Here is a 115,343-nt window from a genome sequence, read left to right as displayed (position 1 = left end):
CCAGGCGCGGGCGGCGGCGAGCGCGGGCCCGGCGTCGTAGGCGACGACGGGGCGGTCCGCGCTGACGCCGGCCCGGCGCAGCGCGGTGGCGAGGCGGTCGGGGTCGGGCAGCGGGTGGCGGCCGGCCGGGCCCGCCGGGTCGGCGAGTTCGAGGTCGAGGTCGAGGAAGTGCGCGCCGGGCAGGTGGCCCTTGGCGTACTCCTCGGCGCCGGGCGGGCCGCCGAGCGCCCAGCGGATGTCGAGCAGGACGGGCGGGCGGGCGGTGCCGAGCGCGTCGGCGAGTTCGGCGACGCCGATCAGGGGCGAGGTCATGCCGTCATTGTGGCGTGCGGGCGCGGCCGTCGGGGCCCGGGGCGGGATCGCGTCACCCGGTGAAACGATCCGGGGCGGACCCGCCGGGGCCGTCAGCCCTCGAAGGGGAGGACGTCCGGGGAGAGGACGGCGGCGCGGGCGGTGGCGGCGGTGAGGCGGCGGCGGTGGTGGCGGCGGCAGAGCACCTCGTAGCCGATCTCGTCCTCGTTGACGGCGACGTCCCCGACCACGACCTGGGCTCCCTCGACGACCATGACGCCGCCGACGGTGCGGGCGTTGTGGGTGGCGCGGGCGCCGCACCAGCACAGTGCCTCGACCTGGAGGACCTCGACCCGGTCGGCGAGCTCGATCAGCCGCTGGGAGCCGGGGAAGAGCCTGGTGCGGAAGTCGGTGGTGATCCCGAAGGTGAACACGTCGATGCCCAATTCGTCGACGATTCGGGCGAGTTGGTCGATCTGCGCGGCGGAGAAGAACTGTGCCTCGTCGCAGATCAGGTAGTCGACCTTGCCGCCGGCCGAGAGCAGTTGGACGACGTACGCCTGGAACTCGAAGGCGTCGCCGACCTCGACGGCGTCGGCGCGCAGGCCGAGCCGGCTGGAGATGGTGGCGGCGCCGGCCCGGTCGTGGCGGGTGAAGATGATGCCCCGGCGGCCGCGGGCGGAGTGGTTGTGGTCCATCTGGAGGGCGAGCGTCGACTTGCCGCAGTCCATCGTGCCCGAGAAGAACACCAGTTCAGCCATGGCGGGGCAGCAGCCTTTCGGACGAGGTGGGGTGAACGGGCGGGCTCAGCCGCGGACTTCGAGCAGCGGGACGAGCTGTTCGACGGGCGTCATCGAACCGTGCAGGCCGACCATCTGGGACTCGCCGGGCTCGCTGCGGGTGGCGACGATCGCGATGTCGTCGCGGGCGGCGGCGACCACGTCGCCGATCCGGGGCAGCACGCGCTCGTCCACCGAGGGACCGAACCAGCCCGCGGCGACGGCCTGTTCGCGGGTGGCGACCCACATCTGCTCGCCGAGCACCTCGCTCCACACCGCGTGCACGTCGCCGGCCGCGCCGGGGTGGGCGTAGACGTGGCGGGCCCGGCCCTCGCCGCCGAGCAGGGCGACGCCGGCCGAGAGCTCCCAGTCCTCGTCGAAGTCGATCCGGTTCTCGGGGGCGATGTCGATCATCCCGTGGTCGGCGGTGACGTACAGCGCGGAGCGCGGCGGGAGCTGCTCGGCGAAGCGGCGGGCGAGGCGGTCGACCGTGAAGAGGGTCAATCGCCACTCGTCGGAGTCGACGCCGAACCGGTGCCCGGCCGCGTCGAGTTCGCTGAGGTACGTGTAGACCAGGGCGCGGTCGTGCTCGGCCAGCCAGGCGGCGGCCCGGTCGATGCGCTCCTCGCCGGTGGTGCGGCCGAGGAAGGTGCCGCCGGAGAGGGCGACCCGGGTCAGCGGGGTGGAGGCGAACAGCGGGGAGGAGACCTGGGCGGTGGCCACGCCGGCCTGGTGCGCCAGCTCGAAGACGGTGGGGTAGGGCTGCCAGGCGTGCGGGTCGACCGGCGGGTTCCAGCGCAGCTGGTTCATCAGCCGCCCGCTGTCGGGGATCATCACCGTGTACCCGGCCAGGCCGTGCTGCCCGGGCGGCAGGCCGGTGCCGACCGAGGCCAGTGAGGTGGCGGTGGTGGACGGGAAGCCGGCGGTGATCGGGGTGTGCCCGGCCGCCAGCGAGTTGAGGAAGGGCGCCCAGTCGGGGTTGGCCCGGATCAGCTCCCAGCCGAGGCCGTCTACCAGGAAGACGCAGACCCGGTCGGCGGGCTCCAGCGGCAGCACGGGGCGGTAGCCGGGCACGCCGAGGCCGGCCGCGAGCGTGGGCAGCAGGTCGGAGAGCGCGGCGCAGCCGTAGCGCGGGGCGGGGGCGTCGGCCGGGTCGAGCAGGTCGTAGTGGTCCTCGTGGTGCATGCCAGGTCAGCCGTTGGCCACGGTCGCTTCGGACAGCGCCCGGGCGAACACCAGCGCCTGGGCGACCGTCTCCGGACCGTCCCCGGCCTCGCTGACCCGCAGCGACAGGTCGTCGGCGGTGGCGGAGCCGGTGTAGCCGTGGTCCGCGTCGCAGTTGGGGTCGGAGCAGCCGGCCGGCTCCAGGTCGAGGCGCTGCACGGCACCCCAGCCGATGGTGAGGACGACCTCGCGGGGCGGGGTGCCGGGGGTGTACGTCTCGGGATTGGCGACCATCCGGCTGACCACGACGGAGGTGATCCGGTCGAGGCGGACGGTCTCGGTGGAGGTGGTGGCGTACGGGACGGGGGTGGCCGCGTCGCCGTTCTGCTCGTCGGTGTGGCTGACCACGAAGCGGGACGGGGTGAGCACCAGCACGGTGACGTGCCGGCGGACCTCGTTGGCGTCGAAGGTGGTCTCCTGGTGCACCAGGTACGAGGTGATCGGCTCGGGGCCCACCGCGGACTCCACCGCCTCGGAGACCAGCGCCGGGTAGTAGCCGCTGCGCTCGATCGCGGACCGCAGGTCCTGCGTGGTGGTACCGGTCTTCGCCATATCTCCATCCTGGCATGTCCCGCCACTGCGGCGGGTGGCACTGTGCCGGGTCGCCCGGCCCTCGCGGGGCCGGGGGCCGCCCGGTCCTGCCGAGCGGGCAACCACGCAAGGTTACAGCGTGCTCATGGCGCGCGGCCCCAGATCGGTGCGGACCGGCAGCGGGGCGATCCGGACCCGGGCGCCGAGCACGGCCAGGCCGTGCGGGGCGACCACGACGGGCTCCAGGTCGACCGAGGCGACCTCGGGCAGGTCGTCGACGAGGCGGGAGACCCGCAGCAGCAGTTCCTCCAGCGCGCCGGTGTCGACGGCCTCGGCGCCGCGCCAGCCGAACAGCAGCGGGGCGGCCCGCACTTCGCGGATCAGCTCGGCCACGTCCCGGTCGGTGGCGGGGACCAGGCGGTGGGCGACGTCGCCGAGCAGTTCGGCGGGGGCGCCGGAGAGGCCGAAGGACAGGATGGTGCCGACGGCCGGGTCGACGGCCGCGCCGATCACGGTGTCCACGCCGCGCGGGGCGAGCCGCTGCACCACCAGTTCGGCCTGCGCGGCGCCGCCCAGCAGGGCGTCCAGTTCGCGGTGGGCCCGGCGCAGTTCGGCCTCGCCGGTCAGGTCGAGCCGGACGCTGCCCAGGTCGGGGCGGTGGCGCAGGTGCTCGGCGGTGGCCTTCAGGGCGACGGGGTAGCCGAGGGTGGCGGCGGCCTTGACGGCGCTCGCCTCGTCGGGGGCGGGCAGCGTCGGGCTGACCGGGATGCCGTAGTGGCCGAGCAGTTCGGCGGCCTCGGCGTCGGGCAGGGTGACCCGGGCGCCGCCGGCCTGCAGCCGGGCGGCGACCGCCTCCCGGCTGGTCAGGGCGCGCTCGACCAGGGCGCGGGCGGCGTGCTCGTCGACGCCGTCCAGTTCGGGGACGCGGGCGGTCTCCTCGGCCTCGGCGCTGCGGCGGCGCCACTTCGCGTAGCGGACGGCGTCGGCCAGCGCGTGCACGGCGCGCTCGGGGGCCGGGTAGGCGGGCACTCCCCCGGTCCGCAGCCGGGCGACCAGCGCGGGCAGCGCGAGGTGGGCGAGCAGCAGCGGTTTGCCGAGTTCCCGGCCGCGCTCGGCCGCGTCCAGCAGGGCCCGGGCGATCTCGGGGGCGTCCTCGACGAGTTCGGGGGCGGCCTCGGGGCCGTGCACGCCGATCGGCGGGATGGCGACGGCGATCACCGCGTCGGTGCCCGGGTCGGTGAGCGCGGTGTCCAGGGCGATCCGGAAGTTCTCGCCGCCGGCGCCGGTGGTCAGGTCGACGGGGGTGCGGGGGCGCAGGCCGGCGCTCAGGCAGGTGTCGTAGGTGAGCAGGCCGAGCGAGTCGGAGTTGCCGACGACGGCGACCCGGTTGCCCTGCGGCAGCGGCTGGCGGGCGAGCAGTTCGCCGGTGTCGAGGAGTTCGGTGATGGTGTCCACCCGGATCACGCCCGCCTGCTGGAACAGGGCGTCCACGGTGGCGTCGCGCAGCCGGGTGGCGGCGGGCTGGACGGCGTGGCCGGGCGGCAGGCTGCCGGTGTGCCGGGCGCCCTTGAGCACCACGACCGGCTTGGCGGCGGCCAGTCGGCGGGCGATCCGGGTGAACTTGCGCGGGTTGCCGAAGGACTCCAGGTAGAGCAGCACCACCTCGGTGGCGGCGTCCTCCTCCCAGTACTGCAGCAGGTCGTTGCCGGAGACGTCGGCCCGGTTGCCGACCGAGGCGAACGTGGAGATGCCCGTGCCGCGCCGGTGCGCGGCCTCCAGCAGGGCCACCCCGATCGCCCCGGACTGGCAGAACACGCCGAACGGCCCGCGCTCGGGCAGCACGGGGGCGAGCGAGGCGTTCAGCCGGCGCTCGGGGTCGGTGTTGAGCAGCCCGAACGCGTTCGGGCCGATCACCCGCATGCCGGCCGCCCGGGCCTGCCGCACCAGGGCGCGCTGCCGGTCCCGCCCGTCCGGCCCGGTCTCGGCGTACCCGGCGCTCACCACCACCAGGCCCCGCACGCCGTGCGCGCCGCACTCGGCGACCGCGCCGGGGACGGACGGCTCGGGCACGGCGATCACCGCGAGGTCCACCGGCCCGGGGACGTCCAGCACCGAGCGGTACGTCGGCACGCCCTCCAGTTCGGTGCCCGGCTCGGCGCCCCGGTTCACCGCGTACACCGGGCCGTCGAAGCCGGAGCGGACGTCGCGCAGCAGCGCCCGGCCGACCGACTGCGGGTTGCGCGAGACGCCGACCACGGCGATCGAGCGGGGCGTGAGCAGGCGCTGCACCGAGCGGGCCTCGGCGCGGTGCTCGCGGGCGCGCATCACGGCGAGCGAGGCGGCGGTCGGCTCCAGGTCGAACTCCAGGTGCACCACGCCGTCGGCGAAGCTGCGCCGCTGGGTGTACCCGGCGTCGGTGAAGACCTTCACCATCTTCCGGTTCTCCGGCAGCACCTCGGCGGTGAACCGGCGGATGCCGCGCTCCTGCGCGACCGCGGCGATGTGCTCCAGCAGCGCGGAGGCGATGCCCCGGCCCTGGTGCGCGTCCTGCACCAGGAACGCGACCTCGGCGTCGGTGCCGGTGGTGGACGGCATGCCGTCCTTGTCGGTCCGGTCGTAGCGGACGGTGGCGACGAACCTGTCCCGCACCACCAGCGCCAGGCCGACCCGGTTCACGTAGTCGTGCTGCGTGAAGCGGCGGACGTCCTTGTCGGACAGGCGCGGGTACGGGGCGAAGAAGCGGAAGTACTTCGACTGGTCCGAGACCTGCTCGTAGAACTCCACCAGCCGCTCGGCGTCGTCCGCCGTGATCGGCCGGATCCGGGCCGTCCCGCCGTCCCGCAGCAGGACGTCCGCCTCCCAGTGCTGCGGGTACCCGTTGTCCGCCTGCGCGCGCTCGTGCTCCACGCCCGCCAGAGTAGTCGTCGGCGAGCCTGGTGGCGCCAGGCGTGCCGGGCACGGCACGCTGGCCCTGCCGCTCCGCCACCGAGCCCGCAGTGCGACGGCGTGCGACACTGGTCTAGACAACCCTGCACCACCCTGCACCACCTGAAAGGCACCTCTCATGGCTGAGCGCCGCGTCACCATCGGTTGGGCCGAGGGCCTGCACGCCCGTCCCGCGTCCGTCTTCGTCAAGGCCGTCACCTCCACCGGCGTCCCGATGACCATCGCCAAGGAGGGCGGCGCCCCCGTCAACGCCGGCTCCATGCTCGGCCTCCTCGCCCTCGGCGCGGCCGGCGGCGACACCGTCGTCCTCGCCTCCGACGCGGACGGCGCCGAGAGCGCGCTCGACCGCGTCGCCAAGCTCGTCCAGGAGGGCCTGGACGAGCTGCCCGCGGCGTAGCGCGTCCGGAGGGCCCGCGTCCAGGGGCCCGGCCGTCAGCCCTTCACGCAGATCACCTGCTTGAGGTGCGCGACCACCTCGACCAAGTCCCGCTGCTGGGCGATGACCTTCTCGATCGGCTTGTACGCCCCGGGGATCTCGTCGACCACGCCGGCGTCCTTGCGGCACTCGACGCCCGCCGTCTGCGCCGCCAGGTCCGCCGTGGTGAAGCGCTTCTTGGCGGCGGTGCGGCTCATCTTCCGGCCGGCGCCGTGCGAGGCCGAGTTGAACGAGGCGGCGTTCCCCAGGCCCTTCACGATGTACGAGCCGGTGCCCATCGAGCCCGGGATGATGCCGTACTCGCCGGAGCCGGCCCGGATCGCGCCCTTGCGGGTGACGAGCAGGTCGACGCCGTCGTAGCGCTCCTCGGCCACGTAGTTGTGGTGGCAGGAGATCATCTCGCCGAACGCGGCCCCGGCCCTGGGCAGTTCGCGGCGGACCGCGTCCTGGAACAGGACCATCATCAGCGCCCGGTTGTGCTTGGCGTACTCCTGCGCCCAGAACAGGTCGGAGCGGTAGGCGTCCATCTCCGGGGTGCGGGCGAGGAAGACCGCCAGGTCGCGGTCGATCAGGCCCTGGTTGTGCGGCAGCGCCCGGGCGATCGACATGTGGTGCTCGGCGAGCTCCTTGCCGATGTTGCGCGAACCGGAGTGCAGCATCAGCCAGACCGCGCCGTCGTCGTCCAGGCAGAGCTCGATGAAGTGGTTGCCGCCGCCGAGCGTCGCCATCTGCCGGGCGGCCCGCTCGCGCCGCCAGTGCACCTCGGGGGCGATGCCGTCGAAGCGCTGCCAGAAGTCGTCCCAGCGGGCGGTGGGCAGGCCGTGCAGCTTGCCCGGGTCGACCGGGTCGGCGTGCAGGCCGAGACCGACCGGGATGGCCCGCTCGATCCGGCTGCGCAGGCGCGACAGGTCGTCGGGGAGGTCCTTCGCGGTGAGCGAGGACTTCACGGCCGTCATCCCGCAGCCGATGTCGACGCCGACCGCGGCCGGGCAGACCGCGCCCTTCATCGCGATGACGGAACCGACCGTCGCGCCCTTGCCCAGGTGGACGTCGGGCATCACGGCGAGGCCGTGCAGCCAGGGCAGCGTGCTGATGTTGCGCAGCTGCTGCATGGCCTGGCCCTCGACGGTGGCCGGGTCGGTCCACATCCGGATCGGGACGCGGACGCCGGGTACCTCGGTGTACGACATGGGTGTTCGACCTCCTGGGTCGGATGGGTTCATGGTGCCGCACGAAGGCGCCCGGTGCGGCGGCGGGGATGATCAGGGGGCCGCGGGCCCGACGTGCGGGACGGCGGGCGAGCGCCGCGCGAGGACTGCTCAGGCAGCCGTGGGCGAACAACGGAGGGGCAGCCTCGGGGAGCGTCGTGGCTCGACCCGCATGGTGACCGCCTCCCTCCGCCGTGTCGTGGTCCGCGCGCCTGCCGCCCGGCCGGGAACATCTACCCACGGCGGGCCGACGGCGCGCAAGGCATTAAAGCGGTCCGGGAAACGCCGAGGGTCCGGCGGGGCTGACGCCCCGTCGGACCCTCGGCGGGCGGGATCAGTTGGCGACGACCGTGACGTCCCCGATGCCGAGCGCCTTGACCGGCTCGGCGATCACCGAGGCGTCGCCGACCAGCACGGTGACCAGCCGGTCCGGCGGGAACGCGGCGACCACGGCGCGGGTCGCGGCCTCGGTGTCCAGCTCGGCCAGCCGCCGGTAGAAGTCCGCCTGGTACGTGTCGGGCAGGTACTGCTCGACCTGGTCGGCCAGGGTGGCGGCGACCGAGCCGGCCGTCTCGAACTTCAGCGGGGCGACGCCGACCAGGAACTGCACGGCCTCCTCCCGCTCGGCGTCGGTCAGGCCCTCGGCGGCCAGCTTGCGCAGGATGGCCCAGGTGTCCTGGAGGGCGGGCGCGGTCGACCCGGTGTCCACCGAGCCGCTGATCGCCAGCAGCCCGCGGCCGGAGCCGTCGGCGGCCGAGCGCAGTGCCTGGGCGAACGCCCGCACGCCGTAGGTGTAGCCCTTCTCCTCGCGCAGGACGCGGTCCAGCCGGGAGGTGAGGGTGCCGCCGAGGCAGTAGGTGCCGAGCACCTGCGCGGCCCACGCCGGGTCGTGCCGGTCCGGGCCGATCCGGCCGATCAGCAGCTGGGTCTGGACCGAGCCGGGCCGGTCGACGATGACCACCCGCCCGGTGTCGTCGCCGGCCACCGGGCCGTGCGCGGCCGGCTCCCGGGCCTCGGCGCTCCACCGGCCCAGGGTGGACTCCAGCAGCGCGGGCAGGTCGACGCCGGTGAGGTCGCCGACCACCACCGCGGTGGCGGTGGACGGGCGCAGGTGGGCGTCGTAGAACGCCTCGACCGCGTCCCGGTCGATCCGCTTGACGGTGTCGGTGGAGCCGGCGCGCGGCCGCGACAGCCGGTCGGCGGCCGGGAACAGCTCGGCGTACAGCGCCTTGGCGGCGCGCCGGGCCGGGTTGGCCTGCTCGTGGACGATCTCGTCGAGGCGGTTGGCGACCAGCCGCTCGATCTCGTCGGCGGGCAGTGCGGGGGCGCGCAGCGCGTCGCCGAGCAGGGTCAGGCCGCGCTCCAGGCGGGAGGCCGGGACCTCCAGCGAGACCCGGATCGCCGGGTGGTCGGCGTGGGTGTCCAGGGTGGCGCCGGCCCGCTCCAGCTCGCCGGCGAACTCCTCGGCGCTGAGCGTGTCGGTGCCCTCGGACAGCGCCCGGGCCAGGATCGAGGCGACGCCGTCCAGGCCCTCGGGCTCGGCGGCCAGCGGCGCGTCCAGCACCATGTCGACGGCGACCAGCTGCTGGCCGGGCCGGTGGCAGCGCAGCACCGTCAGGCCGTTGGCCAGGGTGAACCGCTCGGGCGCCGGGAACGCCCATGGGGTGGGGGTGCCGGGCTGCGGCTGCGGGTGGAACTCCATCGCGGGGGTGTGGTCGCTCACGCCGCCGCCTCCTCGTTCTCGTCGTTCGCGGCGCCGTCGGCGCTGTCCTCGGTGGTCGGCTCGTACACCAGCACGGCCCGGTTGTCGGGGCGCAGCCGTGCGGCGGCGACCGCCCGAACCTCCTCCGCGGTGACGTCGAGGACCTTCGGCAGGGCGCTGTTGACCAGCTTCGGGTCGCCGAACAGGACGGCGTAGCGGCAGAGTTCGTCGGCGCGGCCGGCCACCGTGGTGAGCCGGTCCAGCCACTCGCGCTCGATCTGGGCCTGGGCGCGCTCCAGTTCGGCCGCGGTGGGGCCCTCGGCGGCGAAGCGGGCCAGCTCCTCGTCGACGGCGGCCTCGATCTGCTCCAGCGTGGCGTCGCCGCCGGCCTTCACGTCCATCCAGCCGAGCGAGGGCGCGCCGGCCAGCCGCAGCAGGCCGAAGCCGGCCGCGACGGCGGTGCGGTCGCGGCGCACCAGCCGGTTGTACAGCCGGGAGGACTCGCCGCTGCCGAGGACGGTGAGCGCCAGGTCGGCGGCGTCGGCCTCGCGGGTGCCGTCGTGCGGGAGCCGGTAGGCGGCCATCAGCGCGCGGGAGGGGACGTCCTCGCGGACGACTTCGCGCACCTCGCGGCCGATGGTCTCCGGCAGGGCGCCGTCGCGCGGCGGCTGCTTGCCGTCGTGGGCGGGGATCGAGCCGAAGTACTTCTCCACCCAGGCGACGGTCTGTTCCGGGTCGAGGTCGCCGACGATCGACAGCACCGCGTTGTTGGGCGCGTAGTAGGTGCGGAAGAACGTCCGGGCGTCCTCCAGCGTCGCGGCGTCCAGGTCGGCCATCGAGCCGATCGGGGTGTGGTGGTAGGGGTGGCCGTCCGGGAAGGACAGGGCGGTGAGCCTCTCGAACGCGGTGCCGTAGGGCACGTTGTCGTACCGCTGGCGGCGCTCGTTCTTCACCACGTCGCGCTGGTTCTCCATGGACGTCTCGTCCAGCGCGGCGAGCAGCGAGCCCATCCGGTCGGCCTCCAGCCAGAGCGCGAGCTCCAGTTGGTGGGCGGGCATGGTCTCGAAGTAGTTGGTGCGCTCGAAGCTGGTGGTGCCGTTGAGCGAGCCGCCCGCGCCCTGGACCAGTTCGAAGTGCCCGTTGTTGGAGACGTTCGCCGAACCCTGGAACATCAGGTGCTCGAAGAGGTGGGCGAGGCCGGTGCGCCCCTTGACCTCGTGCCGGGAACCCACGTCGTACCAGAGGCAGACGGCGGCGACCGGGGTGAGGTGGTCCTCGGAGAGCACCACCCGCAGGCCGTTGGCCAGGCGGTGTTCGGTGATGGCGAGGCCGCTTGCGGGCGCGGGGTTGGCCATGCGGGGTCCTTCCCGTCGTCGGTCCCGGAGTGTCCGGGCCGGGGGCGTGTGACGTCCCCATTGTGGTGCAACGCCCGGCGGCGCCGTCAGGTGTCCGGCCGCGGGGCGCGTTCGCCAGCGGCGGAAGCGGCCCGGGTGACCGGCGGTGTCCCACCGAGGGTCCACAATGGGGGGCGTTCACGCCCGCGTCCGCCCACCCCCATGTACCGCATGTATCGCAAGGGAGCCCCGCAGCGATGGCCCGCCGCAGTTCGCCCACCCCGCCGCCCGGTGACTTCGAGGAGCGCATCCTCGACGTCGATGTCGTGGACGAGATGCAGGGCTCGTTCCTGGAGTACGCCTACTCGGTGATCTACTCCCGGGCCCTGCCGGACGCCCGGGACGGCCTCAAGCCGGTGCACCGCCGGATCCTCTACCAGGCCAACGAGATGGGTCTGCGCCCGGAGCGCGGCCACGTCAAGTGCGCGCGCCTGGTCGGCGAGGTGATGGGCCGGCTGCACCCGCACGGCGACGCCTCGATCTACGACGCCGTGGTGCGCCTGGCGCAGCCGTTCTCGATGCGGCTGCCGCTGATCGACGGCCACGGCAACTTCGGCTCGCTCGGCAACGACGACCCGCCGGCCGCGATGCGCTACACCGAGTCCCGGCTGACCGCGGCCGCGATGTCGATGGTGGAGTCCATCCACGAGGACACCGTCGACTTCGGGCCGAACTACGACGGCTCCGAGCAGGAGCCCCAGGTGCTCCCCTCGGCGTTCCCGAACCTGCTGGTCAACGGCGCCACCGGGATCGCGGTCGGCATGGCCACCAACATGCCCCCGCACAACCTGGCCGAGGTGGTCGCCGCCGCCCGGCACCTGATCAAGCACCCCGCGGCCGACCTGGACACCCTGATGCGGTTCGTCCCCGGCCCCGACCTGCCCACCGGCGGCCGGATCGTCGGCCTGTCCGGCATCCGGGACGCGTACGAGTCCGGCCGCGGCACCTTCAAGATCCGCGCCACCACCTCGATCGAGAACGTCACCGCCCGCCGCAAGGGCATCGTGGTCACCGAACTGCCGTACACGGTCGGCCCCGAGAAGGTGATCGCGAAGATCAAGGACCTGGTCAACGCGAAGAAGCTGCAGGGCATCGCGGACGTCAAGGACCTCACCGACCGCGAGCACGGCCTGCGCCTGGTCATCGAGGTGAAGAACGGCTTCGTCCCCGAGGCGCTGCTGGAGCAGCTGTACAAGCTGACGCCGATGGAGGAGACCTTCGGCATCAACAACGTCGCGCTGGTCGACGGGCAGCCGCTGACGCTGGGCCTCAAGGAGCTGCTGGAGGTCTACGTCGACCACCGCTTCACGGTGGTCAAGCGGCGCAGCGACTTCCGCCGCCGCAAGCGCCAGGACCGGCTGCACCTGGTCGAGGGCCTGCTGGTCGCGCTCGTCGACATCGACGAGGTGATCGCGATCATCCGCAGCAGCGACGACGCGGGCCAGGCCAAGGACCGGCTGATGGAGCGCTTCGGCCTCTCCGAGATCCAGACCGCGTACATCCTGGACACCCCGCTGCGCCGGCTCACCCGCTTCGACCGGGTCGAGCTGGAGGCCGAGCAGGCCAAGCTGCTCAAGGAGATCGCCGAGCTGACCGAGATCCTGGAGTCGGACAACAAGCTGCGTTCCGTGGTCTCCTCCGAACTCGGCGCCGTCGCCAAGCAGTTCGGCACCGAGCGGCGGACGGTGCTGCTGGAGGCCGGCTCGGTGCCGTCGGCCGCGCTGGCGGTGCCGCTGGAGGTCGCCGACGACCCGTGCCGGGTGCTGCTGTCCTCCACCGGGCTGCTGGCCCGCACCTTCGACCTGGAGCCGGTCACCGAGGAGTCGGCGGCCCGCGCCAAGCACGACGTGCTGGCCTCCGCCGTCCCGGCCACCGCCCGCGGCGACATCGGCGTGGTCACCACGGCCGGCCGGGTGCTGCGGCTGCCGGTGATCGACCTGCCCGCGCTGCCCCCGGGCACCACGGCGCTGTCCGGCGGCGCGGCGGTCTCCGAGTTCCTCCGGCTGGAGGCCGACGAGCGGGCGCTCGCCCTGACCACGCTGGACGAGTCCTCGCCCGGCCTGGCGCTCGGCACCGTGCAGGGCGTGGTCAAGCGGGTGGTGCCCGAATGGCCCGCCAACAAGGACGAGTTCGAGGTGATCGCGCTCAAGGACGGCGACGCCGTGGTCGGCGCGGTCGAGCTGCGCACCGGCGAGGAGGACCTGGTCTTCATCACCTCCGACGCCCAACTGCTGCGCTACCCGGCGGGCCAGGTCCGCCCGCAGGGCCGCCCGGCCGGCGGCATGGCCGGCATCAAGCTGTCCGACGGCGCGCGGGTGCTCTCCTTCACCGCGGTCGACCCGGCGCAGGACGCGGTGGTCCTCTCGGTCGCGACCGCCTCCGGCACGCTGGCCGGCGAGGAGCAGACCAGCTGGAAGCTCACCCCGTTCGACCAGTACCCGCGCAAGGGCCGGGCCACCGGCGGTGTCCGCTGCCAGCGCTTCCTGCGCGGCGAGGACGGCCTGGCCTTCGCCTGGGCCGGCCCGCTGCCCGCCCTCGGCGCGGGCACCAAGGGCCAGCCGGTCGCGCTGCCCGAGCGCGACCCGCGCCGCGACGGCTCCGGCACCCCGGTGCCGTCCCCGATCGGCGCGGTCGGCAGCCGGATGTAGCACCGCGGGCGACCCCGGACGCGGGAGGGGCGGGCACCACTCGGGTGCCCGCCCCTCCCGCGTCGGTGCGGACCCAGCGGCACGCCGTCGGGTACCGGCCGACCGGATACCGACCGATCGGGTACCGGCCGGGGCGCTCCACCGGCGTCGTCGACAGCAGGAGACCGCCGCCGCACTCGTAGGAGCGGACGCGCAGGCCGTCCTGGGCGGCGATCGCGAGGACCGGCTCCGGCCGGACGCCCCGGCCGCGGTGCGGCGGGTGCGGCAGCAGCCCGATCCGCTGGCGCCGTTCCACCTGCCGGGGCACCCCCGGCACACCGTGCGACAGCCACCCCACCAGGCAGGCAGAACTTCAAGGCTCCCCCAAAAGAACGTCAACTACCGGCAATCCGGGCCGGCATGGCCCGGCCGCACCGGCCCTCCGCGGGCGCACCACCGTGCCCGGGAGGGCCGCGCGGACGTAGGGTGGGCCGGGTGAGCACCTGTACGACGCTGTCGCGCGAACTGACCGAACCGCTGAGCGCCACCGCGGCCACCGCCACCACCTGGCTGCTGCTCGAACAGTCCGGCCCCTGGGGCGCGCGGGCGCTCACCGGCAGCCACCTCGACCCCGGGCTCGGCGCCGAACTGGAGCGCGCCACCGAGGGCACCGGCGTCCGGATCGCCCTGGTCCGCCGCCCCGGACGGCACGCCGACACCGACACCACGGCCCGGCACGAGGTGCTGCTCGCCCACACCTCCCCCGCCGACCCGTGGGTGCGCCGCGGGCGGCTCTCCTCCCCCGCCGAACTGCTCGGCCTCGACTTCGCCGCCCTCGGCGCGGGCGACCACGGCTCCTTCGGCGCCCCGCACGTCGGCGGCCCGATCGCCCTGGTGTGCACCAACGGCCGCCGCGACCGCTGCTGCGCCCTGCTCGGCCGCCCGCTGGCCGCCGAGATCGCCGCGGCCGGCCACAGCGAGGTCTGGGAGGTCACCCACCTCGGCGGGCACCGCTTCTCCCCCACCATGCTGGTGCTGCCGCACGGCTACGCGTACGGGCGGCTCACCGCCGAGTCCGCGAAGGAGGTGCTGGCGGCGACCGCCGCCGGCCACACCGTCCCCGCGCACTCCCGCGGCCGCTCCTACTGGCCACGCCCGGCCCAGGCCGCCGAGCAGGCCGTCCGCGAGCTGACCGGCGAGAGCGCCGCCGACGCCCTGACGCTGCACCAGCACCCCGGCGGCTCGCCCTGGACGGTCGACGTCCGGCACGCCGACGGTCGCCGCTGGCGGGTCGTCGTCGCCGAGTCCGCGAGCGAGCCGCCCCGGCCGGAGAGCTGCGGCAAGGCCCCGGGCACCCCGTCCCGGATGGACGTCGTGGAACTCGTCCCGGTGACCGCGTGACCTCGACCGCGTGACCGCGACCGCGTGACGCCGGGGGCGCGGAACCCTCCGCGCCCCCGGTGCCGCCCCCGCGTCCCCCGGCTACGCCGCCCCCGCGCCGGTCAGGGCCCGCACCTCCAGCTCCGCGAAGCCGTCCTCGTCCGCGCGCTCCCGGTCCGTGACGGTGCCCAGCCAGCCGGCCAGGAAGCCGAGCGGGATGGAGACCAGCCCCGGGTTCTCCAGCGGGAACCAGTGGAAGTCGACACCGGTCAGCATCGAGGTCTTCGCTCCGGAGACGACCGGCGAGAACAGCACCAGCACCACCGCCGGGACGAGACCGCCGTACACCGACCAGACCGCACCGCGGGTGGTGAACCGCTTCCAGAACAGCGAGTACAGCAGGGTCGGCAGGTTCGCCGAGGCGGCCACCGCGAAGGCCAGGCCGACCAGGAAGGCGACGTTCAGCTTCTGCGCGAACAGGCTGAGCACGATCGCCAGGCCGCCGATCACCACCGCGGAGATCCGGGCCGCGATCACCTCCTCGCGCTCGGAGACCTGCCGCTTCCCGGGGCGCCGCCAGGCCCGCGCGTACAGGTCGTGGGCGAAGGCCGCGGAGGAGGCCAGGGTGAGGCCGGCGACCACGGCGAGGATGGTGGCGAAGGCGATCGCGGAGATCACCGCGAACAGCAGCAGGCCCCAGGTGGAGTCCGGGCCGCCGCCGAGGTCCAGGGCGAGCAGCGGGACGGCCGTGTTGCCGGCCGGGTTCGCCGCCTTGACCGACTTGGCGCCGACCACCGCGCCGGCCCCGAGGCCGAGCACGATCGCCATCAGGTAGAAGCAGCCGATCAGGCCGATCGCCCACATCGTGGAGCGCCGCGCGGCCCGTGCCGTGGGCACGGTGTAGAAGCGGCTGAGGATGTGCGGCAGGCCCGCGGTGCCGAGCACCAGTGCCAGGCCGAGGCTGACGAAGTCGAGCCGGCTGGTCAGGCTGGAGCCGTACTTCAGGCCGGGCTGCAGGTACTTGTCGCCGACGCCGCTGTGCTGCGCGGCGGAGTGCATCAGCGCGCCGAGGTCGCCGTGGAAGCGGGCCACCACCAGCACCGTGAGCAGCACCGAACCGGCCACCAGCAGGAACGCCTTGACGATCTGGATCCAGGTGGTGGCGCGCATCCCGCCGACCGTCACGTAGACGATCATCAGGCCGCCGACGGCGACGATGGTCCAGGTCTTGGCGGCGCCGCTGTCGGTGCCCAGCAGCAGGGCGACCAGGCTGCCCGCGCCGACCATCTGCGCGATCAGGTACATCAGCGTGACGACCATCGAGGCCAGGCCGGCCGCGGCGCGCACCGGCCGCTGGCGCATCCGCAGCGCCAGCACGTCGGCCAGGGTGTAGCGGCCGGCGTTGCGGACGAGTTCGGAGACCAGCATCAGCACGACCAGCCAGGCGACCAGGAAGCCGATGCTGTAGAGCACGCCGTCGTAGCCGTAGAGCGCGATCAGGCCGGTGACGCCGAGGAAGGAGGCGGCCGACAGGTAGTCGCCGGAGAGGGCGAAGCCGTTCTGCAGCGGCGAGAAGTCGCGGCCGCCGGCGTAGAAGTCCTCCGCGGCGTGGCCGCGGCGGCCGACCCAGACGGTGATGGTCAGGGTGACGGCGACGACGACGGCGAACAGCGCCACCGCGAGGCCGTGGCTGGGGTGTGGGGTCATCGCAGTTGGTCCTGGGTGTCCCAGCGCAGCTCGAGGGCGGCTCGGTCGCGCTTGGTGCGGGCGTTGCGGGCGTAGAGCCAGGTGAGCAGGAAGGTCGAGGCGAACTGGCCGAGGCCGAGCAGCCAGGCCAGGTTGAGCGGCCCGGCGACCTGCTGGCGCATCAGCCCCGGCGCGAACGCCTGGGCCACCACGAACAGCAGGTACCAGGCCAGGAACCCGGCGCTGGCCGGGAAGACGAACGAGCGGTAGCCGCGCCGGATCTCCCGGAAGGCCTCGCTGTCCTGGACGCTGCGGTAGACCTCCCGCCCGGCCCGTTCCTCCGGCGGCGCGCTCTCCGCGGCCCGCCGCTGCGCCACCACCCTGGGCCGGGAGGCGGCCCCGGCCCACCAGTCGACTCTCTCCTGCTGCGCCACAGCCGACACCTCATCATTTCGGTCACTAGGACCGAACCATGATGGAGCGTCACAAACCGTACGGCGCAACCGGCGCAGATACGTTCACCCGAACCAGCTACCGGAACGTAAGCCTACGAACCTTCGGAAATTCCATGCTTGAAGGCGTATGCCACGGCCTGGGCGCGGTCCCGCACCGCCGTCTTGGCGAAAAGGTTGTTGATATGCGTTTTCACCGTTGCGGGGCTGACGAACAACCTTTCCGCGATCTCCGCGTTGGACAGTCCGGCGGCGATCAGCGCCAGCACCTCGGCCTCCCGCTGGGTCAACCCATCGGGCAGCGGAGGGCGTTGGAGCGGCGCCGGCGCGGGGGCCGGTGCGGGCACCGGCGTCGGCACCGGTGCCGGCGCGGCCCGGTCCGGCCCCGACAGCCGTTCCAGCAGCCGGAGTTGCACCTGCGGGGAGAGCCCGGCCGCGCCCGAGCGGACGTCGGCGACGGCACGGGCGATCTCCTCCGCGCCGGCGTCCTTGGTGAGGAAGCCGCGCGCCCCGGCCTGCAGCGCGGAGAACAGCGAGTCGTCGTCGGCGTAGGTGGTGAGCACCACCACCTCGGTGCCGGGGTGCCCGGCGCGGATCCGGCGGGTCGCCTCCACCCCGTCGCAGCGCGGCATCCGCAGGTCCATCAGCACCACGTCGGGGGCGTGTTCGGCGACCAGCCGCAGCGCCTCCTCGCCGTCCGGCGCGGAGCCGACCACGGTGATGCCCGGCAGCAGGCCGAGCAGCATCACGATCCCCTCCCGCACCACGGTCTGGTCGTCGGCGACCACCACCCGGATCGGTCCGTCCGTCACGCCGGCACCCGCAGCAGCACGCGCCACCCTCCGTCCTCGGGGCCCGCCAGCAGTTCGCCGCCGAGCAGTTCCGCGCGTTCGCGCATCCCGAGCAGACCGTACCCGCTCCCGCTGTCGCCCAGCACGGGGTGCGCCCCGCGCGGGGCCGCCGAGTTGTCCACCCGCAGCTCCACCTCGCCCTCCCGGTAGGCGAGTCGGACGTCCACCCGGCCGCCGGACGCGTGCTTGCGGGCGTTGGTCAGCGCCTCCTGGGCGACCCGGCGCACCGCCAGCCCGGCCTCGGCGGGCAGCGGGCGGGGCATCCCGTCGACGGTCAGCCCGGCCCCGGACTCCGCGGCGAGCTGGGCCACGAACTCGGCGACGGGGGCGAACTCGCCGCGCAGCGCGGACAGCGCCTGCCGGGTCTCGGCCAGGCCGTCCTGGGCCATCCGCCGGGCGGCGACCACCCGTTCGCGGATCTCGGCCCGCTCGGCCCCGGCGTCCAGCATCAGCCGGGCCGCCTCCAGGTGCACCAGCTGAGCGGAGAGGCTGTGCGCCAGCACGTCGTGGATCTCCCGGGCGATCCTGGCCCGTTCGGCGAGCGCCGCGCTCTCGGCCCGCGCGACCTGCGCGGCCCGTTCCTGGGCGAGCAGGGCGCGCTGCGCGGAGCGGGCCTGGCTGTCCAGGCGCAGCAGGTAGCCGAGCAGCCCCGTGCCGCCCGCGACGGCCAGCAGCGCCAGCAGCGAGTCGTTCGTGCCGAGGCCGTAACCGGCCAGCGCCGCACCGGCGGTGAGCAGCCCGGCGGCGAGCGGCAGCCGGATCACGGCGAGCACCGCGAGCCCGCACCAGACCACCGAGGCGAGGGTGTCGGCGCCGCCGTCGTGGGCCAGGGCGGCGGTCGCCAGCAGCCCGGCGGCGCAGCCCAGCGCGGGCCACAGCCGTCGGGCCCGGCAGGAGACGTACCAGCCGGTGAACAGGCCCGCCGTGGCGGCGATCCAGCCGATCGGGGGCAGCAACCGCCAGCCGGAGTAGCGGTGTTCGGCGAAGGTGCCGAACACCACGGCGCCCAGCATCGCGGTCCGGCCGAAGAAGGACAGCGTGATCCGGGCCCGCGAACTGCGCTCCCGGATCGGGACGTCACCGGCGGGCCACCGGGTCCAGCGTTCCAGTGTGCTCACCGGACGATCCTCCCTCAACGACGGTGCCGCCGGGCCCGGGTGGGTCCGACGGCGCCCGCACCCCGGTCCGTCAGGCGGCCAGGGCGTGCAGCTCGCCGCCCAGCCGCCGGGCCCGCCACTGGACGGCCGCCGAGCGGACCAGCAGCAGCAGGCCGAGCGAGAGCAGCAGCACGCTGCCGGACTGGTGGACGTGCAGCGCGCCGCCCACCCCGTACCAGGCGGCCCGGAGCAGGAGCGCCCCCACCCAGGCGAACGCGGTGGCGGTGGTCCCCTTGCTCCACACCGAGCCGTCGGTCTCGCGCCAGATCCGCACCGTCCAGCCCCAGACGCAGCCCATCCCGGCGGTGGTGAGCATCGAACCCGCCACCAGCACCGCGGCGGCCGCCCGGTGGTGCGGGTCGAGCAGCACCGGGTCGCGCAGCGCGGCGGCGGCGGCGAGCACCAGCGGGATCAGCCAGAAGCGGCGCTCGGTGTCCAGCCGGCGGGCCCGCAGCTGCCGGCCCAGCACCAGGACGATCACGGCGACGGCGATCAGGACATCGGACAGGGCGGTCATCTCAGTGCCTCCAGGCGGGGTGTTCTCGACACCGTGAACGCTACGGAGCACCGGCCTCCCCGGCCTCGGAGCACGGGTTGATCCCGCACGCGGAAGGGCTCTCCACCCGAGGGTGGAGAGCCCTTCCCGAGCAGGCCGCTCAGGCGTCGATCCGGGACCTGTCCAGGGTCGCCGCCGAGTCGACGATGAACTCGCGCCGCGGCGCGACGTCGTTGCCCATCAGCAGGTCGAAGGTCTTCTCCGCGGACTCCAGGTCGCCCAGGTTGATCCGGCGCAGGATCCGGAACCGCGGGTCCATGGTGGTCTCGGCCAGCTGGTCGGCGTCCATCTCGCCGAGGCCCTTGTAGCGCTGGATCGGGTCCTTCCAGCGCAGCCCCTTGCCCTGGAACTGCAGCAGCGTGCGCCGCAGTTCGGCGTCGGAGTAGGTGTAGTGGTACTTCTCCTGGCCGCGCTTGGGGTTGGTCAGCTCGATCCGGTGCAGCGGCGGCACCGCGGCGAACACCCGGCCCTGCTCGACCATCGGCCGCATGTAGCGGTGGAACAGCGTCAGCAGCAGGGTGCGGATGTGCGAGCCGTCGACGTCGGCGTCGGCCATGAAGATGACCTTGCCGTAGCGGGCCTGGTCGATGTCGAACGTCCGGCCCGAGCCCGCTCCTATCACCTGGATGATCGAGGCGCACTCGGCGTTCTTGAGCATGTCGCTCACGGACGCCTTCTGGACGTTCAGGATCTTGCCGCGGATCGGCAGCAGCGCCTGGAACTCGGAGTTCCGGGCCAGCTTGGCGGTGCCGAGCGCGGAGTCGCCCTCGACGATGAACAGCTCGCTGCGGTCCACGTCGTCGCTGCGGCAGTCGGCCAGCTTGGCGGGCAGCGAAGAGGTCTCCAGCGCGGTCTTGCGGCGCTGCGCCTCCTTGTGCTGCCGGGCCGCGACCCTGGTCCGGGCGGCCGCCACGACCTTCTCCAGCACCGCCCGGGCCTGGAGCTTCTCGTCCTTCTTGGTGGAGGTCAGGAACGCCTTGAGCTCCTTGGCGACCACGGCGGCCACGATCCGGTTGGCCGCCGAGGTGCCCAGCACCTCCTTGGTCTGCCCCTCGAACTGCGGCTCGGCGAGCCGGACGGTGATGACCGCGGTCAGGCCCTCCTGCGCGTCGTCCTTGGTGATGTCGTCCTCGGCGACCCGCAGCAGCTTGGCGGCCCGCAGCGCCTCGTTGACGGTCTTGGCGAGCTGCCGCTCGAAGCCGGTGACGTGGGTGCCGCCCTTGGGGGTGGAGATGATGTTGACGAAGGAGCGCTGGGTGGTGTCGTAGCCGGCGCCCCAGCGCAGCGCGATGTCCACCCCGAGTTCGCGGGTGACCTCGGTGGGGGTCATGTGCCCGAGCTCGTCGAGCACCGGGACGGTCTCCTTGAAGGTGCCCTCGCCGCGCAGCCGCAGCACGTCGGAGATCGGGCGGTCGGGGGCCAGGAACTCGCAGAACTCGCTGATCCCGCCGTCGTAGCGGAAGGTGTCCTCGGCGACCTGCTCGCTCTCGGTGAGCCGCTCGTCGCGCACCACGATGGTCAGCCCGGGCACCAGGAAGGCGGTCTGCCGGGCCCGGCTGTGCAGCGCCTCCAGCGAGAGCCTGGCGTCCTTGAGGAAGATCTGCCGGTCCGCCCAGTAGCGGATCCGGGTGCCGGTGCGGGTCTTGGCGAACTTGCCCTTCTTGGTCATGCCGCTGCCGGGCTCGAACGCCGCGTCCGGCCCCTCCCCCGCGTACCGGCCGGGGGTGCCGCGCCGGAAGCTGATCGCGTGGGTGGTGCCGGAGCGGTCCACCTCCACGTCCAGCCGGGCGGACAGCGCGTTGACCACCGAGGCGCCGACGCCGTGCAGGCCGCCGGAGGCGGCGTACGAGCCGCCGCCGAACTTGCCGCCCGCGTGCAGCTTGGTCATCACCACCTCGACGCCGGACAGCCCGGTCTTCGGCTCGACGTCCACCGGGATGCCGCGGCCGTTGTCGCGCACCTCGACCGAGCCGTCCTGGTGCAGCAGCACCTCGATCCGGTCGCAGAAGCCGCCCAGCGCCTCGTCCACCGAGTTGTCGATGATCTCCCACAGGCAGTGCATCAGGCCGCGGCTGTCGGTCGACCCGATGTACATGCCCGGACGCTTGCGGACCGCCTCGAGCCCCTCCAGGACGAGCAGATGCCGCGCGGTGTAGTCGGACCCGCCCTCACCGGTCACCAGAGAGGACGGGCCGGTCTTTTCTCCACTCACGCTCTGCACTCCTCCATGACGTTGACGGACACCCCCGCATGCTCTCAGCAACTGAGATCCGGGCCGCTGAGGTCCGCGCGCCTTGTACGCGCTGCGCGAACACGGTTCCCGCCCCGGGGGCGGTCCCCAGCCTGCCATCTCCTGCCGACACCACGGGTCCTGGCGGATCCGGCCGACCGGGGAAGGCTGCCGAGCTGCTGCGATGCGGTCCAACGGGTTCCAGGACGGGGCTTATGCTCCAACCCAGCGGAGGATTATGCTACGCGGACCTCGCACCCCGGCCCGATCGGGCGTTCGAGGTGATCCGCCGGCTGCGGGAATCGGTACGCATGAACCATCGTTGCCCGGGGCACGTCCTCATCAAGACGACGGCAGAATCCTCCAAGATCCTCCAAGAGAAAAGCCACGAGCGGGAACGAATTCGACCTGGTTGGATGTTGATCCTGGTACACAGCTCGTCGAGCTAGAGAAGAGGCGACGTGACTACTGTTCTGACCCCTGCGAGCCCGCTCACCGCGGCAGACCGCTGCGACCGTTGCGGCGCTCAGGCTTACCTGCGCGTCGTCCTCTCCAGCGGCGGAGAGCTGCTGTTCTGCGCCCACCACGGGCGTAAGTTCGAGCCTGAGCTCAAGAAGATCGCCGTGGAGATACACGACGAGAGCGACCGCCTCTCCGGCAGCTCCGCGGCTGCCGAGGAGGGGGAGCGCTGACGCTCCCACCGCTCTCCCGAGCTGCTTGATCGGCCGGGCGACCCACCCTTCCCAGGGGCGGGCCGCCCGGCCGACGGCGTTTCCCGGGCCGTCACGCGCTCACAGCGCGTCGTGCACGGCCTCCGCGACGGCCGAGATCCGGGTGTACACCCCGGGGTGGTCCGCCTCCGCGCAGCCCGCGCCCCAGGAGACCAGCCCGGCCAGCCGCCCCGCCACCAGCAGCGGCCCGCCGCTGTCGCCCTGGCAGGCGTCCTTGCCGCCCTGCGCCTCGCCCGCGCACACCATGCTGCGGGCGTCGTAGGCGCTGTCCGAGCCGCCCGGGTAGGCGCGGCCGCACACCTCGTCCGAGATGACCGGCACCGTGACCTGGCGCAGCGTGTTCGAGTAGCTGCCGTTGCCCCGGGTGTCGCCCCAGCCGAACACCGTGGCCGGGGTGCCCGGCGCGTACGGCTCGGTCTCGCCCTGGTTCACCGTCTCCAGCACCGGCCGGTCCCCCTGCGACTCGGCCAGGGTGATCACCGCCACGTCCCGGGTGTTCGCGGTGAAGCTGTAGCCGGGGTCGATCCACACCCCGCGCACCGCCACCTCCCGCCCGGCGGTGCTGCGCAGGTCGTCCCGCCCGACGATCACCCGCAGCCCGGGCCGCTCGGTGGGACGGCCCGTGGTCTCGTCGTAGAAGCAGTGCGCCGCGGTGACCACCTTGGTCGGGCTGATCAGCGCCCCGCCGCAGAACTGCCCGGAGCGGGCCGACCCGAACTGCTGCCGGCTGGCCAGCGCCACCATCCACGGGTGGTCGCCGGTGCTCGCCCCGGTGCCGCCGACGATCCGCCGCTGCGCGACGGCCGGCCCGGCCGTGCCCAGGGCGATCAGCGGGGCGGGCAGCACGGCCAGGGCGACGAGCGCGGCCGCCCGGCGGCGCAGCGGCCGGGTCGCGAACGTGTCCAGGAAGGGCACCGGTTCTCCAGGTGTTCGGCGGGAATGCGCGGGTCCGGCGCACCGAGCGGGCGCGCGGGAAGCGCCGCTCCGTACGCGACAACCGGCCCAGCGTAGTCACCCGCTCACCCCACGTGCCCGTGCTGCGCCCGCCCGCCACCCCAACGGGCGACCCCCGGACACGCGAACGGGCCCCTCCGCGGTGGCGGAGGGGCCCGTCCAGGTGACGTCCGGCCGGATCGGCCCGGGTGCCGGGTCAGTCCAGGTAGTCGCGCAGCACCTGGGAGCGCGACGGGTGGCGCAGCTTCGACATGGTCTTCGACTCGATCTGGCGGATGCGCTCGCGCGTCACGCCGTAGACCTTGCCGATCTCGTCCAGCGTCTTCGGCTGGCCGTCGGTCAGGCCGAAGCGCATCGAGACCACGCCCGCCTCACGCTCGGAGAGGGTGTCCAGCACGGAGTGCAGCTGCTCCTGGAGCAGGGTGAAGGAGACCGCGTCGGCCGGGACGACCGCCTCGGAGTCCTCGATCAGGTCGCCGAACTCGCTGTCGCCGTCCTCGCCGAGCGGGGTGTGCAGCGAGATCGGCTCGCGGCCGTACTTCTGGACCTCGATGACCTTCTCGGGGGTCATGTCGAGTTCCTTGGCCAGCTCCTCCGGGGTGGGCTCGCGGCCCAGGTCCTGGAGCATCTGGCGCTGCACGCGGGCGAGCTTGTTGATGACCTCGACCATGTGCACCGGGATGCGGATGGTGCGGGCCTGGTCGGCCATGGCGCGGGTGATCGCCTGCCGGATCCACCAGGTCGCGTAGGTGGAGAACTTGTAGCCCTTGGTGTAGTCGAACTTCTCGACCGCGCGGATCAGACCGAGGTTGCCCTCCTGGATCAGGTCCAGGAAGAGCATGCCGCGGCCGGTGTAGCGCTTGGCCAGCGAGACCACCAGGCGGAGGTTGGCCTCCAGCAGGTGGTTCTTGGCGCGGCGGCCGTCCTCGGCGATGATCTCCAGCTCGCGCTTGAGCTTCGGGGCGAGCTTGTCGGCCTGGCTCAGCTTGTCCTCGGCGAACAGGCCGGCCTCGATCCGCTTGGCGAGCTCGACCTCCTGCTCGGCGTTGAGCAGCGGGACCTTGCCGATCTGCTTGAGGTAGTCCTTGACCGGGTCGGCGGTGGCGCCGGCCACCGCGACCTGCTGGGCCGGGGCGTCGTCCTCGTCGTCGTCCGAGAGCACGAAGCCCTGGTCGGTCTCCTCCTCGGCCTCGCCCTCCTTGGCGTCGCCGGGCAGGGCCACGTCCTCGAGGAGCTCCTCCTCGCCGATGACGTCCTCGTCGCCGGCCTTGGCACCGGGCTTGGCGGCCCCGGCGGTCTTCTTGGCGGCGGTCTTCTTGGCCGGGGCGGCGGCCTTCTTGGCCACCGCCTTCTTCGCCGGGGCGGCGGCCTTCTTGACGGCGGCCTTCGCCTCGGCGACGTCGATGGTCTCGACGACGGCCTCGCCGGCCGTCACCGAGGCAGCCACGGACACCGACGGTGCGACGGTCGCCGCGGGGGCGATGCGCACCGGGGGCTTGGTCTGGGCGACCGGCGTGCGGGTGGTGACCGCCTTGGTCGCGGTGCGCTTGGTGGTGCTCTTGGCCGCGACGCTCTTGCGCTTGGCGCCGGCCGGTTCGGCCGCGCTGACCATGAGTTCCACCCCCTCCTCAATCAGCACCTGGTTGAGGCTGCGCATGACGTTCTTCCACTTGGTGACCGGGATCTGGTCCGCCTCGAACGCGTGGCGCACGTCGTCACCGGCGATCTGCCCCTGGGCCTTGCCCCGCTCGATGAGCGCCAGCAGTGCCGCGGACTCGGCGATCTCGGGGGGAAGCGAACGGGATGTGCTGGCCGACACGAACAACCTCTCGGACGATGAGTGGACACGAACCCGCACCGACCGGCCCGACTGCTCGGGCGGGTGGACGGTGACCGGGGTCTGCAGGACGGCAGCAGCGCCGCGGACCAACACAGCCGAGTGGCTTGTGGTGATATTCCGGAGCTGCTTCCGCTCCGTACACATCGCTGCCGCCCCTCAAGTGTTACGCATGCCCGTCGTGGCGCCCGTCACACCACCCGACGGCCGGTACGGGCTGCCCCGAGCGGCCTATCCGCGGGCACCCGGCGGGGCCTGGACCCGGCGGGCTCCGGTGCGCCGGAGGGGCGGGGCGCCGGAGGGTCGGGGCGCCGAGGGGGGACGTCGGCCGGGCGGAGCGGCGGCTGGGCGGAGCGGCGGGCTCCGGTGCGCCGATGGCCCCTCGGCTGCGCGGGTGGGGCAGCGGAAGGGCCATCCGGTCCGAGCGGCGGTCGGGGTGGACCGCTCAGTGCTCGCGCGGCGCGGGGACGGAGTGCTCGATGTCCGGGTGGACGGTGAGCAGCGCGCGGACGGCGGCCTCGGCGGCGGTGCCGTCGCCGGTGCCGAGCGCGTCCACCAGCCGGGCGTGCAGGCTGACCGCCGACTCGGACGGGCGCTCGCAGGTGGTGCCGGAGCCGCCGGAGACCTGGAGCGCACCGGCCACGATCCCGGACAGGTGCTCCAGCATCCGGTTCCCGGCCATCTGCAGCAGCAGCCCGTGCAGCTCGGCGTCGGCCCGGGAGTAGCTGACCAGGTCGCCCTGGCCGCCGGCCTGGCCCATGATCTCGGTCAGCTCGACCAGGCGGTGCTGGACGTCCTCCCGGCCGTGCCCGGCGGCCAGCCGCGCGGCCAGCGGCTCGATCGCCCAGCGCAGCTCGAACAGCTCGCGGCGCTGCTCGTCGCGCTGCGGGCCGAAGGCGCGCCACTCGATGATGTCGGGGTCCAGCAGGTTCCAGTCGCTCACCGGGCGGACCCGGGTGCCGACGTTCGGCCGGGCCGAGACCAGGCCCTTGGCCTCCAGCACCCGGAGCGACTCGCGCACCACGGTGCGGGAGACCTCGAAGCGCTGGCCGATCTCCTCCGGCACCAGCGGGCGGTCGGCGCCCAGGTCGCCGGAGACGATCATCTGGCCGAGCTGCTGGACCAGCTGGCCGTGCAGGCCGCGGCCGCGGCTGCTGGTGGTCTTCCGACCGACCCGGGCGAGGTCGTTCTCCGCCCCCTCCCAGCGGGGGGCGGGCGGGGTCGGACGGTCGGCGTACGGGAAGCGGTCCAACTCGGAGGCGGAGATCGACTCGGCCTGGCGAGCGGCGGTCACGGTGGGGTGCGCAAGGGTACTCACGTCATCATTTGTCGGCGATCGGCGGAGCCGCCTTGAGCATTCTCCTGAAAAGCACACGAAAGGGTGATCGACCGTGTCTGGATAATTGACTTCTTATCAGTCGTAAATGCGCATAGCGGTCATCCGATGCCGTTTTCCCCACCCGTTCCACCGCCCCCCGCTGTCACACCGTCAGGGCCCTTACGGGCACCGCCTCCCGGCCTCTCCGCCCGGCTCGGGACCGCCCGGGACCGGCCGGCCAATGCCGGGATCCGCCGGAGTCTGCCAGGGTCTGCCGGGGTCTGCCGGGGTCACAGGCTCCGGCGGCGCACCTGGGCCAGCACCGCGGCCAGCACCAGCAGGGCGGCCGGGGCGAGCAGCGCGGCGGCCACCACGCCGTCCAGCGCGCCCGCGGTCCGGTCGGCGGCGCTCCGAACGAAGTCCAGGCCGTACTGGAAGGGCATCAACTCCCGCATCCAGAGCGGCCAGTTGCGGCCGGTGCGGTGCAGCAGCAGGCCGGCGGTGGGCTCCAGCAGGGCGGGCAGCGCGCAGGTCAGCAGGATGCCGACGACGGCGCTGCGCACCAGCGAGGTGATCAGCAGACCGGCCCAGCCGCCCGCCAGCACCAGGGCCGGGAACGCCGCCAGCGGGCGGCCGATCCCGCCCGCCGCGAACGGGGCGCCGGGCAGACCTGACGGGTCGAACAGCGTCGGGGCGTCCACTGCGGCGGGCAGCGCGAGCCACACCGCGAGGGCGTTCACGCCGAGGGTGACCACGGTCAGCAGGAGCGCTGCCGCGCCCACCACCAGCGACTTCGCCAGCAGCGCGGACAGCCGGCGGCCCAAGGTCACCCGCGAGGCGGGCAGGCCGGGCCAGCGGGCCTCGTTGCCGTAGGCCAGCGCGCCGAGCACCGCCGCCGCGAGCGCGGTCAGCGGCAGCGGCAGGGCCGGCACCACCGCCGCGACCGCGCGCACCGCGTCCGCCGTCGCCAACTCCCCGGTGGGCAGCCGGGACGCGGTGAACGCCGCCACTGCCGCGTTCACCGCCACCGCGCCCGCGACCACCACCCACGTGGAGCGCACCCCGCGCAGCCGACGCACCTCACTCGCCATCAACCGCACGGTCACTCACTCCCGTTCTCGTCGTCGGCGGCGCCGCCGTTGGGCGCCGTCCCTCGCGGGTCCGCCGCGCCCGGTTCCCGCGACCGTCCCGCCGGCTCGGCCGGGCGCAGCCCGGTGGCCCCCGCCGACCAGGGGCGCCCCGGCATCGGGCGTACCGGGGCCGGCGGGCGGCCGACTCCCCTGATCCGGGCGGGAGTCAGCAGTTCCGCATCGGTCGGGTTGGCGGACAGGTGCTCCGCCTCGGCCGCGTCCGCCCGCACCCCCCGGTCGCCGTCCCGCACCTCGGCCACCGCCTCGACGGGCCGCGTCTCCGTCGCCCGCGTCCCGGTTGCCCGCGCCCCTGCTGCCCGCGTCTCCGCAGTGGTCGGCTCTGCGGGAGGCGCTGCCGGTCGGCCGAGCGCGGAGGCTCCACGGGGCGCCCGCCTGGTCAGGTCGACGGTCGGGGGCGGTGCCGGTGCCGGTGCCGGTGCCGTCTGGGCGGGGGACGCGGGTGCGGGCACGGACGCGGCCTGGGCCTTGGCCTTGGTCTGGACGGACAGGTCGGGCGCGAGCGCGGCGGCGGCCCAGCGGCCGGCCTGCGGGCCCCGGTGGTCGAACGGGCGCTCCTGCTCCGGCCCGGCCGGGCGGCCGACGGTCGCGGGCCGCGGCGTTCCGGGGGCGGCGGGCGGCTGCCCGGCGGCGTTCCGGTCGGCCGGCTCCCGCTCCGCACCCTCCCGGCCGGTCTCCCCGCCGGTCTCCTCCTGGCGGGCCGCACCCCGGCGGACCGTCCGGACCGACACCTGGCCGAAACGTCCGGAACCGCCGGGCAGCGCGGACGGGTAGGCGACGGCGCGCCGCACCACCCGGTCGGCCAGCTCGTGCAGCAGGATGCCGTTGCGGTAGGCGAGTTCGCCGATCTCGGTGCGGTCGATACCGCTCACCGCGAGGCCGGCGCCGCCGTCCCGCCGGACCTGGCCGCCCTGGGCGGTCAGCAGGTCGGCGAGCCGAGCCATCTGCGGTCCCCGGACCAGGACTTCGGGGTGCGGCCTGGTGCGGCGGAACTCCGCCACCGGCTGGTCGGCGGCCAGTCGGCCGGCCTCCAGGGTGATCACCCGGTCGGCGAGGGCGGCGGCCTCCTCGGGGGCCCGGGTGGTCGTCAGCACGGTGCCGCCGGAGAGCGCGAAGGAGCGCAGGAAGGCCCCGAACCACTCCTCGTTGCTGGGCGACAGGCCCTCGGTGGGGGCGTCGAGCAGCAGCGTGGAGGGGTTTCCGAGCAGTGCGGCGGCCAGGGCGAGGCGGCGGTGCATGCCGGGCGAGAAGGTGCCGATCCGGTGGTCGGCGACGGCGGCGAGCCGGGTCTGCTCCAGCAGGTCGTCGGCTCGGCGGGCGGGGACGCCGACCACGCCGGCCAGCATCCGCAGGTGGGCCCGGGCCCGCTGGCCCGGATGCCCGGCCTCCGGTCGGCCGGTGGGCAGCAGGACGCCGATCTCCCGTTCCGGACGCCGGATCCGCCGGTACGTCCGGCCGTCGAACAGGGTGAGGCCGTGGCCTCGTTCCAGTTCCACCATCAGCCGGAGCGCGGTCGACTTGCCCGCCCCCTCGTCCCCGAGCAGCACGGTGACCATCCCCGGGCGGGCGTCGAACGTCAGGTCCAGCAGGGCGGGAGGACGCCCCCGCCGGTACGCCTTGGTCAGTCCGGTGATCTGGATCATCGCTGCCCGCTCCCTCGCCCGCCGACAGGCCGGGGGTGTCCGCCCGGCCCGAGCCTGCACAGTAGGACGCGGAAGCGGTGAAACCAGGCATTACGGATGGGTCGTGGACACTGTCGGCACCGACCTCACCCGTACAGGGGACAGCCCCGCCGCCGCACTGACGGCTTCCTCACGAGCCGTCACCACCCTTTGGCCGCAACGGACTCGGTTCAGGGCTCGGTCCAGGGCTCGGTTCAGGCCCGGTTCAGGCCCGGTTCAGGATTCGGTTCAGGATTCGGGGCGCAGCATCGGGGGGTTGAGGACGGTGGCGCCGCCGGCGGTGAACAGCTGGGCGGGGCGGCCGCCCTGACGGGTCGTGGTGCCGCCGGAGGGCAGCAGGAAGCCGGGGGTGCCGGTCACCTTGCGGTGGAAGTTGCGCGGGTCGAGCACCACGCCCCACACCGCCTCGTAGACCCGGCGCAGTTCCCCGACGGTGAACTCGGGAGGGCAGAAGGCCGTCGCCAGCGAGGAGTACTCGATCTTCGACCTGGCGCGCTCCACCCCGTCCGCCAGGATCCGGCCGTGGTCGAAGGCGAGCAGTACCCCGTCGTTGGGCTCCGTGCCGAGCAGTTCACTCACCGGGGCCCACCTGGCACTGCTGGCGTCACCGCCCGCGCGGGGCGACGGCAGGTCCGGGGCGAGGGCCAGGTACGCGACGCTCACCACCCGCATCCGAGGGTCCCGCTGCGGGTGCCCGTAGGTGGCGAGCTGTTCCAGGTGCGCCCCGGCGGGGGTCTGCCCGGCCTGGAGGCTGCCCGGCAGCGACTGGGCCCGCAGCCCGGTCTCCTCCGCCAACTCCCGGGACGCCGCCTCGGCCAGGCCCTCGTCCAGCCGCACGAAGCCGCCCGGCAGCGCCCAGTACCCCTGGAACGGGGCCTCGCCGCGCTTCACCAGCAGGGCGCACAGCTCATGGTCGCGCACCGTCAGCACCACGAGGTCAACCGTGACTGCGAACGGGGGGAAGGCCGACGGGTCATAACGCGACATGCGGCCGATCTTAGTCGTCTCTCTGACGATAATCACAGACCACGGCCTCTTCCACCCTCCGGAGCAGGGACTCCCGGCCGGGTGCTCAGCCGGCGGCGAGTTGCAGGAACGACGGCGCCTCCTCCACGACCGCGACGCCGATCCGGCTGACCCGGACCGAGAACGGCTCGCCGGCCACCCGAAGGCCGGTCAGTTCCAGGGCGCCCAGCGGGGCGGTGCTCGCCGGGCGGGTGGCCACCCGCCCGGACGGGACGTCGGGGCGGACGCCCGCCAGCGAGAGCACCAGGTGGACGGCGGCCGCCGCGGAGACCGCGGCCGGACGGCAGGCCGCCGGGTGCGGGACGGGCGGGCAGTCGGCGACCTTCTGCTCGCCGGCGTACATCTCCGGCAGGCGGCCCTCGAAGTGCACGGAAGCCTCCAGCAGGCCCTCCAGCAGTATTTCGGCCTCCCGCTCGAACCCCGCGTCCACCAGGCCGCTGACCGCGAGCGCGGTCTCCTGGATCCGGACCGCGCCGCTGCGGTGGCCGAGCGGGTTGAAGCGGGGGGACTTCGTGCTCAGGGTGCGCAGGCCCCAGCCGCAGTCGAGTTCCGGGGCCACCAGGCGCTGGGCCAGCAGCCTGGTCTGCTCGCGGTCGAGCAGGCCCTCGTGCAGTTCGCCCTCGGCGGCCAGGCCGGGGTCGAAGAGGTGCACCAGGGTGGACGCGATGGCCGGCACCGGCCGGTCCGGGGCCAGCAGGGCGGCGGCCGGGCGGCCGCCGGACAGGTCGTCGATCCAGAACTGCTCGCGGAACCGTTCTCTCAACTCGGCCGCCCAGGAACGCCACTGGGCCGCGCCGGGGCGGTCGAAGGCGTCGAGCAGGTCGGCGCCCTGGAGGGCGGCCCGGTGGGCCTGGGCCTGGACCTCGCACCTGGCCGGTCCGGGGCGCGCGGCGCGCTCCTCCGCCGGGCGGCCGAAGTCGGCGACGAACCCGACCGGGCCGTCCGGACCGTCCACGACCGCCGCCCGCAGCGCGCCGAGCGCCCGCTCCGCCGCCGGGAGCAGCTCGGCGACCTCGGCCCTGGGCATGCCCCAGCGCCAGGCCTCCGCCAGCACCGTGACGAACAGCAGGGTCGCCTCCGTCGCCGTGCAGCTGGCGGGCAGTTCGGGGCCGCCGTGCCGCAGCGGGCCGGGGATCACCCCGTCCATGGTCTGCGCCACCGCCCCGGGCTCGCCGCCGGGCGGGTTCGCCCCGCCGGTCGCGCCGGAGACCTGCCCGGGCACCGGACCGGTGCCTTCCGGAGCCGGCGCGCCGTCAGCCGGGGCGGCCTCGGCCGACCGGGGTGCGGCGGCGGCCTGCGGGGCGGCGTGGTGCTGGCGACGGGCGACCGCCCGCAGGGTGCCGGCGGCGAGCCGGGTGCCGAGCGGCAGGGTCATCCTGGCGGCCCAGAGCGCGTCGGCGGCGGTGAGGCCGAAGCGCCAGGGCGCGCCCGAGGCGGTGTAGAGGTCGGTCGGCCGGTCCGCGTCGGCGAGCAGCAGGCCGCCCAGCGAGTCCAGGGCGCGGGCGACCAGGCGGGTGGCCCGGCGGTCGTCGGCCCGCACCTCGGGCTCGGACCAGGGCAGCGGCACGCCGGGGCCGCGCCCGGTCGGCGGCCGCCCCGTCGACGGGGTCTCCAGCTCCGCGCGGAGGTCGACCGACCAGCGGGCTCCGGGCTGGATCTCCAAGTCCCAGCGCAGCACGCCCGCCCCGGCCAGCACCGCGTGCGGCGAGGGCCGCGCGCTGACGGTGGCCGCCCGGCCCTGGCCGACCCAGCGCAGGCCGGACGACTGGACCTGGCCCGGCAGGTCGGCCGAGCGGCGGCCCGCGGCGATGTCGGTGAGCAGGCCGAGGTCGGTGCCGAGCGCGATCTCCAGCGGCAGCCGGGCCGGGCGGGCGCCCGTGTTGCGGACCGTCACCGTCTCCGCGCCGTCGGCGTGCCGCAGCCGTTCGACCGTCAGCGCCGGATCCGGGTCGAGGTCTCCGGGCACCCGGACCGAGCCGACGAACCTGGCCGCCGCCGTGGACGTCAGGGTGCCCTGGAGCGGGAGCGGCTCCATGCCGCCCAGCCGCAGCTCCATCCGGGCCAGGGTGCGCACGCCGTGCCGGAAGAAGCCGTGCAGGCCCTGGCCGCGCAGCTGGCCGTCCGGCCCGGAGGCCGCCATGCCGGGGGCGTTGACGCACAGGACGTCGTGCGCGGCGGAGGGCTGCGGCCGCGGCGGTGGCAGGTGGCCGGTGGGCCGGGCCGGGCCGGCCGCGGGCGCACCCGCCACCTGCTCCGACCTGGCCCCGGGCGCTGCGCCCGGGGCCGCCTGGTGGTCGGCCCGCGGGGCCGGGGCGCCGCGCCCGGCCGCCGGGTGGCCCGGGGCGGGCCGGGTCACGGTGCCGTACGGCGGGGTGCCGCCGGGCCCGTGGAGCGCGCTCCCGGCGGGGGTGCCGTACGGGGGCGTGTTCGTCGGGGCGGCGTACGTCGGGGCCGCGTACGGGTGGGCGGCGCCCGGCGGGATGCCGAAGGGCGGGGTGCCCGGTGCCTGGGTGCCGGGCAGGGGCGTGCCGTACGGCGGAGCGCCGGGAACCACCGGGCCGGGCCCGGCCGTTGCGGGGACGGGGCCGGTGGGCGTGGGGCCGGTGGGCGTGCCGTACGGAGGTGTGGTCAGGCGGGGTGGCGGAGGAACGGCCGGGCGGCCGGGCGGCGCGGTGGCGGCGCCGGGGGCCGGCGGGTTGGCGGGCGGCAGCGGTTGGGGCGCTGCGTGGGGTGGCCTTGAGTCGGTCACCGGGCTCTCCTCCCCCGGACCGGCCGAGGGCTGCGGGCTCGGTCGGCCGCGAGCGTGATCGATCGCGGACTGTGCTGCTCTGCCGCCGGAACACGCGGCTCCGACTCGGGTCGGACCTGGCCGCCAGTGCTCCGCCCCCGCCGGGGCGACGCTCCGGCCCGGGCTCCGGGGTCGTCCGGGGATCGGCCGCGCCGGGTCGAACAAGGCGTGGCCGGTGCCCCGCACGGTCGGCCCGGGGGTGCCGGTTCGGGTGGCGGCGTTCCGCAGAATGAACGCACCACACCTGCCCCAGGTCACGCCCGCCCGGCGGACGCCCGGTCGGAGGCGGCCGCGAGCCGATGGTTCCTCGGTGCTCCGCGGCCGGCACCCGGAGCGCCCGCTGTGTCGTGGCGCCGTTCGGGGTGCTCCGCACGCGGCGGACGCCCCCCGGCGGCTCCTGTCCGGGGTCAGGATACGGTGCGAGGACGACGACGGACGCACCGGTGACCCCGGCGATCGGCGTCGCGACCCACCTGTGACCAGCTCGCACCTAGGAGTTGCATGTCCTCCCTCAGCCGCATCCCCGGAATCGTCACCACCGATCACGTCTTCCGGGTGCCGCTGGACCACGGTGCTCCCGGGGGCGAGGAGATCGAGGTCTACGCCCGCGAGGTGGTGGCCGCCGGACGCGAGCACGAGGAACTGCCGTGGCTGGTGTACCTGCAGGGCGGCCCCGGCGGGAAGGCCAACCGGCCGCTGGGCCGGGACGGCTGGCTGGACCGGGCACTGGACGACTACCGGGTGCTGCTGCTGGACCAGCGCGGCACCGGCCGCTCGACCCCCGCCAACCGCCAGACCCTGGCCCGGCGCGGCGACGCCCGGCAGCAGGCCGAGTACCTGGCGCACTTCCGGGCCGACTCGATCGTCCGGGACGCCGAACTGATCCGCCGCCAGCTGCTCGGCGCCGACGGCAGGTGGAGCCTGTTGGGACAGAGCTTCGGCGGCTTCTGCACCCTGACCTACCTCTCGCTGGCCCCGGAGCACCTGCGCGAGGCCTTCGTCACCGGCGGCCTGGCCGGCCTGCGCCGCTCGGCGGACGAGGTCTACCGCGCGGCCTACCCGCGCGTCGCCCGCAAGAACGCCGGGCACTACGCGCGCTTCCCCCAGGACGTGGCGGCGGTACGGCGAATCGCGGCGCACCTGGTCGAGCGGCCCGCGACGCTCCCCGACGGCGGGACGCTGACCGTGCGGGCGTTCCAGGCGCTGGGCATCCTGCTGGGCGGCGGCTCCGGCTCCTCCGTCCTGCACTACCTGCTGGAGGAGGCCTGGGTGGAGGGGCCGGACGGGCCGGAGCTCTCCGACACCTTCCTGGCCGGGGCGCAGTCGCACCTGTCCTTCGCGCAGAACCCCCTGTACGCCGTCCTGCACGAGTCGATCTACGGGCAGCGCTCGGTCGACGCCGGGGCCACCGGCTGGGCGGCGGAGCGGGTGCGCGAGGAGTTCCCCGAGTTCGACGCGGAGGCGGCGCTGGCCGGGGACGGACCAGTGCTGCTCACCGGCGAGATGATCCACCCCTGGATGTTCGAGACCGACCCGGCTCTGCGGCCGCTGCGCGAGACGGCGCAGCTGCTGGCGGAGCGCACCGACTGGCCCGACCTGTACGACCTGCCGCGCCTGGCGGCGAACCAGGTACCGGTGTACGCGGCGGTGTACCACGACGACATGTACGTGGACACGGCGCATTCGCTGGAGACCGCGGACGCGGTGGCCGGTACCGGGGTCTGGGTCACCAACGAGTGGGAGCACGACGGGGTGCGGGTCGGCGGCCGGGCGGTGCTGGACCGGTTGATCCGGATGGCCCGCGGCGAGGTCTAGCCCGGCACCGGCGCCCCGCGGCCGCGGGTCGGGGGTTCGCATGTCAGTCTCCGATCGCGTGTCGGCTTCGGTGCGCCCGGACCTGCCGGACGCGGGCGACCGCCGGAACGGCACGGTGGGGGCGCGGGCGGTGCCCCCGGTCGGACCGGACGGCTGCGGCTGACGGCCCGTCGGCCGGAGCGGCCGGCCGATCGCCGCCCGGCCCCGGTTCGTTCGGGGCCGGCTCGTCCGGCCCCGGCCCGCCCGGCCCGGAACCGGCAGGCTCGGAACCGGCGGGCCCCGGAGCAGCGGGCCCGGAAGCGGCGGGCCCGGAAGCGGGCCCGGAAGCGGCAGGAACCACCGGGGTTGCCCCTGGCGGGAGTTCCGGCGGGGGCGGGAACTCCCCGTCCCGCAGTCTGGCGGCGCGCTCGCGCCGGATCACCCGCAGCAGGGCGTCCGGGGAGATGCCGCAGTTCAGTGATTCGTAGAGGAGTTGGGCCAGGGTGTAGCCCGGCTCCAGTTCGAGCGCCCTGGCCAGCACGACCCGGGCCGTGGCCGAGTCGTCGGCCAGCCAGGACGTCCAGGCCATCAAGGTCATCGGTGGGACGGCGAGGTGCTCGAACGGGTCGACGCAGCGTTGGATCAGGAACCGCCACAGCCGTTGGGCGGCGGCGAGTTCGTCCGGTTCGGCGTACTCGGCGGCGCGGTCGCGGCCGAGTTTGTCCTGCATGCCGATCAGCAGTCTGGCGGTGCGGGCGGTGTCCAACTCGCGGGCGCCGGCGCGGAACTCGGCCATCGCCTCGGCCAGCAGCCCGGCGGTGCGCCGGACGGCGGCGGCCCGGCCGCCGGGGCCGGCCAGTTCGCGGATGAACGGCGGCCCGGCGTCCTCCAGGGCGCGGCGCTGCGCCTCGCAGCCCGGCGGGCCGATCGGGGCCAGCCCGGCCACGATCGCCTTGCGGCTGCCCCGTGGGGCAAGCCCCGCGAAGGTCGCCGCCACGGCGAGCGGGCTCGGCTGGTGGGCCGCCCGGACCGGGGTGCCCTCCGGCGGGCAGCAGTCGGCCCCGGTGCACAGGAAGGACCACCAGCGGCCGGCGGAGACGCACAGCGACTCCTTGACGACCACCTGCTGGGCCTGGAAGGCCCGGGCCAGCGCGGCCGCCAGCGGGCGGAGCCGCGACAGCACGGCGTGCCCGGCCTCCGGCGTGCGGGCGTCCCCGGCGGGATCCCGGCACAGGTACAGCAGGACTTGGACGGGCCGGCGGTCGCGCTGTTCGGACAGCTCGATCAGCAGCCGGGCGGATTCCTCGGCGGTGCGCTCCCAGTCGGCGGGGTCCTCCGGGATGTCGATCCGGATCACCCCGCCCTGGTCGAGCCCGGCGCCCTGCAGGCCCACCGCGACGATGCTGTCGTCGGGGAAGAAGCCCAGCAGGTAGGGGAGCATCTCCGCCATGTCGGCGGGGCCGCGCAGCCGGACCGGGAGGTGGCCGGGGTGCGGGGCGGGGGTGGTGGCGCGGTCGTCTGCGGTCATGGCGGAAGCTTGGACCGGATCGCGCCGGACCGCGGAGAATTCGTCCGACCCTGTGGATAAATCGGGGGGTTCAGCATCTCCTCCCCCGAATGGCCTACATTTCACAGTTTCCACGGCGATTCGTCGGCCTATCAACCGATGAACGCCACTCTGTCCACAGGGCGCCATTCGCGGTCCGTCCGTGCCGCACGGTATCCATGACCCATGCAGACGCGCGAACTCCACCCGACCACTCCCGCCGACCGCGACGCCGTCCGGGCCGCCGCGGAAGCCGTGCTGCGCGACCTGGCCGGCCCGGGCGCCACCCTGCGCGAGGACCAGTGGCGGGCCATCGAGGCACTGGTGGTGGACAGTCGCCGGGCCCTGGTGGTCCAGCGCACCGGCTGGGGCAAGTCCGCCGTCTACTTCATCGCCACGGCCCTGCTGCGCGCCCGCGGCGCCGGGCCGACGGTGATCGTCTCCCCGCTCCTCGCCCTGATGCGCAACCAGGTCGACTCGGCCGCCCGGGCGGGCATCCGCGCCCGGACGATCAACTCGGCCAACCCCGAGGAGTGGTCGGAGATCCAGCAGGAGGTCGCCGACGGCCTGGTCGACGTCCTCCTCGTCAGCCCGGAGCGGCTGAACAACCCCGACTTCCGCGACCACGTGCTGCCCAAGCTCGCCGCCTCCACCGGCCTGCTGGTGGTGGACGAGGCGCACTGCATCTCCGACTGGGGGCACGACTTCCGGCCCGACTACCGGCGGCTGCGCACCATGCTCGCCGAGCTCTCCCCCGGTGTCCCGGTGCTGGCGACCACGGCGACCGCGAACGCCCGGGTCACCGCGGACGTCGCGGAGCAACTCGGCACCGGCGCGGGGGACGCGCAGGCCCTGGTGCTGCGCGGGCCGCTGGACCGGGAGAGCCTCAGCCTGGCGGTGCTGCCGCTGCCCGACCCGGCGCACCGGCTGGCCTGGCTCGCCGACCACCTGCCCGACCTGCCCGGCTCCGGCATCGTGTACACCCTCACGGTGGCCGCCGCCGAGGAGGTCACCGAGTTCCTGCGCGGGCGCGGCTACCAGGTCGCCTCCTACTCCGGGCGGACCGAGGACGCGGAGCGCCGCGAGGCCGAGTCGGCGCTGCTGGAGAACCGGGTCAAGGCGCTGGTCGCCACCTCCGCCCTGGGCATGGGCTTCGACAAGCCCGACCTCGGCTTCGTGGTGCACCTCGGCTCGCCCAGCTCCCCGATCGCCTACTACCAGCAGGTCGGCCGGGCCGGCCGCGGCGTGGACCGGGCCGAGGTCCTGCTGCTGCCGGGCCGGGAGGACGAGGCGATCTGGCGGTACTTCGCCTCGATCGGCTTCCCCGCCGAGGAGCAGGTCCGCCGCACGCTGGACGCGCTGTCCGGGGCGGGCCGCCCGCTCTCCACCGCCGCCCTGGAAACCTCGGTCGACCTCCGCCGCACCCGGCTGGAGACCATGCTCAAGGTGCTCGACGTGGACGGCGCGGTCCGCCGGGTGCGCGGCGGCTGGGAGTCCACCGGCGAGCCGTGGCAGTACGACGCCGCGCGGTACGCCAAGGTCGCCCGGGCCCGCGAGGCCGAGCAGCAGGCGATGCGGGAGTACGTGGCCACCGAGGGCTGCCGGATGGAGTTCCTGCGCCGCCAGCTCGACGACCCCGAGGCGGCCCCGTGCGGCCGCTGCGACCGCTGCTCCCCGCCCCGGCACTCCGCCGAGGTCTCCACCGGGGCGCTGGACGCGGCCCGGGCCGCGCTCGGCCGTCCCGGCGTCTCCTTCGAGACCAGGCGGATGTGGCCCACCGGCATGGAGTCCCTGGGCGTCCCGCTCAAGGGCCGGATCCCCCCGGCCCAGCAGGCCGAGCCGGGGCGCGCCCTGGGCCGGCTGTCCGACATCGGCTGGGGCGGCCGCCTGCGCTCGCTGCTGGACGAACGCTCCCCGGACGGGCCGCTGCCGCGCGAGGTGCTGGACGCGATGGTCGGGGTGGTCGCGGACTGGGCCAAGGGTCCCGGCGGCTGGGCCGGGCCGGCCGGCCCGGAGGGCGACCGGCTCGCCCGCCCGGTCGGGGTGGTCGCGCTCGACTCCTCCACCCGGCCCCAGCTGGTGTCCGACCTGGCCGGCGGCCTGGCCTCGATCGGCCGGATGCCGCTGCTCGGCCGGGTCGAGTACGCCACCGGGGAGCCGCCGCACGGCCCGCGCAGCAACAGCGCCCAGCGGCTGCGCTCGGTCGCCGGGGCCCTCACCCTCTCGCCCGGCCTCGCCGAGACGCTGGCCGCCGAGCCGGGCCCGGTCCTGCTGGTCGACGACCTGGTCGACTCGGGCTGGACGCTGACGGTCGCCGCCCGGCTGCTCCGCCAGGCCGGAGCCACCGCCGTGCTCCCGCTCGTCCTCGCCGTCCGGGGGTGAGGCCGGCCGGGGAACGGGAAACGGAAAACACGGACCGGGAACAGGAGAAGGCGGACAGCGGGCGGCGGACGACGGACAGGGCGTGCGGGCGCCCCCGGGGGCACGGAAGGGGGCGTACACCGGAACGTTTCAGGCCGTACACCCCACGCTCATCGGACGGTCAGCCGAATGGCCCCGTCGAGGGCGTGGCACATATCCGGCAGAAGCAGGGATTTCGGGCTGCGCTCGTCATTTCATCATTGCCGCTCGGACTGCTCTCGCCCGAGAATTGGAAGGTATCCAATACCCGGTCCGTCGGACCCGGTCTTCGGCGTACGCTCGCGCGCCCCAGGGGGCGCGGGCTCGGGAAGGAGGATCGTGATCAACGGCATCGACCGAGGTCCTTCCCGCTGCAACGGCCACCGGAGCATCACCCTGCCGGAGTGGCAGGACCACGGCGTGCCCCTGCTCCGGGCGCCCCGCGAGTTCGTCACCGAACTGCACCAGCGGCACCTCCCGCAGCCGGGCACCACGGTGGTCGCGGTGCTGAACGCCGAGCACCGGGTGGCGGCGTCCGCCTCGTTCGGCGTCCGGCCGCAGTTCAGCGACGGGTGGGACCACCGCAACGCGCTGCTCGGCCACCTGCGGCGGATCACCCCGCACGACCTGAAGCGCCACCGTCCCAGCCGCACCGCCGTCCTGCTGCGCTGCCGCGAGGGCGGTCCGGACTGGACCGAGCAGGACGGCGCCTGGATGTGGGCGCTGCGCGCCGCCGCCGAACTGCACGGGCTGCGCTGCGGCTCGTACCTGACGCTCACCCCGGCCGGCTGGCAGTCCCTCGGCGACGGCCGGCGCGGGCGCAACCCGCACTCCGGCTCGTGGACGCTCGGTCCGGTCCACACCGTCACCGAACTGCCGCCGCGCATCCGGCGCGACACCCCCTCCGCACCGTCCGGAGCGCCGCTGTCCGAGGCACTGCCGGCCCAGCAGCCGCCGGTCGCCCCGGTCACCTCACTGAGCGCGCTGCGCGCGCTGGAGGGCGCCCACGACGACCGGCCCGTCCGCCGCACCGCCGCCCGCTGACCGGACGGGGACGCGGAGACCCGGACTCGGCGGGCAGGCAGACAGCCAGACAGCCAGACAGCAGGTGGTCAGGCAGGCAGGCGACGCACGGACGCAAGCCCGCCGCCCCGCCGCCCGGCGCCAGGCCGGTCCGCGGTGCCGGGCGGCACCACGGACGGCCCGCCGCTCAGGCGAACAGCGGGGCGACGGTCTCCGTCCCGCCGCAGACCACCAGGAGCTCCGCGGCCCGCTCCAGCGCCTTGCGCGCCGCTGCGGCCACCCGCTCCGAGCGGTCCTCGTTGACCACCAGGACGACCACGTCCCGGCGGAGGCTGCGCGTCGTGGCGGCGTCGGCGTAGAACACGTCGCCGCCGTCGGCGAGCTGCGCCCAGTAGCGCTCCTCGCCGAAGCTGAACTCGTGCTGCTGCCAGGGGTGCGCCGCACCGACCGTCAGGACCAGCACGTCGCCGGGGCGGCGGCCGGACTCCAGCAGTGCGTCGACCGCCTCGTCGGCACGGTCGATCGCCTCGGCTGCGGCGGCGGGCAGGAGTTGGACGTCCGGCCGGCCGGGGCTCGGCGCGGGGCCGGGCTTGGGACGGGCCGGGGGCCGCGGGCCGGGGACCGGGCGGTCGGCACGGGGCGGAGCGGGGCGCGGCGGGCCGGGGCGGGGGCCCGGGACCGGAGCGGCGACGGCGGTGGAAGAAGGCATACGGGGGGCAGGTGCGTCCGACTTGTGGGGAAGGGGAACGCCGGGGCCCGGGATCGTCTCGTGAATCTCCGGCTCCTCGGGGAAGACAGGCATACCCGGATTCCTATCAAACGCCGGTCGGATGCGCACGGGCACCCCACCACTTGGGAGGGTGGGGCGCTGTGCGCACGGCGGCGTGGACGCCCCGGCGACGGGTGGACGAATCCTGACGAACCGTCAGGAACCGGTGCCGCCGGACACCGGGAACGGCCCACGGGGGCGCGGTCGGCGAGGTCGGCGAGGTCGAGAAATCCTCAGAAACCGAGGGAGAGTTGCTCGCCGGTGTCGACCGGGATGCGCTGCCGCTTGAGGTGGCTCCAGCGCGGCAGCGCGTCCAGGTAGGACCAGGACAGCCGGTGGTGCTCGGTGGGGCCGAGCTCCTCCAGGGCGGCGCGGTGCGTCGTCGAGGGGTAGCCGGCGTTCTCCCCGAAGGCGAACGCCGGGTGGTCCGCGCCGAGTTCGGCCATCAGCGCGTCCCGGCGGACCTTGGCCAGCACCGAGGCGGCGGACACGCAGACGCAGGACTGGTCGCCCTTGATCACCGTGCGGACCTTCCAGGGGCCGCCCAGGTAGTCGTGCTTGCCGTCCAGGATCACCGCGTCGGGCCGCACCGGCAGTTGCTCCAGCGCGCGCAGGGCGGCCAGCCGGAGGGCGGCGGTCATGCCGAGGTCGTCGCACTCGCGGGCCGAGGCGGACCCGATCGCGTACGCCGTCACCCACCCCTCCAGGACGGGGGCGAGCGCGCCGCGGCGCCGCTCGGTGAGCAGTTTGGAGTCGGTCAGCCCCTCCGGCGGGCGGCGCAGGCCGGTGACGGCGGCGCCGACCATGACCGGCCCGGCCCAGGCGCCCCGGCCGACCTCGTCCAGCCCGGCCACCACCCGGGCGCCGGCCCGGTGCAGGGAGCGCTCCACGCTGTGGGTGGGGGGGTCGTACGGCATCGGGAGGGTTCCGTTCACTGGGGCGGGCGCGCGGGGCTCTTGGCTCCCTCAGCGTACGCCGCCGCGCCGGTGCCCCGGCCGGACGGCCGGGGGCGGCCCGGGCCACGGGTGCGTGGCCCGGGCCGCCCCCGGAGGTGTCACTCGACGGTTCAGTAGGTGCCGTACAGCGAGTACACCAGGTTGTCCTTCACCGCGGTGCCGAAGCTCGCCGGGAAGGTGCCGAACGGGACGGACGCGCTGCTGTAGGCGCCCGAGCCGGCCGGGCCCGAGCTGTAGTGCATGTTGTTGACGGTGGAGCTGGTGCCGTTCGAGTTGTAGATCACCCAGTACGTGGTGTTGGCCGCCAGCGTGTAGGTGATCGGCACGCCGTTCCAGGAGTTGGCGCTCAGCGTGCCGACCGAGCTGGTGGCCAGCAGGGCGTCCGGCGAGCCGGCGTTGTCGCTGTAGACGGCGATCTGGAACTGGTTGTTGGGCGCCGCGCTGGTCTGCCCGGTGTGCACGTTGAGCGAGGTCAGCGCGATGGCGGAGGCTCCGGTGGTGATCTTGGAGCCGTTGAGGTGGTTGGAGTCGGTGTCGTCGAGCTGGTTGCCGACGGCGCTGTTGCCGATGGTCTGCGGCGGCGCGCCGGCGGTGGTGAAGGCCGCGGTGTAGGCCGCGGTCTGGGCGTTGCCCGCCAGGTCCTTCACGTTGGCGACGCTCAGCGTGTAGCCGGTGCTGAGCGAGAGCGCGGCGCTCGGGGTGAAGGTGACGGTGTTGGTCGCCTGGTCCAGGGCGACGGTGCCGGGCACCGCGGTGGAGCCGGCGGTGGTCTTCAGGGTGACGTTGGTGCCGTTGACGGTGCTCGCCTGGACGGGCTCGCCGAAGGAGGCCTTGACCGGGGCGGTGGCCGGGACGCCGGTGGCGCCGTTGGCCGGCACCGAGCCGGTGACGGTCGGCGCGGTGGTGTCGGTGCCGTACGTCGCGGTGTAGGAGCCGACGGTGCCGTCGAAGAAGGCGTACGCGATGCCGTGGATGGTCTCGATGCGGTAGTTGACGGTGGTGGTGCCCCGCTTGACGGCGGTGAGCGTGCCGGCCGCCGAGTTGACCGGGACCATCGCGCGCAGGCCGTTGGCGCCGCCGGTGATGCCGAAGCTCAGCGCGTTGCCGCTCCAGGCCATGCCGGAGAACGCGGAGCCGTTGCGGGCGTCCAGCCAGTTCAGCAGCTGGCGGCCGGAGACGACGGGGGCGCCGTGCGCCTTGGCCGAGGCGATGACCTGGTCGGAGGCGGTGGAGGCGGCGTAGTCGGTGTGGATGTTGGCGGTCAGGACGGTGTAGTAGCCCTTGGAGTTGTAGGCGTTGTCCAGCAGCGTGTTGACGGTGGAGGGCATGGACTGCCCGGACTCGTCGGTGAGCTGGGTGGTGGCCTGGTACTCGTTGATGGTGCTGCCGTCGGCGTCCGCGTACTTCATCGGCAGGCCGGTGCCGTTGAAGTAGCCGGGCCGGTCCTGCACGAAGCCGGCCGGGTAGTAGTAGTAGTCGGTGTCCAGCCGGATGCCGTTGGCGAGCTTGGTCTTGGCCTGGGTCGCCCAGTCGTCCCACTCGACGCAGTGGGTGCGGGTGCTGTCCGGGTTGGGCAGCGAGGCGTACTTGGCCTTCCAGGCGCCGAGCTGGGTGGAGTAGACGTTCTGCAGGTCGGCGGGGGTGCCCCACGGGGTGCAGTTGGTGGTGACGTGCACGCCGATCTCGAAGCCCTGGTCGGAGTAGGCCTTGGCCTGGGCGTCGGTGATCGGGTCGTCGGTGTAGATGTAGGACGAGGCGCGCACGCACTCCCAGTCGGCGACGCTGCAGCCGACCGGGCTCTGCGCGACGTAGCCGTCGAAGCGGCCGCCGGTGCCGCCGATGCCGTGGTCGTCACCGGTCATCACGACGACGGCCTTGACGTCCCGCGGGAAGTACCAGAACTTCGGCAGCGGCTTCTTGCTCGCGTCCATGGTGGTGATCAGGTTGGCGAGCAGGCGCTGCTGCTCGTCGGCGATCGGGATCTGCGCCTTGTCGAGGTTGTTCCAGTTGAGCTGTCCGCCGGTGCCGAAGAACATCTCGCTGGCCTCGATGCCGTCGACGTTGTCGCGCTGCCGGCCGCCCCAGGCGGCGTTGCCCTGGCGGGTCTGCACGACGGACTTGGCGAGGTCGAAGGTGAACGCGGCGGCCTGGCCGGTGCCGGCGGCGCGCAGCGTGACGGCCGGGTTGGCGGTGGCCACCGCGGTGTCGCTGTACAGGGTGGCGACGGCGGTGGCGCCGTTGAGGGCGTACTTGTCGGCGGTGCCGTGGAAGCCCATGGTGTCGGAGGTCAGTCCGGTGCCGGGCGCCGCGGTGGTGTCGATCTTCAGGTAGGCGTCGGCCAGCGTGTCGGTGGTGGCGGTGAGGCCGAGCAGCCCGGCGAGCTGCTTGTCGGGGCGCATCGCGACGAGCCGTCCGCCGCCGTTCACCCAGGTGCTGAACATGGTGGTCTGGGCGGCGGTCAGCTGGTTCTCGGCCAGCAGCACCACGTCGTACGAGTTGAGCGTGGTCGCGGTGACGGTGCTCAGGTCGGCGGTCTTGTAGTAGTTCAGGCCCTCGGACTTGAGGATCTCGCCGTAGTACGAGGTGTACGGGTTGGCCGGGTTGGTGACCAGCAGGATCGGGCCCTCGTTGCCGGGGCCGCCGCCGGGCGTGCCGCCACCGCCGCCGGACGGGGTGTAGGTGGCGTAGATCGAGTAGTTGAGGTTGCCGGTGGAGACGGCGCCGAAGCTGCTGGGCCAGGTGCCGAAGGCGGTGCCGCCGGTGGAGTAGCCGCTCTGGCCGCCGGTGGCGTAGTTCAGGTTGTTGACCGCGGCGGAGACGCCGTTGGAGTTGTACGCCAGCCAGTACGGCGTGTTCGGCGCGAGGGCGGCGGCGACCGGCAGGGTGTTCCAGGCGTGCGCGGTGAGCGTGCCGGAGGCGGAGGAGCCGAGCAGCGGGCCGGGCTTGCCGGCCACGTCGCCGTACACCGCGACCTGGTACTGGTCGTTGGGCGTGGCGCCGACGGCGCCGACGTACACGCTGACGCTGTTGACGGCGCCGCCGCTGGAACCCGTCACGAAGCGGGACGTGTTGATGTAGTTGGAGTCACCGGAGTCGGTGGCGGTGCCGGTGGTGTTGTTGCCGAGGACCGCGGTGGTGTCCGCGTGCGCCGCGGGCGCCACCATCAGTCCGCTCGCCGCGAGCAGGCCCACCAGCAGCCCGACGATTCGTTTTCTGAGCCTCACGCCAACCCCCCAAGGTCGGATGACCGGATTAACGGCAGAAGTGCCGCCCTCCGTCCTACCCGCTCCGACCCCGGCGCGTCCGCAGAACCCTCACATCACGACCACGACTTCCGGCCATCCGGAAGCCGGACGCTCCGCATCCGATCGTTCTGTCCGCGCACGTTCAAGAATCATCGGACCTGGCCCGGATCAGCCCTTCACCGACCCGGCCAGCAGCCCGCGGACGAAGTACCGCTGCAGGGCGAAGAACACCGCCAGCGGGACGATCATCGACAGGAAGGCGCCCGCGCTAAGCAGCTCCCAGCGGCTGCCGTTGGAGCCGGACAGCTGGGCGAGGCGGGAGGTGATCGGCGCGACGGTCGGCTTGCCGCCGGCGAAGGTGAGCGCCACCAGCAGGTCGTTCCACACCCACAGGAACTGGAAGATGGCGAACGAGGCCAGCGCCGGAGCGCTCAGCGGCAGCACGATCGACCGGAAGATCTTGAAGTGCGAGGCCCCGTCCACCACCGCCGCCTCCATCAGGTCGCGCGGCAGCTGGGCGATGAAGTTGTGCAGCAGGAAGATCGCCAGCGGCAGCGCGAACATGGTGTGCGTCAGCCAGACCGGCAGGTAGCTGTCCTGCAGGTTGAGCGCCGGGATCACCGTCACCGACCCGAGGTGCGCGCCGCTGGAGAACAGCCGCAGCAGCGGGATCAGCGACATCTGCAGCGGCACCACCTGCAGCGCGAAGACCACGAAGAAGAGCGTGTCGCTGCCCTTGAACCGCACCCAGGCCAGCACGTACGCCGCCATCGCGGCCAGCACCAGCGGGAAGACCGTGGCCGGGATCGCGATGGCCGCCGAGTTGACCAGGTACGGCATCAGGCCGCCGGAGGTGCCGAAGGTGTTGTCGAACAGCACCGAGCGGTAGTTCTCCAGCTCGAAGTCGGGGTGGACGAACGCCTCCCACCAGCCGGTGGAGGCCACGTCCCCCTTCGGGCGCAGCGAGGTGACCAGCAGGCCGACGGTCGGGATGGTCCACAGCACGGTGACGGCGATCACCAGGGCGCTGGCCAGCGGGGAGCTGAACGCCCGGCGGACGGCCTTGGCCGGGGGCAGGTCGGGGCGGGCCGCCCCGCCCGGCCCGGGCCCGGGGGCGGCGGCCTTGTCGAGGGTGGGCTCGGCGCTCATCGGGTCGCACGCTCCTTGCGCAGCAGGGCGATGTTGTAGACCACCAGGGGGGCCACCGCGAGGAACAGGATCACCGCGAGGGCGCTGCCGCGACCGGTGTTGTACTGCTCGAAGCTCTGCGAGTACATCTCGTTGGCCAGCACCTGGGTGCCGAAGTTGCCGCCCGTCATGGTGCGGACGATGTCGAAGGCCTTCAGCGTGATGATCATGATGGTGGTGAGCACCACCACCAGCGTGGTGCGGATCATCGGAATGGTGATGTGCAGGAACAGCCGCGCCCCCGAGGCGCCGTCGAGCCGGGCGGCCTCGGTGATCTCGTCCGGGATGGCCTTGATCGCGGCGGACAGCACCACCATGGCGAAGCCGGTCTGCACCCAGACCATGGCGGACATCAGCAGGAAGTTGTTCAGCGGCTGGGACAGGATCCAGTTCGGCGGGTCGTCCCAGCCGAGGGTGACCGCGATCTGGCTGAGCAGGCCGACCTGGTTCTGACCGGCGCCGCGCGACTCGTACAGCAACTTGAAGATCAGCGAGGCGGCCACCAGCGAGACCGCCATCGGCATGAAGATCAGCGACTTGTAGATCGCCTGGCCCCGCATCCGGTCGACCAGCAGGGCCAGCAGCAGGCCGAGCCCGGTGGCCGCGACCGGGGCGACCACCAGCCACAGCAGGGTGTTCAGCAGCACGTCGTGGATCTGCGAACTGGTCGCCGCCCAGCCGTAGTTCCTGCCGCCGACGAACTTCGCCGCGTCGGAGTCGTAGAAGCTCAGGTAGACGGTGCGCAGCAGCGGCACCACCAGGCCGACGAGCAGCAGGACGGCCGCGGGGCCGAGCATCAGCGCGACCGCCAGCGGCCGGGAGAAGCGTCCGGTGGCCCGGCCCGCCGCGAAGAACACCGCGAGCAGCAGGCCGAGGAAGCCCAGTACGGCGCCCGCGGTGTTGCCGAACTTGATCGCCGCGTCCTGCCACAGCGAATCGGCGAGGTGGAGCGCCGGCCCGGCGAGCCGGGTGTCGGTGGGCATGCGGAGGGTCCTTCCTCGGGGCACGGGAGGGGCAGCGCGGGTGCACCCGCGCTGCCCGGTGGCGTCCGGTTACTGCGGCCAGGCCGCGTCGATGTCGCCCGCGGTCTTCTGGATGGACTGGCCCTCGGCGAACCAGGCGGTCAGCGCCTTCCACTCGGCGCCGGCGCCGACGGCGGCGGGCATCAGGTCGGAGGCGTCGAACCGGAAGGTGGCCGCGGGGTCGGTCAGCGACTCGGCGGAGAGCTTGTCGATCGGGTCGGTGTACAGGCTCTTGTCCACGCCCTGGTTGGCGGAGACCCAGCCCGGGGAGGTCTTGACCCGGCTGCCGGCCCACTCCGAGGTGGACAGGTAGTTCTGCACGGCCTGCACCTCGGGCCGGTCGGAGAACGCGGTCAGGAACTCGCCGCCGCCCTCGACCGGGCTGTGGACCTGCGGGTTGACCGCGGGCAGCTGGAAGGCGAAGACGTCGCCGTCCGGCCCGATGTTCGTGCCCTTGGGCCACTGCGCGCGGTAGAAGGACGCCTGCTGGAGCATCGCGCACTTGTTGCTGAGGATCGGGGCGCCGGCGTCCTGGAAGGTGGTGGTGGCGATCGTCTTGACGTCGCCGATGCCGCCGTTGACCCAGGCCGGGTTCTGCATCCAGTCGGCGACGGTCTTCATCGCGGTGGTGATCTTCTCGTCGGAGAACTTCACCTTGTGGCTGATCCACTGGTCGTAGACCTCGCCGCCGTAGGAGCCGAGGACGATCTCCTCCAGCCAGTCGGTGGCCGGCCAGCCGGTGGCGGTGCCGGAGCCGATGCCGCCGCACCAGGGCTTCGTCTCGCCGCCGGCGCGGGCGATCTTGTCGCTGAGCGCGACCAGGTCGGCCCAGGTCTTCGGGACCTCGTAGCCGGCGGCCTTGAACGCCTTGGGCGAGTACCAGACCAGCGACTTCATGTTGGCGCTCATCGGCGCCGCGTAGAAGGTGCCGTTGACCGAGCCGTACTCCTTCCAGACCGGCGACCACTTGCTCTCGTTGTCGACGGTCTGCTGCGGCGGCTTGACCACCTTGCCGGACTTCACCATCTGGGCGAGCAGGCCGGGCTGCGGGATGATCGCCAGGTCGGGGGCGTTGCCGCCGGCCACCCGGACCGGGAGCTGCGACTCGAAGTCGTTGGAGCCCTCGTAAACGATCTTGATGCCCGTACAGTTGCTGAACTCGGCCCAGGACTTCTCCAACGAGTCCGACTCCGGGGAGAGGATCGAGGCGTACATCGACACCTTGGTCCCGGAGTGGCCCGAGTACGCCTGGTACTTGGCGCAGTCACCCGTCATGGCGGCGGCCGAACCGCCCCCACCGCCCCCGCCGTCGGAGGAGCTGTTGGAGCAGGCGGCGGTCAACGCCAGTGCCAGGACGGCCGGTACGGCGAGGAGCCGGCGGCGTCCGGTGGTCAGGGGGGTGGTCAATGCGGTCTCCTTGCCAGGGCATGGACATGCCAGCCGTAAGACAGAACAACACTGCGCTGTACCGGAGATGTGGATCTGTACCCAGCGATCGCTGGCTCAAAGACGTTAACTCACCGGTACCCCCAGGCCAAGGAGCGCGTTCGACCTTCATCGGGCAGCGCCCCAGTTGTGACCACTCCGTGTTATGGGGCGCTAGGAAGCCTCCCGCAGGCCGCCCACCAGCGAGGCTTCCGTCGCGCGCTCCAGTTCGGCCAGGTCGGCGCCCTGTTCGCGCAGCACCCGGACGGCCACCCCGCCGCCCTCGCGGAGCAGGCCGAGCAGCAGGTGGCCGGTCTCGATCCGGCGGGCCCGCTGCCCGGTGGCCGCGCGCAGGGTCAGCACCATCACCCGGCGGCCGCGGTCGGTGAACCGGGGGCCGCTCCAGCGGGAGCGGCGGGCGGGCGGCGGGCCGTCCAGCGCGCCCGGCCCGAACCGGGACTCGACGGCCGCCCGGACCGCCGCCAGGTCGATGCCGATCGCGGCCAGCGCGGCGGCGTCGCGCTCCGGGTCGGTGCCGCCCAGGGCGCGGAGCACCGCGCGCCGCCCGCCCTCCAGGTCGAGGCCGGCGCGGCCGAGCAGTTCGGCGGCCGGGTCCTGCGGCTGGGCGAGCAGGCCGAGCAGGAGGTGCTCGGTGCCCAGGTGGTCGTGGTCCATCCGCCGCGCCTCCTCGCCGGCCAGCGTGACCGCGCGGCGGGCCTCCGTGGCGAACCGTTCGAACATGTCAGTCCCCTCCCTGTGCGGTCGCCCGTCGGGCGTGCTTCTTGTGCACGGCCTGCCGGGTGACCCCCAGGCAGACCGCGATCTCGTGCCAGGACCAGCCCCTGCGGCGGGCGTTGCCGACCTGGAGGTCCTCCAGCCGGTCGGCCAGGTCGCGCAGGGCCCGGACGGCGCGCAGGCCGGTGGCCGGGTCGTCGTCGCTCGCGTCGGCCGCGAGCCGTGTCGTCTCGCTCATGGTGTCAACATAGGTTGACGACGCGGGTGGCGTCAACCCCGGTTGACACGCAGGGCGGACGGTCAGGCCGGGTACCGCTCCGCCAGGAACTGCGCGAAGGTGGTCCGGCCCGCCGGGTGCGCCGGCACCAGGTTGCCGCCCGCCCGCAGCGCCCGCCCCGCCCCGCCCGGCAGCGGCGCCCGCAGCACCGGGCGCCGCCGCCCCCGGGCCCGCAGGAAGTCCGCCGCCAGCGCCTCCACCGGACGCACCTGCGGCCCGCCGAAGTCGTCCGTCCGCCCGGCCGGACCCGCCTCGACCAGCTCCACCACCCGCTCCGCGACGTCCCGCACGTCCACCGGCTGGAACGACACCCCGCGCGGCACCAGCAGCACCGGCGCCTTCGACAGGCCCTCCAGCACCCGCGCCACCAGGTCGTGGAACTGGGTGGCCCGCAGCACCGTCCACCCCAGGCCGGACTCCGCCACCAGCAGCTCGCACTCCGCCTTCGCCCGGTAGTAGCCGAACGGCACCCGGTCCACCCCGACGATCGACACGTACAGCAGGTGCGGGGCCCCGGCGGTCCGGGCCGCCTCCACCAGGCGGCGGGTGGCCGCGACGTCCCGCCCGCCCTTGGTGGTCGCGCAGTGCACCACCGTCCCGGCGCCGGACAGCGCCGCCTCCACCCCGCGGCCGGTCACCAGGTCGCCCACCGCCCAGCCGTGCTCCCCCGGCGTGTGCGCCTGCCGGCTCAGCACCCGCACCGGGCAGCCGCGCGACAGCAGCCGGCGCACCACCACGCGTCCCAGGGTCCCCGTACCGCCCGTCACCAGTATCGGCCGCATCGCGCTCACCCCTCAGCTCCGCCAGTGCCCCCAGCCTGCCCGCCGCCACCGGCTCCGGCAGCCCGGCCCACGCACCCGGGGGAACGGCGGCTCGGTCCTCGCGGTCCGCGGCCGGCTCCCCCCGGGGCGGCCCGGCCGGCCCCGCCACCGCCGCGGGCCCCCGCCCGGGTGCGCGGGTCTGGGTCGGCGCGCGCCGGGGAGGGCGGTGGCCGGCAGGTCGCGTCCGTCCGGGCACGGTGCCGCGCACGGCGCGGGGCGCCCACCGCAGTGCGGTGGGCGCCCCGGGCGTCGGCGTGCGGCGGCGGTGCGTCAGCTGCAGCCGCTGGTGGAGCCGCAGCCCTCGCAGAGGTAGCAGCTGCCCGCGCGGCGCATCTTGGTGCCGCAGGAGAAGCAGAGCGGGGCGTCTGCGTTCAGGCCGAGCCGGATCTCGGCGAGTTCGGTCGAGTTGTGGGCGGCCGGGGCGGCCTTGGGCTGCTCGACCAGCGGGAGGGCGACGTGCGGCTTCTCCGGGGCGAGCGGGGCGGACTGGGCCAGCGACTCGATGTCGACGTCGTCCTCGGTCGGCTCGTAGGAGCCGGTCTCCAGGTGCCGGGTGCGCTCCTCGACGGAGTGGATGCCCAGCGCGGAGCGGGTCTCGAAGGGCAGGAAGTCGAGGGCGAGGCGGCGGAAGATGTAGTCCACGATGGACTGCGCCATCCGCACGTCCGGGTCGTCGGTCAGACCGGCCGGCTCGAAGCGCATGTTGGTGAACTTGGCGACGTACGTCTCCAGCGGGACGCCGTACTGCAGGCCGACCGAGACGGCGATGGAGAAGGCGTCCATCATGCCCGCGAGGGTCGAGCCCTGCTTGGACATCTTCAGGAAGACCTCGCCGAGGCCGTCGTCCGGGTAGGAGTTGGCGGTCATGTAGCCCTCGGCACCGCCGACCGTGAAGGAGGTGGTGATGCCGGGGCGGCCCTTGGGCAGGCGCTTGCGGGTCGGCCGGTACTCGACGACCTTCTCGACGGCCGGGGCCGCCGGGGCGGTGGCGGTGGCCGCCGCCGGGGTCTTGGTCTTGGCGGAGAGCGGCTGGCCGACCTTGCAGTTGTCGCGGTAGATCGCCAGTGCCTTGACGCCGAGCTTCCACGCCTGGAAGTAGATCTCCTCGACGTCCTCGACGGTGGCGTCCTCCGGCATGTTGACGGTCTTGGAGATGGCGCCGGAGATCCACGGCTGGATCGCGGCCATCATCCGGACGTGGCCCATCGGGGAGATCGACCGCTCGCCCATCGCGCAGTCGAACACCTCGTAGTGGGCGGCCTTCAGGCCGGGCGCGTCGATGACGTTCCCGTGCTCGGCGATGTGCGCGACGACTGCCTCGATCTGCTCGCCCTGGTAGCCCAGGCGCTTGAGGGCGCGCGGGACGGTGCCGTTGACGATCTGCATCGAGCCGCCGCCGACCAGCTTCTTGAACTTGACCAGGGCGAGGTCGGGTTCGACGCCGGTGGTGTCGCAGTCCATCATCAGGCCGATGGTGCCGGTCGGGGCGAGCACCGAGGCCTGTGCGTTGCGGAAGCCGTTCTGCTCGCCGAGGCGGACCACGTCGGCCCAGGCCTCGTTCGCGGCCGACCAGACCGGGGCGTCCAGGTCGTCCAGCGGGGCGACGGCGGCCGAGGCGTCCGCGTGCTGCTTCATGACCCGCCGGTGCGGGGCGGCGTTGCGGGCGTAGCCGTCGTACGGGCCGACCACGGCGGCGAGTTCGGCGGAGCGGCGGTAGGCGGTGCCGGTCATCAGCGAGGTGATCGCACCGGCCAGGGCGCGGCCGCCCTCGGAGTCGTAGGCGTGGCCGGTGGCCATCAGCAGGGCGCCGAGGTTGGCGTAGCCGATGCCGAGCTGGCGGTAGGCGCGGGTGGTCTCGCCGATCTTCTCGGTCGGGAAGTCGGCGAAGCAGATGGAGATGTCCATCGCGGTGATGACCAGCTCGACGACCTTGGCGAAGGTGTCGGCGTCGAAGCTGTCGTCGTCCCGGAGGAACTTCATCAGGTTCAGCGAGGCCAGGTTGCAGCTGGAGTTGTCCAGGTGCATGTACTCGGAGCACGGGTTGGAGGCGTTGATCCGGCCGGACTCGGGGCAGGTGTGCCAGTGGTTGATCACCGAGTCGTACTGGATGCCCGGGTCGGCGCAGGCCCAGGCGGCCTCGGCCATCTTCCGGAACAGGCCCTTGGCGTCGACGGTCTCGATGACCTCGCCGGTCATCCGGCCGCGCAGGCCGAAGGTGGTGCCGTTCTCCACCGCGGTCATGAACTCGTCGTTCACGCGGACCGAGTTGTTGGCGTTCTGGTACTGGACGGAGGTGATGTCGTCGCCGCCCAGGTCCATGTCGAACCCGGCGTCGCGCAGGGCGCGGATCTTCTCCTCCTCCTTCACCTTGGTCTCGATGAAGGCCTCGACGTCGGGGTGGTCGACGTCCAGCACGACCATCTTGGCGGCCCGGCGGGTCGCGCCGCCGGACTTGATGGTGCCGGCCGAGGCGTCGGCGCCGCGCATGAAGGAGACCGGGCCGGAGGCGTTGCCGCCGGAGGAGAGCAGTTCCTTGGAGGAGCGGATCCGGGACAGGTTCAGGCCCGCGCCGGAACCGCCCTTGAAGATCATGCCCTCTTCCTTGTACCAGTCGAGGATCGACTCCATGGAGTCGTCGACGGACAGGATGAAGCAGGCCGAGACCTGCTGCGGCTGCTGGGTGCCGACGTTGAACCAGACCGGCGAGTTGAAGCTGAACACCTGGTGGAGGAGGGCGTGGGTCAGCTCGTGCTCGAACACCTCGGCGTCGTCCGGGGAGGCGAAGTAGCCGTGCTTCTCACCGGCGGCGCGGTAGGTGAGCACCACCCGGTCGATGATCTGCTTGAGGCTCCACTCGCGCTGCGGGGTGCCGACCGCGCCGCGGAAGTACTTGCTGGTGACGATGTTGACCGCGTTGACCGACCAGAAGTCGGGGAACTCGACGCCGCGCTGCTCGAAGTTGATCGACCCGTCGCGCCAGTTGGTCATCACCACGTCACGGCGCTCCCAGGTGACCGCGTCGTACGGGTGGACCCCGGGGGTGGTGTAGATGCGCTCCAGCCGAAGCCCGGCCTTGGGGCCCTTGGCCCCCTTGCCGGCCTTGTCCGACTTCGACCCTCGTGCGGACCCGCTCGTGGTGTCTGTCACTGCTCCTGCTCCTCCTCCTGGGCAAACGCCCGAAGTGCCCGAAAAAGTCCGGGCACGACTGGTTCGTTCCGTCCGCACGCGGGCAGGGGGGAACCCCACCACGGCGCACGGGCACTGCCGGTGACTGCTGATGACTGCTGGAAAACGCGGAAACGGGGGCCGGTACGGGCGCTAGGGCACGGGCACCGGCTGCACCGGCTCGGGGACCGCGGGCCGCTCCGAACGCAGCTCCGCGATCGCGGCCTCGAAGTCCTCGAGGTTGTCGAACGCGCGGTAGACGGAGGCGAACCGCAGGTACGCCACCACGTCCAGTTCCTTCAGGGGGCCGAGTATGGCCAATCCGACGTCGTGCGTCGAGAGTTCGGCGCTGCCGCTGGCCCGGACGCACTCCTCGACCCGCTGGCCGAGCTGGGCCAGCGCGTCCTCGGTGACCGGGCGGCCCTGGCAGGCCTTGCGGACGCCGGAGATCACCTTCTCGCGGGAGAAGGGCTCGGTGACGCCGCTGCGCTTGATCACCATCAGGGTGGCGGTCTCGACGGTGGTGAACCGCCGACCGCAGTCGGGGCACTGCCGGCGGCGGCGGATCGAGCTCCCGTCGTCGCTGGCCCGACTGTCCACGACTCTGCTGTCCGGATGCCGGCAGAAGGGGCAGTGCACCTGGAACTCCCTCCCTGCGACCTGACGGCGAACAACTCGCAACACTCTACCCGAACACAACACCTGTGCCGATCGAGGAGACTAGCCACTAGATCTAGTGGCTGGCATGTCGCCACGCCGAGTGAACGCACGGTTTCGGGGACAGGTCGCGGAGCCACGCCATAGACTGTTCGAGTCGAACAAGCAATCGACTTACACCCGGAGTCTTGATCAAGTCAGCCGACCTCGAATAAATTCACTCGAACGTGTGTTTGGCGCAACCTTTCGATAGAGGGGCCAGTTGAGCTGGGCAGATGGAGCACCAGCCCGACGAGAGGGTCGCCGCGATGTCCACCCCCAGCGCCACCGGCGTCATGCACACCGCCGAAGCCAAGACCGCCATCCCGGTGCAGGAGCGTTCCGCGCGCACCACTGACCAGGAGAGCATGGACCAGCCCATGAGCCGTAGTCAGCCGATCGAGGAAACCGCGCTCGGCGCGCCCGCCCCCGTCGTCCGCTCCCTCCCCGGCCGGCCGCCCGGCATCCGCACCGACGAGGCCGGCCTGACCGAGCGCCAGCGCCGCGTCATCGAAGTCATCCGGGACTCCGTCCAGCGCCGCGGCTACCCGCCGTCCATGCGCGAGATCGGCCAGGCGGTCGGCCTCTCCTCCACCTCCTCGGTGGCGCACCAGCTGATGGCGCTCGAACGCAAGGGCTTCCTGCGCCGCGACCCGCACCGGCCGCGCGCCTACGAGGTCCGCGGCGTCGAGGTGGCCCGCCCGGCCGCGGCGGAGACCTCCGGCCGGCCGTCCACCTCCTACGTCCCGCTGGTCGGGCGGATCGCGGCCGGCGGCCCGATCCTGGCCGAGCAGACCGTGGAGGACGTCTTCCCGCTGCCCCGCCAGCTGGTCGGCGAGGGCGAGCTGTTCGCGCTCACCGTCAAGGGCGACTCGATGATCGAGGCCGCGATCTGCGACGGCGACTGGGTGACCGTCCGCAAGCAGCCGGTCGCCGAGAACGGCGACATCGTGGCCGCGATGATCGACGGCGAGGCGACGGTGAAGCGGCTCAAGCGCGAGGACGGGAAGATCTGGCTGATGCCGCACAACGCGGCGTACGAGCCGATCCCGGGCGACAACGCGACGATCCTCGGCAAGGTGGTGGCGGTGCTGCGGCGCCTCTGAGCCGTGCCGGCGGAGTCCGGTCGACGACGGGGGTCCCGTCCTCGGCCGGACTTCGCCGTTGCCGTCCCAGGGCCGGAAAACCGTGCGGGGGCGCGGAGTCGCGTGGTGTGATCGGTGCACGGTCGGCTCGACGGGCCGAGCCGCCGCCCACCGGACGCGCCCGGCTGCCCGCCGCGGCCCGCACACCCCGAGGAACCGCGCATGAGCGACCTGTCCACCCGTCTCGCCCCGGACCAGCTGAGCAGCGTGTACCTGCGGCTGGTCGCCGAGGAGTCGATCCCGGAGCAGGCGCGGCGGCAGTTCGGCTACCTGCGGCGGCTGGCCGCCGACCTGCTGGTGGGTCTCGTGCTGGACGGCCCGGAGAGCGTCCGGGTGCTCGACGACCGGGACGTGGCGGGCCTCGGGTGGGGGGAGCTCTCGGCCGCGGGCCGGGCCAACCTGCTCGCCGAGCCGGTGGACCACCACACCGTCGACCGGCCGGGCGGCGCGGTGCTGCACATGCTGGGCCACCCGGAGTCGGTGTTCGCGGCCAGCAAGCTGCTGGTGTTCGAGGAGGCGGTCCGGGCCGCGGGCGGGCCCGAACTGCCGGACGAGGGCGTGCTGCTGGTCGTCCCGAACCGGCACAACCTGGTGTTCTACCCGCTCGCGGACGGGCACGTGGCGGAGGCGGTCAACTCGCTGGCGATGTTCGGGCAGGGCGCCTACGAGGACGGCCCCGGGAGCCTGTCGCCCCGGGTGTTCTGGTGGCGCGCGGGCACCCTGACCTCGATCACGCACTTCGACCCGGCGAGCCGGACGGCGAGCATCGCCCCGCCCGAGGAGCTGATGGGGATCATGCGCCGCCTGGCCGGCGCCACCGGCTGAGCCTGGGGCCGGTGGGCCTGGGGCCGGTGGCCTGGGCCGGGCGGCCCGGGTCCGCGTGCGCGGGCCCGGGCCCGGGCCGTCAGCGCGGCTTGACCGGCGGGGCCGAGGCGTCGATCGCGGCGAGCGAGCGGCGGACCTGGTTGCGGTCGGTGGTGTACCAGAAGTCCGGCATCGAGGAGCGGAAGAAGCCGCCGTAGCGGGCGGTGGCCAGCCTCGGGTCGAGGACGGCGACGATGCCCTTGTCGTCGGCGGCGCGGACCAGCCGGCCGGCGCCCTGCGCCATCAGCAGCGCGGCGTGCGTCGCCGCGACGGCCATGAAGCCGTTGCCGCCGCGGGCCTCGACGTCCTTCTGCCGGGCGCTCATCAGCGGGTCGTCGGGACGCGGGAAGGGGATCCGGTCCATCACGACCAGCTGGCAGGCGGAGCCGGGCACGTCGACGCCCTGCCAGAGCGAGAGGGTGCCGAACAGGCAGGTCTCGGCGTCCCCCGCGAAGGCCTTGATGAGCTCGCCGAGGGTGTCCTCGCCCTGGAGCAGGATCGGCACGTCGAGGCGTTCGCGCAGCTTCTCGGCGGCGGTCTGGGCGGCCCGCATCGAGGAGAACAGGCCCAGCGTGCGACCGCCGGCGGCGCCGATCAGCTCGGCGAGCTCGTCCAGCATCTCGGGCCGGTCGGGCTCCCGGCCGGGCGGCGGCAGGTGCCTGGCGACGTAGAGGATGCCCTGCTTGGGGTAGGTGAACGGGGAGCCGACGTCGAGGCCGCGCCAGTACGGCGGGGCGTCCTCCCCCTGCTCGGCGGCGGGGCCGTCGGGGGTGCGGGTGTCGGGGAGCCTGGTCTCGCCGGGCAGGCCGAGCGAGGCGGCGACGCCGTTGAAGTCGCCGCCGAGCTTGAGCGTGGCGGAGGTCAGGACGACCGAGCGGTCCCGGTAGAGGTTCTCCCGCAGCAGGCCGGAGACGGACAGCGGGGCGACCCGCAGCGAGGCGGTGCCCAGGCCGTAGCGGTCGGAGCGCTCGATCCAGATCACGTCGTACTCGGAGCCGGTGAGCAGCCGGTCCGCGGTCTCGTGCAGCGTCTCGGCGGAGGCCATCGCCTGCTTGCGGACGGCGTCCTCGTCGGTGAGGCCCTTGTCGCGGGTCTCGCCGAGGGAGGTGATGACCTGGCGGCAGGCGTCCCGGACGGCGGCCACCGCGTAGCCGAGGTACTCGGGGAGCTCGTCGACCTGGCCGGGCTGGGCGGTCTCCATCAGGCCGTGGAAGTTCTCGGCGGCGGCCTGGAGCGCGTCCACCGCCTTCTCGTTGGCGAGCTTGGCGGCCCGCTTGACGGCCCGGTTGACGGCGCCGACGGTGAGCTCGGCGGTGGCCGCGCCGGTGACCCGGTTCACCAGCTCGTGCGCCTCGTCGATGATCAGCAGGCCGTGCTCGGGCAGCACGGGGGCGCCCTCGATCGCGTCGATCGCGAGCATGGCGTGGTTGGTGACCACGACGTCGGCCAGTTTGGCGCGCTCGCGGGCCCGCTCGGCGAAGCACTCCTCGCCGTAGGCGCAGCGGGAGGCGCCCAGGCACTCCTTGGAGGTGACGGCGAGCTGGGCCCAGGCCTTGTCGGAGACGCCGGGGGTGAGGTCGTCGCGGTCGCCCGTCTCGGTCTCCTCGGCCCACTCGCGCAGCCGCAGCACGTCCTGTCCGAGCTTGCCGGTGGGGCCGCCGAGCGCGTCGACCGGGTCGAACAGGCCCTCGCCCTCGTCGCTCGGGGTGCCCTCGTTGGCGCGGTGCAGGCACAGGTAGTTGGAGCGGCCCTTGAGCATGGCGAACAGCGGGCGGCGGCGCAGCACCGGGTGCAGGGCCTCGACGGTGCGCGGCAGGTCGCGCTCGACGAGCTGGCGCTGCAGGGCCAGCGTCGCGGTGGCGACCACCACCCGGTCGCCGTGGGCGAGGGCGGGCACCAGGTAGGCGAGGGACTTTCCGGTGCCGGTGCCGGCCTGGACGAGCAGGTGCTCGCCCTCGTCGACGGCGGCGCAGACGGCTTCGGCCATCCGGACCTGCCCGGGCCGCTCCACGCCGCCGACGGCGGCGACGGCGGCGTGCAGCAGTTCGGGGACGCGGGAGGCGGGGACCGGCGCGGGGGGCTCGGCCGTCTCCGGGCCGCCGGGCAGGGGTGCGGTGTCGTTCGTCATGACGCCCCCCAGCCTACGGGGCGGGACTGACAGCCCGGGACGGCTGGGCGGGCAGGCGCACGGCGGCGTGCAGCGGGTTGTCGACCTGGCCGTGGACGGCGGCGTGCGGGCGGTCGGGCCGGTCCCGGTAGCCGTCCAGCAGGAGCCGGTTGCGGTTCAGGCAGAGCCGGTCGATCCGGGGCGCGAACAGGTCGAACAGCTGGTGGCGGTCCGCGAATTCGGGGAAGCGGCGCTGGCAGCGCAGGATCTCGGCCCGCAGCAGTTCCCAGAACTCCTGCTCGGCCAGAGCGAGTTGGTCCTCCAGCAGCGGGGCGAGGTAGCGGTAGACGCCGATGAACAGGCCGGAGTGCAGGAACTGGCAGAGGTAGTCCGGGCCCTCTCGGTTGAGCACCCCGGCGATGTCGGCGGGCAGGTCGGCGAGCTCGGCCAGCGGCTGGTCGCTGAGGTTGACGTCGTCGACGAAGTCCTTGACCGCGAGCCGGACGGGGACGTCGTCCTGGTCGAAGACCACGATGGCGTTCTCGCCGTGCGGGGAGAACACCAGGCCGTAGCGGTACAGGAAGTGCAGCAGCGGCGGCAGCATCGCGGTGAACAGCCGGCGCACCCACTCCCGGGGCTCCAGGCCGGAGCGGGTGACGAGTTCGGCGGTCAGCGCCCGCCCGTCGGAGCCGGTCTGCAGCAGCGCGGCCAGCGTGCGGGCCCGCTCGCCGGGCTCCAGGTGGCGGCCGAGCGGTTCGCGCCAGATCGCGCCGAGCAGTTCCCGGTACTGGTAGGGCGCGTCGGGCAGGTCCCGGTACAGCGGGTGCTCGACGGTGACGGAGGCGATCTCGCCGAGCAGCACCACCCGGCACTCGTCGCGCAGGTACGGGTCGCCGTCGCGCAGGTGGTGGATCCAGGCGGTGACGGCGGGCGCGGCGAGGGCGCGTTCGCTGGGCAGGCCGCGCCAGACCAGGGTGTTGAGGATGGCCAGCGGCAGTTTGACGGTGCAGCGGTCGGGGCGGCTGAGGTTGAAGAAGGAGCGGATGGACTGCTGGGGCAGCCGCAGGTCGCCGTCGCTGGGCAGCGGGACGATCCGGCCGTCGGCGATCCACGGCGCGAACAGGCCGACCACGGTCTCGTCCCACTGCCAGGGGTGCACCGGCAGCAGCAGGAACTCGTCGGCGCGCTCGCCGAGTTGGGCGCGGAAGGCGGGGTCGAGCTCGGTGTCGTAGATCGTCGGGTCGCCGCGGAACTCGGCCAGGCTGCGGTGCACCGCGAGCCAGGGCAGGGTGCGGGGCCGCCGGGCCTCCGGGGTCCAGCCGGCCGCGTCGGTGGCGGAGAAGCCGATCCGGCCCTTGTTGGCGACGATCCACGGGTGGCCGGTCTGCCGGCCCTCCAGGGCGACGTGGTCGAGGTCGGCGAGTTCGGCGGCGGTCAGCGCGGTGGCCCGCAGGTGGGCGTCGGCGATCAGGGTGGCGGTGAGTTCGCGCACCAGGTGGCCGGTGGTGTCGCCGCTCAGCCCGAGCACGTGCCTGGCCCGCTGGAGGAAGCGCAACGGGTCGTCGCCGCCCTCGATCGACGCCGGGTCGACCCGCCAGCTCCCGTACGCGCCGCGGCGGGCGGTGAAGCGGTAGTCGGCGCCGGGGAGCCGCAGCAGGTGGCGGCCGCCGCCCTCGGCCAGCGGGTGCAGCAGCTCCTCGTAGGCGAACTCGCCGAGCAGTTTGGCGAGCATGTCGCGCCCGGCGGCCCGCCAGTGCTCGGCGGTGAGCTGGGGCGGCAGGTGGAGGGCCGGGTCAGCGGCTGGCTGCGGCACGCTCGGTTCCTTCCTGGGGCAGCGGGATCAGCGCCGGCACGGGCGGCGCCGGGGGCTCGAAGGTGGTCCAGGCGGTGCGGTCGGGCAGCGGGTGGAGCGTCTTCCCCGCGACGGCGTTGAGGATCACGGCGGCGCGGTGCGCGCCGAGCCCGAGGTCCGGGGTGCCGACACCGTGGGTGTGCAGCTCGGCGTTCTGGACGTACAGACCGCCGGTGAGCTCCGGCCGGGTGGCGACCCGGTGGTCGAGGTCGACCCGGTAGCGGCCCCGCTCGTCCCAGTCGATCAGGTCGGCGATCGGGTCGAGCGCGGCGGGGCGCACCGCCCGGTAGCCGGTGGCGAGCACCACGGCGTCGGTGCGCACCAGGTGGCGGCGGCCGGATTCGCCGTGCCGGCAGTGCAGTTCGAGGCCGCCGCCGGGGCCCTGGGCGGCCTCGCTGACGGCGGTGCCGGGGAGGATCTCGACGGGTTCGGCGTCGATCGGGCGGCCGATGGTGCGCTCGTACAGGTGGTCGTGGATCTCGGCGATGGTCTCGGCACTGGCGGCCTTGTGCAGCTGCCACTGGGCGGGGACGAGGGCGTCCCGGACGTCGGCGGGCAGGCCGTGGAAGTAGCGGGTGTAGTCGGGGGTGAACTGCTCCAGGCCGAGCTTGGAGTACTCCATCGGGGCGATCGCCCGGGTGCGGGTGAGCCAGCGCAGCCGGGTGCCGTCGCCGGCCCGGTGGCGCAGCAGGTCGAGGAAGACCTCGGCGCCGGACTGGCCGGATCCGACCACGGTGATGTCCCGGGCGGCGGCGAGCCCGCCGCGCCCGGCCAGGTAGTCGGCGGAGTGCAGGACGGCGGGGTGGCGGCGCAGCGGGGCGAAGGCCTCGGGGCGGGCGGGTTCGGTGCCGGTGCCGAGCACCAGGTTGCGGGCGCGGTGCGCCCGGCCGGCGGCGCGCACCAGGTAGAGCCGCTCCTCGGCGTCCCAGTGGACGGCGGTGACGGGGCTGTCGAAGCGGCAGTTGGGGAGCCGGTGGGCGGCCCACCGGCAGTAGTCGTCGTACTCGCGGCGGGGCAGTTGGAAGCGCTCGCTGAAGTAGAACGGGAACAGCCGCTGCTTCTCGCGCAGGTAGTTGAGGAAGGACCAGGGGTTGGTGGGGTCGACCAGGGTGACCAGGTCGGCCAGGAACGGGACCTGCATCCGGGCGCCGTCGACGAGCATGCCGGGGTGCCAGCGGAACTCGGGCTTGCCGTCGAGGAACAGCGCGCCGACGGTCTCGGCCCGGTCGGCGAGCGCGGCCAGCGAGAGGTTGAACGGGCCGATGCCGACGCCGATCAGGTCGTACGGCTCGCGCTGCTGGCCTGCCGTGTCGTCGTGGGGAGTCATGTCGTCCTAGGTAGCGGCGGGGGTGTCGGCGCGCCGGCGGATCATCAGGGCGGCGCGCTTGTCGGGCAGGTCGAGGTCGGCGACGCGGGCGAAGCCGGCCCGGGCGAAGGCCCGGACGGAGGGCGTGTTGCGGACGTTGGGTTCGGCGAGCACCCGGGTGCAGCGGGGTTCGCGCTCCAGCAGCCGGGCGGCGATCGCGTCGAGCAGCCGGGCGGCCAGGCCCCGGCCGCGGGCGGCGGGGGCCAGCAGCAGGTGCAGGCCCAGGTCGTGCGGGCGGGCGGGGTAGTGCGCGGCCAGCGGGTCGAGGTCGGCCCGGTACAGCTCGAAGTAGCCGGTGGGCTCGCCGTCGAGCAGGGCCAGGACGGGGCGGCTGCGGCCGTCGCCGTCGAGTTGCGCGGCGAGGTGGGCGGCGGTGGTGCCGGGCGGGCCCGCCAGCGCCCACCAGCGGTCGGTGTCGGGGTCGTTCATCCAGCCGGTGAGCAGGTCCAGGTCCGTGGCCAACTCCACGGTGCGCAGGACGAGTTCACCGGCCGTGGTGGGTATCGTCCCGGTTTCGGGCATCACGCCCGGGCCACCGGGTTGTCGATCTCGACGTACACCGACTGGGTCTCGACCGGGCCGACCAGTTCGTCCAGGCCGTGCAGTCGGGTGAGCAGGTTGGCCTTGCAGCGCAGGGTGGGGGCGTCGAGCAGGTGGGCGGGCAGCGCGGAGCCGGTGGCGGTGGCGGCGGGGCCTGCCAGGAAGCGGCGCAGGGCGGCCAGCAGCAGGTGCTCGTCGGCGAGGCCCTGGGAGCCGAAGGCGCCGATCAGGCCGAGCACGTGGTTGATGCCGAGGTAGTAGGCGAAGCGCTCGTCGGCGACCGCGTCGGGCACGAAGGTGTCGCTGTGCGCGCCGAGCGCGGGCAGCAGTTCGTGCAGCCGGTCGGCGTGCGAGTCGCGGAAGTAGTAGCCCTGGTTGTCGCGGTAGCGGCCGCCGGCGGGCCAGCCGAGGGCGTCCAGCAGGACCAGGCTGTTCTGCTGGTGCGCCTCCAGGGCGACGCCGGCCTGCCCGTCCAGCCAGAGGACCGGCAGGACGACGGCGTCCAGGTAGCGCAGGAACCACTCGGTGGCGACGGTCTGGGCGGGGCGGCCGGTGCGGGCGGCCAACTCGCCGATGACGTCCGCCAGTCGCGAGCCGGGCCGGCCGGTGCCGACGGGCTGCTCGGCGACCAGCCCGGCCACGCACAGGGCCCGGTCGGCGGGCCCGAACGGCATCTGCCGCAGCACGGTGTCCAGGCCGTTGGGGTCGGCGAGGGCGGGGTGGTCGACGCCGATCCAGGCCGGGTCGCGGACGATGTCGAAGCCGGGGTGGGCGGCCCGCCAGCGCGCGGCCAGGCCGGCTTCCAGCAGCCGGTGCACCTCGACGCCGCGGTGCAGTTCCTTGCGCAGGTTCTCCCGGCGGGAGTTGGTGATCCGCAGGCCCAGCGAGAGCTTGAGCATCCACGGGGTGCCGGGGCGGCAGACGGTGCGCACCGAGCTGGTGGGGTGCCAGGGCTCGCCGTGCTGGCCGAGGTCGGTGAGCAGGCCCTGCTCCAGCAGTTCGGCGACGGCCGGGCGCAGCGCCAGCTCCCGGGCCTGCCAGGGGTGCAGCGGCAGGGCGGCGGCGTCGGCGGGTAGCGGGCGGCCGTACAGCTCGGCGGTGAGCTGCTCGGCGGGGGTGCCGGTGGCGGAGTCGCCGGCCAGCAGCGAGCGGTGCGCGGCCCACCAGTGCAGCCGGAAGCTGCCGTGCAGTTCCGGGGAGTACGCGGCGGACTGGGCGGGGCCGAGGCCGTCGCGGCTCTTCGGGGTGGGGTGCAGCGGGTGGCCGAGCAGCAGCGACTGCTCGGCGCGCAGGAACTGGCCGGCGGGGGCGGTGGAGACCGCCCGGCGGTGGGCGAGGATCTCGGCGGTGCGGCCCACCGAGTCGGCCACCCGGCCGGTCAGGTCGGCGAGTTGGCCGGGGTCGGGGGTGCCGGTGGCGGCGGCCACCAGGGCGGCGACGGTGACCGCGTCGACCGGGTGCTCGGCGTTGCCGGTGGAGACGGTGGCGGGGCCGAACCGGTGCCAGCCGCAGGCCGACCAGTGCCGCACCGGCGCGGACAGCTGGGCGGCGCCGCCGAGCACCGGGATGCGCAGCAGGTCGTCGTCGGGGCGTTCGGCCGCGGTCTCCCGGGCCCAGCAGCGCAACAGGCTCTCGGTGGCGGCGTGTTCGGCGGCGACGGCCGGGTCGGGGTCGAGCAGCGGGTCCGGGGCCGGGTGCCCGGCCCCGGGCCGGACGGCCGGGGGAACGCCGGTGAGGGTGCTGGCCATGTCCGCTCCTTGGGCCGGGTGACTGCCTTCGGGTAAGGGTTACCTATCCCCCTCGGTCGGGCACAAGATCGACTCACTCGTTCCAGTGAGTTTCGCCGGATCACTCACCCTCAGGTGTGACCGGCCGGGATCCTGACGGGCCGCCACCATCACGGTTCGGTGACCGGACGTCAACGGAGGAGCACCACCCGACCGCTGCGGCGTACCCGGATGAAAGACTGACCCCCCGGGAGAGGTTCTCTTTGTCCGGGGGGTCGATGGTGAAGGCACGGAGATTGGTGGCCGCGCTGTCCGCGGTCGCCGTCCTGGCCGGCGGTGCGGGCGCCTGCACCTCGTCCGGCGGGGGTGACGGGAATCCGCGCGACTTCGCCGAGTTGAAGCGCTGGGGGTTCTCCGAGTGGGACCGCTGGGCGCAGCGGCACGGCTTCCACAACCAGGTGGTGGCCGGCCTGTGGAGCGCCGAGGAGATGGACCAGGCGCCGCCCCGACAGCCCGCCCCGGTACCGGACGGCCCGCCGTCCGCGCCGGCGGACTCGCCCGCACCGACCGGTGCCGCGTCACCGGAAGGCGCCGTGCCACCGGAAGGCGCCGTGCCACCGACCGGTGCCGTGCCGCCGACCGGGTCCACCGGGCCGTCCGCCGCTCCGTCCGCGCCGCCCGCTCCGTCGCCGCCGTCCGCGCCGCCGCCGGTGGCCGCGCAGCCGGTGCCGCGGCCGTACACCAGCTACCCGGCGTCCGGGAAGGTGTTCATGACCGCGCCGGGCGGCGGCACCGGCCAGTGCTCGGCCACCGTGGTCGCCGACCCGGCGCACCCGGGGAAGAGCGACCTGGTCTGGACGGCCGCGCACTGCGTGCACGAGGGCAGGGGCGGCGACTGGTACCGGAACCTGGTGTTCGTGCCGGCGTACAACAGCTCCGGCGCGGCCAGCGACCACCGGAAGGCGTCGCTGGCCGAGGTCGCCCCGCTCGGGCAGTGGTGGGCCGACAAGGTGATCACCTCGCCGCTGTGGACCACCGAGGGCACCAGGGGCGGGGACGCCGCGAACCAGTACGACTTCGCGGTGGTCAAGGTGCGCGGCCCGGAGGGCGAGACCCGTTCGCTGGAGGAGGTCATCGGCACCGCCGTCCCGGTCTGGTTCGACGCCCCGCGCGAACGGCTGGCGATCCAGGCCTGGGGCTACCCGGCGGTCGCGCCGTTCGACGGGCAGGAGCTGGAGCGCTGCGACTCCGGCCGGCCGGGCTCGCGCGGCTTCGACCCGGCCCGGCCGCCGATGCTGGTGATCGGCTGCACCATGACGGGCGGCGCCTCGGGCGGCGGCTGGTTCGCCGACGGCCCGGACGGCCGCCAGCGGCTGGTCAGCAACACCTCGATCGGCACCCAGGCGCACACCACGCTCAACGGCCCCTACCTGGAGGACGTCGCCCGCCAGGCGCTGGACTACATCTCCCGGAAGTGACCGCACCACCGGGGCGGCCGTCCGCCGCCCCCGCTCCGCACCCACACACCGACCACGGGGGGAACACCCATGACCGACCGGCACCGACCGGCCCACCGCGCCCGGAACGCGGCCGCGGCCGTCCTGGTGACGGTGCTCGCCGTCAGCACCGCCGCCTGCAGCAAGAGCCCCGACCCGACCCCGCCGCCGACCGGCGCCCAGCCCTCGTCGACCTCCTCGAAGGCCTCGATCGACATAGCCGACGTGCAGAGGTTCATCTCGGACGTGCCGAACTGGGGCGCCGAGGACTGGAAGAAGTGGGCGACCCAGAACGGCTTCAAGCCGGAGGACATCCAGGCGATCAAGGGCTACTGGGACAAGTCGAAGCCCTCCGACCGGGCCATCGGCGGGTCGGTCAAGCCGGACAAGCAGGCCCCGTCGTTCCGGGACATGACCCCCCCGGCCCGCATCGCGGCCAAGCCCCAGCAGCACCCGTACGGCGCGGACACCGCGGTGATCGGCAAGTTCTTCCTGTCGGGCGCGGACGGCGTGCGGCAGCACTGCTCCGGCACCGTGGTCACCGACCCGGCGCACCCCGGCAAGAGCAACCTGGTGTGGACGGCCGCGCACTGCGTGCACGAGGGCAAGGGCGGCGGCTACTACAAGAACCTGATGTTCGTCCCGGCGTACAACCGCTCCGGCGCGACCAGCCGCGGCGGGACGGCCGAGACCTGGAAGGAGGTCGCCCCGCTGGGCCGCTGGGCGACCGTGTCCCTGGTGGTGATGCCGCAGTGGATCCAGGAGGGCGCCCACGTGGGCAACCAGGCCAGCCAGTTCGACTTCGCGATGATCCGGATGACCCCGATGGACGGCAGCCGCTCGCTGGAGGAGGCGGTCGGCGGGGCCGTCCCGATCGCGTTCAACACCAAGCAGAGCGACATCACCGCGCCGAAGGCGTACGGCTACCCGGTCGACCCGCCGTTCGACGGCCAGGAGCTGGAGCACTGCGACTCCGGCGTCGGCGTCAGCCCGTTCTCCTTCCTGGCCTCCCGCCCGCCGATGCTGGGCATCGGCTGCACCATGACCGGCGGTTCCTCCGGCGGCGGCTGGTTCACCACGCAGAACGGCAAGCGGGTGCTGTTCTCCAACGTCTCGATCGGGGACGACGAGCTCGGCTGGATGGCCGGCCCCACCCTCGGGGCCGAGGCCAAGAAGATGTTCGACGGCTTCACCGCCGGATGACCGGCTCCGCCCGGTGACCGGCCCGGCCGGGTGACCGGGCGGGGCCCGACGACGGACGGGCGGGCGGCGCACCCGGAGGTGCGCCGCCCGCCCGTCGGGTCGGTGCCGTCGGCCGTCAGGCCGTGACGACCGCGTACTTCTCCAGCTCGCCGGCCAGCACGGCCGCCACCTTGGCGTGCAGCAGGGTGCCGTCCGCCGTGTGCTCGGTGGAGATCAGCTCGCCCTCCGCGTGGACCTTGGAGACCAGGTCGCCGCGGGTGTAGGGGACCAGGGCCTTGACCTCCACCGCGGGGCGGGGCAGTTCCCGGTCGATCAGGGCGAGCAGTTCCTCGATGCCCTGGCCGCTGCGGGCCGACACCACGATGGCGTGCGGCTCGCGGCGCAGCAGGCGCTGGAGGACCAGCGGGTCCGCCGCGTCGGCCTTGTTGATCACCACGATCTCCGGCACGTTCTGCGCCTCGACCGAGACGATCACCTCGCGGACGGCGGCGAGCTGGGTCTCCGGCTCGGGGTGCGAGCCGTCCACCACGTGCAGGATGAGGTCGGCGTCGGCGACCTCCTCCATGGTGGAGCGGAACGCCTCGACCAGGTGGTGCGGCAGGTGCCGGACGAAGCCGACCGTGTCGGCCAGGGTGTAGAGCCGGCCGCTCGGGGTCTGGGCCCGGCGGACCGTCGGGTCCAGGGTGGCGAACAGGGCGTTCTCCACCAGGACGCCGGCCCCGGTGAGCCGGTTGAGCAGCGAGGACTTGCCCGCGTTGGTGTACCCGGCGATGGCCACCGACGGGACGTGGTTGCGCCGCCGCTCCTGCCGCTTGGTGTCGCGGCCCTTCTTCATGTCGGCGATCTCCCTGCGGAGCTTCGCCATCTTCTCGCGGATCCGCCGCCGGTCGGTCTCGATCTTGGTCTCACCGGGACCGCGGGTGGCCATGCCGCCGCCCGAGGAGCCGGAGCCACCGCCACCCATCTGCCGGGACAGCGACTGGCCCCAGCCGCGCAGGCGCGGAAGCATGTACTGCATCTGCGCGAGCGAGACCTGCGCCTTGCCCTCCCGGGACTTGGCGTGCTGGGCGAAGATGTCCAGGATCAGGGCGGTGCGGTCGACGACCTTGACCTTGACCACGTCTTCGAGGTGGATCAGCTGGCCCGGGGTCAGCTCACCGTCGCAGACCACGGTGTCGGCGCCGGTGGAGGCGACGATGTCGCGCAGCTCCTGGGCCTTGCCGGAGCCGATGTAGGTGGCCGCGTCGGGCTTGTCGCGGCGCTGGATCACGCCGTCCAGGACTTCGGAGCCGGCCGTCTCGGCGAGGGCGGCGAGCTCGGCCATCGAGTTCTCCGCCTCCTCCAGCGTGCCGTCCGTCCACACGCCGACGAGCACCACGCGCTCCAGCCGGAGCTGGCGGTACTCGACTTCGGTGACGTCCTGCAGTTCGGTGGAGAGGCCGTGGACGCGCCGCAGCGCGGCGCGCTCGGAGCGGTCGTACTGCTCTCCGTCGTAGTTGCCGAGGCCCTCGTCGATCGCCGCGAGGTCCTCGTCCATCAGGGCTTCCGCCTTGAGGTCGGCGAGCCGGTTGGCGGACTCGCTCGATCGGGTGCGGCTGTCGAACGTGGAGGTCATTTCATCCTTGGGTTGATCGGATCGTGCTCTCGGACAACACGGCGGAGCCGCCGTGAATTCCCCACGATGGTTGCACGCCCGCCGCGCCCGAGTCATCCCTTTTACCAGCCGCCGCGCCGACCCCCGCCGCCGCCCCGTCCGGCGCGGCCTCCGGCCCGCCCGGGCGGTAGACGTCGTACACGCCGGAGACCCGGAGCATCGCGCGCATCACCGCGGGCAGCGCCGCGGCGTCCGGCAGCTCCAGGGTGTAGCTGTGCCGCACCCGGAGCTGGCGGGGCGGCTCGACCTCGGCGGAGAAGATCGACACGCCCTCGCCGGAGATCGCCGCGGTCAGGTCGGCGAGCAGCCGGGGGCGGTTGAGCGCCTCGGCGTGCAGGGTGGCCCGGTACCCCCACTGCGGGGCGCCGCCGGGCAGCCAGCGGACCGGGGCCGCGTGGCGGCCGCCGCGCAGCATCCGGGTGCCGGTGGGGCAGCCCGCCCGGTGCACCGCGACGGCCCCGCCGCGCAGCACGATGCCGGTCACCTCGTCGGGCGGGACGGGCGTGCAGCAGCGGGCCAACCGGACGGCGGCGCCGGGCAGTCCGGGCACCTCCGCGGGGGCGCCGGGCGCGGCGGGCGCGACCGGGGCGGCCGCGGGGGCGGCGGGGGCCGGGGCGCTGCTCGCGGCGGGCTGCTCGGGCAGTTCGGTGACGGCCGGGCGGACGGCCAGCCGGCGTTCGACGGCGAGCCGGGCGCCGGGGGTGCGGACGTACTCCAGCCACTGCGGGTCGGGGCCGCTGTCCTCGCCGTCGGGGGCGAGCAGCAGGCCGAGCACGTCGCCGTCGCGCAGCTGGGTGGAGAGCGCGGTGAGCCGGCCGTTGATCCGGGCGCCGATACATCGGTGGCCGGTCTCCTCGCCGAGCAGGTACGCGGCGTCCAGGCAGCTGGAGCCGGCCGGCAGGTGCAGGGTGGCGCCGTCCTCGGTGACGGCGGTGATCTCGCGGTCGTCGCGCAGGTCGGCGGTGAGGGCGGACCAGAAGGCGTCCGGGTCGGGGGTGTCCTGCTGCCAGTCGAGCAGCCGGGCCAGCCAGCCGGGGCGGGCCGGGTCGGTGCGGTCCTCGGGGTCGTCGGCGGCGCCCTGCCGGTCGGCGGCGCGCGGGTCGCCGAGGGCGACCACGCCGGTCTCGGCGACCTCGTGCATCCGCCGGGTGCGGACCAGGACCTCGATCACCTCGCCGCCGGGCAGCGCGACCGCGGTGTGCAGCGACTGGTAGAGGTTGAACTTGGGGGCGGCGACGAAGTCCTTGAACTCGCCGGGCAGCGGCGTCCAGCAGGTGTGCAGCTCGCCGAGGACGGCGTAGCAGTCGGCGTTCTCCTCGACCACCACCAGCAGCCGCCCGAAGTCGGCGGGCCGCAGTCCGGTGCCGTCCGGCCCGGCCCCGCGCTTGATCATCACCCGGTGCAGCGAGACCAGGTGCCGGGGGCGGACGGTGACGGCGGAGGGGATGCCGGCCTCGGCGAGCTGGCGGCCGAGCTCGGCGGCGAACGGGGCGAGCACGCCGTCCGTCCAGCCGCCGGCCACCGCGCCGGTGTGCTCGTACTCCTCGGGGTGCAGGGTGGCGAAGACGATGTCCTCCAGCTCCGCCTTGACCACCTGGATGCCGAGCCGTTCGGCGAGCGGGATCAGCACGTCCCGGGTGACCTTGGCGATCCGCACCCGGCTGGCCGGCTTCATGTGCCGGATGGTGCGCATGTTGTGCAGCCGGTCGGCGAGCTTGATCACCATCACCCGGACGTCGTCCCCGGTGGCGACCAGCATCTTGCGGAAGGTCTCGGGCTCGGCGGCGGCCCCGAAGTCGACCTTCTCCAGCTTGGTGACGCCGTCGACCAGGTACGACACCTCGGGCCCGAAGTCCTCGGCGACCTGGTCGAGCGTCACCTCGGTGTCCTCGACCGTGTCGTGCAGCAGCGAGGCGACCAGCGTGGTGGTGTCCGCGCCGAGCTGGGCGAGGATCATCGTGACGGCCAGCGGGTGGGTGATGTACGGCTCGCCGCTCTTGCGGGTCTGCCCGCGGTGGCTCTCCTCGGCGAGGCGGTACGCCCTGGTCAGCAGCGGTACGTCGGCCTGCGGGTGGTGCACCCGGTGGGCCTGGACGATCGGTTCGATGGCGTCGGGGACGGGCGTCCGCCCGGTGGCGAGCAGCGCGGCCCGGCCGGCCCGGCCGAGCGCCGCACGGCTGAACCGGCTCGCCTGCTGCTTGGACGGCGAGCCCGCCAACTCGGAGCGGATGGTCATCTGCACCTCCGGCAGCAACACCGGAGCGACGGCCGACCCGGTGGTCCATGCTACCGAGCAGAGCACGTTGCGCGAGCCCCCGCTTCCCCTCTGTCATCCGGATCACCCGAACGGGGGGATTAACCGGAGAGCGCGGTGGGAAGCGGTGGCTGACGTTCCGTCGCCCTGACCTGCCGTCAGGCGAGCACGCCCTCCGCGACGATCACGGCGGGCCCGGTCATCTCGATCCGGCCGTCCGGGAACTCCTCGATCACCAGCCGCCCGCCGGGCACGTCCACCGTGTAGCGCACGGCCTCGCCGGTGGCCGCCGGGTCGGCGCCGTCGCGCCGGATCGCCGCCACCGCGACGGCGCAGGCGCCGGTGCCGCAGGAGCGGGTCTCGCCGGAGCCGCGCTCGTGCACCCGCATCGCCACGTGCCGCTCGCCGCGGTCCACCACGAACTCGACGTTCACGCCCTGCGGGTACGCGCCCTCGGGGGCGGTGGCCGGGGCGTCGTGCAGCGTGCCCGCGTGCGCCAGGTCCTCGACGAAGGCGACGGCGTGCGGGTTGCCCATGTTGACGTTCAGCGCGGGCCAGGTCCGCCCGTCCACGGTGACGGTGATGCCGTCCGGGCCGGGGAACACCGCCCGGCCCATGTCCACGGTGACCTCGCCCGGGGTGCCGTCCGGGGCGTCCTCGGCGATCCGCACCCGCTTGACCCCGCCGCGGGTGCCCACCGCCAGCTCGCCCGGCTTCGCGTGCCCGGCGTGCACCAGGTACCTGGCGAACACCCGCACCCCGTTGCCGCACATCTCGGCGATCGAACCGTCCGCGTTGCGGTAGTCCATGAACCACTCGGCCTGCCCGGCCGTCCCCGCCGCGGCGGGCTCGGCCGCCGAGCGGACCACCCGCAGCACGCCGTCCGCGCCGATCCCGGCCCGCCGGTCGCACAGGGCGGCGACGTCGGCCGCCGACAGGTCGATCAGACCGTCCGGGTCCGGGACGATCACGAAGTCGTTCTGGGTGCCGTGCCCCTTGAGGAAGGCCGTTCCGCTGGTTCCGCTGCGCTCGCTCACACCGCCGATGGTAACGGGGGCGGGCAGGCGGGGGCGGGGTCGGACCGGGGGCCGGACGGTCCCTAGCCGCGCAGGTGGACGACCCGCCAGACGGCGAGCGCGACGGCCGCCGCGGCCAGCAGGGTGTACAGCACGATGGCCTTCCAGCCGGCCCGCTCGGTGCTGCCCCGGCGCGGCACCCCGGGCCACTTGTAGCCGGCCCGGCGGGCGGCCATCGCGCCCCAGCCGACCGAGGCGGCGGTGATCAGCAGGCCGAGCATCCCGATCATCGCGGTCGCGCCCTCGCTGCCGAAGGCCAGCGGGAAGGCGAACATCAGCGAGCCGAACATCAGCGTCGCGGCGATCGGCAGGATCTGCCACCAGCGCAGCCGGCGGCGCGGCCGGATGTCCCGCTCGTGGACCACGCCCGGCGCGGCGGCCAGGTCGTCGATCGCGGGCAGCGCCACCGCGTACGAGGTGGTGGGGACGGCGAGCTCGGGAAGCGTCTCGGACCCGTCGGCGACGTCGCCGAGCAGCTCATCGGTTTCGGGGCCGGTACCCGTTGACACGCGGCCTCCCCTGACGGCTCGACACGAGCTCCAGGGCTCGCGGGCGGTGAGGCCGGCCCGCGTGCCGGGCCTCGGTGCTACCGATGATGGCACGTGCCGGCACCCCGGCAGGGCGTCGCGCGGCTTGATCGGGTGATCCGATGCCAGGACGTGATCCCGCCGTGACCGCCGGTACCTCCTGCACCTGCGTCTGCCGGTGCAGACGCCGCGAGCCTGGCCGGAACGGGTCGCCGGGCAGCCGGAAACCGCCGGTCAGGCCGCCCCGACCGGACTTTCCGAACGGTGGATCAGTTCCAGTGCCCGGCCCAGCAGCTCGACCGGATCGGCGCCCTCGGGCCGGTCCAGCCAGTGGATCCGGTCGTCCCGGCGGAACCAGGACTCCTGGCGCCGGGCGAACCGGCGGGTCGCCCGGACGGTCTCCGCCCGCGCCTCGTCCTCGGTGCACTCCCCCGCGAAGAACGCCAGCACCTGCTGGTAGCCGAGCGCCCGGCTCGCGGTCAGCCCCTCGCGCAGCCCGGCCCCCTCCAGCTCGCGCACCTCGTCGAGCAGCCCGGCCTCCCACATCCGGTCCACCCGCAGCTCGATCCGCCGGTCCAGCTCGGGGCGCGGCACCCGGACGCCGATCTGCACCGCCCCGTACACCGCCCGCTGGGTCGGCAGGCTGGCCGTGAACGGGCGTCCGGTGATCTCGATGACCTCCAGCGCCCGGACCACCCGGCGCCCGTTGCTGGGCAGGATCGCCTCCGCCGCCGCCGGGTCCAGCCCGGCCAGCCGCCGGTGCAGCGCGCCGGAGCCGGCCCGCTCCAGCTCCTCCTCCAGCCGGGCCCGCACCGCCGGGTCGGTGCCGGGGAACTCCATCTCGTCCACCGCCGCCCGCACGTACAGGCCCGAGCCGCCGACCAGCACCGGCACCTGCCCGGCCGCCAGCTGCCGGTCCATCTCGGCCCGCGCCAGGCGCTGGTACTCGGCCACCGAGGCGGTCTCGGTCACCTCCCACACGTCCAGCAGGTGGTGCGGGACGCCGCCGCGCTCCGCCCCGGTGAGCTTGGCGGTGCCGATGTCCATGCCCTTGTACAGCTGCATCGAGTCGGTGTTCACCACCTCCCCGCCCAGTTCGCGGGCGATCGCCACCGCCAGGTCGGACTTGCCGGCCGCCGTCGGGCCGACCACCGAGACCACCAGGGGCAGCCCGCCGGGGCCATGGGGGGGCGCAGAGGGGGAAGAAGAGGAACCGCTCACCCCACCAGTCTCGCAAAAGCGGGGCACCTCCCGTGTCACACCGTCGTTGACCGGGGAGGATCAGCACTGTTCGGTCCGGAAATCACCCGAAATACGAGGAGCGCACGCCATGGGTCTGATGGACAACCTCAAGGGCAAGGCCGAGGAGCTCAAGGACAAGGCCAGCGAGCTGGCCGGCAAGCACGGCGACAAGATCGACGGCGCGGTCGACAAGGCCGGCGAGGCCATCGACAAGGCCACCAAGCACAAGTACAGCGACAAGATCGTGAAGGGCACCTCGGCCACCAAGCACGCCCGCGACGACTTCGCGGCCAAGCCCAAGGACGACTGACGCCCGCCCGGCGCTCAGCGCCAGGAGGCCACCAGGTAGCCGACGCCGTACGGGGCGTCCTCGTAGCGCAGTTCACCGCTGAGCGCGGCGCCCTCCGCGGCGCCCGCCAGCACCTGCCACGGGGCGCGCCCCTCGGCCATCAGCCGGGCCGACAGCTCCGCGTCCAGCCCGGCCAGCGCCGCCGCGTCCGCCCCGGCCAGCGCGCGCGCCACCGCCCGGTCGTGCTCCTCGGCCCGCTCGTCCAGGTACCCGGGGGCCTTCACCGAGCGCCGGGCGCTGCCGTCGCCGAGCACCAACAGGCCGACCCGGTCCGCGAGTTCGGCCAGCCCCCGGCCGAGGCCCAGCAGCCGCTCCGCAGCCGTGTCGGGCCGCACCGCGACGGCGTGCGTCGGCACCCGGACGCCCGCCTCCTCCAGCAGCCACGCCCCCACCGTCAGCGCGGGCGGCAGCTCCGGGCCGTCCACCCCGCCCAGCGGGAGCCGCACCGCCTTCGCCACCCCGTACCGGCGCAGCGACCCCGCGCCGCCCTCCGTCCACACCCCGGCCCGCTCGCCCGTCCCGACCACCACCACCAGGTCGGCCCCGGCCAGCTCCCGCACCGCCGCCAGGCACGCCTCCCGCAGCCCCGCCGTCTCGGCGGCGGCCCCGGCGGCCACCTCCGGCACGAGCAACGGCGGGCAGGGGCACACGGCGGCGGCAGCAAGCATGTCGATCACTCTACGGGAGGGCAAAACGGGGGCGCGAGGAACCGCGCCCCCGGCTCACGCGGCTCTCAGCAGCCGCAGCCGTCACCGCTCGGCGCGGCCGCCTGCCGGGGCGCGCCGATGGTCGGCAGCCCCAGCATCACGCCCGCGGGCTTCGCGGCCGGCGCCGCCTGCCGCTTCTCCCACGCGTCGCCCGCCCGGGTGCGGCGCACGCCCAGCGCGGGCCCCTCGGCGAGGAGGTGGTGCGGGGCGGCGTAGGTGATCTCGACGGTGACCATGTCACCGGGCCGCACCCCGCCCTCGGGCCGGGAGAAGTGCACCAGGCGGTTGTCGGGCGCGCGCCCGGAGAGCCGGTCGGTGCGGTCGTCCTTCTTGCCCTCGCCCTCGGCGACCAGGATCTCCAGCCGGCGGCCGACCTGCTTCTTGTTCTCCTCCCAGGAGATCTCCTCCTGGAGGGCGATCAGCCGGTCGTAGCGCTCCTGCACCACGGCCTTGGGCACCTGGTCGGCCATCTCGGCGGCGGGCGTCCCGGGCCGCTTGGAGTACTGGAAGGTGAAGGCGTTGGCGAACCGGGCCTCGCGGACCACGTGCATGGTCTGCTCGAAGTCCTCGTCGGTCTCGCCGGGGAAGCCGACGATGATGTCGGTGGAGATCGCGGCGTCCGGCATCGCGGCCCGGACCTTCTCGATGATGCCGAGGAAGCGTTCCTGCCGGTAGGAACGCCGCATCGCCTTCAGGACGGTGTCGGAGCCGGACTGCAGCGGCATGTGCAGCTGGTGCATCACGTTCGGCGTCTCGGCCATCGCGGCGATCACGTCGTCGGTGAAGTCGCGCGGGTGCGGCGAGGTGAAGCGGACCCGCTCCAGGCCCTCGACCTGGCCGCAGGCGCGCAGCAGCTTGCCGAACGCCTCCCGGTCGCCGAGGTCGGAGCCGTACGCGTTGACGTTCTGCCCGAGCAGGGTGACCTCGACGACGCCCTCGGCGACCAGCGCCTCGACCTCGGCGAGGACGTCGCCGGGCCGGCGGTCCTCCTCCTTGCCGCGCAGGGCGGGGACGATGCAGAAGGTGCAGGTGTTGTTGCAGCCGACCGAGATCGCGACCCAGGCCGCGTACGCGGACTCGCGCCGGGTGGGCAGGGTGGAGGGGAAGGTCTCCAGCGATTCGAGGATCTCGACCTGGGCCTTGCGCTCGACGGCGGCGCGCTCCAGCAGCGCGGGCAGGTGGCCGATGTTGTGGGTGCCGAAGACGACGTCGACCCAGGGGGCCTTGCGGACGATGGTCTCGCGGTCCTTCTGGGCGAGGCAGCCGCCGACGGCGATCTGCATGCCGCGGTTGGCCTGCTTGGCGGGGGCGAGCCGGCCGAGGTTGCCGTACAGCTTGTTGTCGGCGTTCTCGCGGACCGCGCAGGTGTTGAAGACCACCAGGTCGGGGTCGCCGTCGCCGGCGGCCTTGGCGTAGCCGGCCTCCTCCAGCAGCCCGGACAGGCGCTCGGAGTCGTGGACGTTCATCTGGCAGCCGTACGTGACGACCTTGTAAGTTCGCAAGCTCTCCTCCATACCCACAGAGCCAAGGGTAAGGGCACCGGACGGGGCCTCCCGCCGGACGGTGGGGGCTGGCAGTATCCACGGCATGGCTGCTGCGAACCTCCCCTCCCGTCCGGGTGCCGCGCTGCGCCGGCTGCTGCGCAACCGGCTGCTGCGGGTCTGCGCGGCGCTGCTGCTGGTGGCCGCGGGCGCGGGCGGCTGGTGGGCCTCCTCGGCCTCCTCGGCGTCGGGCCCGCGCGGCCGGGTGGCGTTCGCGACGGGCGTGGTCGGCGGGGTGTACGACCGGTACGGGGTGCTGCTGCGGCAGTACCTGGGCGCGCACATGCCCGGGCTGGAGGTGCAGTTGGACAACTCCGTGGGCTCGCTGGACAACCTGGAGCGGGTGGTGGCGGGCCAGGACGACTTCGCCGTCGCCACGGCGGACGCGGTGGCGACGTTCGGCAGCCCGCAGAAGCCGCAGCTGCGGGCGATCGCCCGGCTGTACGACGACTACATGCAGTTGGTGGTGCCGGCCGACTCGCCGGTGCACTCGGTGGCGGACCTGCGCGGGCTGCGGGTCGGGGTCGGGCAGGCGAAGTCGGGGGTGAACCTGGTGACCCGGCGGCTGCTGGAGGCGGCCGGCCTGAACCCGGACCGGGACGTGCGGTCGGCGCAGGTCGGCGTCGTCCAGGCCGCGGAGGGCCTGCGGGACAAGGAGCTGGACGCGTTCTTCTGGTCGGGCGGCCTGCCGACGGCCGCGCTGTCCGACCTGTCGGAGCGCACGCCGATCCGGATCGTGCCGATGGGCGACCTGTCCGACCCGCTGCACCAGCTGGCGGGCCCGGGGATGGACGCGTACCGGGCGGCGACCATCCCGGCGGACGCCTACCCGGACGTGCAGCCGGAGCGGGTGGCGGTGCCGACGGTGGCGGTGCCGAACCTGCTGGTGACCCGGGCGGACGTGGACCCGGTGCTGGTGGAGGCGCTGACCCGGGCGGTGATCGACAGCCGGGACGACATCGGCGGGCAGGTGCACGCCGCGCAGCTGGTCGACCTGCGCACCGCGGTGTACACCGATCCGCTGCCGCTGCACGTCGGCGCCGAGCGCTACTACCTGTCGGTCAAGCCCTGAGCCTCACCGGCGGCGCCGGGGCACCACCAGCCGGACGGTGAGCCCGTGCGGCTCGGCGGGCTCGAACTCCAGCGCGCCGCCGCCGGCCAGCAGCAGGGTCCGGGCGATGGACAGGCCCAGGCCGGAACCGTCGATGTTCTGGTGCCGGGAGGAGCGCCAGAACCGGTCGCCGACCCGGGTGAGCTCCTCCTCGGTGAGGCCGGGCCCGGCGTCGGTGACGGTGGCGGTGACCTCGTCCTTGCCGATCAGCAGGCCGACCTCGACGGTGCTGCCGGCCGGGGTGAACTTCAGCGCGTTGTCCAGGACGGCGTCCAGCGCGCTGCCGAAGCCGATCGGGTCGGCCCAGGCGTGCGCCATCGGCGGCCCGTCCCGGTGCAGGAGGACGCCGCGCCGCTCCGCCAGCGGCCGCCAGGCGTCGACCCGGGTGCGGACGAGTTCGGCCAGGTCGACCGGTTCGGGCTCGGGCCGGGAGCCCTCGGCGGTGGCCAGGCCGAGCAGGTCGTCCAGCACCCGGGCCAGCCTGGCGCCCTCCTCGCGGACGGCGGCGATCTCCTCCTCGTGGCCCTCGGGCAGCTCCAGGCCGATCAGCTCGACCCGCAGCAGCAGCGCGGCGAGCGGGTTGCGCAGCTGGTGGGAGGCGTCGGCGACGAACGCCCGCTGCTGGTCGATGGCGAGCACCACGTGGTCCGCCATGTCGTTGAACGAGCGGGCCAGGCGGCGCAGTTCGGGCGGTCCGCCGCTGGGGGCGACCCGGGCGCCGAGCCGTCCGGTGGCGATGTCGTGGGTGGCCCGGTCCAGGGTGCGGACGGGGCGCAGCACCCAGCCGGTGAGCCGGACGGCGAGCAGGATGGCGACGATCATGGCGAGCGCCTCGCCGCCGGCCAGCACCATCCAGCGGTGCAGGATGCGCGAGCGCAGGCCGCCGGTGGGCGATTCGGTGAGCACCACGGCGACCACGTCGCCGTCGCGGACCACCGGCAGGGCGACGGCGAGGGTGCGGTCGGGGGTCCACGGCCAGACCTGCGGCGGGTTGTGGCTGCGGCGGCCGGCCAGCGACTCCTGGTAGGCCTGCCGGCCGGGGCCGGCGGCGGGGGGCCGCCAGCCGTCGGGGGCGGCGGCGACGGCGCTGCCGTCGCGCTGGAAGACGCCGATCCGGACGCCGTACAGCTCGTGGTAGCGCTGGGCCTCGCTGGCGAGGGCGTGCAGCCGGCCGTTGTCGCCGGGGCCGGGCTGCGGGTCGCCCTTGACGGCGGTGGCGCTGGGACGGCCCTGGGTGGGCAGGTCCTGGGCGAAGCGGGCGGCGTCGTCGATCCGGTCGACGACCACCTTGGACTGCTCGGAGGCGGCGATCAGGTAGGCCAGGGGCACCCCGAGCGCGGCCAGCACGCAGGCCATCAGGGCGATCAGGATGCCGAGCAGGCGGTTGCGCACGGACGGTCAGCGCCCCGCCGGGCCGTCGCCGGGGGCGGCGCCGGGCGCGCTCTCCGGCTGGTCGGGGGCCAGCCGGTAGCCGACGCCGCGGACGGCCTCGACCAGGCCGGGCAGGCCGAGCTTGGTGCGCAGCGAGCCGATGTGCACCTCCAGGGTGCGGCCGTTGCCCTCCCAGCCGGAGCGCCAGACCTCGCTGAAGATCTGCTCCCGCCGGTAGACCACGCCGGGGCTCTGGGCGAGCAGCGCCAGCAGGTCGAACTCCTTGCGGGTGAGCGGGACGTCCCGGCCCCGGACGCTGACCCGGCGGCGCTCGCGGTCGATCTCGATGCCGCGGGAGGCGAGCGGCCCGGTCGGTTCGGGGCCGTTCTCCTCGGTGGGCCTGGGGGTGCCGCGGCGGGCCACCGCGTGGATCCGGGCCAGCAGCTCGCCCATGTCGTAGGGCTTGACCACGTAGTCGTCGGCGCCGAGGTTGAGGCCGTGGATGCGGGAGCGGATGTCGGCCCGCGCGGTCACCATGATCACCGGTACGCCGCTGCCGGCCCGGATCCGGCTGCACACCTCGAAGCCGTCCCGGTCGGGCAGTCCGAGGTCGAGCAGCACCACCCGGTACGGGTCGCTGCCGTCCGGGACGAGCGCGTCCAGCGCCTCGTGGCCGCTGCGGGCGTGCCGGACCTGGAAGCCGTGCCGGCTCAGCACCGCGACCAGGGCGGCGGCCACGCGGTCGTCGTCCTCGACCAGGAGCAGGCGCATCGGGTCCCCTTTCCTTCGGCGGTGTTCGTTCTGGAGTCGTCCGGTCCCGGTTCGGGCGCGCCCGGGCTCCGGGCGCCACGGCCCGTGCCGCGGTCGTCGTGGCCCGGTCCGCACGGGAACCGGCCCATCCTGGCATCCATGCCCATCCGGCGCCCCCCGGTCAACCGGGTCGCCCGGTCCGTTACCCAGCCGGTATCCGCTACCTCCCGACTACCGGGCGTAGCCGAACCGTGATCCTCAAGTTCAGCTCAGATCGGCTGACGGGGAGACGTGTACCTGTCTAAAGTCGCCCCGTCCGGGGGCCACGGGCTCCGCCGGCCCCGGCTCCCGGACATCAGACGGACCATCACCGACTCCGCGGCCCCTGCGAGTTGGCCCGGGTCCCAAGGACGAGGGAGCGGAGCCGCGATGACCGAGAACAGCGCCGAGCCGCAGCGGGCGGAGGACGGCCGGACCGCCCCGCTGGTGTCGCTGCGCGGGGTGAACAAGCACTTCGGCGCGCTGCACGTGCTGCAGGACATCGACCTGGAGATCGCGCACGGCGAGGTCGTGGTGCTGATCGGCCCGTCCGGTTCCGGCAAGTCCACGCTCTGCCGCACCATCAACCGGCTGGAGACCATCGACTCCGGCACGATCGAGGTGGACGGCCGCCCGCTGCCCGCCGAGGGCCGCGAGCTGGCCCGGCTGCGCGCCCAGGTCGGCATGGTGTTCCAGTCCTTCAACCTGTTCGCGCACAAGACGGTGCTCCAGAACGTGGTGCTGGCCCAGGTGAAGGTCGGCCGGGTGCCGAAGGCCGAGGCCGAGAAGACCGCCCGCGAGCTGCTGGAGCGGGTCGGCGTCGGCGCCCAGGCGGACAAGTTCCCCGCCCAGCTGTCCGGCGGCCAGCAGCAGCGGGTGGCCATCGCCCGCGCGCTGGCGATGAACCCCAAGGTGATGCTGTTCGACGAGCCCACCTCGGCCCTCGACCCGGAGATGGTCAACGAGGTGCTGGAGGTGATGCGCTCGCTCGCCGCCAAGGGCATGACCATGGTCGTGGTGACCCACGAGATGGGCTTCGCGCGCTCGGCGGCCAACCGCGTCCTGTTCATGGCGGACGGCCGGATCGTCGAGCAGAACACCCCCGAGGCGTTCTTCACCGCGCCGCGCAGCGACCGCGCGAAGGACTTCCTCTCGAAGATCCTGCACCACTGAGCCCCACCGTGATCTAGCGTCAGTTCGAATTTGCCCGGAGCCAGCGATGGCCCCTACCAAGGAGAAGAACGACCGCATGAAGGCCCGTCGTACCGTAGCCGCCGCCCTGTCCGTGCTCGCCCTGACGGCGGTCGCCGCCTGCGGCAAGGACGGATCGCCCAACACGGACACCGCCAAGAGCGGTTCGGCCGCCCCGCAGCTGCCGACCTACCAGGTCAACGCCGACGCCAAGCTCGACGGCTCGCCGGTGTGGACCGAGGCCAAGAAGAACGGCAAGCTGCGCATCGGCGCCAAGTCCGACCAGCCGTTCCTCGGCTTCGAGGACGTGCAGACCGGCAAGCGCAACGGCTTCGACATCGAGATCGCCAAGATGATCGCCGCCGACCTCGGCTTCTCCGCCGACCAGATCGAGTTCAAGACGATCAACTCCAGCGCCCGCGAGACCTCGCTCTCCGGCGGCCAGGTCGACTACTACGTCGGCACCTACTCGATCAACGACAACCGCAAGAAGACGATCGACTTCGCCGGCCCGTACTACATCGCCGGCCAGTCGCTGCTGGTGAACAAGGACAACTCCGAGATCACCGGCCCCGAGAGCACCAAGGGCAAGTCGGTCTGCACCGTCACCGGCTCGACCTCGGTCACCAACATCAAGACCTACGGTGCCAACGTCACCGAGTTCGAGAGCTACTCGCTCTGCGTGGAGAAGCTGCTCACCAAGGAGGTCGACGCCGTCACCACCGACGACGCGATCCTCAAGGGCTACGCCGCGAAGAACCAGGGCAAGCTCAAGGTCGTCGGCAACACCTTCTCCCAGGAGAAGTACGGCGTCGGCCTGAAGAAGGGCGACGCGGTGCTGCAGCAGGCGATCACCGACGCCCTCAAGAAGCACGAGCAGAACGGCGACTGGAAGAAGGCGTACGACGCCACCCTGGGCCTGTCCGGCGCCGACGCCCCCTCCATCCCCGACCTGACCGAGAAGGCGGCCGGCTGACACCCGGCTGACACCGATACCGAGAAAGGAGGGCCGCCGGCATGGGCATACCGTTCGAGGACGGCAACTTCTCGCTGTTCGTCCGCGGGTTCCTGGGAACGCTGGAACTCAGCGCGCTCAGTGCCCTGTTCGCCCTGTTGCTGGGCATCGTGCTGGCGGCCTTCCGCGTCTCGCCGGTCCCGGTGCTGCGGACGTTCGGCACCGCCTGGGTGACGATCTTCCGCAACACCCCGCTGACCCTGATGTTCTTCGCGGTGACCTTCGTGCTGCCGCGACTGGACCTGCACATCAGCAGCTTCACCGCCGCCGTGGCGGCGCTCAGCATCTACACCGGCAGCTTCGTCTGCGAGGTGCTGCGCTCCGGCATCAACACCGTGCCGCTCGGCCAGGCCGAGGCCGCCCGCTCACTGGGCATGGGCTTCGGCCAGACCCTCGGCCTGGTGGTGCTGCCGCAGGCCGCCCGCGCGGTGATCGCGCCGATGGGCTCGGTGTTCATCGCCCTGCCCCGCAACTCGGCCGTGGCCGGCGCCTTCAACGTGTTCGAACTCTTCAGCGTCCAGAAGACCCTGACCGAGAAGGGCTACGCCATCTTCGCTCTCTTCTTCTGGCTGGCCCTGGCCTACCTGGTGATCAGCTTCTCGATCGGTGCGGTCTTCTCCGCCCTGGAGCGGCGCGCGGCGGTGGCCCGATGAGCGCCCGCTCCGCCTCCGTCCTGTACGACGTCCCGGGCCCGCGGGCCCGGCTGCGCTACCGGCTGGCCGGCGTGCTCGGCGCGCTCGGCATCGCCGGGCTGCTCTGGTGGGTCGTCACCACGCTGACCGACCAGGGCCAGTTCGACGGCTGGCTGTGGGACCCGTTCCAGTACACCGCCGTCCAGCAGCGGATCCTCGACGGCGTGCTGGCCACCCTGAAGGCCTTCGGCCTGGCCGCGGTCGGCTCGCTGGTCCTCGGGGCCCTGCTCGCCGCCGGCCGGCTCTCCGACCACCGCCCGGTGCGCGCGGCGTCCACCGCGGTGGTCCAGTTCTTCCGGGCCATGCCGCTGGTCATCATGATCTTCGCGCTGTACCAGGCGGTGTTCACCGCCGAGCCGATGTGGGGCCTGGTCATCGGCCTGGTCCTGTACAACGGCGCCGTGCAGGCCGAGATCATCCGCTCCGGCATCAACGCCGTCCCGCGCGGCCAGGGCGAGGCCGCGTACGCCCTGGGCCTGCGCAAGACCCAGGTGATGAGCCTGGTGCTCGTCCCGCAGGCGGTCCGGTCGATGCTGCCCGCGATCATCGGCCAGCTGGTGGTCACGCTCAAGGACACCTCGCTCGGCTACATCATCACGTACCCCGAGCTGCTGTACGCGGGCAAGCTGATCGCCTCCAACTCCGACGGCTACCCGTACATCCCGGTCGTCCTGGTGATCACCCCGATCTACATCGCAATGTGCCTCGCGCTCAGCGGCCTGGCCCGCTGGCTGGAGTCGCGCGGCCGTCGCGGCGCGAACCGTCGCGTCGCAGCCGCTGCTTGACGGACACCCAGGTGATCTGTTGCATTGCTCTTCGTGACACCACCTGGGACCTCCCACCCGGCATATGACGCACCGGCGGCCGCCGCCGCCCGCCCGAAGGCCCCGGCATGGACGCGGTGATCATCGTCGGGGCCGGGCCGGTCGGCCTCGCCCTGGCGCTCGCCCTGGCCCGCAACGAAGTCCCCAGCACCGTCCTGGACGAGGGCACCGGCGTCAGCGCCGAGAGCCCCCGCACCGTGGTGCTCGGCGGCGACACCGCCGCCTTCCTGGCCCGGATCGGCTACACCAGGGTCGTCTCCGACGCGGCCCGCTGGGACGCCTTCACCGTCTGGCGCCGCCGCGCCGAGGTGCTGCGCCTGCCGCTGGACGGCGAACCCGTCCTGCACCTGGCCCAGCACCGCCTGCAGCGCGGTCTGCGCGACGCCGTCGCCGCGACGCCGCTGATCCGCCTGCTGCCGCGGCACAAGGTGGTCGAACTCACCCAGGACCGCGACGGGGTGACGGTCCGCACCACCTCCGCCGGGCAGGACGCCTGGTGGCACGGCAGCCACCTGGTCGGCTGCGACGGCGCCCGCTCCACCGTCCGCAGACTGCTCAAGGTCCGCTTCCCCGGCCGCCCCGCCGTCGACCGGCACGCCGTCGCCACCGTCCGGGTCGACCTGCCCTTCCCCGGCGAGGCCCGGCTGCACCGCGAACCCCCGTGGCGCGGCGACCGCGAGGCCTCCGCCCGCCCGCTGCCCGACGGCCTGTGGCGGCTCGACTGGCGGCTGCCCCCCGGCCGCCCCCAGCCCACCGAACCGGTCGACCCGCACGCCACCTGGCCCGGCATCGTCACCGGCGACACCCTGCTCACCCGGGTCACCTCCGCGCTCACCGGCTGGTGCGGCGAACTCCCGCCCCACCAGCTGCTCGCCGCCGCCGACCACACCTACCAGCAGCGCCTGGCCGCCCGCTTCCGCACCGGCCGCTGCTTCCTGGCCGGCGACGCCGCCCACCTGCACGGCGCGCTCGGCATGCAGAACCTCGCCGACGGCCTGCGCGACGCCGACAACCTCGCCTGGCGGCTCGCCCTCGCCTGGCACCTGCCGCCCGGCGTCGACCGCGCCGACCGCGCGCTGCTCGACGGCTACGAGGCCGAACGCCGCGGCGCGGTCGGCGCCCGGCTGCGCGCCGTCGACCAGAGCATGCCGCTGCTGCGGCCGCTGCGCGGCTGGGCCGCGACCCGGCGCTCGCTGCTGTCCGGCCCCTTCCGCAAGCACGCCCCGCTGCTCGCCGACGGCCAGCTCGGCACCGGCCGCTTCGGCGGCGCCCCCGCCTACCCGGCCGCGCCCTCCGGCATCGCCCCGCGCGTCCCCGAGCAGCGCGGCTCCGGCCGCGGCACCTCACTCACCGAGCAGCTCTCGGCGACCACCCCCGGCGTCCTGGTCCCGGACCTCCAGGTGGTCACCGCCGACGGCACCGCCGACACCCTCCGGGCCCGCCTCGGCGGCCCCTTCCTGCTGGTCCTGGTCGCGCCCGGCACCACCGTCTGGTCCGCCGAGCACTGGCTCGGCGCCGGTCTGATGCCCCGCCTCGCCGAGCTCGCCGCCGCCCTCCCCGTCCCCACCGAGGTCCTGGTCACCGACGCCTACCCCGGCGCCACCCCGCACACCGTCCTCCTGGTCCGCCCCGACGGCCACCTGCTCGGCACCACCCCGGGCCTCCACCCCGAGGCCCTGCACGCCCTCGCCGCCCCCCTCGTCCCCAAGCCCGGCCTGGAGCAGCAGGACGCGAAGGGCTGACCCGGACGCGCGGACCGGGGCGCGCGGGCGGCGCGCCCTGCGCCCCGCTACCGGGCGACCTCCGTCGCCCGCGACTCCCGCACCACCGTGATCCGGATCTGCCCCGGGTACGTCAGCTCCTCCCGCACCTGCCGGGCGACCTCGCGGGCGATCTCCTGGGCCCGCAGGTCGTCGACCGCCTCGGGCTGCACCATGACCCGGACCTCCCGGCCGGCCTGCATCGCGTAGACCTTGGTGACGCCCTCGTGCGCCCGGGCGATCTCCTCCAGCCGCTCCAGCCGGCGCACGTACGCCTCCACCGACTCCTTGCGCGCGCCCGGCCGCCCGGCCGAGCACGCGTCGGCGGCCTGGGTGAGCACGGCCTCCACGGTCTTCGCCTCGATCTCGCCGTGGTGGGCCGCTATCGCGTGCACGACCTCCTCCGCCTCGCCGTGCCGCCGGGCGAACTCCGCGCCGATCGCGGCGTGGCTGCCCGGCACCCGGTGGCTGAGCGCCTTGCCGATGTCGTGCAGCAGCGCGGCCCGCCGCACCGGCTCGGGGTCGACGCCGAGTTCCGCGGCCATCATCCCGGCCAGGTGCGCGGACTCCACCAGGTGCCCGAGCACGTTCTGCCCGTACGAGGTGCGGTAGCGCAACGTCCCGAGGGTGCGGACCAGTTCGGGCGACATCTCGCCGCCCGTGCCGATCCCGACGGTCAGCAGCGCGTCCTCGCCGGCCCGGACGCACAGCCGCTCGACCTCGGCCCGGCTGCGCTCGTGCGCCTCCTCGATCCGCGCGGGGTGGATGCGCCCGTCGACCAGCAGCGCCTCCAGGGTGAGCCGGGCGCTCTCCCGCCGGACGGGGTCGAAGCAGGAGAGCTGCACCAGCCCGGGGGTGTCGTCGACGATCAGGTTGACGCCGGTGACGGCCTCGAAGGCGCGGATGTTGCGGCCCTCGCGGCCGATCACCCGGCCCTTCATGTCCTCGCTGGGCAGCCGCAGGGTGGTGAGCACGGTGTCCGCGGTGTGCTCGGCGGCCAGGCGCTGGATCGAGGCGGCGATGATCTCCCGGGCCCGGCCCTCGCCCTCGGTGACCGCCCGCCGTTCGATCTCCCGGACGGTCAGCGCGGCCTCCCGGCGGGCCTCCGACTCGGCGGCCCGGACGATCTCCTCGCGGGCCTGCGCGGCGGTCAGCCCGGCGGTGCGCTCCAGCAGCAGGCGGTTCTCCGCGGCCTGGTCGGCGAGTTCGCCGCGCACCCGCTCGGAATCGGCGGTGCGGGCGGCGAGTTCGTCCTCGTGCAGGTGCAGGCGGTGCAGCTCGGAGGTCAACCGCTCCTCGCGGCGGTCGAGTTCGGCCCGGCGTTGGCGGAGCATCAGGAACCCGCCGGCCAGCACCAGGACCAGGGCCCCGATCAGCACCCCGGCCGCCAGCAGCAGGGAGGAATCCGTTTCGGTGCCCTGAGCGATGCCCATCCGGCCACTCCCCGTCCTGCTCACGCTGCCGCTGAGGCGACCTCCGCGATCGTCCTGCCACTGAGTGTGAGGCTAGGCCGAGGTTACGAAACGGTCAAGATGCGATCGAGAATTGGCCCCGGCGATCTGATCTCCAGTCATCAAATCCCACCGCCGCTCGATTCCGGCAGCAGGGGCCGGCACTCAGTCCGTCCCCTCCTCCGGCCAGTCCTCCTCCTCGGCCCCCTCCGCGTCCAGCGCCTCCCGCACCACCCGGAACGCCAGGCCCTCGGCGTAGCCGCGCCGGGCCAGCACCCCGACCAGCCGCCTGGTCCGCACGCCCCGCTCCAACCCGGCGGTGGAGCGCAACTTGCGCGCCACCAGCGCCCGGGCGGCCTCGGTCTCGTCCTCGGCGTCCACCTGCAGCAGGGCCCGCTCGGCGGTCTCCCCGGTGACGCCCTTGGTGCGCAACTCCTGGGCCAGCGCCCGCCGGGACAGCCCGCGCACCGCGTGCCGGGACTCCACCCAGGCCTCGGCGAAGGCCGCGTCGTCGATCAGGCCGACCTCCTCCAGCCGGTCCAGCACCTGCTCGACGGTCTCGTCCGGGATCTCCTTGCGGCGCAGCGCGTCGGCCAGCTGCTTGCGGGACTTGGCGGCCCCGGTGAGCAGCCGCAGGCAGATGTCCCGGGCGCGCTCCGCCGGATCGCCCTCCGGCACGGCGGCCCGCCCGCGCCGCGACTCCCGCGGCTCCCGCGCCTCGGCCCGCCCCGTCTGCTCGGCCCGCTCCGCCCGCTCGGCCTTCGCCCGCGGACGCTCCGCCACCGCCGGTGCCGTCTCGGGCAGCTCCCCCAGCGCGCTGCGCCGCCGCCGGCGGCCGCCGGGGAGCTCGGACGCCCGCACCAGCCCGGGCAGTTCATCCACCGGGGGCTCCCCCGCCGCTCCCGCCACCGGCTCCGACGGCTCCCCCGCTGCCGCGAACCAGTCCGGCGGGCCGTACTCGTTCTCGCTCCCGTTCCCGGGAACGCCCGCACCGGGCCCGTCCTCGGACGGGCCCGGTGCCGGGTGGTGGGTCTGGTGCGGTGTCAACGGATCAGCTCTTGGCGGCGGCCGCCGTCTTCTTGGCCGCGGCCTTGGCGGGGGCCGCGGCGGCCGGGATCTCCACGGCGGGGGCGGGGGCGGCGACACCCTCGGCCTCGGCCTCGGCGGGCTTCGGGCCGATGCCCAGCTTGCCCTTGATCTTGGCCTCGATCTCGTCGGCCAGCTGCGGGTTGTCCTTCAGGAAGTTGCGGGCGTTCTCCTTGCCCTGGCCGAGCTGGTCGCCCTCGTAGGTGTACCAGGCGCCGGACTTCCGGATGAAGCCGTGCTCGACGCCCATGTCGATCAGGCCGCCCTCGCGGCTGATGCCGACGCCGTAGAGGATGTCGAACTCGGCCTGCTTGAACGGCGCGGCGACCTTGTTCTTGACCACCTTGACGCGGGTGCGGTTGCCGACCGCCTCGGTGCCGTCCTTCAGGGTCTCGATGCGCCGGATGTCGAGGCGGACCGAGGCGTAGAACTTGAGCGCGCGGCCACCGGTGGTGGTCTCCGGCGAACCGAACATCACGCCGATCTTCTCGCGCAGCTGGTTGATGAAGATCGCGGTGGTGTTCGACTGGTTCAGCGCACCGGCGATCTTCCGCAGCGCCTGGCTCATCAGGCGGGCCTGGAGGCCGACGTGCGAGTCGCCCATCTCGCCCTCGATCTCGGCGCGCGGCACCAGCGCGGCCACCGAGTCGATGATCACCAGGTCGATCGCGCCGGAGCGGATCAGCATGTCGGTGATCTCCAGCGCCTGCTCGCCGGTGTCCGGCTGGCTGACCAGCAGCTTGTCGGTGTCCACCCCGAGCTTCTTGGCGTACTCGGGGTCGAGCGCGTGCTCGGCGTCGACGAAGGCGACGGTGCCGCCGGCCTTCTGGGCGTTGGCGGCCAGGTGCAGGGTCAGGGTGGTCTTGCCGGAGGACTCCGGGCCGTAGATCTCGATGACGCGGCCGCGCGGGATGCCACCCACGCCGAGCGCCACGTCGAGGGCGGTGGACCCGGTGGAGATCACCTCGATCTGCTCGTTCGCCTTCTCGCCGAGGCGCATCACCGAGCCCTTGCCGAACTGCCGCTCGATCTGGGCGAGCGCGGCCTCCAGGGCCTTCTCGCGATCCGTTCCTGCCATGGCTTCCACCCTCGGGTTCTGTCCTGTGCGCTTCATCGTCACCGACGCTAGCGCGTCCCACCGACAATCGGCTCCGGACGGGCTCGGCCTGTGGAAAACTCCGCGCCGAAGAGTACAAAGAACACACGTTCGATTCCAGTCTCGCACCTCGGCCGCCCCACCCCGCCGCCGCTCACTCGCCGGGCGGATCCCCCCGCCGCTCCCCGTCCGGGCGCTCCCCGCCCGCACCGCTGCCCGTGCCCGCGCCCCCGGCCCCGTTCCCGTCCCCGCCCGTCCCGCCCGAGACCATCCGCCGCAGCCGGCGCACGGTGTGCCGCCGCCGTTCGCGGCGCTCCTCGCCGCGGTCGATCCGCGGGTCGTCCTCGACCTCGTAGCGGCGCACGTACGTCCCGACGAAGCCCTGCAGCGTCGCGGCGACCGGGATGGCGATCAGCGCGCCGACCGCGCCGAGCAGGGCGGCCCCGGCGATCACCGCGCCGAACGCGACGGCGGGGTGCACGTCCACGGTCTTCGCGGTGATCCTCGGGTGCAGCAGGTAGTTCTCGATCTGCTGGTAGACGGTGACGAAGACCAGCACCCACAGCGCGTCCACCGGCCGCACGGTCAGCCCGACCAGCACCGGCAGCGCGCCCGCCAGGTAGGTGCCGATGGTCGGCACGAACTGCGACATGACACCGACCCAGACGGCCAGCGCCGCCGCGTACGGCAGGCCGATGACCGCGAAGAACGCCCAGTGCGCGAGGGTGGAGATCAGTGCGAGCAGCGCCCGGGAGTACAGGTAGCCGCCGGTCTTGGCGAGCGCGATCTCCCAGGCCCGCAACACCTCGCCCTGCTTGGAGGGCGGCAGCAGCGAGCAGACGGTGCGCCGCACCCGGGGGCCCTCGGCGGTGAAGTAGAAGGTGAACAGGCCGACGGTGAAGGCCTGGAACAGCCCGCCGATGACGGTGCCGGTGACGCCCCAGACGTTGTCGGCGGCCTGCTGGGCGTACTTCTCGATGGTGCCGGAGTCCTTGAGCACCTGGTGCTGGAGCTGGTCGAGCGACAGCTCGGTGTGGAAGGTGTGGTTGATCCAGTTGATCAGGTCCTGGAGCAGTTGCGGCAGCTTGCCGGCGATCTGGGTGATCTGGTCGACCAGCAGGGTGCCGAGCGAGGCCAGGAAGCCGGCTGCGGCGAGGCCCAGGCCGATGAACACCAGGAAGGTGCCGAGCCCGCGGCGCACCCCCCGGGCGGCCATCCGGTCGACGGCCGGTTCCATCGCCAGCGACAGGAAGAACGACACCAGCAGCATCACGAACAGGTCGATCAGCTGGTGGAAGGCCCAGTCGGCGAGCTGGAACAGCCCGACGCCGAGCAGTGCCAGCAGGATCGCCCTGGGCAGCCAGCGGGGCATCGCGCCGCCGCCGGAGTCGGCCCGGCGCAGCGGCCGGGCGGCGGTCGGGTCGACCGTCCCGGCTGCGCCGGCGCCGACGGGGCGGTCCGTGGTGCCGGGCGGGGTGTCGGAGGTCGGGTCGGGGTTCTCTGCGCTGCTCGCCACCGGGACAGTCTCACCCACACCGGGGCGAACAATCTCACCGCAGTTGCGGCGACACCCCCTGCGTGGCGCAGACCACCCGCCAGACGTCCTTGGCCTCCCACCCGGCGTCCAGCGCCTGCCGCACGGTGCGGCCGCCGAGCTCGCCCATCACGTGGTCCTGGGCGAAGGACTCCGCGTACCCCTCGCCGAAGTGCTCGTACATCCGTCGCCAGAACTCGGTCAGCCTCATGCGCCCCAGTATCGGACACCGGCGCGGCCGCCCCGGAGTCAGTCGGCGGGCAGGGTGAGGATCCCGGCGCCGTAGTACTCGCGGTTCTGGCAGCCGAACGGGAGGGCGCGCACGCAGGTGTCGGCGGCGGCCCGGGAGAGGGCGTCGGTGATCTCCCCGGGCCCCCAGTCGGGGTGCCGGGCGGCGACGACGGCGACGGCGCCGGTGACGTGCGCGGCGGACATCGAGGTGCCGGCCAGCGCGGCGTACCGGCCGCCGGGCCAGTCGGAGACGACCGCGCCCTGGGTGCCGCCGTCGGGGTCGCCGCCGGGGGCCGCGACGGAGACCTTGCCGCGCCCGTGGTTGCTGTACGCGGAGGGCAGGCCGTCGCGGTCGACGGCGGTGACGGTGACCACGCCGGGCAGTTCGCCGGGCAGCCGGATGCACTCGGGGCCCAGCTGCCGGTCCTCCGGGGGGCCGGTGGTGCGGTCGTTGGGGCTGCGGTGGTCGGCGCGGCCGGCGTTGAGGTCCTGGCCGTCGTTGCCGGCCGAGGCGACCACCACGGCGCCCTTGCGCTGGGCGTAGGCGACGGCCCGGCCGACGGCGGCGGCCAGGGCGGCCTGGTCGGCGTCCTCGGGGCAGTTGTACTTCCACGGGTCGGCGAAGTAGCTGTCGTTGATCGCCCGGGCGCCGTGGTCGGCGGCCCAGAGCATGCCGCAGACGATGTTCTCGGCGTAGTACTGGCCGAGCGGTCCGAGCAGCCGGACGGCGGCGATCCGCACGCCGGGGGCGACGCCGGTGACGCCGCGGCCGTCGCGGGCGGCGCCGACGATGCCGGCCACGTGGGTGCCGTGGCCGCTCTCGTTGATCGCGTCGTCGGGCCGCCAGGCGCCGCCGCGGGAGTCGGGGCGGCCGTCGGCGCAGGACGCGGAGGCGGCCGGGTCGACGGCGGCCCGCAGGTCGGGGTGGGTGTCGTCGACGCCGGAGTCCAGCACCGCGACGGTGACCTTGGACAGCTGCTGGGCGGTGGGCAGGGCGCCGGCCCGGTCGGCGGACGGGGCGCCCTGGTGGTCGGCGACCGGCGGGTGCAGCAGGGCGGCGGTGCTCCCGGCGGGGCGGTCGAGCGCGCCGATCATGGCGAGGTTCCAGTCGGACCGCTCGCCGGGGTCGGGCACGGTGGCGGTGGAGTCGTCGGCGCCCTCGGCCGTGTCGGCGGCGGGCGGTGCGGCGGCGCCCCGGCCGCCCGCCCAGGTCCCGCTGCCGCCACCGGTGTCGAGCGCGGCGCCGGCCAGCGGCCGGGGCGGCGAGGGCACCGGGACGGTGCGGGTGGCGCCGACCGCGGCTATCCCGGGGCGTCCGCGCAGCTTCCCGGCGAACTGCGGCCCGGCGTAGGCGAGCACCGCGCCGATCTGCGGGTAGTCCTGGACGACCTTGCCGCCCAGCGCCCTGGCCTGGCCGGCGGCGTGCTCGGCGCCCGGGGCGTCGGCCCGCTCGTCCAGCACCAGGTAGCTGAGGTAGGTGCCGCCGTTGCCGGTGACGTACGGGACGGCGCCGCCGAGCAGCAGTCCGGTGAGCAGCGTCGCGCCGAGCACCCGGACGCTGCGGCGCCGGCGGGTGGCGGGGTTGCTGCTGTGGACCTGGCTCACCTGCTCCATCGCACGGTCTCCGCTCGTCAGGCAGGGCCGGACTCCGGGGATCGGGTCCGGATCCTCACGATATGAGCGATTTGTACGATTTGCTGCCCGGGGTTGGGTCAGACGGTGACCGTCCCGTGATCTGTCAGCGTGTCGGGGCACCATGGGGGCATGGCCACCTCCGACGCTGATCCGCTGCAGGGTTTCGCCCCGGCCACCCGGGCCTGGTTCACGGGGGCGTTCGCCGCGCCCACCGAGGCGCAGTCCCGGGCCTGGTCCGCGATCGGGCTGGGGACGGACGTGCTGGTGGTCGCCCCGACCGGCTCCGGCAAGACGCTGGCGGCCTTCCTCTCCGCGCTGGACCGACTGGCCGCCGACCCGCACCCGGCCGATCCGAAGCGCCGCTGCCGGGTGCTCTACGTCTCCCCGCTGAAGGCCCTCGCGGTCGACGTCGAGCGCAACCTGCGCGCCCCGCTCGCCGGCCTGCGGCAGGCCAGCGTCCGGCTCGGCCTGCCGGAGCCCGAGGTGCGGGTCGGCGTCCGCTCCGGCGACACCCCGGCCGCCGACCGCCGGAAGTTCGCCACCCACCCGCCGGACATCCTGATCACCACCCCCGAGTCGCTGTTCCTGCTGCTCACCTCCGCCGCCCGGGACGCCCTGCGCGGCGTCGACACGGTGATCCTGGACGAGGTGCACGCGGTGGCCGGCACCAAGCGCGGCGCGCACCTGGCGCTCAGCCTGGAGCGCCTGGACGAGCTGCTGGAGCGCCCGGCCCGCCGGATCGGCCTGTCGGCGACCGTCCGCCCGGTCGAGGAGGTGGCGCGCTACCTGAGCCCGCGGCGCGGCGCGGCGATCGTCCAGCCCGGCAGCGACAAGCGCTTCGACCTGTCCGTGGTGGTCCCCGTCCCGGACTTGGCGGACCTGCCCGCCGCGCCCGCCGAGGAGGACGACCCGCAGCGGCAGAGCTCGATCTGGCCGCACGTCGAGGAGCGGATCGTCGACCTGGTGCAGGCGCACCGCTCGACCATCGTGTTCGCCAACTCCCGCCGGCTGGCCGAGCGGCTGTGCAACCGGCTGAACGAGATCGCCCACGAGCGGGCCACCGGCGGCCCGCTGCCCGAGGCGCACGCGCCCGCCGAGCTGATGGGCGGCTCGGGCGCCGCCGCGGGCGCCCCGCCGCTGCTGGCCCGGGCGCACCACGGCTCGGTCTCCAAGGAGCAGCGGGCGCTGGTGGAGGAGGAGTTGAAGGCCGGCCGGCTGCCCGCCGTGGTGGCCACCTCCAGCCTGGAACTGGGCATCGACATGGGCTCCGTCGACCTGGTGGTGCAGGTCGAGTCCCCGCCCTCGGTCGCCTCCGGCCTGCAGCGGGTCGGCCGGGCCGGCCACCAGGTCGGCGCGGTCTCGCGGGGCGTGTTCTTCCCCAAGTACCGGGGAGACCTGGTGCAGTCCGCCGTGGTCACCGAGCGGATGCGCGGCGGCCGGATCGAGGCCCTGCGCGTCCCGCGCAACCCGCTGGACGTGCTGGCCCAGCAGCTGGTCGCGATCACCGCGCTCGACACCTGGGACGTGGACGAGCTGCTCGCCCTGTGCCGCCGCGCCGCCCCGTTCGCGACCCTCCCGCAGTCCGCGTTCGACGGCGTGCTCGACATGCTGGCCGGCCGCTACCCGTCCGACGCCTTCGCCGAACTGCGCCCCCGCCTGGTCTGGGACCGCGTCGCCGGCACCGTCACCGGCCGTCCCGGCGCCCAGCGGCTGGCCGTCACCTCCGGCGGCACCATCCCCGACCGCGGCCTGTTCGGCGTCTTCATCGCCGGGTCGGCCGCGTCCGACTCGAAGGCGGGCAGGAAGGGCGGCGGGCGGGTCGGAGAGCTCGACGAGGAGATGGTCTACGAGTCCCGGGTGGGGGACGTCTTCACCCTGGGCACCACCTCCTGGCGGATCCAGGAGATCACCCACGACAAGGTGCTGGTCACCCCCGCCCCCGGCGTCCCGGGCCGGCTCCCGTTCTGGAAGGGCGACACGCTCGGCCGCCCGCTCGAACTCGGCCGCGCCGTGGGCGCGTTCGTCCGCGAGGTCGGCGCCCTGGAGCCCGCGGCGGCCACCGCCCGGCTGCGCGCGGCCGGCCTGGACGACTGGGCGGCCGCCAACCTGCTGGCCTACCTCGCCGAGCAGCGCGCGGCCTGCGGCCACCTGCCCGACGACCGCACCATCGTGGTCGAGCGCTTCCGCGACGAGCTCGGCGACTGGCGGATCGTCGTGCACTCCCCGTTCGGCGCCCAGGTGCACGCCCCGTGGGCGCTGGCCATCGGCGCCCGGCTGCGCGAGAAGCACGGCCTGGACCCGCAGGTGATGCACGCCGACGACGGCATCGTGCTGCGCCTGCCGGACGCCGACCTGCTGGGCGACTTCCCCGCCGCCTTCCCCGCCGCCGCGCCCGCCGCCCCGGCCGCCGACGAGGCCCCGGTCGGCGCGGACGCCGCGGTCTTCGACGCCGCCGAGATCGAGCAGCTGGTCACCGACCAGGTCGGCGGCTCGGCCCTGTTCGCCGCCCGCTTCCGCGAGTGCGCCGGCCGCGCCCTGCTGCTGCCCCGCCGCAACCCGGGCAAGCGCACCCCGCTGTGGCAGCAGCGCCAGCGCGCCTCCCAGCTGCTGGAGGTGGCCGCCGAGTACGGCTCCTTCCCGATCGTCCTGGAGGCCGTCCGCGAGTGCCTGCAGGACGTGTTCGACGTGCCGGGCCTGGTCGAGCTGATGGGAGACCTGGAGTCCCGCGCGGTGCGCCTGGTCGAGGTCACCACCCCCGAGCCGTCCCCGTTCGCCCGCTCCCTGCTGTTCGGCTACGTCGCCCAGTTCCTGTACGAGGGCGACTCCCCGATCGCCGAGCGCCGCGCCGCCGCCCTCTCCCTGGACTCCCGGCTGCTGTCCGAGCTGCTCGGCCAGGCCGAGCTGCGCGAGCTGCTCGACCCGCAGGTCCTCGCCGACCTGGAGGCCGAGCTGCAGCGGCTCACCCCGGAACGCCGGATCAGGGACGCCGAGGGCGTCGCCGACGCGCTGCGCCTGCTCGGCCCGCTCTCCGAGGCCGAGCTGGCCGCCCGCGGCGCGCAGCCGCTGTGGGCGCTGGAGCTGGAGTCCGCCCGCCGGGTGATCCAGGTCCGGATCGGCGGCGCGCTGCGCTGGGCCGCGGTCGAGGACGCGGGGCGGCTGCGCGACGCCCTGGGCACCCCGCTGCCGGTCGGCGTCCCCGAGGCGTTCACCGAGCCGGTCAAGGACCCGCTGGGCGACCTGCTGGCCCGGCACGCCCGCACCCACGGCCCGTTCACCGCGCGGGACGCCGCCGAGCGCTTCGGCCTCGGCAGCGCCGTCGTCACCGGCACCCTGCACCGGCTCACCGCCGCCGGCCGCCTGGTCCAGGGCGAGTTCCGGCCCGACGGGTCGAGCACCGTCCCCGAGTGGTGCGACACCGAGGTGCTGCGCCGCCTGCGCCGCCGCTCGCTGGCCGCCCTGCGGCACGAGGTGGAGGCCGTCCCGCCGAAGGCGCTGGCCGCGTTCCTCCCGCAGTGGCAGCACCTGGCCGGGCACCGGCTGCGCGGCGCCGACGGCCTCTACCGGGTGGTCGAGCAGCTCCAGGGCACCGCGCTGCCCGCCTCCGCCCTGGAGAAGCTGGTGCTGCCCGCCCGGCTCTCCGACTACTCCCCCGCCCTGCTGGACGAGCTGATGGCGGCCGGCGAGATCGGCTGGTCCGGCGCGGGCGCGCTGCCCGGCAAGGACGGCTGGATCAGCCTCCACCTGCCGGAGAACGCGCACCTGCTGCGCCCCGAGCCGCTGCCGCTCACCCCGGGCCCGGTGCACGCCGCCCTGCTGGAGGCGCTGACCGGCGGCTACGGCGCGTTCTTCCGCCAGCTCGCCGAGCGCGTCCCGGACACCCCGGACGCCGAGATCGCCGACGCCCTGTGGGACTTGGTCTGGGCCGGGTACGTCACCAACGACACGCTGGCCCCGCTGCGCGGCCTGCTCGGCTCCGGCCGCACCGCCGGCTCCACCGCGCACCGCGCCCCGCGCGCCACCCCGCGCGGGCGCTACGGCGGCGCGGCCCGGGGCCTGGCCCGCCCGGCCTCCCGCACCGGCCCGCCGACCGCGGCCGGCCGCTGGTCGCTGCTGCCCGCGTTCGGCGGCGACGCGACGGTGCGGGCCGCGGCCCGGGCCCAGTCCCTGCTGGACCGGCACGGCGTGCTGACCAGGGGCGCGGTGGCCGCCGAACGCGTCCCGGGCGGCTTCGCGGGCGTCTACCGGGTGCTGTCCGCGTTCGAGGAGCGCGGCCGGGCCCGCCGGGGGTACTTCGTCGAGGGCCTGGGCGGCGCCCAGTTCGCCATGGACGGCGCCGCCGACCGGCTGCGGTCGGTCAACTCCCGGCTGGAGCGGACGACGGGCGACGAGTGGTCCGCCGAGGCCGCCGCGCAGGCCCCGCAGGCCGTGGTGCTGGCCGCCGCCGACCCGGCGAACGCGTACGGCGCGGCGCTGCCCTGGCCCGAGCCGCCGTCCGACACCGCGGCCGCCCACCGCCCGGGCCGCAAGGCCGGGTCACTGGTCGTCCTGGTCGACGGCGAGCTGGTGCTCTACCTGGAGCGCGGCGGCAAGTCCCTGCTCGCCTGGGCCGAGGAGGGCCCGGTGCCGGCCGCGGCGCTGGCCGCCCTGGCCGGTCCGCTCACCATCGAGCGCGTCAACGGCCACCCGGCCCTCACCAGCCCCCTGGGCCCCCTGCTGGAGACGGCCGGTTTCCATCCCACCCCGAAGGGCTACCGGATGCGGTAGCCGGGCGCCGTTTCACCCGTCCGGGGGAGGGTCCGCCGCCCCGGGCGGGCCCGGCGCCGCCGTCCTGACGTGCACCGGGACCAGTCCCATCCCCCACCACCCGGCCGCGAGCACGCCGAGAGCGGCACCGCCGTGTATCGCGGTGCCGCTCACCAGCAGCAGTATCAGGCCCAGGCCGACCAGTGCCGTCGCACCGAGCAACAGCGCGCTGCGCGCACTCCTCATCGTGGCCCTCCTTCACCCGGCGTCCCGCGCTGCGGGACGGTCGAGGTCCGGTCAGGCCGCCACCACGTCCATCGCCGCCTTGGGGGCGATGGAACCGGGCCGGTCACCGGGGGCCGGCAGCGGAACCGGTTCGAGCACCGGCCTCAGCAGATCACCCTCCGAGAGGGTGGCCATCGCCGCAAGTTCGGCGAGCGACAGTTCGTCGCTGACCTCCCGCATGACCTCCGACATCCGCACGTCGAGCGCGTCGCAGATGGCGGAGAGCAACTCGGAGGACGCCTCCTTCTGACCCCGCTCGACCTCGGAGAGGTACCCGAGCGAAACCCTGGCGGCTGCCGACACCTCGCGGAGTGTGCGGCCCTGGCGCTGGCGCTGCCGACGCAGCACATCGCCAAGCAGGCGACGGAGCAGGATCATCGGTGCCTCCCTCCTCGGACTGCGGATCGAGATGTCACGACCCCACCGTACCGCCTTGCCAGCATCCCGTGCCGGGACCGGGGTCGTGTTCACTCTGGGCTGCAAGGCGCCCCCTCCCTGTTTCTTCCCCTCCGGAGCCGTCGAACCCCTCGTGGCGGGTGGATGTCCGGCTCCGGACGCGCGGTCGACGCCGGGTCGACGCGATTCCCCCCGGCCGTCCGCTGTCCGACCGGAGCATCCGGTGTAACACGATCCACCGCCGGGTGCGGTGGGTTCCCGGGTTTTCGGTGCACCGCACCGGGTCTTCCGGCGGAGTTCAGCCGCCGTCGGCCGCGAGCCGCCGGAGCAGCAGCCCCAGGGCGGCGTCCACCGACCCCAGCCGGATCGTGTCACGCCCACCTGACAACCGGAGCGGGAGCGCTTCTGTTCCCGTCGGCCCGGCGAGCCCGACGTACACGGTACCGACGTCCTGCCCGTCCTGCCGGTCCGGTCCGGCCACGCCGGTGGTGGCCAGCGCCCAGTCGGCGCCGAGCAGGCGGCGCACGCCCTCGGCCATCTGCCGGGCCACCACCGGGTGGACCGGGCCGTGCACGTCGAGCAGGCCCTCGTCGACGCCGAGCACGGAGGCCTTGAGTTCGGTGGCGTACGCGGTGACCGAGCCCCGGAAGGCCGCGGAAGCGCCGGGGACGGCGACCAGGGCGGCGGCCAGCAGACCGCCGGTGAGCGACTCGGCGACGGCCAGGGTGGCGCCCCCGGCCTTCAGCGCCGCCAGCACCCGGGCGGCGTCCCCGCTCCCGCCCGCCGCGGCCTCACTCACCCCGGCGCTCCCGGGCGATGCCCTCGCGGCGCAGCCGGACGGCCTGCAGCACGTAGTCGAGGCCGGTGGCGAGGGTGAGGAGCACCGCGACGCCCATCACCACGGCCCGGGCGGTGGCCAGCGGCCCGGTGAGCACCAGGACGTACATGCCGACCGCGGTGCCCTGGGCGAGCGTCTTGAGCTTGCCGCCGCGGCTGGCCGGGATGACCGCGTAGCGGATCACCCAGAACCGCATCAGCGTGATGCCCAGCTCGCGGGCCAGGACGACCGCGGTGACCCACCAGGGCAGGTCGCCGAGCAGGGACAGGCCGATCAGGCCGGTGCCCATGATCGTCTTGTCGGCGATCGGGTCGGCGATCCGGCCGAAGTCGGTGACCAGGCCCTTGCGGCGGGCCAGCGCGCCGTCGAACACGTCGGTGATCATCGCGACGGCGAAGGCCGCCCAGGCGAAGGCCCGCCACTCGGGGTCGTGCCCGCCGTCGGCGAACAGCAGCGCGGCGAAGACCGGGACGAGCACCAGCCGGAACATGGTCAGCACGTTGGCGATGTTCCACACGCCGGGCTCCGGCGGGACGGCCGCCGGGGCCGGCCGGGTCGCGGCCGGGGCTCCCGGCCCCTTGGTCATACGTCGGCCCCGAGCGGTGCGATCGCCTCGGCGATCAGGTCGACGCCCTCGGTGCCGGTCACCACGGCCCGGTAGGACCGGCCGACCACCGCGTCCTCGACGCCGAGCAGGGTGGTCAGGCCGTCGGTCTCCGGGGCCTGGTGGGCGGCGCGGCCCTCGACCACCCCGTCCTCGACGGACTCGACCAGCACGGTGACCTCGCTGCCGATCCGCTGCTCGGCGCGCTGCGCGGTGAGCTCCTCGGCGAGCCTGGAGAGCCGGGCGACGCGGTCGTTGACGGTGTCCTGGTCGAGCTTGCCGTCGTAGCCGGCGGCCTCGGTGCCGTCCTCGTCGGAGTACCCGAACACGCCGATGGCGTCGAGCCCGGCGTGGGTGATGAACCGTTCCAGCTCCGCGTAGTCCTCCTCGCTCTCGCCGGGGAAGCCCACGATGAAGTTGGAGCGGGCGCCGGCCTCGGGGGCCTTGGCCCGGATCGACTCCAGCAGGCCGAGGAACTGCTCGGTGGAGCCGAAGCGGCGCATCCGGCGCAGCACGGCGGGCGCGGAGTGCTGGAAGGACAGGTCGAAGTAGGGCACGACCTTGTCGGTGCCGGTCATCACGTCGATCAGACCGGGGCGCATCTCGGCGGGCTGCAGGTAGCTGACCCGGACCCGCTCGATGCCCTCGACGGCGGCGATCTCGGTGAGCAGGGTCTCCAGCAGGCGGATGTCGCCGAGGTCCTTGCCGTAGGAGGTGTTGTTCTCGGAGACCAGGACGACCTCGCGCACGCCCTGCCCGGCCAGCCAGACCGCCTCGCCGAGGACGTCGCCGGGACGGCGGGAGATGAAGGAGCCGCGGAAGGCGGGGATGGCGCAGAACGAGCAGCGGCGGTCGCAGCCGGAGGCGAGCTTGATCGAGGCGACCGGGGCGTCGTCCAGGCGCTTGCGCAGGGTGCGCGGGCCGGAGGCGGGGGCGACCCCGTCGGGGAGGTCCTCGGGGGCGCCGTGGCCGGGCAGCGCGACCTCGGCGGCGGCGGCCTGCCGCTCGACCGGGGTGAGCGGGAGCAGCTTGCGGCGGTCCCGGGGGGTGTGGGCCTCGACGTGGCCGCCGGAGAGGATGGTGTTCAGGCGGCTGGAGATGTCGGCGTAGTCGTCGAAGCCGAGCACGCCGTCGGCCTCGGGGAGGGCCTCGGCGAGTTCCTTGCCGTAGCGCTCGGCCATGCAGCCGACCGCGACCACGGCCTGGGTGCGGCCGTGCCCCTTGAGGTCGTTGGCCTCCAGCAGGGCGTCGACGGAGTCCTTCTTGGCGGCCTCGACGAACCCGCAGGTGTTGACGACGGCGACGTCGGCCTCGCTGGCGTCGTCGACCAGTCGCCAGCCGTCGGCCTCCAGTCGCCCGGCGAGTTCCTCGGAGTCGACCTCGTTGCGGGCGCATCCGAGCGTGACCAGGGCGACAGTGCGGGTTTCAGGCATGACGCCAAGATTAACGCGCGCCCCCCGGTGGAGTTCCCCCCGGAGGGCGCGCGCCTTGCCACGACGGGCGGATCGTCCCGGTTCAGCCCGCCTGCGGGTCGCCGGGGGTGTAGGTGAGGTGCACGACCTGTCCGTCCTGGCCGGCCGGGCCGAGGTCCTTGCCGTTGACGAACAGGTGGACGGCCCCGGCGTTGCCGATCACCAGGGTGATCTTCTTGGGGTCGGTGAAGGTCTGGTCCTGGCCGGCTTCCAGGTTGTTGGAGTAGAGCGACTTGCCGTTGCCGTCCTTGGCGGTGACCCAGCTCTTGTCCGACCCGGCGACCAGCTTGACGGTGACCTTGTCGGCGGGCGCGGCGGCGATCGCGGCGACGCTGCTCTCGGGGGCCGGCGGCTGCGCGGACGGGGAGGTGGTGGCCGGGGCGGAGACGCCGGAGGGCAGCGGGGCGCTGGCCGCGCCGGGCTGGTCGCCGCCGGAGGACGAGGAGCCGACCAGGTTGTAGCCGATCAGCGCGACCACGGCGAGGATCGCGACGACCATCGCGCCGGTCCAGTTCGGCCGGTTGTGGTCGCGGACCTTGATCGGGCCGGAGTCGATCAGCGGGCCGGTCGGCTGGGCCGGGGCCCCGCCGTGCTCGGCGTCGTAGCGGGCGACCAGCGCCTCGCCGTCCAGGCCGACCTCGCGGGCCAGCAGCCGCAGGTGGCCGCGGGCGTAGAAGGCGCCGCCGCAGCGCTCGAAGTCGTCGGACTCGATGGCGTGCACGATCGGCACCCGGATCCGGGTGCGGGTACTGACCTGGTCGACCGTCAGACCGGCGTCGATCCGGGCCCTGGCGAGCAGCCGCCCGATGCTCGGCCCGCCGGTGGCACGGCTCGACTCCTCGGCGGCGGCGGGCGCGGAGGAGTCGGGGGCGGAGCTGCGGGGGGACTTGCCGATGGTCACTGGGCACGCCTTTCGAGCGGAGGCCACCTGCTGAGGCACCAGTCTAGGGGTGCAGGCGGAACGTTTCTCAACCGGAGGGGGCCCGAACGTGCCACAGTCTCGCAACAGAAACTGACGGGCGGTCATCGTGGCGCCGGCCCCGCGGCCGCCCCCCGCCTACCCCCGGATGGACAGCAGTACACCATCCAGTTCGTCCGGTTTGACCAGCACGTCGCGGGCCTTGGAGCCCTCGCTGGGGCCGACGATGCCGCGGGACTCCATCAGGTCCATCAGCCGGCCGGCCTTGGCGAAGCCGACCCGCAGCTTGCGCTGGAGCATCGAGGTCGACCCGAACTGGGTGGTGACGACCAGCTCGGCGGCCTGGATCAGCAGGTCGAGGTCGTCGCCGATCTCCTCGTCGATCTCCTTCTTGGGGCCGCCGCCGACCACCACGTCCTCCCGGTAGCTGGCGGTCAGCTGGTCCTTGCAGTGCTGGACGATCCGGGCGACCTCCGCCTCGGTGACGAACGCGCCCTGCATCCGGACCGGCTTGGAGGCGCCCATCGGCAGGAACAGCGCGTCGCCCTTGCCGATCAGCTTCTCGGCGCCGGGCTGGTCGAGGATGACCCGGGAATCGGCCATCGCCGAGGTGGCGAAGGCCAGCCGGGACGGCACGTTGGCCTTGATCAGGCCGGTGACCACGTCCACCGAGGGGCGCTGGGTGGCCAGCACCAGGTGGATGCCGGCGGCCCGGGCGAGCTGGGTGATCCGGACCACCGAGTCCTCGACGTCCCGCGGGGCGACCATCATCAGGTCGGCCAGCTCGTCGACGATCACCAGCAGGTACGGGTAGGGGGACAGCTCGCGCTCGCTGCCCAGCGGCGGCTGGACGGTGCCGGCCCGGACGGCGGCGTTGAAGTCGTCGACGTGCCGGAAGCCGTAGGCCGCCAGGTCGTCGTAGCGCATGTCCATCTCGCGCACCACCCACTGGAGGGCCTCGGCGGCCTTCTTCGGGTTGGTGATGATCGGCGTGATCAGGTGCGGGATGCCCTCGTACGCGGTCAGTTCGACCCGCTTGGGGTCGACCAGCACCATCCGGACCTCGTCGGGGGTGGCGCGCACCAGCACCGAGGTGATCAGGCAGTTGATGCAGGAGGACTTGCCCGCGCCGGTGGCACCGGCCACCAGGACGTGCGGCATCTTCGCCAGGTTGGCCATCACGGTGTGGCCCTCGACGTCCTTGCCCATGCCGACCACCATCGGGTGGGTGTCCTCGGCGGCGGCGCCCGAGCGCAGCAGGTCGCCGAGGGTGACCATCTCCCGGTCCCGGTTGGGGATCTCCACGCCGACCGCGGACTTGCCGGGGATCGGCGAGATGATCCGCACGTCGGGGGTGGCCACCGCGTAGGCGATGTTCTTGGCCAGCGCGGTGATCCGCTCGACCTTCACGGCGGGGCCGAGCTCGACCTCGTAGCGGGTCACCGTCGGGCCGCGGGTGAAACCGGTGACGCTCGCGTCGACCTTGAACTCGGCGAACACGCCGCTGAGTTGGGCCACCACGTCGTCGTTGGCCCGGGAGCGGGCCTTGGCCGGGGCGCCGCGCTCCAGCAGGTCGAGGGAGGGCAGCGCGTAGGTGACGTCGCCGGAGAGCTGGAGCTGTTCCATCCGGACGGGGGCCGGGCCGTGGGTCTCGGGGGCGCTCGGGGCCACGACGGTGCGGTCCTCGACGACCCGGGCGGCGGGCACCTCGGGCGTCCAGGGCTGCTCGGGGGGCGCGCCCGCGGCCGAATCCGGTGCGGCGTCCTTGACCTGGTCGAGCATGCTGGCCACCGCGGGCGAGCCGGGCACCCCGTACAGCAGCGCGCCGTCCAGGTCGGCGGCGACGCCGGCCGCGAGGTCGCGGGTCTGGTACGGGTCCTTCTCCAGCGGCAGCGGTTCGGTGGGCTCCGTCCCGTCGGCCTTGCGGCGGCGGCGCCTGCGGCGGGCGGAGAGCTCGTCGTTCTCGACGGTGATCGGCAGCGCGTCCGGGTCGGCGTCCTCGGGCGGGGCGGTGGAGTACTCCCGCTCCCCGGTGGCCGATCCGGTGCCGAACGGCTCCAGGTCGCCGGGCAGCGGCTCGACCACGCCGAGGCGCACGCCCAGCTGCCGCAGCCGCTCGGGGATCCGGTTGACCGGGGTGGCGGTGACCACCAGCAGGCCGAAGAACGCGACCAGCAGCAGCAGCGGGACGGCCAGCGGCGGGCCGGCCGCGGCCATCATCGGGGTGGACGCGCCCCAGCCGATCAGGCCGCCGGCCTGCCGGATCCTGGTCGCGCCGGCGCCCATCGCGGGCCCGCCGCAGCCGATGTGCACCAGGCCCAGCACGCCGACCACCAGGGTGCTCAGGCCGATCGCGATCCGGCCGTTGGCCTCCGGCAGCTCGGGGTGGCGCATCAGCCGGACGGCGAGGGCGCCGAGCAGGAACGGCACCAGCACGTCGAGCCGGCCGAACAGGCCGGAGACCACGTTGGTGGCGGCCTCGCCGAGCCAGCCCTGCGGGCTGAACCACGTCCCGGCGGCGGTCACCAGGGCGAGCGCCAGCAGCAGCAGCGCCACGCCGTCCTTGCGGTGCTCGGGGTGCAGGTTGCGGGCGCCGTGGCCGAAGCCGCGGAACACCGCGCCCACCGAGTGCGCCAGGCCCAGCCAGACCGCCCGGACGGCCCGGAAGAGTATCGGCCGCTTCGCCGGGGGCTGCGGGGCCGCGGGGGCCGCCTTCTTGACCGGGGCGGCCTTCTTCGCCGAGGGCTTCTTGGCGGGCGGTCTGGGCGCGGCGCCCTTGGCGGGCGCCCTCTTGGCCGGCGCGCTCTTGGCCGGCCCGGGCTTGCCGGTGCGGGCGGCGGCGCTTCCGGGCGTTCGTGTGGCCATGGGGGGCAGCCTACCGGCGCGCCCCGGCCGCGGACATGCGCGGGCGCACTTCGGCGGGTTGTGTCGCCGACGCGCCGTCAACCGCCCGGAAACCACCCGGACGGATGACGTGGACGGGCCGTCAGCCGGAGCCGGGGCGCAGTGCGTCGAGCACCCCGCGCAGGCCGGCGATCTTCCGTTCCAGGTGCGCGGCGGTCGCCGCGGCGGGGCCGTCGGAGCCCGCCTCCAGCTGCTTGGTGAGCGCCTCGGCCTGCTCCTCGACCGCGGCCAGCCGGGCCGACAGCTCGCCCAGCAGCGCCCCGCCGATGGCCGGCTCGGCGCCCGCCTCCAGTTGCAGGCGCAGCAGCGCGGCCTGCTCCTTCAGCTGGGTGTTCTTCTGGTACAGGTCGACGAAGACGGAGACCTTGGCCCGCAGCACCCACGGGTCGAAGGGCTTGGAGATGTAGTCGACCGCGCCGGCCGCGTAGCCGCGGAAGGTGTGGTGCGGGCCGTGGTTGATCGCGGTCAGGAAGATGATCGGGATGTCCCTGGTCCGCTCCCGGCGCTTGATGTGCGCGGCGGTCTCGAACCCGTCCATGCCGGGCATCTGGACGTCCAGCAGGATCACCGCGAAGTCGTCGGTGAGCAGAGCTTTGAGCGCCTCCTCGCCGGAGGCGGCGCGCACCAGGGTCTGGTCGAGCGCGGAGAGGATCGCCTCCAGGGCGAGCAGGTTCTCCGGACGGTCGTCGACCAGGAGGATCTTCGCCTTCTGCACCAGGACCCGCCCTCCTGCCGGTTGTTTCCCGAGGGCCGGCACCTTCGTGCCGCCCATCACTGCCCCGGTCATGCTAGCCGTACCCCCTCGCCCGCCACAGGCCCGGTGCCGGGCGTCACCGTCCGGTCACTGTTGGCAACGACCGGTGACCCTACCGGGTTCCCGGCCGCGGGGGCCAGCCGGGAGGGGCCCCCGCGGGTGGCGGTCACCTGACGGGCAGGTGCTGGCGCATCACCGCCAGCAGGTGGTCGGTCTCCACCGGCTTGGTGATGTGGTCGGTGGCGCCCGCCTGGAGGCTCTTCTCGCGGTCGCCCTTCATCGCCTTGGCGGTCAGCGCGATGATCGGCAGGCCGGAGAACCGGGGCATCCGGCGGATCTGCTCGGTGGTCGCGTAGCCGTCCAGCTCGGGCATCATGATGTCCATCAGCACCAGGGCGACGTCCTCGTGCTGTTCGAGCATCTCGATGCCCTCCCGGCCGTTCTCGGCGTACAGCACGGTCAGGCCGTACTGCTCCAGCACGCTGGTGAGGGCGAACACGTTGCGGATGTCGTCGTCGACGATCAGGACGCGCTCGCCGTCGAAGCGCGGCGGGGTGCCGGCCGCGGCGCGGACGGGCTCGCCCTGGCGCGGGACGGTCTCCTCGGCGGGGGTGCGGGGGGCGTCGGCGGGGCGGCGGCGCTCCGCGGTGGAGCGGCGGCGCTCCTCGACCAGGCCGCGGGCCTCGTGGGTCCACTGCTCGGCGGGCGTGCGGGGGGCTTCGAGGGCGCGCGGGGAGCCCCCGCGCTCCAGGGTGACCGGCTCGGGGCCCTCGCTGCGCAGCGGCAGGTACAGGGTGAAGACGGAGCCGCGCCGGATCTCGCTCTCGACGTGAATCTCGCCGCCGAGCAGCCGGGCGATCTCCCGGCTGATCGACAGGCCCAGGCCGGTGCCGCCGTACTTGCGGCTGGTGCCGCCGTCGGCCTGCTTGAAGGCCTCGAAGATCTCCCGGAGCTTGTCGCCGGGGATGCCGATGCCCGTGTCGGAGACCGAGAAGGCGATCAGCGGCTCGTCCGGGTCGGCCATGGTGCCGGACTCCAGCAGCTGCTCGCGCACGTGCTGCGGGATCTCCTGACCGGCCACCGGGCGGATCATCAGCTCGACCGCGCCGGCGTCGGTGAACTTCACCGCGTTGGACAGCAGGTTGCGCAGCACCTGCTGGAGGCGCTGCTCGTCGGTGTGCAGGGTGACCGGCAGGGCCGGGGAGACCCGGACCGCGAAGTCCAGGTTCTTGTCGGCGGCCAGCGGCCGGAACGCGGCCTCCACGTAGTCGACCAGCTGGACCAGGGCGATCCGGGCCGGACGGACGTCCATCTTGCCGGCCTCGACCTTGGACAGGTCGAGGATGTCGTTGATCAGCTGGAGCAGGTCGGAGCCCGCGCCGTGGATGGTCTCGGCGAACTCGACCTGCTTGGCGGACAGGTTGCCCTCGTTGTTGTCGGAGAGCAGCTTGGCCAGGATCAGCAGCGAGTTGAGCGGGGTGCGCAGCTCGTGCGACATGTTGGCGAGGAACTCGCTCTTGTAGCGGGAGGCCTGCGAGAGCTGCTCGGCGCGCTCCTCCAGGATCTGCCGGGCCTCCTCGATCTCGCTGTTCTTGATCTCGATGTCGCGGTTCTGCTGGGCGAGCTGCTCGGCCTTCTCCTGGAGCTCCTCGTTGGTGCGCTCCAGCTCCTCCTGGCGGGCCTCCAACTCGGCGGAGCGCATCGAGAGTTCGGCGGTCAGCCGCTGGGACTCCAGCAGCAGGCCCTCGGTCTTGGTGTTGACCGAGATGGTGTTGACGGTGACGCCGATCTGGTCGGCGATCTGGTTGAGGAAGTCCAGCGCGACGGCGGTGAAGCTGGAGAAGGTGGCGAGTTCGATCACGCCGAGCAGCCGGCCCTCGAACAGCACCGGCATCACCACCACGTGTGCCGGGGCGGACTCGCCGAGGCCGGAGGAGATCTTCAGGTAGCCGGGCGGGGTCTCCTTGAGCACGATCGGCCGCTTCTCCACGGCGGCCTGCCCGATCAGGCCCTCGCCGAGCCGGAAGGTGGTGGGCATGGTGCGCCGGTGGTAGCCGTAGGAGCCGATCAGGCGCAGCACGACGTCGTTCTCGTCGTCGTCCTCGGTGACGAGTTCGGCGGAGCGGCCGGCGGGCTGGGCGAGGAAGAAGGCGCCGTGCTGGGCGGAGACCACCGGGGTCAGCTCGCTCATGATCAGCGAGGCGACGGCGGACAGGTCGCGGCGGCCCTGCAGCAGACCGGACATCCGGGCCAGGTTGGACTTGAGCCAGTCCTGCTCCTTGTTGGTCCGGGTGGTCTCGCGCAGGTTGGCGATCATCTGGTTGATGTTGTCCTTGAGCTCGTCGAGCTCGCCGGACGCGTCCACGTTGATCCGGGGCGACAGGTCGCCCCGGGTGACGGCGGTGGCGACCTGGGCGATCGCGCGCACCTGCCGGGTCAGGTTGTTGGCGAGCTCGTTCACCGACTCGGTGAGGTCCTGCCAGGTGCCGGCCACGCCGGGGACGCGGGCCTGGCCGCCGAGGCGGCCGTCGGTGCCCACCTCGCGGGCGACGCGGGTGACCTCGTCGGCGAACGCGCCGAGTTGGTCGACCATGGTGTTGATGCTGGTCTTGAGCTCCAGGATCTCGCCCCGGGCGTCGACGTCGATCTTCTGCGAGAGGTCGCCGCGGGCGACGGCGGTGATGACGAGCGCGATGTTGCGGACCTGGCCGGTGAGGTTGTTGGCCATCAGGTTGACGTTCTCGGTCAGGTCCTTCCAGATCCCGGCGACGCCGGGCACGCTGGCCTGGCCGCCCAGGATGCCGTCGGTGCCCACCTCGCGGGCCACGCGGGTGACTTCGACGGCGAAGGCCGACAGCTGGTCGACCATGGTGTTCAGGGTGTCGGCGAGCGCGGCGACCTCGCCGGCCGCGTCGATGGCGATCTTCTTGGACAGGTCGCCGCGGGCCACCGCGGAGGCGACCTCGGCGATGTTGCGGACCTGGTTGGTCAGGTTGGACGCCATCAGGTTGACGTTGTCGGTCAGGTCGCGCCAGATGCCGGAGACGCCGGAGACCCGGGCCTGGCCGCCCAGGATGCCGTCGGTGCCCACCTCGCGGGCCACGCGGGTCACCTCGTCGGCGAACGCGGACAGCTGCTCGACCATGGTGTTGACGGTGGTGACGAGTTCGCGGATCTCGCCCTTCGCGTCGACGGTGATCTTCTTGGAGACGTCGCCGCGGGCCACCGCGGTGGTCACCTCGGCGATCGAACGCACCTGGCTGGTCAGGTTGTTGGCCATCAGGTTCACCGAGTTGGTGAGGTCCTTCCAGGTGCCGGAGACCCCGGGCACGCTGGCCTGGCCGCCGAGGATGCCCTCGGTGCCGACGTCCCGGGCGACCCGGGTGACCTCGTCCGCGAACGCGGAGAGCTGGTCGACCATCGTGTTGATGGTGTTCTTCAGCTCCTGGATCTCGCCCCGGGCGTCGACCTGGATCTTCTGCGACAGGTCGCCCTTGGCGACCGCGGTGGTGACCTGCGCGATACCGCGGACCTGGCTGGTCAGGTTGTTCGCCATCGAGTTGACGTTCTCGGTGAGGTCCTTCCAGACGCCGGCCACGCCCGGCACCTGGGCCTGCCCGCCGAGGATGCCGTCGGTGCCCACCTCGCGGGAGACCCGGGTGACCTGCTCGGCGAACCCGGAGAGCTGGTCGACCATCGTGTTGATGGTGTTCTTCAGCTCCAGGATCTCGCCGCGCGCGTCGACCTCGATCTTGCGCGACAGGTCGCCCTTGGCGACCGCGGTGGTCACCTCGGCGATGTTGCGGACCTGCGCGGTCAGGTTGGCCGCCATGAAGTTCACCGAGTCGGTGAGGTCGCGCCACACGCCGGCCACGCCCGACACCTGCGCCTGGCCGCCGAGGCGGCCCTCGGTGCCCACGTCGCGGGCCACCGTGGTGACCTGCGCGGCGAACGAGTTGAGCTGGTCCACCATGGTGTTGACGGTGTTCTTCAGCTCCAGCATCTCGCCGTCGACGTCCACGGTGACCTTGCGGGACAGGTCGCCGCGGGCCACCGCGGTGGTCACCTCGGCGATGTTGCGCACCTGCGCGGTCAGCCGCCCGGCCATCGTGTTGACCGAGTCCGACAGGTCCTTCCAGGAGCCGGAGACGCTGCGCACCCGGGCCTGGCCGCCGAGCTTGCCCTCGGTGCCGACCTCGATCGCCACCCGGGTCACCTCGTCGGTGAACTCCGACAGCTGGTCGACCAGGCCGTTGACCGTCCGGCCGACCTTCAGGAACTCGCCGCGCAGCGGGTAGCTCGCCCCGGTGGTGTGCAGCGAGCGCAGCTCCATGGTCTGGGTCAGGTCGCCCTCGGCGATCGAGGACAGCACCCGGCCGACCTCGGCCATCGGCCGGGCCAGGTCGTCGATCAGCGCGTTGCAGTTGTCGACGGCCGCCATCCAGGCGCCCTCGCCCACGCCGGTCTCCAGCCGCTCGGACAGCCGGCCCTCGCGGCCCACCGCGCGCCGCACCCGGGCCAGTTCGCCGGTCAGGTGCTGGTTGCGCTCGGCGACCTCGTTGAACACCGCGGCGATCTCGGCCAGCAGGCCGTCACCGGGGAAGGTCAGCCGGCGGCGGAAGTTGCCGTCGCGCATCGCGGTCAGCGCGGTCAGCAGCTTGCGCAGCTCCGCGGGCTCCGCGCCGCGCCCCTGGCCCGGGCGCCGCCCGCCGCCGGCCCGCGACGGCGGCACCGGGCGGGCGCCGCGCGCAGCGGCGGTCGTCGTACCGGACACGTCCTTGGTCGCCGAACTCAACGGGGCCCTCCCAGGTCCTGACTCGGTTCACCGCCGCGGGAGGAGAGGCGTCCGGCCGTCGCTCCCGCGCCGTCCCGTTCGACCGTACTGCGGCGGTGACGGCACGCGGACCCCCCAGTGTGACAGCACTGGCATCCGGTGTCGGACCGGTTGCGGAGGGTTTTCCCGGCGAGCAGGGAAAGTGGTGAACGAAATCACTCCCCGGGGCCTGTTTCGGCGCCCCGGGCCCACTGGGTACCAACCGGAAAGTAGGGTGGAGGGCCGCACCGGGCTCGGGCGGCGTCCCCCAGCGTCCGCCGCACCGCCCGTGCACCGTCCCGAACCGTCCGCCGGACCAGCAGCAGAGGAGCCGTGGCCGTGGTCACCGCGCGCGCAGCCGCCACCTTCGAACCGGTCGACCGGTCGGCCGCCGCGGCCCGCGGCTTCGTCCGGGACGCCCTGCTCGGGTGGGGCGTGCCGGAGGTGGTGGACGACGCCGTGGTGCTGGTCAGCGAGCTGGTCACCAACGCGGTGGTGCACGCCGGGACGGCCGCCGAGGTGGCCTGCCTGCGCGAGGAGGACACCGTCCGGATCGAGGTCAGCGACCGGCACCCGGAGCGCGGCCTGCCGTCCTTCGCCAACGTGACGATGAACTCGGAGCGGTACGCCGACCCGGACGGCGAGGGCGGCCGCGGCCTACTGATGTGCTCGGCGCTGTCCAGCAGTTGGGGCGTGGAGTACGCGGCCGGCCGCAAGACCGTGTGGTTCCGCCTCGCCCTGCCCGAGCAGCGCCCCGGCACCCGGTACGCGCTGCCCAGCCTGCCCGGCGGCGAGCTCCCGGCCGCGGACGGGCCGGTGCGGGTCGCCGTGGTGCAGCTCGACGACCAGGGCCGGGTGCGGCACTGGAACGCCGACGCCGAGTCGCTCTTCCACCGGCCGGCGGACGCCGTGTTCGGCCGCCCCTGGGCCGAGCTGGCGGTCTGGCCGCAGACCCCCGGGCTCGGCCTCGGCGACACCCTGCGGCTGGCCCGCTGGGAGGGCTCGTACGCGGTGCGCGGCGGCGACGGCGCGGTGCAGGAGGTGTACGGCACGCACGTGCGGCTGCGCGACAGCGAGGGCACCCCGACGGTGGCCTGCGTGCTGGTGCGGGAGGCCGACCGCGCGGTGCTGCGCTCCCCCGGCACCCCGGGCGCCGCGGAGGGCGCCGCCACCGCCGTCGAGCCGCTGGACCTGCTGGTCGGCCCGGTCTCCCCCGACGACCTGTCCAGCCTGCTGCAGCGCATCGTCGAGCGCGCCCGCGACCTGCTCGACGCCGACGCCTCCTACCTGCTGCTCACCAGCGAGGACGAGACCGAGTTCGAGCTGCGCGCCGCCACCGGCCTGGCCGGCCCGTCCCGCCGCTTCTCCCGGCTGCCGATCGACGCCGGCGCGGGCCGCTTCGACTCGGCCCGGCTGCCCGCCGTCCACGAGGACCTGGCGGTCCGCCCGGCCGGCGCCGCCCCGCTGCTGGACGGCACCCAGCTGCGCTCGCTGATCACCGTCCCGCTCAAGGTCGAGGGCAGGCTGACCGGCTCGCTCGGGGTGGCCGCGGCCGCCCCCGGCCGCTACGACAACGAGGACGCGCTGCGCCTGCAGTTCGCCGCCGACCGGATCGCGCTGGCCCTGGAGAGCGCCCGGCTGGGCGAGCTGGAGCGGCTGCGGCGCGGCTCGCTGTCCTTCCTGGTGGAGGCCTCCGACCTGCTGGCCGGCACCCTGGAGCACGGGCAGACGCTCGCCCTGATGGCGCAGATGGCCGTCCCCACCCTCTCCTCCTGGTGCGCCGTCTACACCACGCCGGACCAGGCGGCGGGCGCCGAACTCGCCTTCGTGCTGCACGAGGACGAGGACCGGATCGACGCGCTGCGCGCCCTGCTCGACAAGTCGCCCGCCCCCGAGGCGGAGCCCAGCCCCGGCGCCCGGCCGTGGAACGCGCCCGCCGAGACCGCCCGGGCGATCGGGCACCCGGTGGGCGCGGAGCTCGGCGAGACGGTGGTGCTGCCGCTGTCCGCCCGCAACCGGGTGATCGGCCTGCTGGTGCTCGGCACCCGGCCCGGCGTCCGGTTCCGCCAGGAGATCCTGGAGCTCGGCGAGGACCTCTCCCGCCGGGCCGCCCTGGCGCTGGACAACTCGCGCCTGTACTCCGAGCGCACCGCCACCAGCCAGGCCTTCCAGCGCGCCCTGCTGCCGCCGGAGCTGCCGAAGATCCCGGGCGTCGAGGTGGAGGTCTTCTACCAGGCCGCGGGCGAGGGCAACGAGGTCGGCGGCGACTTCTACGACCTGTTCCCGATCCGCGAGGGCACCTACGGCTTCGCGATCGGCGACGTCTGCGGCACCGGTCCGGAGGCCGCCTCGGTCACCGGCCTGGCCCGCAACTCGCTGCGCCTGCTGGCCCGCGAGGGCCTGAGCGCCCCGCAGGTCCTCACCCGGCTGAACGCGGCGATCCTGGACGAGGGCAGCCGGGCCCGCTTCCTGACCCTGCTGTACGGCGAGCTGACGCCGCGCGAGGACGGCTCGACCGTGCTGTCGCTGGTCTGCGCCGGCCACCCGCTGCCGCTGCGGCTGCGCACCGACGGGCGGGTCGACCAGGCCGCCTCGCCGCAGCCGCTGCTCGGCGTGATGGAAGAACTCGACCTGACCGCCGAGGAGTTGGTGCTCGCCCCGGGCGAGGTGCTGCTGTGCGTGACGGACGGCGTGACCGAGCGCCGGGAGGGCGGCCGGATGCTCGGCGACGACGGCCTGATCGAGGTGCTGACCGGCTGCGCGGGCCTGACCGCGGGCGCGGTCGCGGCCCGGGTGCACCGGGCGGTGGAGCGCTTCGCGCCCGAGCCGCCGTCCGACGACATGGCGATCCTGACCCTGCGGATCCCGACCCAGCGCCAAGGCTGACCGGGCGCCGGGGCCGGGCAGGCGCCGGGACCGGGACCGGGACCGGGCGGTGTCGCAACCGGGCGGGCCCGGCCCCGAACTGGTCACGGTTTGCTCACACTTGCTCATCCTGCGTGATTCACAAGGGTACAAGGGCCGGGCGCCGGGTACACCGTAAGCACCGGGGGCTCCCACCCCGGAGGGCATGACCGGCGGCCGCGCCGCCGGCTCTCTCATTCGCCGCAGCCGCCGCACCCTCTCTCCGGTGCGTCCACGACCCGGCACCCGGCACCACCTCGCACACACCCACTTTTCACCGTGATCTCGCCATGCCCTGGCGCAGAGTGAAAGGAGCCTCCGGTGAGCAATGAAGCCTCCGGGGCGAACGCCCGATCCGCTGACGCGGGTCCGCTCGGTTACCTGGCCCTCGGTCTGACTCTGCTGGCGTACGGCCTGCTCGGCACGGGTGTCCTCAGCGGCACCTCGGCCGGCGGCGCCTCCCCGCTGGCCAACCTGGTCGGCGGCGTGACGCTGTTCGTCGCCGGCCTCTGGCAGTTCCGCGGCGGCGACCGCTTCAGCGGCACCGCGTTCACCGTCCTGGGCGCCTTCTGGGCGACCTGGGCCGCCGCCGGCCCGGCCGGCAAGAACACCGCGGGCCTGTTCCTGCTGCTGTGGGCGCTGCTGGCGCTCACCCTCACCGCCGCCGCCTGGGGCGCCGGTCTGCTCACCCGCGCGGTGTACGGCCTGCTGACCGTCTCCCTGGTGCTCAGCGCCATCGGGGTGTTCAGCGACGCCTCCGGCTGGGGCAAGGTCGGCGGCTGGATCGCCGCCGCGGCCGGCCTGGCCGCGTGGTACTCCGCCACCGCCGAACTGACCGGTGGCCGCTGGGGCCGGGTGGCCCTCCCGGTCAGGTAACCGCCCCCCACGGCGCGGTAGTTCACGCACCACCGCTCGCCCCGGAGCCCGGACGCCACCCCCACGGCGCCCGGGCTCCGGCATGTCCGCAGGTCAACTCCCGCTCCGGCGTCGCCCCCTGCCTGCAACTGGTCCACCAGGTGCGGCAGGCCCTGCGCCCGGGGCTGCTGTCCGAGGGGACCGGCTGCCCGAGGTCAAGGACGCCGCGGCCAAGGTCACGATCAACCCCGCCGAGGGCACCATCGAGGTGCTGGACGCCCCGCCCGGCCACCTCCCCCGGGTCGGCTTCGTCGTCCAGGACGCCTCCCTCTACGCGGCCCTCGCCGCCCTCACTTCCTGGGGCCTGCGCCGCCGCCTCGGCTGACCGCCGGGTGGACGGGAGCGGCGGCCGGACGCGAGCCGCTCCGCGCCGGCCACCACTCCCGTCCACCCCGCACCTCCCGCAATCCCCTGCCCCGTTCACCTCCGGTTGCTACTGTCTGCGTGCGGAGGGGGGCGCATGGGTGACTGGCTGGTGGGCGCGGAGTCCCTCGCCGCATGCCGTTTCGCGCTCTCGCCCCTGGTCGAGACGGTCGCCGCGGTCGGCATCCTCGCCGAGATCCGCCCCGAACCCTGGCGCCGCAGCTGGCTCGCCACTCACCAACCCGCCTTCCGGGCCCACCTCGCGACCACCCCGCAGACCGCCCCCTGGCTCACCCCCCGCCACCCCGCCGACTGGCCCGCCGCCCTGCGCCTGCCCGTCCCCGACCCGGACGCCGACCCCCGCCTGCTCGACCTCACCACCGCCGGCCTGCCCCCCGCGCTCGCCGAACTCCTCGACTGGACGTGGCAGCACGTCGTCCGCCCCGAGTGGCCCGCCCGTCTGCGCGCCTTCCGCACCGACCTCACCACCCGCCGGGAACGCGCCGCGCGGCACGGCTGGCCCGCCGCCCTCCCCCAACTCGGCCCGCAGCACCGCTGGCTCCCCGACGGCCGCCTCCGCCTCACCGCCCCCGGGCTCCCCCCGCACCCGCGCTCCGACCCCGAGCTGCTGTTCGTCCCCACCAGCGCCCGCCACGGCTGGCTCTGCCCGGACGAGTCGCACACCCGCGTCGCCGTCGTCTACCCGACCTCCGCCGCCCCCGCCCCCGGTCCGCACACCCCGCCCGCCAGCCTGGGCCGCCTGCTCGGCAGCGCCCGCGCCGCGCTCCTGGCCGCCCTCGACCGCCCGCGCGACACCACCCAGCTGGCCGCCCTCACCGGCCTCGCCCCGGCCGCCGTCGACGACCACCTCAACGTCCTGCTCGGCGCCCGGCTGATCGCCGGCACCACCACCCCCGGCCACTACTACCGCACCGCGCTCGCCGAAGCCCTGTTCTCCGCCCAGTCCGACTGAGCGCCCGCCCTCATCAGCCCTGCCGGACCGCGCTGCGCTCCCGCTCCCCCGACTCCTCCGCCACGGCCAGCACCGCGTCCTCCTTCTGCCGCCACCCCGACACCGCCGCCTGCACCAGGTACACGGTCAGCAGGATCGCCACCGCGACCAGGCCGTCCGCCCAGAAGTGGTTCGCCGTCACCACCACCACCCACACCGTCACCAACGGGTGCAGCACCACCAGCCACCGCCACGGCCCGCGCGCCACCGAGACCACCGCCACCGCCACGATCACGCACCAGGCCACGTGCACCGACGGCATCGCCGACAGCTGGTCCGCCACCACCCCCGCCACCGCGCTGCCGTACACCGACTGCCCGTACTGCTCCGCCAGGTCGACGAACCCGTTCCCCGGCAGCATCCGCGGCGGCGCCACCGGAACGAACTGGATCAGCAGGCACACCGCGGTCGTCGCCACCACCGTCGTCCGCACCCACGCGTACCGCGCCCGGTGCCGCAGGAACAGCCACAGCAGCACCACCAGCATCACGCCGAAGTGCATCGTCGCGTAGTAGTAGTTCGCCCCCCGCACCAGCCACGGATGCCCCACCACCGTCCGCTGCCAGGACACCTCGTCCGGCAACCCGAACTCCCCCTCCGTCCGGTGGATCCACTCCGCCCGCTCCAACGCGTGATCCGTCCCCATCAGCGACAGGTGCCCCACCACCTGCCACAGCGCGAACAACGCCAGCAGCGTCCCCGCCTCCCGCAACACGTCCGCCACCGCCCCCGCCCGACGCCGCCGCCCCTCCTCGCCGGCCCGCCGGGCCACCCCCCGCCTGACGGTGAACGCCGCAGCGTACAGCGCCGCAGAGGCAGCGGCCGAGGTTTGCCACGTCAACGTCAGGTTCTGCATTGGCGCAGGCTACCCGCACCGTCCCGGAAACGCGAGAAAGCCCCCCGACGTCCCGTCGGGGGGCTTTCCCACAATGATTGTTCGGCGGCGTCCTACTCTCCCACAGGGTCCCCCCTGCAGTACCATCGGCGCT

General features: G+C 74.0%; 85 protein-coding genes (1 of these 85 running past the window's edge). 22 read left to right on the top strand and 63 right to left on the bottom strand.

The features are described from left to right. From OO48_RS06150 to OO48_RS06130, 5 genes are all read right to left on the bottom strand, one after another. A protein-coding gene (locus OO48_RS06150) for a sulfurtransferase (protein WP_033213315.1) crosses the window boundary here: on the bottom strand, positions 1-312 show its start. It extends 516 nt beyond the left edge of the window; the window shows 312 of its 828 coding nt (coding positions 1-312); its start codon is at positions 310-312; the stop codon falls past the left edge of the window. Between the two features lie 92 nt (positions 313-404). Continuing rightward, positions 405-1,052 (bottom strand): thymidine kinase, encoded by a 648-nt coding sequence (locus tag OO48_RS06145; protein WP_033213314.1) that lies wholly within the window; start codon positions 1,050-1,052, stop codon positions 405-407. A gap of 45 nt (positions 1,053-1,097) precedes the next feature. Further along, complete coding sequence (locus OO48_RS06140; protein ID WP_033213313.1) at positions 1,098-2,255, bottom strand: alkaline phosphatase family protein; 1,158 nt, start codon at positions 2,253-2,255, stop codon at positions 1,098-1,100. A 6-nt stretch (positions 2,256-2,261) separates the two neighbouring features. After that, positions 2,262-2,846, bottom strand: a complete 585-nt coding sequence (locus OO48_RS06135) for a DUF5998 family protein (RefSeq protein ID WP_033213312.1) — start codon at positions 2,844-2,846, stop codon at positions 2,262-2,264. Positions 2,847-2,957: 111 nt separating this feature from the next. Further along, the gene (locus OO48_RS06130) at positions 2,958-5,732 is read right to left on the bottom strand and encodes a bifunctional acetate--CoA ligase family protein/GNAT family N-acetyltransferase (RefSeq protein ID WP_033213311.1); all 2,775 of its coding nucleotides are present in this window, start codon (positions 5,730-5,732) and stop codon (positions 2,958-2,960) included. 157 nt (positions 5,733-5,889) lie between these two features. Here OO48_RS06130 and OO48_RS06125 point away from each other — a divergent pair, with 157 nt between their 5' ends. Further along, positions 5,890-6,168, top strand: a complete 279-nt coding sequence (locus tag OO48_RS06125; protein WP_033213310.1) for an HPr family phosphocarrier protein — start codon at positions 5,890-5,892, stop codon at positions 6,166-6,168. 35 nt (positions 6,169-6,203) lie between these two features. On the opposite strand, the gene OO48_RS06120 is transcribed toward OO48_RS06125, so the two are convergent. From OO48_RS06120 to OO48_RS06110, 3 genes are all read right to left on the bottom strand, one after another. Beyond that, complete coding sequence (locus tag OO48_RS06120; RefSeq protein WP_033213309.1) at positions 6,204-7,397, bottom strand: RtcB family protein; 1,194 nt, start codon at positions 7,395-7,397, stop codon at positions 6,204-6,206. Between the two features lie 352 nt (positions 7,398-7,749). Continuing rightward, positions 7,750-9,117, bottom strand: coding sequence for a M16 family metallopeptidase (locus OO48_RS06115; RefSeq protein WP_033213351.1), 1,368 nt, complete (start codon positions 9,115-9,117; stop codon positions 7,750-7,752). 17 nt (positions 9,118-9,134) lie between these two features. Beyond that, positions 9,135-10,472 (bottom strand): M16 family metallopeptidase, encoded by a 1,338-nt coding sequence (locus OO48_RS06110; protein WP_033213308.1) that lies wholly within the window; start codon positions 10,470-10,472, stop codon positions 9,135-9,137. A gap of 236 nt (positions 10,473-10,708) precedes the next feature. Between OO48_RS06110 and OO48_RS06105 the strand changes: the two genes are divergently transcribed. Together OO48_RS06105 and OO48_RS06100 are read left to right on the top strand one after the other, a co-directional pair. Further along, positions 10,709-13,159 carry a DNA gyrase/topoisomerase IV subunit A gene (locus OO48_RS06105; protein ID WP_033213307.1) on the top strand — a complete coding sequence of 817 codons (2,451 nt, stop codon included), beginning with the start codon at positions 10,709-10,711 and terminating at the stop codon, positions 13,157-13,159. 474 nt (positions 13,160-13,633) lie between these two features. Beyond that, entirely contained in the window at positions 13,634-14,539 is a 906-nt protein-coding gene (locus OO48_RS06100) for a ferredoxin family protein (protein WP_033213350.1), read from the top strand. An 81-nt stretch (positions 14,540-14,620) separates the two neighbouring features. On the opposite strand, the gene OO48_RS06095 is transcribed toward OO48_RS06100, so the two are convergent. From OO48_RS06095 to OO48_RS06070, 6 genes are all read right to left on the bottom strand, one after another. Next, complete coding sequence (locus OO48_RS06095; RefSeq protein WP_033213306.1) at positions 14,621-16,225, bottom strand: solute symporter family protein; 1,605 nt, start codon at positions 16,223-16,225, stop codon at positions 14,621-14,623. Next, positions 16,222-16,638, bottom strand: coding sequence for a DUF485 domain-containing protein (locus OO48_RS06090; protein WP_033213305.1), 417 nt, complete (start codon positions 16,636-16,638; stop codon positions 16,222-16,224). Before OO48_RS06090 ends, OO48_RS06095 begins: the two co-directional genes overlap by 4 nt. Before the next feature lie 113 nt (positions 16,639-16,751). Next, the gene (locus OO48_RS06085; RefSeq protein ID WP_033213304.1) at positions 16,752-17,468 is read right to left on the bottom strand and encodes a response regulator transcription factor; all 717 of its coding nucleotides are present in this window, start codon (positions 17,466-17,468) and stop codon (positions 16,752-16,754) included. Beyond that, positions 17,465-18,625 carry a sensor histidine kinase gene (locus tag OO48_RS06080; protein ID WP_245194527.1) on the bottom strand — a complete coding sequence of 387 codons (1,161 nt, stop codon included), beginning with the start codon at positions 18,623-18,625 and terminating at the stop codon, positions 17,465-17,467. Before OO48_RS06080 ends, OO48_RS06085 begins: the two co-directional genes overlap by 4 nt. 70 nt (positions 18,626-18,695) lie before the next feature. Beyond that, positions 18,696-19,181, bottom strand: a complete 486-nt coding sequence (locus OO48_RS06075; protein ID WP_033213303.1) for a CcdC protein domain-containing protein — start codon at positions 19,179-19,181, stop codon at positions 18,696-18,698. A gap of 139 nt (positions 19,182-19,320) precedes the next feature. Further along, positions 19,321-21,432 (bottom strand): DNA gyrase/topoisomerase IV subunit B, encoded by a 2,112-nt coding sequence (locus tag OO48_RS06070; protein ID WP_033213302.1) that lies wholly within the window; start codon positions 21,430-21,432, stop codon positions 19,321-19,323. Between the two features lie 479 nt (positions 21,433-21,911). On the opposite strand from OO48_RS06070, the gene OO48_RS06065 reads away from it, so the two are divergent. Then, positions 21,912-22,142, top strand: a complete 231-nt coding sequence (locus OO48_RS06065; protein ID WP_033213301.1) for a DUF7455 domain-containing protein — start codon at positions 21,912-21,914, stop codon at positions 22,140-22,142. Positions 22,143-22,241: 99 nt separating this feature from the next. On the opposite strand, the gene OO48_RS06060 is transcribed toward OO48_RS06065, so the two are convergent. From OO48_RS06060 to OO48_RS06030, 7 genes are all read right to left on the bottom strand, one after another. Further along, positions 22,242-23,096 (bottom strand): S1 family peptidase, encoded by an 855-nt coding sequence (locus OO48_RS06060; RefSeq protein ID WP_081951939.1) that lies wholly within the window; start codon positions 23,094-23,096, stop codon positions 22,242-22,244. 235 nt (positions 23,097-23,331) lie between these two features. After that, positions 23,332-24,954, bottom strand: coding sequence for an RNA polymerase sigma factor (locus tag OO48_RS06055; RefSeq protein ID WP_033213300.1), 1,623 nt, complete (start codon positions 24,952-24,954; stop codon positions 23,332-23,334). Positions 24,955-25,417: 463 nt separating this feature from the next. After that, positions 25,418-26,290, bottom strand: a complete 873-nt coding sequence (locus tag OO48_RS06050) for a FadR/GntR family transcriptional regulator (protein WP_033213299.1) — start codon at positions 26,288-26,290, stop codon at positions 25,418-25,420. A gap of 290 nt (positions 26,291-26,580) precedes the next feature. Beyond that, positions 26,581-27,381 carry a hypothetical protein gene (locus OO48_RS06045; RefSeq protein ID WP_157845387.1) on the bottom strand — a complete coding sequence of 267 codons (801 nt, stop codon included), beginning with the start codon at positions 27,379-27,381 and terminating at the stop codon, positions 26,581-26,583. Between the two features lie 11 nt (positions 27,382-27,392). Further along, positions 27,393-29,081, bottom strand: a complete 1,689-nt coding sequence (locus OO48_RS34900) for an ATP-binding cassette domain-containing protein (RefSeq protein WP_051731786.1) — start codon at positions 29,079-29,081, stop codon at positions 27,393-27,395. 267 nt (positions 29,082-29,348) lie between these two features. After that, positions 29,349-30,107: an NUDIX hydrolase gene (locus tag OO48_RS06035; protein WP_033213297.1), complete on the bottom strand. Its 759-nt coding sequence runs from the start codon at positions 30,105-30,107 to the stop codon at positions 29,349-29,351. 85 nt (positions 30,108-30,192) lie between these two features. After that, positions 30,193-32,895 (bottom strand): glycogen debranching N-terminal domain-containing protein, encoded by a 2,703-nt coding sequence (locus OO48_RS06030; protein ID WP_342449629.1) that lies wholly within the window; start codon positions 32,893-32,895, stop codon positions 30,193-30,195. Between the two features lie 540 nt (positions 32,896-33,435). Here OO48_RS06030 and OO48_RS06025 point away from each other — a divergent pair. Beyond that, positions 33,436-34,749, top strand: a complete 1,314-nt coding sequence (locus tag OO48_RS06025; protein ID WP_033213296.1) for an alpha/beta fold hydrolase — start codon at positions 33,436-33,438, stop codon at positions 34,747-34,749. 43 nt (positions 34,750-34,792) lie between these two features. Here the strand turns inward: OO48_RS06025 and OO48_RS06020 are convergent, their stop codons facing one another. After that, a complete protein-coding gene (locus tag OO48_RS06020; protein ID WP_051731785.1) occupies positions 34,793-36,256 on the bottom strand; it encodes a DUF4192 domain-containing protein in 1,464 nt (487 codons plus the stop codon). 204 nt (positions 36,257-36,460) lie between these two features. Here OO48_RS06020 and OO48_RS06015 point away from each other — a divergent pair, with 204 nt between their 5' ends. Together OO48_RS06015 and OO48_RS06010 are read left to right on the top strand one after the other, a co-directional pair. After that, positions 36,461-38,656, top strand: coding sequence for a RecQ family ATP-dependent DNA helicase (locus tag OO48_RS06015; RefSeq protein WP_033213295.1), 2,196 nt, complete (start codon positions 36,461-36,463; stop codon positions 38,654-38,656). Positions 38,657-39,016: 360 nt separating this feature from the next. After that, complete coding sequence (locus OO48_RS06010; RefSeq protein WP_425338511.1) at positions 39,017-39,718, top strand: hypothetical protein; 702 nt, start codon at positions 39,017-39,019, stop codon at positions 39,716-39,718. A 166-nt stretch (positions 39,719-39,884) separates the two neighbouring features. On the opposite strand, the gene OO48_RS06005 is transcribed toward OO48_RS06010, so the two are convergent. The 11 genes from OO48_RS06005 to nrdR form a co-directional block, all read right to left on the bottom strand. Then, the gene (locus OO48_RS06005; RefSeq protein ID WP_342449628.1) at positions 39,885-40,406 is read right to left on the bottom strand and encodes a hypothetical protein; all 522 of its coding nucleotides are present in this window, start codon (positions 40,404-40,406) and stop codon (positions 39,885-39,887) included. 293 nt (positions 40,407-40,699) lie between these two features. Further along, complete coding sequence (locus OO48_RS06000) at positions 40,700-41,383, bottom strand: ribonuclease HII (RefSeq protein ID WP_033213292.1); 684 nt, start codon at positions 41,381-41,383, stop codon at positions 40,700-40,702. A gap of 149 nt (positions 41,384-41,532) precedes the next feature. Further along, positions 41,533-44,646, bottom strand: a complete 3,114-nt coding sequence (locus OO48_RS34895) for an Ig-like domain-containing protein (protein ID WP_157845385.1) — start codon at positions 44,644-44,646, stop codon at positions 41,533-41,535. A gap of 189 nt (positions 44,647-44,835) precedes the next feature. Next, on the bottom strand, positions 44,836-45,816 hold the full coding sequence (locus OO48_RS05990) for a carbohydrate ABC transporter permease (RefSeq protein WP_245194526.1): 981 nt from the start codon (positions 45,814-45,816) through the stop codon (positions 44,836-44,838). Beyond that, complete coding sequence (locus OO48_RS05985; RefSeq protein WP_106970259.1) at positions 45,813-46,838, bottom strand: carbohydrate ABC transporter permease; 1,026 nt, start codon at positions 46,836-46,838, stop codon at positions 45,813-45,815. Before OO48_RS05985 ends, OO48_RS05990 begins: the two co-directional genes overlap by 4 nt. A 69-nt stretch (positions 46,839-46,907) precedes the next feature. Then, positions 46,908-48,284: an ABC transporter substrate-binding protein gene (locus OO48_RS05980; RefSeq protein ID WP_051731783.1), complete on the bottom strand. Its 1,377-nt coding sequence runs from the start codon at positions 48,282-48,284 to the stop codon at positions 46,908-46,910. Between the two features lie 192 nt (positions 48,285-48,476). Further along, entirely contained in the window at positions 48,477-49,043 is a 567-nt protein-coding gene (locus OO48_RS05975; RefSeq protein ID WP_033213291.1) for a Clp protease N-terminal domain-containing protein, read from the bottom strand. Between the two features lies 1 nt (position 49,044). Beyond that, on the bottom strand, positions 49,045-49,275 hold the full coding sequence (locus OO48_RS05970) for a hypothetical protein (protein WP_033213290.1): 231 nt from the start codon (positions 49,273-49,275) through the stop codon (positions 49,045-49,047). A gap of 62 nt (positions 49,276-49,337) precedes the next feature. Next, positions 49,338-50,096, bottom strand: a complete 759-nt coding sequence (locus tag OO48_RS05965) for an SDR family oxidoreductase (RefSeq protein ID WP_033213340.1) — start codon at positions 50,094-50,096, stop codon at positions 49,338-49,340. Positions 50,097-50,405: 309 nt separating this feature from the next. After that, complete coding sequence (locus OO48_RS05960) at positions 50,406-53,282, bottom strand: vitamin B12-dependent ribonucleotide reductase (protein ID WP_033213289.1); 2,877 nt, start codon at positions 53,280-53,282, stop codon at positions 50,406-50,408. A gap of 171 nt (positions 53,283-53,453) precedes the next feature. Continuing rightward, on the bottom strand, positions 53,454-53,939 hold the full coding sequence (gene nrdR, locus OO48_RS05955) for a transcriptional regulator NrdR (RefSeq protein WP_051731782.1): 486 nt from the start codon (positions 53,937-53,939) through the stop codon (positions 53,454-53,456). 437 nt (positions 53,940-54,376) lie between these two features. Here nrdR and lexA point away from each other — a divergent pair, with 437 nt between their 5' ends. Both lexA and OO48_RS05945 read left to right on the top strand, forming a co-directional pair. After that, entirely contained in the window at positions 54,377-55,102 is a 726-nt protein-coding gene (lexA, locus tag OO48_RS05950; RefSeq protein WP_217712183.1) for a transcriptional repressor LexA, read from the top strand. Between the two features lie 201 nt (positions 55,103-55,303). Continuing rightward, a complete protein-coding gene (locus OO48_RS05945) occupies positions 55,304-55,966 on the top strand; it encodes a DUF1444 domain-containing protein (protein ID WP_051731781.1) in 663 nt (220 codons plus the stop codon). Positions 55,967-56,045: 79 nt separating this feature from the next. Here OO48_RS05945 and OO48_RS05940 read toward each other — a convergent pair whose 3' ends face one another. The 5 genes from OO48_RS05940 to OO48_RS05920 are packed head-to-tail and all read right to left on the bottom strand — an operon-like array spanning position 56,046 to position 63,618. Next, positions 56,046-58,133, bottom strand: a complete 2,088-nt coding sequence (locus OO48_RS05940) for an ATP-dependent DNA helicase (RefSeq protein WP_245194525.1) — start codon at positions 58,131-58,133, stop codon at positions 56,046-56,048. Positions 58,134-58,146: 13 nt separating this feature from the next. Continuing rightward, positions 58,147-59,925: an IucA/IucC family protein gene (locus tag OO48_RS05935; RefSeq protein ID WP_033213288.1), complete on the bottom strand. Its 1,779-nt coding sequence runs from the start codon at positions 59,923-59,925 to the stop codon at positions 58,147-58,149. Further along, positions 59,906-61,291 (bottom strand): lysine N(6)-hydroxylase/L-ornithine N(5)-oxygenase family protein, encoded by a 1,386-nt coding sequence (locus OO48_RS05930; RefSeq protein WP_051731780.1) that lies wholly within the window; start codon positions 61,289-61,291, stop codon positions 59,906-59,908. Before OO48_RS05930 ends, OO48_RS05935 begins: the two co-directional genes overlap by 20 nt. 6 nt (positions 61,292-61,297) lie before the next feature. Further along, positions 61,298-61,852: a GNAT family N-acetyltransferase gene (locus OO48_RS05925; protein ID WP_425338509.1), complete on the bottom strand. Its 555-nt coding sequence runs from the start codon at positions 61,850-61,852 to the stop codon at positions 61,298-61,300. Next, positions 61,852-63,618, bottom strand: a complete 1,767-nt coding sequence (locus OO48_RS05920; RefSeq protein ID WP_033213286.1) for an IucA/IucC family protein — start codon at positions 63,616-63,618, stop codon at positions 61,852-61,854. The genes OO48_RS05925 and OO48_RS05920 overlap by 1 nt, the downstream gene beginning before the upstream one ends. 278 nt (positions 63,619-63,896) lie before the next feature. Between OO48_RS05920 and OO48_RS34280 the strand changes: the two genes are divergently transcribed. Then, entirely contained in the window at positions 63,897-65,075 is a 1,179-nt protein-coding gene (locus OO48_RS34280; protein ID WP_051731779.1) for a hypothetical protein, read from the top strand. A gap of 69 nt (positions 65,076-65,144) precedes the next feature. Next, entirely contained in the window at positions 65,145-66,296 is a 1,152-nt protein-coding gene (locus OO48_RS05910; RefSeq protein ID WP_033213285.1) for a trypsin-like serine peptidase, read from the top strand. Positions 66,297-66,411: 115 nt separating this feature from the next. Here the strand turns inward: OO48_RS05910 and hflX are convergent, their stop codons facing one another. The 5 genes from hflX to miaA form a co-directional block, all read right to left on the bottom strand. Beyond that, a complete protein-coding gene (hflX, locus tag OO48_RS05905) occupies positions 66,412-67,911 on the bottom strand; it encodes a GTPase HflX (protein WP_033213284.1) in 1,500 nt (499 codons plus the stop codon). A 1-nt stretch (position 67,912) separates the two neighbouring features. Further along, positions 67,913-70,186: a RelA/SpoT family protein gene (locus tag OO48_RS05900; protein ID WP_033213333.1), complete on the bottom strand. Its 2,274-nt coding sequence runs from the start codon at positions 70,184-70,186 to the stop codon at positions 67,913-67,915. 176 nt (positions 70,187-70,362) lie between these two features. Then, positions 70,363-71,241, bottom strand: a complete 879-nt coding sequence (gene dapF / locus OO48_RS05895) for a diaminopimelate epimerase (RefSeq protein WP_033213283.1) — start codon at positions 71,239-71,241, stop codon at positions 70,363-70,365. Positions 71,242-71,303: 62 nt separating this feature from the next. Further along, positions 71,304-71,789 carry a hypothetical protein gene (locus tag OO48_RS05890; protein WP_033213282.1) on the bottom strand — a complete coding sequence of 162 codons (486 nt, stop codon included), beginning with the start codon at positions 71,787-71,789 and terminating at the stop codon, positions 71,304-71,306. A gap of 252 nt (positions 71,790-72,041) precedes the next feature. After that, positions 72,042-72,968: a tRNA (adenosine(37)-N6)-dimethylallyltransferase MiaA gene (miaA, locus tag OO48_RS05885; protein ID WP_209439440.1), complete on the bottom strand. Its 927-nt coding sequence runs from the start codon at positions 72,966-72,968 to the stop codon at positions 72,042-72,044. A gap of 169 nt (positions 72,969-73,137) precedes the next feature. Between miaA and OO48_RS05880 the strand changes: the two genes are divergently transcribed. Then, positions 73,138-73,359, top strand: coding sequence for an antitoxin (locus OO48_RS05880; protein WP_033213281.1), 222 nt, complete (start codon positions 73,138-73,140; stop codon positions 73,357-73,359). 14 nt (positions 73,360-73,373) lie between these two features. Here OO48_RS05880 and OO48_RS05875 read toward each other — a convergent pair whose 3' ends face one another. Together OO48_RS05875 and miaB are read right to left on the bottom strand one after the other, a co-directional pair. Then, the gene (locus OO48_RS05875; protein ID WP_033213331.1) at positions 73,374-74,066 is read right to left on the bottom strand and encodes a class III extradiol ring-cleavage dioxygenase family protein; all 693 of its coding nucleotides are present in this window, start codon (positions 74,064-74,066) and stop codon (positions 73,374-73,376) included. A gap of 65 nt (positions 74,067-74,131) precedes the next feature. Next, a complete protein-coding gene (gene miaB, locus OO48_RS05870) occupies positions 74,132-75,619 on the bottom strand; it encodes a tRNA (N6-isopentenyl adenosine(37)-C2)-methylthiotransferase MiaB (protein ID WP_106970258.1) in 1,488 nt (495 codons plus the stop codon). 73 nt (positions 75,620-75,692) lie between these two features. Between miaB and OO48_RS05865 the strand changes: the two genes are divergently transcribed. Then, complete coding sequence (locus tag OO48_RS05865) at positions 75,693-76,718, top strand: TAXI family TRAP transporter solute-binding subunit (RefSeq protein ID WP_033213279.1); 1,026 nt, start codon at positions 75,693-75,695, stop codon at positions 76,716-76,718. A gap of 3 nt (positions 76,719-76,721) precedes the next feature. Here the strand turns inward: OO48_RS05865 and OO48_RS05860 are convergent, their stop codons facing one another. Together OO48_RS05860 and OO48_RS05855 are read right to left on the bottom strand one after the other, a co-directional pair. Continuing rightward, positions 76,722-78,149 (bottom strand): sensor histidine kinase, encoded by a 1,428-nt coding sequence (locus tag OO48_RS05860; RefSeq protein WP_033213278.1) that lies wholly within the window; start codon positions 78,147-78,149, stop codon positions 76,722-76,724. Positions 78,150-78,155: 6 nt separating this feature from the next. Continuing rightward, entirely contained in the window at positions 78,156-78,899 is a 744-nt protein-coding gene (locus tag OO48_RS05855) for a response regulator transcription factor (RefSeq protein WP_033213277.1), read from the bottom strand. Positions 78,900-79,307: 408 nt separating this feature from the next. Between OO48_RS05855 and OO48_RS05850 the strand changes: the two genes are divergently transcribed. The 5 genes from OO48_RS05850 (at position 79,308) to OO48_RS05830 (ending at position 84,381) form a co-directional block, all read left to right on the top strand. Then, positions 79,308-80,090, top strand: coding sequence for an amino acid ABC transporter ATP-binding protein (locus OO48_RS05850; protein WP_033213276.1), 783 nt, complete (start codon positions 79,308-79,310; stop codon positions 80,088-80,090). A gap of 76 nt (positions 80,091-80,166) precedes the next feature. Beyond that, positions 80,167-81,084, top strand: coding sequence for a glutamate ABC transporter substrate-binding protein (locus OO48_RS05845; protein ID WP_033213330.1), 918 nt, complete (start codon positions 80,167-80,169; stop codon positions 81,082-81,084). A 41-nt stretch (positions 81,085-81,125) separates the two neighbouring features. Then, the gene (locus OO48_RS05840; protein WP_033213275.1) at positions 81,126-81,776 is read left to right on the top strand and encodes an amino acid ABC transporter permease; all 651 of its coding nucleotides are present in this window, start codon (positions 81,126-81,128) and stop codon (positions 81,774-81,776) included. After that, positions 81,773-82,600, top strand: coding sequence for an amino acid ABC transporter permease (locus tag OO48_RS05835; RefSeq protein WP_033213274.1), 828 nt, complete (start codon positions 81,773-81,775; stop codon positions 82,598-82,600). Before OO48_RS05840 ends, OO48_RS05835 begins: the two co-directional genes overlap by 4 nt. 107 nt (positions 82,601-82,707) lie before the next feature. Next, entirely contained in the window at positions 82,708-84,381 is a 1,674-nt protein-coding gene (locus tag OO48_RS05830; RefSeq protein WP_051731778.1) for an FAD-dependent monooxygenase, read from the top strand. 47 nt (positions 84,382-84,428) lie between these two features. On the opposite strand, the gene rny is transcribed toward OO48_RS05830, so the two are convergent. From rny to OO48_RS05800, 6 genes are all read right to left on the bottom strand, one after another. After that, on the bottom strand, positions 84,429-85,832 hold the full coding sequence (gene rny, locus OO48_RS35965) for a ribonuclease Y (RefSeq protein ID WP_033213273.1): 1,404 nt from the start codon (positions 85,830-85,832) through the stop codon (positions 84,429-84,431). A gap of 183 nt (positions 85,833-86,015) precedes the next feature. After that, complete coding sequence (locus tag OO48_RS34275) at positions 86,016-86,732, bottom strand: regulatory protein RecX (protein WP_051731777.1); 717 nt, start codon at positions 86,730-86,732, stop codon at positions 86,016-86,018. 169 nt (positions 86,733-86,901) lie between these two features. Next, complete coding sequence (gene recA / locus OO48_RS05815) at positions 86,902-88,014, bottom strand: recombinase RecA (RefSeq protein ID WP_033213272.1); 1,113 nt, start codon at positions 88,012-88,014, stop codon at positions 86,902-86,904. 172 nt (positions 88,015-88,186) lie between these two features. Beyond that, positions 88,187-89,548: an AI-2E family transporter gene (locus OO48_RS05810; RefSeq protein ID WP_033213271.1), complete on the bottom strand. Its 1,362-nt coding sequence runs from the start codon at positions 89,546-89,548 to the stop codon at positions 88,187-88,189. A gap of 34 nt (positions 89,549-89,582) precedes the next feature. Then, complete coding sequence (locus OO48_RS05805; protein ID WP_033213270.1) at positions 89,583-89,777, bottom strand: DUF3046 domain-containing protein; 195 nt, start codon at positions 89,775-89,777, stop codon at positions 89,583-89,585. 38 nt (positions 89,778-89,815) lie between these two features. Continuing rightward, positions 89,816-91,411 (bottom strand): S8 family peptidase, encoded by a 1,596-nt coding sequence (locus OO48_RS05800; RefSeq protein WP_033213269.1) that lies wholly within the window; start codon positions 91,409-91,411, stop codon positions 89,816-89,818. A gap of 150 nt (positions 91,412-91,561) precedes the next feature. Here OO48_RS05800 and OO48_RS05795 point away from each other — a divergent pair, with 150 nt between their 5' ends. After that, on the top strand, positions 91,562-96,196 hold the full coding sequence (locus OO48_RS05795; protein WP_033213268.1) for an ATP-dependent helicase: 4,635 nt from the start codon (positions 91,562-91,564) through the stop codon (positions 96,194-96,196). Between the two features lie 12 nt (positions 96,197-96,208). Here OO48_RS05795 and OO48_RS05790 read toward each other — a convergent pair whose 3' ends face one another. The 9 genes from OO48_RS05790 to OO48_RS05750 all read right to left on the bottom strand — a co-directional run bounded on the left by OO48_RS05790 (position 96,209) and on the right by OO48_RS05750 (position 108,983). After that, a complete protein-coding gene (locus OO48_RS05790; protein ID WP_033213267.1) occupies positions 96,209-96,421 on the bottom strand; it encodes a hypothetical protein in 213 nt (70 codons plus the stop codon). Between the two features lie 51 nt (positions 96,422-96,472). Continuing rightward, positions 96,473-96,838 carry a helix-turn-helix domain-containing protein gene (locus tag OO48_RS05785; protein ID WP_033213266.1) on the bottom strand — a complete coding sequence of 122 codons (366 nt, stop codon included), beginning with the start codon at positions 96,836-96,838 and terminating at the stop codon, positions 96,473-96,475. Positions 96,839-97,154: 316 nt separating this feature from the next. Continuing rightward, positions 97,155-97,655, bottom strand: coding sequence for a CinA family protein (locus tag OO48_RS05780; protein WP_033213265.1), 501 nt, complete (start codon positions 97,653-97,655; stop codon positions 97,155-97,157). Continuing rightward, the gene (pgsA, locus tag OO48_RS05775; RefSeq protein ID WP_033213264.1) at positions 97,648-98,280 is read right to left on the bottom strand and encodes a CDP-diacylglycerol--glycerol-3-phosphate 3-phosphatidyltransferase; all 633 of its coding nucleotides are present in this window, start codon (positions 98,278-98,280) and stop codon (positions 97,648-97,650) included. Before pgsA ends, OO48_RS05780 begins: the two co-directional genes overlap by 8 nt. Further along, positions 98,277-99,731 carry a 30S ribosomal protein S12 methylthiotransferase RimO gene (gene rimO / locus OO48_RS05770; RefSeq protein WP_033213263.1) on the bottom strand — a complete coding sequence of 485 codons (1,455 nt, stop codon included), beginning with the start codon at positions 99,729-99,731 and terminating at the stop codon, positions 98,277-98,279. The genes pgsA and rimO overlap by 4 nt, the downstream gene beginning before the upstream one ends. An 82-nt stretch (positions 99,732-99,813) precedes the next feature. Then, positions 99,814-100,671, bottom strand: coding sequence for a helix-turn-helix domain-containing protein (locus tag OO48_RS05765; protein ID WP_033213262.1), 858 nt, complete (start codon positions 100,669-100,671; stop codon positions 99,814-99,816). A 156-nt stretch (positions 100,672-100,827) separates the two neighbouring features. Continuing rightward, positions 100,828-103,554 carry a DNA translocase FtsK gene (locus tag OO48_RS05760; RefSeq protein ID WP_033213261.1) on the bottom strand — a complete coding sequence of 909 codons (2,727 nt, stop codon included), beginning with the start codon at positions 103,552-103,554 and terminating at the stop codon, positions 100,828-100,830. 121 nt (positions 103,555-103,675) lie between these two features. Beyond that, positions 103,676-104,311, bottom strand: coding sequence for a response regulator (locus OO48_RS05755; RefSeq protein ID WP_033213328.1), 636 nt, complete (start codon positions 104,309-104,311; stop codon positions 103,676-103,678). A 202-nt stretch (positions 104,312-104,513) separates the two neighbouring features. Beyond that, positions 104,514-108,983 carry a hybrid sensor histidine kinase/response regulator gene (locus OO48_RS05750; RefSeq protein WP_051731789.1) on the bottom strand — a complete coding sequence of 1,490 codons (4,470 nt, stop codon included), beginning with the start codon at positions 108,981-108,983 and terminating at the stop codon, positions 104,514-104,516. Positions 108,984-109,499: 516 nt separating this feature from the next. Between OO48_RS05750 and OO48_RS05745 the strand changes: the two genes are divergently transcribed. From OO48_RS05745 to OO48_RS05735, 3 genes are all read left to right on the top strand, one after another. After that, entirely contained in the window at positions 109,500-112,046 is a 2,547-nt protein-coding gene (locus OO48_RS05745) for a SpoIIE family protein phosphatase (RefSeq protein ID WP_033213326.1), read from the top strand. A gap of 339 nt (positions 112,047-112,385) precedes the next feature. Further along, positions 112,386-112,940 (top strand): acetate uptake transporter, encoded by a 555-nt coding sequence (locus OO48_RS05740; protein WP_033213260.1) that lies wholly within the window; start codon positions 112,386-112,388, stop codon positions 112,938-112,940. 499 nt (positions 112,941-113,439) lie between these two features. After that, positions 113,440-114,315, top strand: coding sequence for an ArsR family transcriptional regulator (locus OO48_RS05735; protein ID WP_033213325.1), 876 nt, complete (start codon positions 113,440-113,442; stop codon positions 114,313-114,315). 13 nt (positions 114,316-114,328) lie between these two features. Here the strand turns inward: OO48_RS05735 and OO48_RS39545 are convergent, their stop codons facing one another. Continuing rightward, on the bottom strand, positions 114,329-115,078 hold the full coding sequence (locus tag OO48_RS39545) for a phosphatase PAP2 family protein (RefSeq protein WP_280842391.1): 750 nt from the start codon (positions 115,076-115,078) through the stop codon (positions 114,329-114,331). Positions 115,079-115,343 lie beyond the last annotated feature (265 nt).

It is taken from the genome of Kitasatospora phosalacinea (assembly GCF_000716545.1).
GTDB lineage: Bacteria > Actinomycetota > Actinomycetes > Streptomycetales > Streptomycetaceae > Kitasatospora > Kitasatospora phosalacinea.
This window is presented reverse-complemented; position numbering and strand designations above follow the sequence as displayed.

Bases quoted from the DNA above. Each gene is read 5' to 3' on its own strand.
- OO48_RS05985 (WP_106970259.1), bottom strand. From the start codon at position 46,838: ATGCCCACCGACACCCGGCTCGCCGGGCCGGCGCTCCACCTCGCCGAT.
- OO48_RS05920 (WP_033213286.1), bottom strand. From the start codon at position 63,618: ATGGCCAGCACCCTCACCGGCGTTCCCCCGGCCGTCCGGCCCGGGGCC.
- OO48_RS05850 (WP_033213276.1), top strand. From the start codon at position 79,308: ATGACCGAGAACAGCGCCGAGCCGCAGCGGGCGGAGGACGGCCGGACC.
- OO48_RS05965 (WP_033213340.1), bottom strand. From the start codon at position 50,096: ATGCGGCCGATACTGGTGACGGGCGGTACGGGGACCCTGGGACGCGTG.
- OO48_RS06135 (WP_033213312.1), bottom strand. From the start codon at position 2,846: ATGGCGAAGACCGGTACCACCACGCAGGACCTGCGGTCCGCGATCGAG.
- OO48_RS05940 (WP_245194525.1), bottom strand. From the start codon at position 58,133: ATGACGAACGACACCGCACCCCTGCCCGGCGGCCCGGAGACGGCCGAG.
- OO48_RS05945 (WP_051731781.1), top strand. From the start codon at position 55,304: ATGAGCGACCTGTCCACCCGTCTCGCCCCGGACCAGCTGAGCAGCGTG.
- OO48_RS06005 (WP_342449628.1), bottom strand. From the start codon at position 40,406: ATGCCTTCTTCCACCGCCGTCGCCGCTCCGGTCCCGGGCCCCCGCCCC.
- OO48_RS06095 (WP_033213306.1), bottom strand. From the start codon at position 16,225: ATGACCCCACACCCCAGCCACGGCCTCGCGGTGGCGCTGTTCGCCGTC.
- OO48_RS06000 (WP_033213292.1), bottom strand. From the start codon at position 41,383: ATGCCGTACGACCCCCCCACCCACAGCGTGGAGCGCTCCCTGCACCGG.
- OO48_RS06015 (WP_033213295.1), top strand. From the start codon at position 36,461: ATGCAGACGCGCGAACTCCACCCGACCACTCCCGCCGACCGCGACGCC.
- recA (WP_033213272.1), bottom strand. From the start codon at position 88,014: ATGGCAGGAACGGATCGCGAGAAGGCCCTGGAGGCCGCGCTCGCCCAG.
- OO48_RS05865 (WP_033213279.1), top strand. From the start codon at position 75,693: ATGGCTGCTGCGAACCTCCCCTCCCGTCCGGGTGCCGCGCTGCGCCGG.
- OO48_RS05800 (WP_033213269.1), bottom strand. From the start codon at position 91,411: ATGGAGCAGGTGAGCCAGGTCCACAGCAGCAACCCCGCCACCCGCCGG.
- OO48_RS05795 (WP_033213268.1), top strand. From the start codon at position 91,562: ATGGCCACCTCCGACGCTGATCCGCTGCAGGGTTTCGCCCCGGCCACC.
- OO48_RS05750 (WP_051731789.1), bottom strand. From the start codon at position 108,983: ATGCGCGACGGCAACTTCCGCCGCCGGCTGACCTTCCCCGGTGACGGC.
- OO48_RS05785 (WP_033213266.1), bottom strand. From the start codon at position 96,838: ATGATCCTGCTCCGTCGCCTGCTTGGCGATGTGCTGCGTCGGCAGCGC.
- OO48_RS05805 (WP_033213270.1), bottom strand. From the start codon at position 89,777: ATGAGGCTGACCGAGTTCTGGCGACGGATGTACGAGCACTTCGGCGAG.
- OO48_RS06105 (WP_033213307.1), top strand. From the start codon at position 10,709: ATGGCCCGCCGCAGTTCGCCCACCCCGCCGCCCGGTGACTTCGAGGAG.
- rny (WP_033213273.1), bottom strand. From the start codon at position 85,832: ATGGGCATCGCTCAGGGCACCGAAACGGATTCCTCCCTGCTGCTGGCG.
- OO48_RS05925 (WP_425338509.1), bottom strand. From the start codon at position 61,852: ATGCCCGAAACCGGGACGATACCCACCACGGCCGGTGAACTCGTCCTG.
- hflX (WP_033213284.1), bottom strand. From the start codon at position 67,911: ATGACCTCCACGTTCGACAGCCGCACCCGATCGAGCGAGTCCGCCAAC.
- OO48_RS05790 (WP_033213267.1), bottom strand. From the start codon at position 96,421: ATGAGGAGTGCGCGCAGCGCGCTGTTGCTCGGTGCGACGGCACTGGTC.
- OO48_RS05855 (WP_033213277.1), bottom strand. From the start codon at position 78,899: ATGCGCCTGCTCCTGGTCGAGGACGACGACCGCGTGGCCGCCGCCCTG.
- OO48_RS05875 (WP_033213331.1), bottom strand. From the start codon at position 74,066: ATGCTTGCTGCCGCCGCCGTGTGCCCCTGCCCGCCGTTGCTCGTGCCG.
- OO48_RS06120 (WP_033213309.1), bottom strand. From the start codon at position 7,397: ATGTCGTACACCGAGGTACCCGGCGTCCGCGTCCCGATCCGGATGTGG.
- OO48_RS34900 (WP_051731786.1), bottom strand. From the start codon at position 29,081: ATGATCCAGATCACCGGACTGACCAAGGCGTACCGGCGGGGGCGTCCT.
- OO48_RS06075 (WP_033213303.1), bottom strand. From the start codon at position 19,181: ATGACCGCCCTGTCCGATGTCCTGATCGCCGTCGCCGTGATCGTCCTG.
- OO48_RS06125 (WP_033213310.1), top strand. From the start codon at position 5,890: ATGGCTGAGCGCCGCGTCACCATCGGTTGGGCCGAGGGCCTGCACGCC.
- OO48_RS05840 (WP_033213275.1), top strand. From the start codon at position 81,126: ATGGGCATACCGTTCGAGGACGGCAACTTCTCGCTGTTCGTCCGCGGG.
- OO48_RS06115 (WP_033213351.1), bottom strand. From the start codon at position 9,117: ATGGAGTTCCACCCGCAGCCGCAGCCCGGCACCCCCACCCCATGGGCG.
- OO48_RS05845 (WP_033213330.1), top strand. From the start codon at position 80,167: ATGAAGGCCCGTCGTACCGTAGCCGCCGCCCTGTCCGTGCTCGCCCTG.
- OO48_RS05975 (WP_033213291.1), bottom strand. From the start codon at position 49,043: ATGTTCGAACGGTTCGCCACGGAGGCCCGCCGCGCGGTCACGCTGGCC.
- OO48_RS06140 (WP_033213313.1), bottom strand. From the start codon at position 2,255: ATGCACCACGAGGACCACTACGACCTGCTCGACCCGGCCGACGCCCCC.
- OO48_RS05735 (WP_033213325.1), top strand. From the start codon at position 113,440: ATGGGTGACTGGCTGGTGGGCGCGGAGTCCCTCGCCGCATGCCGTTTC.
- OO48_RS05910 (WP_033213285.1), top strand. From the start codon at position 65,145: ATGACCGACCGGCACCGACCGGCCCACCGCGCCCGGAACGCGGCCGCG.
- OO48_RS06145 (WP_033213314.1), bottom strand. From the start codon at position 1,052: ATGGCTGAACTGGTGTTCTTCTCGGGCACGATGGACTGCGGCAAGTCG.
- OO48_RS05830 (WP_051731778.1), top strand. From the start codon at position 82,708: ATGGACGCGGTGATCATCGTCGGGGCCGGGCCGGTCGGCCTCGCCCTG.
- OO48_RS05760 (WP_033213261.1), bottom strand. From the start codon at position 103,554: ATGGCCACACGAACGCCCGGAAGCGCCGCCGCCCGCACCGGCAAGCCC.
- OO48_RS05970 (WP_033213290.1), bottom strand. From the start codon at position 49,275: ATGAGCGAGACGACACGGCTCGCGGCCGACGCGAGCGACGACGACCCG.
- OO48_RS05835 (WP_033213274.1), top strand. From the start codon at position 81,773: ATGAGCGCCCGCTCCGCCTCCGTCCTGTACGACGTCCCGGGCCCGCGG.
- OO48_RS06045 (WP_157845387.1), bottom strand. From the start codon at position 27,381: ATGGCGAGTGAGGTGCGTCGGCTGCGCGGGGTGCGCTCCACGTGGGTG.
- OO48_RS05990 (WP_245194526.1), bottom strand. From the start codon at position 45,816: ATGAGCGCCGAGCCCACCCTCGACAAGGCCGCCGCCCCCGGGCCCGGG.
- OO48_RS06025 (WP_033213296.1), top strand. From the start codon at position 33,436: ATGTCCTCCCTCAGCCGCATCCCCGGAATCGTCACCACCGATCACGTC.
- lexA (WP_217712183.1), top strand. From the start codon at position 54,377: ATGAGCCGTAGTCAGCCGATCGAGGAAACCGCGCTCGGCGCGCCCGCC.
- rimO (WP_033213263.1), bottom strand. From the start codon at position 99,731: ATGCCTGAAACCCGCACTGTCGCCCTGGTCACGCTCGGATGCGCCCGC.
- OO48_RS06110 (WP_033213308.1), bottom strand. From the start codon at position 10,472: ATGGCCAACCCCGCGCCCGCAAGCGGCCTCGCCATCACCGAACACCGC.
- OO48_RS05930 (WP_051731780.1), bottom strand. From the start codon at position 61,291: ATGACTCCCCACGACGACACGGCAGGCCAGCAGCGCGAGCCGTACGAC.
- OO48_RS06020 (WP_051731785.1), bottom strand. From the start codon at position 36,256: ATGACCGCAGACGACCGCGCCACCACCCCCGCCCCGCACCCCGGCCAC.
- pgsA (WP_033213264.1), bottom strand. From the start codon at position 98,280: ATGACCAAGGGGCCGGGAGCCCCGGCCGCGACCCGGCCGGCCCCGGCG.
- OO48_RS05880 (WP_033213281.1), top strand. From the start codon at position 73,138: ATGGGTCTGATGGACAACCTCAAGGGCAAGGCCGAGGAGCTCAAGGAC.
- OO48_RS05900 (WP_033213333.1), bottom strand. From the start codon at position 70,186: ATGACCATCCGCTCCGAGTTGGCGGGCTCGCCGTCCAAGCAGCAGGCG.
- miaB (WP_106970258.1), bottom strand. From the start codon at position 75,619: ATGGAGGAGAGCTTGCGAACTTACAAGGTCGTCACGTACGGCTGCCAG.
- OO48_RS06035 (WP_033213297.1), bottom strand. From the start codon at position 30,107: ATGTCGCGTTATGACCCGTCGGCCTTCCCCCCGTTCGCAGTCACGGTT.